Source organism: Methylobacterium endophyticum, from assembly GCF_050591105.1.
Lineage (GTDB): Bacteria > Pseudomonadota > Alphaproteobacteria > Rhizobiales > Beijerinckiaceae > Methylobacterium.
The window spans coordinates 1-111,780 of the sequence record NZ_JBNHES010000006.1; the positions used below are offsets into that span (position 1 = coordinate 1).

Sequence of the window (111,780 nt, forward strand, 5' to 3'; positions counted from 1 at the left end):
TGCCGGTGGTCTACCGCATCAACATGCGCGACCCCAACAGCCTGTTCCTCACCCAGGCCTTCCGCATGAGGAACCGCGACCTCGTCTACGTCTCCAACGCGCCCTTCACCGAAGTGCAGAAGGTGTTGTCGGTGTTCTCGACGGCGGTCAGCCCCGTCGCCTCGGCGGCTTCGATCTACGCATACGCGCGCTGAGCCCGCGCACGGCTTCCGCCGCGGGATGCCTTGCCATTCTCGCCGGCTGCCGTCTTTTTGTCGCGACTCGGTGGCAGCGGAGCGGACCGGGGCCGTTCCGGCCGACCGGGCGTGCGCGCATGCGTTGCCGGAGGGGTCGTCCGGCGACGGCGACGCGGAGAAGGGGGCCGATGACCAGACGATCCTTGCCAGCCCTCGGCGCGATCCTCTGCGTCCTCGCATGCGCCCCGGCCCGCGCCGATGTCGTCGTGGGGGTCGCGGTGCCGCGCTCGGGCGCCTACGTCGCCGTTGGTGAGCAGGTGCTGCGCGGGGTCGAGGCGGCCGCGCGCGACGCCAACGCCAAGGGCGGCCTCGACGGCGAGGCGGTGGTGCTCGACGTCCAGGACGACGCCTGCGATTCCAACAAGGCCACGGCGGTGGCCAACCACTTCGTGCAGGCGAACGTGAGGCTGGTGGTCGGGCATGTCTGCTCGAACGCCTCGCTCGCGGCCTCCGAGGTCTACGCCGCCAACGGCACGCTGATGATCACGGCGGCCTCCGTGGCCGCCAAGCTCACCGATCGCGGCCTGCCGACGATCTTCCGGGTCTGCGGGCGCGACGACGACCAGGCGCGGCTCTCCGCGACGGTGCTCGCCGAGCGCTTCCGCGACCGCAAGATCGCCCTGATCCAGGACCTGACCCCGGCGGCGCGCACGCTCGCCGCCGCCACCAAGGACAACCTCAATCGCATCGGCATCAACGAAACGATGTCGGTGGCCTTCTCCCCGAGCGATGCCGACGACGCGGCGCTCGCCGACCGGCTCAAGGGCGCCGGCATCGAGGTGGTCTATTACGGGGGCGACGCCACGGAGATGGGCCGCCTCGTGCGGATCGCGTCCGAGCGGGGCTTCAAGCCGCAATGGTTCGGCACCTCGGCCATCGCGACCGAGGATTTCGGCAAGCTCGCCGGAGCGGCCAGCAACGGCACGCTGATGACCTTCTATCTCGACCCGAGCCGGCAGCCGGCGGGCGCCCAGGTGGTCAAGGCCTTCAAGGCGGAGGGCGTCGAGCCGACGGGATCGACGGTCTACGGCTACGCCGCGCTCCAGGCGCTGATCGCGGCGGCGGCCTTCGCCCACACCACCGACCCGCTGGCCATCGCCAGGACGCTGCATACGGAGCGCTTCGATCTCGTGCTCGGCTCGGTCGGCTTCGACCAGAAGGGCGACGTCACCGCGCAGGGCTACGTGCTCTATGTCTGGCGGGACGGCAAGTTCACGCCGGCCGGGAAATCCTGAGGCCCGCCGCCCCGCATTCGCGAAAAAACCTTGCCGAGGCCGGAGTCCGTCAGCCGCGCAGCGCCGCGTCGACCTCGGCGCCGCGTCCGAGCCCGCGCAGCAGCTCGGCGAGATGCGGGCGCACCCGGAGCTGGAGGGCGTGCAGCCGGCGCACCGCCTCGCTCAGCGAGCCTTCGCGCCCGAGCCGCTCGTCGGCGAACCCGATCATCCGCGCGTTCGGCCAGGCCGGCTCGCGCAAGGCGTGGAGGCGAGCGATCACCGCCTCGGCCGGGCTCTCCGGCTCCCCTTGCGCGAACAGGATCGCCAGCGCCGCCGTCGAGCGCGACAGCCCGTAATGGCAATGCACGAGGAGATGCCCGCAAGGCCCTTCCGCCGCGAGCGAATCCCCGAAGGCGAGGATCGCCTCGATATCGGCCGGCTCGGGTGGGACGAGCCCCTCGCCCGGCCCGAGGCAGTCGTGGAAGCGCAGCGTCCGGCGCCGATGCGCCCGCCATTCCGCGAAGGTCTCGGGCTCCGGCGTGCCGGGATCGAGCAGCGACAGCACATGGGTGACGCCGCCTCTCCCATGGCCGGCGAGTTCCTCGAGGCCGCAGACGGTGTGCAGGGTGAGCGCGTTCTGTTCCACGGACAGGCGCCTATCACGCCGGCCCTTGAGTTTCGAGCGTCACGCCCACGTGATAGGGGCTGCGCCCCGCCGCGCGGATCGGCGGACGGACGGAGACGGCATGGCATCCTTGAAGAGACGCGCCCTGCTCGCGGCCGGGTTGGGCGGCGCCGCAGCCGGTGCCGGGCTCGCCGCGCCCGCGATCGCGCAGGGCGCGCCGGAGCTGAAATGGCGGCTCGCCTGCTTCTATCCGCGCCAACTCGACATCCTGTTCGGCGCCTGCGAATCGCTGTCGCGGATCGTGGCGGAGGCGAGCGACGGCCGCTTCCAGCTCCAGCCGCTCGCGCCGGGCGAGCCGGTGCCGGCGGACGGCGTCCTCGACGCGGTCTCCGGCGGCACCGTCGAGATGGGCTACGCCCCGGCCTCGGTGGCGGCCGCCAGGGAGCCGACCTTCGCGCTCGCCACCGCCATCCCCTTCGGGCTCAACGCGCGCGGCCAGAACGCCTGGTGGCACCAGGGCGGCGCGGCCGACGTGTTCACCGAGGTCTTCGCCAAGCAGGGGCTGACGGCGCTTCCCTGCGGAAACACCGGCGCGCAGATGGGCGGCTGGTTCCGCAAGGAGATCAAGGCGGCGGCCGATCTCCAGGGTCTCAAGATGCGCATCGCCGGGCTCGGCGGGCAGGTGCTGTCGCGATTCGGCGTGGTGCCGCAGACGACCGCCGGCCCCGACCTCTACGCCGCCCTCGACACCAAGGCCATCGACGCGGCCGAGTGGATCGGCCCCTATGACGACGAGAAGCTCGGCCTCCAGAAGGTCGCGCCGATCTACCATTATCCCGGCTTCTGGGAGGGCGGCGCGATGCTGCATCTCTGGATCGGGGCCGATCGCTGGAAGGCGCTGCCGAAATCCTATCAGGCGATCCTGCGGGCCGCCGCCGCTCAGGCCGGCGCGGAGGTGCAGGCGAGATACGACGCGCGCAACCCGGCGGCGCTGCGCCGGCTCGTCGCCGGGGGCGCGCAGCTCCGGCCCTTCCCGCAGGAGGTGATGGAGACGGCGCTCAAGCACGCCAACGACGTCTACGCCAAGCTCGCGGAGAAGAACGCCGATTTCCGCCGCGCCTACGAGGCGATGAAGACCTTCCGGAACGAGGAGTACCTCTGGTTCCAGGTGGCGGAATACACCTATGACAACTTCATGATCCGGGCCCGCGCGCGGGGCTGACGGCCCCGGACCTGCGGCGGAGATAACCGCGCAAGAAAAAAGGCCACTCCCGAGGGAGCGGCCCGAAGTCTAGGGAGGAAACGCCCAAGAAGGGCAGCTCGAACGCGACGCCATCGCGCTCTTGCAATGCACAAAATGAACCTCCCGCGCCGGAATGCAAGGGCGTTGGGGCAGGAGGCCTGTCGTTTCGGGTGCGGTGCCGCACATGGCATCCGGTCTGTGTTCAAAATGCCGCATTCAGGTCGTGCCCGGATTTCGCCGGGGAGGCCGCAGTCGAGCGGCGGTAAACCGCTGCGCGGGCGAAGGTTTCGCGCCCCTCGAAGTCACGCGCGATCCGGCGAGATCTGGCGTGCCGGCACTGGGCCGGGGGCGGCGGATTTTCTCGGCCGCCCTAGCTTGCCGGGCAGGCTTCGGCGCGGACGAGGGGGCGGATGGCGATTCAGTCGGCGCGGATCGGGATCCTGAACGACGCGGAGCCGCGCCCGGACGGGCGCTACGTGCTCTACCTGATGCAGCAGGCCAACCGCGCCCGCTACAACCCGGCGCTGGAATACGCCGTCGAGGAGGCCAACCGGCTCGCCCTGCCCGTGGTCGCCTGCTTCGGCCTCCTCGACGGCGAGAGCGGCTTCCCGGAGGCCAACGCCCGCCACTACGCGTTCCTGCTCCAGGGGCTCGCGGACGCCGCCGCCGGACTGAAGCGGCGCGGCATCGGGTTCGTGATGCGCAAATGCTCGCCCGCCGAGATCGCCGTCGATCTCGGCGCGAAGGCCGCGCTCACGGTGCTCGACCGGGGCTATCTCGCCATCCAGAGGCGCTGGTACGCGGAGATCGAAAAGGGGATCGACGGGCGCGTCGTGCAGGTCGAGGGGGACGTGGTGGTCCCAGTCGAGACCGCATCGGGCAAGCACGAATACGCGGCGCGCACCCTGCGGCCGAAGCTGCACAGGCTGTGGGACGAGTATCTCGACCCGCTGCGCGAGCGAAAGGTCGCCCATCGCGCCGACGGCCTGAGGCTGAAGAGCGGGATCGACATCTCGGACCCGGCCGCCGTGCTGAAGGGCATGAGCCTCGACCGTTCCGTGGCCCCGGTGAAGCGCTTCACCGGCGGCGAGAGCGAGGCGCGGCGCCGGCTCAAGGCGTTCGTCGCGGGGGGCTACGCGGGCTACGGCGCCGGGCGCAACAAGCCCGAGGCGGCGGCCGCCTCCCATCTCAGCCCGTATCTGCATTTCGGGCAGATCTCGCCGGTGGAGATCGCGCTCGCCGTGCGCGCCACGAAGCGCGGGGATGCGCAGGACCGCGGCGCCTATCTGGAGGAGCTGATCGTCCGGCGCGAACTGGCGATGAACCACGTCTTCTATACGGAGCGCTACGATTCCTACGATCACGCGCTGCCCGAATGGGCCCGCAAGACCCTGGCCGAGCATGCCGGCGACGAGCGTCCGCACCGCTACACCGAGGCGCAGCTCGCCGAGGGCCGGACGCACGATCCCTACTGGAACGCTGCCCAGGCCGAGATGCGCGAGACCGGCTACATGCACAATCAACTGCGCATGTACTGGGGCAAGAAGATCCTCGAATGGTCGCCCTCCCCCGAGGCCGGCTTCGCGCGGACGCTCCGGCTCAACAACCGCTACTTCCTCGACGGGCGCGACCCGAACTCCTTCACCAACGTCGCCTGGGTCTACGGCCTGCACGACCGCCCCTGGGCCAGGCGCCCGGTCTTCGGGACGGTGCGCTACCAGAGCGGGAACTCGCTGCGGAAGTTCGACGCGGACGCCTATGTGAGGACCGTCGAGACGCTGTGCGCGGCCGAGCGCGGGGACGGCTGAGTCCGGTGCCGGGCGCATCGGAGGCATGAGCTTGGCGCCGAAGATGCATCGCCTCCGCCATGTGGCGGCAAGACGGTATGATGCTAGACGGTCCACCCCATGCGCGTGTCCGGATGACGGAGTTCAGGTGAGCGAGGTGGATCTGTGGGCCGAGCGGCGTCGCATCGCCGAGCAGGGGCGCGGCGAGCGCCCGTGGTCGCTCTGGGGGCCGTATCTCAGCGAGCGGCAATGGGGCACCGTGCGCGAGGACTACAGCCGCGACGGCAACGCCTGGCGCTCGCTCACCCATGACGAGGCGCGTTCGCGCGCCTATCGCTGGGGGGAGGACGGGCTCGCCGGGATCTGCGACATCCACGGGCTGATGTGCCTGTCGCTTGGCCTCTGGAACGGCAGAGACCGCATCCTCAAGGAGCGGCTGTTCGGCGTCACCAACGAGGAGGGCAACCACGGCGAGGACGTGAAGGAGATCTACCACTACCTCGACGCGGTCCCGAGCCACGCCTACCTGAAGTTCCTCTACCGCTATCCGCAAGCAGCCTTTCCCTACAACGATCTGCTGGACGAGAGCCGGCGGCGCGGCCGCCGCGAGCCCGAATACGAGATCGGCGAGACCGGCATCTTCGACGACGGCCGCTACTGGGACGTCACGGTCGAGTACGCCAAGCAGGATGTCGACGACATCCACGTGGTCGTCACGGCGGTGAACCGGGGCGACGCCCCGGCCGAGCTGCACCTGATCCCGCAGCTCTGGTTCCGCAACACCTGGGCCTGGAAGGAGGAGGACGGGCAGGCCAGGCCCTGGCTGGCGCGGCGCCCGGACGGCAGCATCGCCGCCCAGCATGCCCGGCTCGGTCCCTACCGGCTCTCGTGCAGCGGTGCGCCCGAGATCCTGTTCTGCGAGAACGAGACCAACCTGCGCCTGCATGGCGGCCGGCCGGACGCGCCCGGCCCGTTCAAGGACGGGCTGCACGCGGCCATCGTCGACGGCGACCGCTCGGCGGTCTCGGTGGAATCCGGCACCAAGGCCGGGCTGCACTACGCCTTCCGCCTCGGCCCCGGCGAGACCGCGACGGTCCGGCTGCGGCTCTGCGCGGGGATGGTCGCCTGCCCGGTCGATGCCGGTGGCAAGGTGACGGCCCGGCGCGTCGCGGAGGCGGACGCCTTCTACGACGCTCTCCAGGACGGCATCGAGGACGAGGACCGCCGCAACATCTTCCGGCAGGCCGCCGCCGGGCTGATCTGGACCAAGCAGCTCTACCGCTACGACGTGCGGCAGTGGCTGCGCGGAGACCCGACCCAGCCCGATCCGCCCCCGGAGCGCCGCTCCGCCCGCAACGCCACCTGGGGCCATTTCAACGGCTCCGACGTGCTCTCGATGCCGGACAAGTGGGAGTATCCCTGGTTCGCCGCCTGGGACCTCGCCTTCCACTGCCTGCCCCTGGCGCTGCTCGACCCGGACTTCGCCAAGAGCCAGCTCCTGCTGCTCACGCGCGAGTGGTACATGCACCCCAACGGCCAGCTCCCGGCCTACGAGTGGGAGTTCGGCGACACCAACCCGCCCGTCCACGCCTGGGCCACCTACCGGGTCTTCGAGATCGACCGCGACCGCCGGGGCGGGCGCGGCGACCTCGCCTTCCTCGAAGGCGTGTTCCACAAGCTGCTCATCAACTTCACCTGGTGGGTGAACCGAAAGGACGCCAACGGCCGCAACGTCTTCCAGGGCGGCTTCCTCGGGCTCGACAATGTCGGCGTGTTCGACCGTTCGCGCCCGCCGCCCGGCTTCGGCGTGGTCCACCAGGCGGACGGCACCGCCTGGATGGCGATGTACGCGCTCAACATGATGCGCATCGCCCTCGAGCTCGCGCGCCACAACGACGTCTACGAGAGCACGGCCTCCAAGTTCTTCGAGCATTTCCTCTACATCGCCGAGGCGATGACCGACATGGGCGGCGAGGGCTTCGGGCTCTGGGACGAGGACGACCAGTTCTACTACGACGAGGTCGACATGCCGGACGGGCGCATGATCCCGCTCCGGGTGCGCTCCATGGTCGGGCTGGTGCCGCTCTTCGCCGTCGAGGTGATCGACCCGGCCCTCCTCCAGCGCCTGCCGGACTTCGCCCGCCGGATGAACTGGGTGCTGGAGAACCGGCCCCATCTCGCCCGGCTCGTGTCGCGCTGGACGGAGGGCGGCGTCGGCGACCGCAAGCTGCTCTCGCTCCTGCGCGGCCACCGCATGAAGGCGCTCCTGCACCGCATGCTCGACGAGGCGGAGTTCCTCTCCGACTACGGGGTGCGCTCCCTGTCGCAGGCGCATCGGGAGCATCCCTACTCCCTGAACGAGCTCGGCGCCTCGTTCAGCGTGAACTACGACCCGGCGGATTCGACCTCGAACATGTTCGGCGGCAACTCCAACTGGCGCGGGCCGGTCTGGATGCCGATGAACTACCTCATCATCGAGGCGCTGCGGCGCTTCCACGCCTATTACGGCGACGATTTCCTCGTGGAGTACCCGACGCGGTCCGGCAGGCTCTTGTCGCTCAACGCCATCGCCGATGCGCTCGAGGACCGGCTGATCGCGCTGTTCACCAAGGACGCGCAAGGGCGCCGCCCCTTCCTCGGGCCGCAGCCGCAGGCGCCCTGCCCCGATGGCGGCCCCGATCCGCTGCTCTTCCACGAGTTCTTCGACGGCGATACCGGGCGCGGGCTCGGCGCCTCGCACCAGACCGGCTGGACGGCGCTGGTGCTGAACCTGCTCCACAACCAGGCCCGCCGCCCGGCCGCCGAGTCGGACCGTGCATCCTCGGACGGGATGTGGTTCAAGGCGGCAGGCCCCGCCCGAACGGAACCCCAGCCCATGGCGAATCCGCCCCTCGTCACCCCGGAATGGCTCCACGAGCGCCTCGACACCCCCGACCTCGTGGTGCTCGACGCGTCCTGGTATCTGCCCGCCGCCGGGCGCGATCCGGCGGCCGAATATGGCGCCGCGCATATCCCCGGCGCCGTGCGCTTCGACCTCGACGCCGTGAGCGACGAGACCTCGCCGCTGCCGCACATGATGCCGCGCCCGGAGGTGTTCGCCGCCCGCATGCGCGCCCTCGGGGTCGGCGACGGTGCCCGCATCGTCGTCTATGACGGCATGGGCCTGTTCTCCGCCCCCCGCGCGTGGTGGATGCTGCGCACCTTCGGCAAGCGCGAGGTCGCGGTGCTCGACGGCGGCCTGCCGGCCTGGATCGCGGCGGGCTTTCCCACCGAGGACGGCGAGCCCCATCCGCGCGAGCGGCGCCATTTCACCGCCCGCCTCGACAACGGCGCCGTGGCGGATGCCGGCGATATCGCCCGCGCGCTGGAGACCGGAAGCGCCCAGGTGGTCGACGCCCGCTCGGGCGCGCGCTTCCGCGGCGAGGAGGCCGAGCCCCGTCCGGGCGTCCGTCCCGGACACATGCCGGGCGCGCTGAACATGCACTACGCCGCGCTCCAGGAAGGCGGCCGCATGAAGGACCCGGAGGCGCTGAAGGCCGCCTTCGCCGAAAACGGCATCGACCCGGACCGGCCCATCGTCACCACCTGCGGCTCCGGCGTGACGGCGGCCATCGTCTCCCTGGCGCTGGAGAGCATGGGACGCCCGGCCCGCGCGCTCTACGACGGATCCTGGTCCGAATGGGGGGCCGATCAGGCCCGGCCCGTGGCCACCGGCACGGAATCCGGCGGCGGCTGAGGCCGGTGGCGCCTTGCGGGGCGCCCTCGGCCGGTCCACTGAGGCGATCATGAGCACGCCCCCCGACCGCCCCGGCAAGCCCGGCCGCCGCCCGCCCTTCGGCCGTCCGGGCCAGGGGGGCGGGAAAGGCGCCGGGAAAGGGTTCGGCCGGGGCCCCCAGGCGGGCCGCGAGCGCCGCGACGGCTCGCCCTCGGGGCCGCTCGGCGGGCCTGACGATCCGGTGGTGCTCTACGGCTGGCACCCGGTGTTCCAGGCGCTCTCCAACGGCACGCGCAAGCTCCACCGGCTGCTCGCCACCGAGAACGCGCTCGCGCGCCTCACCGAGGAACTCGGCACGCTGCCCATCGACGCGGAGCTGGTGAAGCCCTTCGCCATCAACGCGCTGGTCGGCGCAGACGCCGTCCACCAGGGTCTCTATCTGGAAGCCGATCCGCTGCCGGCACCGGCCCTCGACGAGATGCCGGAGGACGCGCTCCTCGTCGCCCTCGACCAGATCACCGATCCGCACAATGTCGGCGCCATCGTGCGCACGGCCGCCGCCTTCGGCGTCGCCGGCATCATCACCACGGCGCGCCATTCGCCGAGCGCCACCGGCGTGCTGGCGAAATCCGCCTCGGGCGGCCTGGAGCACGTACCGCTGGTGGTGGTGCGCAACCTCGCCGAGGCCCTGATCGAGCTCGGCGAGCGCGGCTTCACCCGCGTCGGACTTGATTCGGAGGCCGATGTCTCCCTCGATGCGTACACGCCGAAGCTGCCGACGGTCCTCGTGCTCGGCGCCGAGGGCAAGGGCCTGCGCCAGCGCACCCGCGAATGCTGCGACGTGATCGCCCGCATCCCCTTCACCGGCACGATCCGCAGCCTCAACGTCTCCAACGCCGCCGCGATCGCGCTCTATGCGCTGAGCCCGCGCGAGAGGGCCTGAGCGCTCTCAGCGCCAGAACGGCGTGGCGTCCACGAGCGCGTCGTAGGCGTCCGCCGCCGCCTCGATCAATGCGTCGGCGCCGGCCTCGTTGTCGGCCGCCGTCAGGCCCGCCGCGAACAGCGCCGCGCCCGGAGCGCCCTCGCCCTCGCCCTCCGCCAGCCCGCCGAGCACGTCATGCGCCGTGGCGAGGTCGTTCAGCGCGCCGAGATGGTCCTGAAGATCGGAGAGTGCGGCGGCGAAGGCCTTGTGGCGCTTGCGCGCCGCCTTCTCCGGGAACAGCGAGACGAAGAAATCGGCGCCGTAGCGCAGCTTCTTGGCGGCGATCCGCACCCGGTGGCGGGCCTCCGGGTCGAGCTTGGCGAGGTCCTTGCCGCGCTTCTTCACGCGCTTGCGGAACCGGTCGAGGGTGTCGGCGGCGAAGGCGCGGGCGCTGCCGTCGCGCTCCGGCGGGCCGCCCGGCGCCAGCCACGGCCCGGTCTCGACCCAGGCGAGGAGATCGAGGATGCGGCGCGCCCAGTCCGGCGAATCGAGGATCGCGACCACCTCCGCATGGGCCGCGTCGCGCTCGGCCGCGATGCGCGCGGACAGCTCGGGAAGGCCGGGCTCCTCCGGGCGCCGCGCGATCTCCGCCGGCAGCGTCGTCTCCAGGAAGACGTCGAGGTTGCGCGCCCGTCCGAACGGCTCGGTGACCTGCTTGATCGCGTCCGCCCGCGCCCGCGCCTCCGGGTCCGCCGCCAGGATCGGGGCGAACAGGCTGAAGGCCGAGCGCAGGCGGCGCAGCGCCACGCGGATCTGATGGAGCGCCTCGGGGTCGCGCGCGGCCAGGAAGACCGCCTCGTTCAGCCGCAGGTGGCGCAGGCAGGACAGCGCGACCGCGCGGAAGGCGTCCGCCGCGCTCGCGTCCTCCGGCAGGCTCAGGGGGACGGCCTTGCTCGGGCCGCCGCGGCCGTCGAGGAGGCGGTAGCCGCGCTCGCTCTTGCTGAGCGCGCCGAGCCTGAGCGGCACGGTTTCCGACAGGGCCCGCGCCAGGGCGAAGAGGTCGGCGGGGTCGCCGGAGACCAGTTCCAGCTCCAGCTCGCAGAGCACCGCGTCGCCCGCCTCCGTCTCGACGCGGCCCTCGTCGAGGGTCGCGGCGATGGCCGAGCGGCCCTGCTTCACCGGACGATGGATCCGCGACACCGCCGTGCGGAAGACGGCCCGCAATTCGCCATGCCGCGCCTCGTCGAGGAGCGCCCGCACGGGCGTGTCCGCGAAGGCCGCCGGATCGGGCGCCTCGCCCGCGACGTCGCTCTCCCATTCCGGGCGGTCGAACAGGCCGGCCGCGCCCTCCCCGGCCTTGACGGTCTGGATGAACCGCTTGCCGTCCCGGCGCACGCGCAGGGTCAGCCCGGCCCGGCGCAGGTCGCGGTCCGCCGTGTCGAAATAGGTCGAGACCAGGGTCTTGGTGCCCGCGCCCTTGCGCCGCTTGAGCAGCGGGTGCCCGGCGAGCGTCGGGAGATCGAGGGGCCGGCATTCGAGCTTCAGCTCGACCTCGCGCCCGGCGCCCGGTTCCGTGGTGTGCGCGGGCGTCTCTGCGAGGGGGGATGTCACTCTGTCCAGACCTTGCTCGTTCGGGCGCGGGGATGCGGGGCGATTCGCCGCGTGGAGAATCGTCAGCCCTTGCGTCCTCCCCGTGACGGCGGACCGCAAGCGCCTGTGCCCGGCCCGCCACGCCGGGGCGTCTTCGGCGAGATGGCTCCCGCAGGGACGGACTCAAGGCCCCGTATCCGCTAAAAACCGGCCCCGGCGGCCGGAATCGTGCTTCGGCAAAAGTGTATTTTGTGTTACGAAGTTTTGCCGCATTCGATCGCTAGGGCGAGCGGGATCTTCCGGAACGGCTGATAGCACTGTTATCGACGACAGACACGAAGCCCCGCGCATCATGATCTCCCCCTCGCATCTCCTCGGTTCCTTCCGCGTGAAGTCCCTGCGCGGGCTCGCGCGCGGCGCGCTGGTCGCGGCGACGCTGCTCGCCCTGCCGACGGCGGTGCTGGCCTATGCGGACCTGCTGCCCGATTCGTTCGACCTCAGCGCGCTCGGCCTCGGCACCCCCACGGCGGACCTGCCCCATGTCGCCCGGCAGATCGCGGCCGGCGAGCCCCTGCGCATCGTGGCCTTCGGCTCCTCCTCCACCGAGGGCATCGGCGCCAGCTCGCCCGCCGCCGCCTATCCGGCCCGCCTCGAGGTGGCGCTGAAGGGCGCCCTGCCGCATCTCGCCGGCGGCGTGACGGTGCTCAACCGCGGCATCGGCGGCGAGCACACCGACGACATGCTGCTCCGTCTCGACCGCGACGTGCTCCAGGCCAAGCCGCAGCTCGTGATCTGGCAGACGGGCAGCAACGACGCGCTGCGCGGCGTCACCCTGGAGCATTTCCGCGAGGCAACCATCGCCACCGTCCGGCAGATGCAGGACGCCGAGATCGACGTGGTTCTGATGGAGCCGCAATGGTGCCCCAAGTTCGACGCCACCCCCGGCGCCTACCGCTTCCGCGACGCCGTGCGCGAGATCGGCGATGAGCTCGGCGTGCCGGTCATCCGTCGCTCGGAGCTGATGCGCGACTGGGTCGCCAACGCGAAGCTGACCAAGAAGCAGCTCTTCGCGGCCGACGGGCTGCACATGGCCGATGGCGGCTATGCCCTGCTCGCCCGCGCGGCCGCCGACGAGATCCTGCGCGACGCGGGCTCCCTGAAGCTCGCCGAGGCCCAGGCCACCGCAATCGACTGATACCGCGAAGCGGCGGTTCCGGCCCGGAACCTGCCTGATGGACGGCGGACGCTCTCGCGTCCATGCTGTACCCCTCAGGCCGGACCGGACGAGAACCGCATGAGATACCTGCGCTGGCTGGCGCTGCTGCCCTTCCTCGGCATGCTGGTGGGGCCGTTCTTCCTCAATCGCGTCACGCCCTTCGTCCTCGGGCTGCCGCTGCTGATGGCGTGGCTGGTGTTCTGCGTCATCGGCACCTCGGCCGTGATGGGCATCATCTATCTCGCCGATCCCGCCAACCGCGCCGGCGGCGAGGGACGATGAGCGTCGCCCTCCTCATCATCGCGCTCGCCTTCGTCGGAGCGCTGGCGCTGGGCATCCGCGCCCGGTCCGGCCGGGAGATGAGCCTGGAGCAGTGGACCGTGGGCGGGCGCGGCTTCGGCACGCTGCTCGTCTTCCTGCTGATGGCGGGCGAGATCTACACCACCTTCGCCTTCCTCGGCGGCTCGGGGCTCGCCTACGGCAAGGGGGGGCCGTCCTACTACATCCTCTGCTATCTGGCGCTGATCTACGTCACCTCCTACTGGCTGCTGCCGCCGATCTGGACCTACGCCAAGGCCCGCAACCTCTTCTCGCAGCCCGATTTCTTCGCGGCGAAATACGAGAGCCGGGCGCTCGGGATGCTGGTGGCGGCGGTGGGGCTGGTGGCGCTGGTCCCCTACATGGTGCTCCAGCTCAAGGGGCTCGGCATCATCGTCTCGACCGCCTCCTACGGCGCGGTCTCCTCCACCGCTGCGATCTGGATCGGGGCCGCCGGCGTCACCGTCTACGTGGTGGTCTCCGGCGTGCGCGGCTCCGCCTGGACCGCCGCGATCAAGGACCTGCTGATCCTGTTCGTGGTGGTCTTCCTCGGCCTCTACCTGCCGTATCACTACTATGGCGGCTACGCGGAGATGTTCCGGGCCATCGAGGCGGCCAAGCCCGGCTTCCTGGCCCTGCCCGAGCGCGGGCAGAGCCCCGTCTGGTTCGCCTCGACCACCCTGCTGACGGCGCTCGGCGGCTACGCCTGGCCCCATGTCTTCGCCTCGCTCTACACCGCGAGCGACCCGCGCACCTTCCGGCGCAACGCCGTGATCCTGCCGCTCTACCAGCTGATCCTGATGTTCGTGCTGCTCTGCGGTTTCGCGGCGGTGCTCCAGGTGCCGGGCCTCAAGGGCGCCGAGGCGGACCTCTCGCTGTTCAAGCTGGCTCTCCAGACCTTCCCGCCGTGGTTCGTCGGGATCATCGGGGCGACGGGCGTGCTCACCGCCCTGGTGCCGGGCTCGATGATCCTGATGTCGGGGGCGACACTGTTCGCCAACAACCTCTACCGGCCCCTGAACCCCGCCGCGACGGACGTCTCCACGGCGCGTCTCGCCAAGCGGTCGGTGCCGGTGCTGGCGCTCGTCTGCGTCGGCTTCGCGCTGCACGGGGGCGACACCATCGTGCAGCTCCTGCTGATGGGATACAACTTCGTCACCCAGCTCTTCCCGGCCATGGTGGCGAGCCTGCTGGCCCGCAACCCGCTGACCGCCCGCGGCGCCTTCGCGGGCATCGCGGCCGGCGTCGGCGCGGTGGCCGTGACGGTGGCCGGCGGCTTCACCGTCGCCGGGTTGTTTCCGTTCCTGCCTGCGCCCCTTCAGGACGTGAATGTCGGCTTCCTGGCGCTGGGGCTGAACGTCCTCGTCGCCCTGGCGGTCAGCCGCCTCCCGGCGGGCGTCCCCGATGGGCGGACCCTGTCGTCGCGCGGTGGCTGAGGGCGCGATACGGGACGATGCCCGCTCGACAACTCGGGGCGGCCGGTGCAATTTCCCGAGCCGACCGCTCCGGCGGCGCAACCTCAGGGAGAGATCGGCCGATGCCGCCCGAGATGCGGGAATCGCGTGCGTCGCTGATTCTTCTCGCTTTGGTTGTGATGGCGGTGCTCGTCTTCGGTGCCGTGACCCTGATTTCGCAAATGGGATGATATTTCGCATGCGGCATGCATGATAATGCCGCAGGGAGTTTCTTTCAGGTTGACCCCTTGCGCGATAATATTAGATATTGCGAATCAGGCATAACGCGCTCTCCGGTCGAGCTTCACCAATGTATGTTTCTGGCCTCGATCGCCTGAGAGACCCTCCCGAAGATCTCCGTGCGAACCTCTCAGCATCCGGCGTCGTGGGAACTTGGTTCTGGTCGGCGTCTACGGGGCGGTTTACCCTCGACGAGGGAGCGGCGGAGGTCCTCGCCGGAGACGGGGCGCTCGCCGGGCTGACGCTCACGCCGGAGGCTGCGCGCGCGCGGGTGATCCCGACCGACCGGATCCGCCACGCCCGCCGCTTCGGCCTGATCACCCGGCTCGGGGGGCCGTTCGGAGCCGAGTACCGCACGGTCTCGGCGACCGGGGAGAGCCGCTCCATCGTCGAACGCGGCCGGGTTTTCCAGGACGACCGGCGCAAGCCCACCCACGGGATGGGCATCGTCATCGACACGACGGAGCCCGCGCTTCACGAGGCGGCCCTCGCCCAAGCGGTCCTGGCCCAGGCGCCCGTCGTCTCGCGCGAGGACGCCCTCGATCAGGCGGTGTCCTCCGCCATGTCCTGCCGCCAGGCCATCGACCGGGTCGCGAACTCGGAGCTGCGCCTGCTCGTCGACATGCTGCTGCTGCGGCTCGGCCAGGAGGTCGCCAGGCACACCTGAAGAAAATACACCCGCGCCGGGGCGGTCACTGCACCAGCACGGCCTGGTCGCAGCGCGTGCCGTCGACGGCGACATCCGCGTTGCCGAGGCGGATGCCGAGGGTCCGCAGCGTCGCGTCGAGCACCGAATCGATCAGCGGCGCCGCCGCCCCGAGGGTCGCCGACAGGGCGGGCTGGAGCAGCGGCGAGATCCCGAGCCCGTTGATGTCGAGGGTCATGCCGTCGAGGAGGCTTCGGGTCAGGGAGCCGGTCAGGCCGGTGGCCGAAACGCTGCGGACCGTGTGCCGGGTGATGTCGTCGTCCGAGAAGGTGAGCGTCCGGGCATAGGAGCCGCCGATGCTCGCCCGCGCGCCCCCGTTCACGCTCAGCGGCGGCAGGAGCAGGGCCAGCAGGGGCGCGGGCCGGCTCAGGTCCGGCCCCGTGCCCGTCGCCGTGATCGCCGATTTCGCCACGTTGGCGATGGCGAGGCTCGCCACGCCGGTCTGGACGTCGATGGCCACCGAACGCTGGCTCGGGCTCGACCACGGGCATGTCACCGAGCGCAGGGTGGCCTGGGCCGAGGCCGCCTCCACGTAGACGGGGAGCGAGAGGGTGCCGAGGCCGAGGGGCGCGTTCAGCGTGGTCTCGATCAGGAGCCGCGTCTGGGCGGTGCGCACCGTCGCGTTGCTTCCGCCGGGCTGGACCCAGCCGGAATCCTGCCGCCGCTCGCCGATGGCCAGGGTGAGCTGCGTCCGCAGCAGGCCGGGGACGGAGGCGCCGAGATCCACCGAGACCTGCCGCGCGCCGTTCGCCACGGAGGCCGTCGCCGAGACGAGATCCATCAGGCCGAGCATGGGGCCGGCGGTGCCGCGCGACGGGGCCAGGGCGCCCGAATCGCCGAGATCGGCGATGTTGGCGACCCGCACCAGGGGCGTCGTGCCCGGCAGGGCGCCGATCATCGCGCCGAGTGCGGCGCTGGCGCCCGGCTGTCCCTGCACGGCCACCCGCAGGGCGGTCAGGATCTGCCCGACATTGGCATTGGCCGCGACCACCTCCGAATAGCTCGCCGCCTGGAGGCCGATGCCCGTCGAGAGCGCATCGAGGAAGCGGAAGGCGTCCACCCGTGCCGACAGCAATGCCGAATAGTCCATGGCCGAGAGGGTGAGCCGGGTGCCGAGCATCGCCCCGAGGACGGCGTTGGCGATGCCCCCGTCGAGGCTCGCGAGCCCGGAGCCCACCGAGAACGAGGCGAACTGCGCCTGCGCCGCCACCCCCGAGGCGCGGATGCCGACTTCCGCCGGCAGGCCGAGCACGCGGGCGAAATGCGGTCTGGCCGTGGTCGCCAGCACGATGCGCACGGCGTTCGCCGGCGTCCCGCCGGGCTGGAAGCGGTTGGCGAGGCTCGCGCCGGTATCGGCGGCGTAGCGGCCCGGCACGATGCCGATGGTGGCCGATCCGAAGCCGTTGTCGGCGAGCGAGCGCCGGGCGAGGGCGTCGGCGCCGGCGGGATTGGCGGCGGCCACCATGGCGGCGATGTCGACGGCGGCCTGGGCCCGGCGCGAGGTCTGGAACAGCAGGCCGAGATCGATGCCGAGGGCGGCGGCGCCCATCAGCCCGGTGGCGCCCACCGCGAAGAGGACCGTCACGGACCCGCGCCGATCCCCCGGGCCCAGGCGCGGAAGGCGGAACGGCCCTGCTCCGGGCCGGCGGCCCGTCACAGCCCGCCCTTTCGCACGCTGACGGTGCTGCGCATCGCCTGGGACGGCAGCGGGACCAGCTTGGCGAGCGTTCCGATCCCGAGGGCCGACGCGTCGTAGCTGAGGGTGACGGTGTAGAGGGTCGGATCGCCCGCGTCGGGGCCGACCTGCACGTCGATGCTGCCCGGTCGGAAGAAGGAGCCCGAGGCGAGGCTGTTGGCCACGCGCTGCTGGGCGAGGCTCGCCCGTTCGGCATCGGTGACGCCGGCGACGGAGGCGCGCGCCGCCTCCCCCGCGAGCTGGCGCAGGGTGTTGGCGGCGCCGAGGAAGATGCCGAAGGCGAGGATGCCCGCGAGCAGGACCAGCAGCACCGGCGTCACCAGCGCGAACTCCACCGCCGAGCTGCCGCGCAGGCAGGCGCGGAAACCGTCTTGCGCTCCGAGGCGCATCCTGCGTCGCATCATCGCCGGCCTCCGGATAGGGTTGCATAAATTGCTTTACACAACCCAAGGTGGAGGCGCGGCGTTAACGGACGGTTTCCGGCGTGCCGGTCTCCGCGTGGTCAGGCCACGCTCGCCAGGCCGAGCATGGCGCGGGCCTCCGCCGGGCTCGCGGGGCGGCGGCCGTGGCGGGCGGCGGCCTCCACCGCGAGGCCGACGAGTTCCGCGTTGCTCGCGGCGAGCCTGTCCTTCGACACGCGGACATTGTCCTCGAGCCCGGTGCGCACGGCATCCGCGCCGCGGGCGAGCGCCCAGTCCATGACCCGCGCCTGCTCGCGGCCGATGCCGGCGGCGGTCCAGGTCGCCTCGGGCAGGACGAGGCGCAGCTCGGCGAGGAGCGTGTCGAGCAGGCGCTCGACGGCCGGCATGGCGTTCTTCACGCCCATCACGAACTGGACGTGAGGGCGCGGGCCGATCAGCCCGGCCTCCTTCAGGCGCAGGGCGCCGTGCAGGTGCGAGAGGTCGAAGATCTCGATCTCGGGCCGCACCCCGTGCTCGCGCATCAGGCCCGCGAGCTCGTCGACCAGGGAGGCCGGGTTCTCGTAGACGATCGTCGGGAAGTTCACCGAGCCGGTGGAGAGGGAGGCCATGTCCGGCCGGTGGCGCAGGGGCAGCCCGCGCGCCGACGGATCGCGCCCGCGCCCGCCGGTGGAGAACTGCACCACCATGCCGGGGCAGTGCCTGCGCAGGCCCTCCTGGACGGCGGCGAAGCGGTCCGGGTCCGAGGACGGGCTCTCGTCGTCGTTGCGGACATGGATATGGGCGAGGCTGGCGCCGGCCTCGAAGGCTTGCTGCGTGGACTCGATCTGCTCGGCCACCGTGATCGGGACGGCGGGGTTGTCTCTCTTGCGCGGCACCGAGCCGGTGATGGCGACGGCGACGACGACGGGTTTCCTGTCCATGGCGTTCCTATCCCCGCGGATCGGCCGTGCGTCCGCTCTTGGGGCCACCTTACGCCGCCTGCCCGCTTCCAGGCATCTCGCCGCGACGGGCTGGAGCGGCGCGGTTCAAGATTCGTTAATCGAAGCCAATGATTGTGTTTTTGCGCGTTATGCAACCGAGGATTGTTTTTCTCTAGGCTGCCGAGCGCGATGCCGCCACCCGGAAGGGCTCGCCACCATGATTGCGACCGGCCTCAGCATCCTGATCGTCACCGACAACGCGGGCGACGATGTCGGCACCTGCCTGTCCCTCGTCACCGAGAGCCGGATCGGACGCGGCTGCGAGGTGATCGTGATCGACAACGCCTCGATCGACGGCACGCCGGAGCTGATCGCCGCGCGCTTCCCCGAGGTTCGGCTCATCGTACAGAGCGAGAACCACGGCGTTTCCGGTGCCCATGCCATCGGCTTTGCCGCCTCGCGCGGCGCCTACCTGCTGCTTCTGAGCCCCGACGTCCTGCTCACCGATCCCGACGCGGTGGCGGCCATGGCCGCCCGGCTCGACGCGCATCCCGACCTCGGCGCCATCGGTGCGCGGCCGGCTCCTTCGGACGACAGCCATCAGGCCGGCGATGCGGGCGGGTGGCGCGGCGTCTGCGTGGTGATGCGCCGGGAGGCGGTCTTCGCCATCGGCGGCCTCGACGGCGAGGGCATCGGTTGGCGCGGGCGCCTGGAGGATGCCGGCTGGCGGGTCGGCGATCTGCCGGACATCGCCGCGAGGTGTCTCCGGAGCGGATCGGCCGGAAACGGCGATCAGAGCGTCTTCTCCACGAGCCCCTCGATCCATTCGGGCTGGGTCTCGCCGACCGAGCGGCCGACCTCCTTGTCGCCCTTGTAGGCGATGAGCGTGCTCTGCGAGCGCGCGTCGAAGCGCTTGAGCACGTCCTTGCGGCTGTCGAAATCGATGTCGAGGATCACGAGCTCCTTGAAGCGCGGATCGGCGGCGAGCTTCTCCAGGATCGGCTTCTGCGCCTTGCAGATCGGGCACCAGGGCGCGCTGACCTTGACGAGGATCGGCTTGCCCGCCGCCTGCGCCGCCGCGAAGGCGGCGTCGCTGTAGGGGGCGGTCTCCCCGGCCAGGGCGGGGACGGCGGCGTGGAGGGCGGTCGCCGCCCCGAGGAGGATCAGGAGACGGCGGTTCATGGCGGCGCTTCCTCGCTCCGGTCCCGCGCGCGGCGTCGGCGGACCGGTCGCGTGCGATATAGTGCGCGCCGGACCTTCCGTCCGCCGGCCGCCGCCGCCTTTCGGGCGGATCCGGCAAACGATCCCGTGAGGTCCCGGCTCAGCCCCGGCGCCGGGACGAGCCGCGCAGCACCGCGCGCCCGCTGAGCACCACCTTGCGCACCGGCTGGTCTGGTTCCTTCAGCCGGTCGAAGAGCAGCCGCATCGCCTGCGCGCCGATCTCGGCCACCGGCTGCTCGATCACCGTGAGCCCCGGCTCCACCAGCTCGGTCCAGGGCTCGTTGTCGAAGCCGGCGAGCGCCAGGCTCCCCGGAACCGAGAGCCCCAGGGCGCGCGCCGCCCGCAGCGCGCCCATCAGGATCAGGCCGTTGGAGAGCACCAGCGCCTCCGGCGCCTCGGGCGAGGCGAGCCAGACCCGCGCCTCGGCCTCCGCGGCGGCCGCGTTCGGGGGGACGGTGCGGGCGGCGGCGGCCAGTCCGTGGCGGGCCATCGCCGCCGCGTAGCCCGACAGCCGCTCCCGCGCCGTGGAACTCGTGGAGCCGAACAGGCCGCCGATGCGGCGGAATCCCTCCGCGACGAGATGGTCGACCAGCGCCGCGCCGGCCGCCTCGTTGTCGAGCACGACGCTGTCATGGCCGCCGGGCGGCCCGGCGCGGTCGATGAAAACCACCGGGAAGGGGAGCGCCTCCGTGGCGAGCATCTCCGCCGTCGCGCGCGTCGGCGCGAAGATCACGCCGGTGACGCGCTCCTCCTCCATCAGGCGCAGGTACATCGCCTCGCGGTCCGGGTCCTCGTCGGTGTTGCACAGGATCACCCGCATGCCCGCCGCGTAGGCGGCGTCCTCCACCGCGCGGCTCACGGCGGTGAAGAAGGGGTTGCGGATATCGGCGACGACGAGGCCGACGGTCTGGGTCTCCTGCGAGCGCAGGCGCCGGGCCGAGAGGTTCGGGCGGTAGCCCGTGGCGCGCACCGCCGCCTCCACCTGGGCTCGCAGCGCCTCGCTCACCGGGCCCCGCCCGAGGGCCCGCGAGACCGTCGCGGTGGAGACCCCCGCCGCGCGGGCGACGTCGCGGATGCCGACGCTCATCGCCGCCCCGCGAGTCGGCTCCGGGGTTCCGCGCGGGCTTCCGCAGGCCATCTCGGGGGAAACGTTTTCAGCATCATGCCCCGGTTCTGCCAGCTTCCCCCCGGAGCGGCAAGACGCTGTCCTGCACAATATCGCCGGTTGCCGTTGACATCGGAACTGAAAACGTTTTCAGTCGGCTCAAGCCAAATGGCGCACCATCGATACCGGGAGGAGCACGCCATGCTCGCACGGACACCCTCGCACAGGCCGCGCCTGCTCATCCGCACCGGGGCGAACCCGTCCGGCAAGGAGGCGGCGATCCGCGAGGCGGCGCAGCTCCTCGTGGCGGCGGGCTGCATCGACCCCGCCTATCTCGACAGCATGCTGAGACGCGAGGAGGTGGCCAACACCTTCCTCGGGCATGGGGTCGTCATCCCGCACGGCATGGTCGACGACCGCCACATGGTGCGCGAGAGCGGTCTCGCCGTGCTCCAGATCCCCGAGGGCATCCTCTGGCACGACGGGCAGGTCGCCCATCTGGTGGTGGCCATCGCCGCCCAGTCCGACACTCACATCACGGTGCTGCGCCGCCTCACCCGCCTGATCCAGGACGAGGCGCGGCTCGATCTCCTGCGCCGCACGCAGGACGCCGACGACATCGCCGCCGCGCTTGAGGAGGACGCCGCGCGGCCCGGCGCCTCCGGCCCGGCGACGGACCTGCGCCAGCGCTTCGACTGGACGGTGGACTATCCCACCGGCCTGCATGCCCGGCCCGCCGCGCGCTGGGTCGAGGTCGCCCGCGAGTGCCAGGCCCGCATCCAGGTCCGCGCCGGGGCGCAGGTGGCGGATGCGCGCAACCTCATCTCCCTGCTGCAACTGGGCCTGCGCTGCGGGGACGAGGTGACGATCTCGGCCGAGGGCGACGACGAGGCCGGGGCGCTCGCCCGCATCTGCGCCTGCGTCACCGGGCTCAGCGCCGGGGAGAAGGCGGCGGCCCAGCGCTCGGCGGAGGCCGCCGCGCGGGCGGCCGAGGCGGCGTCCGGTCCGGTGGCCGGCTGGAACCCCGCCGACAAGCCCCGCACGGTCGCCGCCATCGGCGCCAGCCCCGGCATCGCCATCGGCCCGATCCATGTGCTCGCCAGCGCCGAGATCGCGGTGCCGGACGAGCCGGAGCCGCTGACCAGCGCCGGGGACCGCCTGCACGCGGCGCTCGCCGCCACCGGAGACCAGCTCAAGGCGCTCGCCGACGACACCGAGCGGCGCCTCGGCAAGGGCGACGCCGGCATCTTCCGGGCGCAAGGGGAGCTGATCGCCGACACCGACCTCATCACGCTCGCCTGCCAGCTCATGGTCGAGGGCCACGGCGTCGCCTTCGCCTGGAACGCCGCCGTCGAGCGCCTGGCCGGCCAGCTCTCGGCGCTCGGCAACCCGGTGCTCGCCGGCCGCGCGGCGGACCTGCGCGACGTCGGCCGCCGGGTGCTCGCCCAGATCGACCCCTCGCTCAAGAGCGGCCACGACCTGCCGGACGTGCCCTGCATCCTGATCGCGTCCGACCTCGCCCCCTCCGATACCGCCGGGCTCGACCCGTCCCGCGTGATCGGGCTCGCCACGGCCCAGGGCGGCCCGAGCTCGCACACGGCGATCCTGGCGCGCACGCTGGGCATCCCGGCAATCGTCGCAGGCGGGGCCGGGCTGATGGCGCTCGGCAACCACACCACGGCGGTCCTCGACGGCGGCACCGGCCGCCTCTATCTCGACCCGAGCGAGGCGGACCTCGCCTCGGCCTCCGCCTGGCGCGACGCGCAGCGTGCCAGGGCCGAGGAGGAGGCCCGCGAGCGGGCCCTGCCCGCCCGCACCACGGACGGCCATGCGGTCGCCATCGGCGCCAACGTCAACAACCCCGAGCAGGTGCCCTTCGCCCTCGACCAGGGCGCGGAGGGCGTCGGCCTGATGCGCACCGAGTTCCTGTTCCTGGAGCGCGGCGACACGCCCTCCGAGGACGACCAGTACGCGACCTATTCCGCCATGCTGAGCGCGCTCGGCGGGCGCCCGCTCATCGTGCGCACCCTCGACATCGGCGGCGACAAGCAGGTGGCGCACCTGCGCCTGCCGCATGAGGAGAACCCCTTCCTCGGGGTGCGCGGCGCCCGCCTGCTGCTGCGCCGGCCCGACCTGATGGAGCCGCAGCTGCGCGCCCTCTACCGCGCCGCGAAGGACCATGTCCCGGCCGGTGCGCCCACGGGCAAGGACGCGCCGCTCTCGATCATGATGCCGATGATCACATCGGTGCCGGAGGTGCTGCGGCTGCGCGAGGTCTGCGAGCGCATCCGCGCCGAGATCGGCGCTCCGCCGGTGCCGCTCGGGATCATGATCGAGGTGCCCGCCGCCGCCATCCAGGCGGACGCGCTCGCCCGGCATTGCGACTTCTTCTCCATCGGCACCAACGACCTCACCCAGTACGCGCTCGCCATCGACCGCCAGAACACCGAGCTGGCGCCGGAGGCCGACAGCCTGCACCCGGCGGTGCTGCGTCTCATCCGCATGACCTGCGAGGGCGCGGCGCGGCACGGCCGCTTCGTGGGCGTCTGCGGCGGCATCGCCGGGGAGCCCTTCGGCGCGGGGCTCCTCGCTGGGCTCGGGGTGCACGAGCTCTCCATGACCCCGCGCGACCTGCCGGCGGTGAAGGCGCGCCTGCGCGCGGCGAGCCTCGCGGAGCTTCGGGCGCTGGCCGAGCGGGCCTGCGAGCAGGAGGACGCCGCCGGCGTCCGGGCGCTGGACGGAGCCGCGTCGTGAGGCCCGTCGTCACCCTCACCCTGAACCCGGCCATCGACGAGACCGTCACCCTCGACGCGCTGCGTCCCGGCGAAGTCCATCGGGCGAGCGCGGTGCGGGTCGATGCCGGCGGCAAGGGCGTCAACGTCGCCTGCTGCCTCGCCGATTGGGGCTTGCCCGTCGCCGCCACGGGCGTGCTCGGCCAGGACAACGCCGCCCCCTTCAACGAGCTGCTCGCGGCCAAGGGCATCGACGACCGCTTCGTCTGGATTCCGGGGGAGACCCGCACCAACCTCAAGCTCCTCGACGCCGGCACCGGCGCCACCACCGACATCAACCTGCCGGGGCTCGCCGTGAGCGCGGGCCACCTCGCCACGGTGCGGGCGGTGCTGCGCGAACTGGTCGAGGCCGGCGGCCTCGCGGTGCTGGCGGGCAGCCTCCCCGCCGGCCTGCCGGTGGATCTCTACGCCGCGCTGTCGCGCGAGCTGAAGGCGCGCGGCGCCCGCGTGGTGCTCGACGCGTCCGGCAAGGCGCTTGCCGCGGCGCTCGCCGCCGAGCCCGACGCCCTGCCCTACGCGATCAAGCCGAACCGGCACGAGCTGGAGGAATGGGCCGGCCGGCCGCTCCCCGACATCGCCTCCGTCGCCGGGGCGGCGACGGCCCTGCGCGAGCGGGGCATCCCCCTCGTCGTCGTTTCGCTCGGGCCGGAGGGGGCGCTGTTCGTGTGGGAGGGCGGCGTGCTGCATGCCCGCGCCCCGGCGATCCGGGTGGCGAGCACGGTCGGCGCCGGCGACGCGCTGGTGGCGGGGCTCGTCGCCGGCCTCCATGCCGGGCTCGACATGGCGGGCACCGCCCGGCTGGCGCTGGCCTTCGCCGCCGGAAAGCTCGCCCGGCCCGGCGCCAACCTGCCCGGACGCAGCCTCGTCGAGGGCATCGCCGAGACGATCCGCGTCGACGGGATCGGGATCTGAGGGGCGCCCGGCGCCTCCGCGACGGACAACCAGAACAACACCGGGAGGATCATCATGGCACGGCTCTTGGCGGTGGTGGGCGGAGCGGAACTCCCCACCCATGCCGTTCTCGCCCTCGAGGCGCTGCGCAAGGCCGCCGGCCGGCGCAACCAGCCCCTCGCGCTGGAACTGCGCGGGCGCGGCGGCGCCTTGTCGGACTCCGCGATCCGGGAGGCGCAGGCCGTGCTGCTGGTGGGCTCGGGCGATCTCGGCGAGAGCCGGTTCGAGGGCCTGCGCCGCGCCCGCGTCGCCGTCGAGGACGTGCTCGCAGACGTGAACGCGGTTTTCGACCGGCTGCTCGCCGGCGGCGAGGAGGCCGCCCCCGCGACGTCCTCTACCAAAAGAATCGTGGCGGTGACGTCCTGCCCGACGGGCATCGCCCACACCTTCATGGCGGCGGAGGGGATCGCCGCCGCCGCGGAGGCGCTGGGCCATCACGTCCGCATCGAGACGCAAGGCTCGGTGGGCGCGCGCGACGCGCTGACGCCCGAGGAGATCGCCCAGGCCGACGTGGTGCTGATCGCGGCCGATACCGGCGTGGACCGCGCCCGCTTCGCCGGAAAGCGCGTGCATGCCGCGAGCACCAAGGCCGCCATCCGCGACGGCAAGGGCCTGATCGCCACGGCGCTCGCCGAGGCGCGGGTGCAGGACGCGGCCAAGGCCGAGGATGCGGCGCGTCCGGCGGCGGCCGAGAAGAAGCCCGGCGCCTACAAGCACCTGATGACCGGCGTCTCCTTCATGCTGCCCTTCGTGGTGGCGGGCGGCCTGCTCATCGCGCTCGCCTTCGCCATCGGCGGCATCGACGCCATGGCGCCGGGCCATGCCGGGACGCTCGGCTACGCGCTCGGCGAGATCGGCGCCAAGGGCGCCTTCGCGCTGATCGTGCCGGCGCTGGCCGGCTACATCGCCTATTCCGTCGCCGACCGGCCGGGCATCGCGCCGGGCATGATCGGCGGGATGCTCGCGGCCAATCTCCAGGCGGGCTTCCTCGGCGGCATCGCTGCTGGCTTCATCGCCGGCTACAGCACGCGCTTCCTCAACCGGCACATCCGCCTGCACAAGAACCTGGAGGGCCTCAAGCCGGTCCTGATCCTGCCGCTGCTGGCGACGCTCGTCACCGGCCTCCTCATGGTCTACGTGGTCGGCGTGCCGGTGGCCGCGATCCTCGCTGGCCTGACCGGCTGGCTCAAGGGCATGCAGGGCACCAGCGCCGTCCTGCTCGGGCTGATCCTCGGCGGCATGATGGCCGTCGACATGGGCGGGCCGATCAACAAGGCGGCCTACGCCTCCTCCGCCGCGCTGATCGCGTCGGGCGTCACCGGGCCGATGGCGGCGGCGATGATCGGCGGCATGACGCCGCCCCTCGGCATCGCGCTGGCCACCCGCCTCTTCCCCGGCCGCTTCTCCAAGCCCGAGCGCGAGGCCGGCGGCGCGGCCGCCGTGCTCGGCGCGGCCTTCATCACCGAGGGCGCGATCCCCTTCGCCGCCGCCGACCCCCTGCGGGTGATCCCTGCCATGGTGGCGGGCTCGGGGCTCGCCGGCGCCATCGCGCTCGGGCTCGGCGTCGAGCTGAAGGTGCCCCATGGCGGGCTGTTCGTGCTGCCGATCCCGAACGCCGTCACCAACGTGACAGGCGCCCTGATCGCGATCGTCGCCGGCACGCTCGTCACCGGGCTGCTGGTCGGCCTCCTGAAGAAGCGGGTCGCCTGAGGCGGCCCTCCACCATCAACCCGGCGCCAGACCGGGCCCATCGCGAGACGACAACGGGGGACGACATGCGGGACTATCGGATCATCCTGGCCGCCCTGGCCTTCGGAACGGCGGCCTTCGACGGGGCGGCCCTGGCGCAGGGCGCGCCGCCGGACCTCGGCACCGGCATCGCCGTGCCGGCGACAGTGGCCCGGCCCGGTACCCGCGCGCGCCGCCCGGCGACGGCCCCCGGCCAGGGCTTCTCCGGCGCCGACAGCGCGGCCGAGGCCGCCGACACGCTGGGCCAGACGGCGACCCCGCCGACCATCGCGCCCGGCGTTTTCGACCTCGGCAACGGCCTCTCGATGCTGATGAACTACACCGGCCAAGCCGCCGCGAACCCCGTGGGCGGCATCCGCCAGGGCTCGGAATATGCCGGCCAGCTCTTCTTCGGCATCGACGGCGACCTCGACCGGATCGCCGGGATCGCGGGCGGCTCCTTCCATGTCGCGGTGACGAACCGGCACGGGCGCAGCCTCTCGAACGACCTCATCGGCAACAACACCTCGGTGCAGGAGATCTTCGGCGGCGGCCAGACCACGCGGCTGACGCTGATGACCTACCAGCAGAAGCTCTTCGACAACCGGCTCGACATCGAGGTCGGGCGGATGGTGGCGAACATCGCCTTCCTCAACTCGCCGATCTACTGCAACTTCCAGACGAACTCCGCCTGCGGCAACCCGACCTTCGTGTTCAAGACCTCGAACTTCACCTTCTGGCCGGTGGCGAGCTGGGGCGGCCACGCCAAGGCGTGGCTCACCGACAAGGTGTTCTTCCATGTCGGCGCCTACGAGGTGAACCCGCTCCACCAGCAGCCCGGCGACAACGGGCTCGACTTCTCGACGAAGGGCGCGACCGGCGCCATCGTGCCGTTCGAGCTCGGCTACTCCACCACCTTCGCCAACGATCCCCTGCCGCGCAACTACGGCATCGGCGGCTGGTACGACGCCTCGGACTATGCCGACCCGGTGCGCGACATCACCGGCCAGCGCGCGGTGCTGACCGGACTGACCCCGGCCACGCGCTTCGGGCGCTCGGGCGTCTATGCCCGCTTCGACCAGATGGTCTGGCGCCCCGATCCGACCGCGCCGCAGGGCCTGACCCTGTTCGGCGTCGCCATGGCCGGCACCTCGGGGCGGCTGACGGAGGACTACTTCCTCGAGATCGGCGCGCTCCAGACCGGCACCTTCGCCGGGCGGCCCTTCGACACCGTGGGCTTCGTCATCAACACCCAGAAGTTCAGCCCGCTGGCGCTCGGCAACATCACGGCCGCGCAGGCGAGCCTCGGCATCCTCCGGTCGATCCCGAGCCAGCAGGTGATGATGGAGCTGAACTACGGCATCCAGCTCTCCCCCGCGATCCGGGTGACGCCGAACCTGCAATACATCGTCAACCCGGACCAGACCCGCTTCCCCTACCGGACCCGGAACATCCCCGACGCCTTCGTGGTCGGCGCCAAGCTCTCGGTCGACCTGTTCACCCTGGCCGGCCTCGCATCGGGGCCCGGCAGCAAGTAGAGCGCGGAAGACGGTGGACAAACGCCGGCCGCGGGCCGGTCCGTAGTCTTCTGCGGGGCGCCGGCCTCAATCTTGCGCCGGGGCGATGCTAGACGAAAGCAGCATCGCCCCGGATCCGATCGTGACACAGCGCGCCGCAGGATTGGTTATCGCCTTCGTCCCGGCCGCCCCGGATCGGGACGGCCGCGCATGAGCGGGACGCCACCCTTCGTCAGCGTGGTGGTGCCGACCCACAGGCGCCGCGAGATGCTGCTGCGCCTGGTCGCGTCCCTGCGCGCGCAGGACTATCCGGCGGACCGCTACGAGATCCTCGTCGTCCACAACGCGCCCGACGACGGCACCGCCGCCGCAATGACGGGGCTGGTGGCGGAAGGCGGGTTGCCCGCACTGGCTTACCATCCAAAAAACTTCTCCTCGCCGACGCCCTCACGCCAGTTCGGCGCGGGCATCGCGCGGGGCGATGTCGTCGCCTTCATCGACGACGACTGCGAGGCGTCGCCCGGCTGGATCGCGGCCGGCGTCGCGGCGATGGCGGAGGGCGTCGGCGTCGTGCAGGGGCGGACCCTGCCGCGCTCCGACCAGCCGCGCCGCTTCCTCGAGAAGACCGTCTGCGTGACCGGGCCGACGCCCTATTTCGAGACCTGCAACATCTTCTACCGGCGCGACGCCTTCGCCGGGGTCGGCGGATTCTCCGATGCGTTCATGGAGCGCTTCTGGGGCGAGGACACCGATCTCGGCTGGAAGGTGACGGGGGCCGGCTGGGGCCGCGCCTTCGCCCCGGAGGCGCTGGTGCGCCACGAGGTCTTCCGCCAGAGCTTCCTGGCCTGGCACAAGGAGGCGCTGAACCTGCGGGTCTGGCCGCTCCTCGTGAAGATGCGCCCGGAGATCAGGCGCGAGCTCTACGGCCGCTATTTCGTCAGCCGGCAGTCGGCCGCCTTCGCGCTCGGCGTCGCCGGGCTCGCCGGCGGGGCGCTGGTCCACCCGGTGCTGCTGGCGGCGATGCTGCCCTATCCGGTGGTGCGCGTGGTCGAGACCGGGCGCTACCGCAACCCGGCGGCCATCGCGGCGCGGGTGCTGCTCGGCCTGCCCAGGGCGGCGCTGATCTTCGGGGCGCTCGCCTACGGCTCCGTGATCCACCGTCGCCTGGTGCTGTAGGCGAGATGCGCGTCCTCCTCGCCCATGAGCGCTACCTGCCGGATTCCGGCGGGGGCGGCGAGACCCTGGTGCACCGCCGGGCGCTGCATCTGCGCGCGCGCGGCATCGACGCGCGGGTGCTCTGCGCCGGCGATCCCGTTCTCGCCGAGCACGAGGGCGTGCCGACCCGGCGCCTCGCCCGGCGCCGCCACGCCCTGCCCCTGGCGCTGCCGGCCTTCGTGGCGGAGGCGCGGCGGGCCGATCTCGTCCACGCCTTCAGCTATCACGCCATGCTGCCGGCCTTCCTCGCCGCGCGGCTGACCGGACGGCCGCTGGTGCTGGAGCACATGGCCCTGTTCGGCCCGGCCTGGAGCGTGATGCGCCCGGCCCGGACGGCTTACGCCTATCGCGCCTTCGAGACGGTGCTGACGGGCCTGCCGGCGGACGGAAAGGTCTTCCTCAGCGACGCCTCCCTGGCGCTGGCCGGAGCGCGTCTCGGCCCGCGCACGATCCTGGCGCCGCCCGGCGTCGATGCCGCCTTCTTCGAGCCGGTCGCGGCCGGCGGGAAGGAGGACCTCGTGCTCTTCGCCGGCAAGTTCGAGGCCCGCAAGGGCATCGGCGAGCTCGTCGCGGTGGCCCGCGCCTGCCCGGACATCCGCTTCGCCGCCATCGGCTGGGGCACCGATGTCGAGGCTTTCCGGGCGGCGGCGCCCGAGAACCTCGCCATCCACGAGAGCCGGGGCGACCTCTACCGGACGATGCTCGGCCGGGCGCGGATCTTCTTTTTCCCCTCCTTCGCCGAGACCTTCGGCATCGTCGTGGCCGAGGCGATGGCGCGGGCCTGCGCCGTGGTGGGCACCACCGGACAGGGGGCGGAGGGCGCGCGCGTCGAGGCCGGCGACGTGCCGGGCATGGTCGCCGCCATCCGCCGCCTGTGGGAGGACCGCGACGCCTGCCTGTCGCTCGGCGCGAGGAACCGCGAGCTCGCCCGCCGCTACGACTGGGAGGCGAGCGGGGACGCCGTGCTCGGCCTCTACCGCACGCTGCTGCCCGGCGTGCCCGAGCTGGCGGAGGCGGTGTCGTGAAGGTCGCGGTCTACTACCCCTGGGTCTATCTGCGCAGCGGCATCGAGCGCTCCATCATCGAGCTGAAGCGCCGCTCGCGCCACGAGATCGCGATCTACACCAACCATTACGATCCCGAGGGCACCTTCCCGGACCTGAAGGAGATGGCCGTCACCGAGCTGTCGCGCGTCTCGGTGGAGCGCAGCTACGCGGCGGTGGGCCAGGCGGCCCTCTCCATCGCGCGCACCAAGATCCCCGACGGGCACGACGTGCTGCTCGTCTGCTGCGACGGGCTCGGACCGCTGCTGACCTTCCGCAACCGATCGATCCCGGCGGTCAATCTCTGCTTCACGCCGCTGCGCGCGGCCTACGACGACGCCTATCGTGAGCGCCTGCTCGCCCGCGACGGCGCCTCCCGGCGCCCCGCCAAGATCGCGGCGGAGGCCGCGTTCCGGGCGCTCGACCGGCTGGCCTGGCGCAACTTCGCGAGCGTCATCTCCATCGCCGACACGGTGACGCGGCGCATCACCGAGAACCGGCTCTATCCGGCAAGCGGCATCACGGTGGCCTATCCGGGGATCGAGCCGCTCGCCGCCCTGCCCGAGGCCGAGCCGGAGCCGATGTTCCTGATCCCCGGCCGGATCATGTGGACCAAGAACATCGAGCTCGCCATCGAGGGCTTCCGCCGCTTCCACGACGCGGCGCCCCCGGAGCTGAAGCGCTTCCGGCTGCACGTCGCCGGCATGGTCGACGCCAAGAGCCGGCCGTATTTCGCCAAGCTCCAGGCCCTGGCCGAGGGCTGCCCGGCGATCGCCTTCGAGACCTCCGTCTCGGACGCGCGCATGCAGGCCCTCTACGCCTCCGCCTGGGCGGTGCTGGCGCCGGCCTTCAACGAGGATTTCGGGCTCACCCCCCTCGAGGCGATGGCGCAGGCGCGCCCGGTGTTGGCGAGCGATCGCGGGGGCTTTCGCGAGACCGTCCTCGACGGTCTCACCGGATTGCTGGTCGAGCCGGAGCCGGCGGCCTTCGCCGAGGGGCTGCGGAAGCTCGCCGACAATCCTGAGCTGACCCGCCGTCTGGGGCGAGCGGGCCCCGCACGCGCTGCGGAGTTCACATGGGCGCGATTCGTCGACACAATCGACGTTTCGCTCGACGCCGTCAGGCAGGACGTCAGGCAAGGGTCCCGGTGATGCGTATCCTCCTCGCGGTGCTGGCCGCTCTGGCCTTCGCTCCGCCGGCCTCGGCCGATCCCTTCCGGCTCGGCCCGGACGACCGGGTGGACGTGCGCGTCTTCGGCCGCCCGGACCTGTCGCAGAGCCTCAAGGTCGACGGCGACGGCAACCTGCGCCTGCCGCTCATCGGCGGCGTGCCGGCGGCCGGCGCCACCATCGACGAGGTCGAGGCGCGTCTCGCCGTCGCCTGCCGCGACATCGCCGGCATCCTGGGGCCGCGCGTCACCGTCACCGTGCTGGAGACCGGCCCGATCTTCGTCGGCGGCGCCGTGCAGAGCCCCGGCCGCTACCCCTGGGCCAGCGATCTCACCCCCGCCAAGGCCTATGCGCTCGCCGGGGGCGCGCCGCGCCTCCTCGAGAACGGCGGCCCGCTGCTCGCCTTCGAATCCTACCGCGCCGTCGAGCAGGAGGAGCAGATCAACACCCGCCTCGCCGCCGCCGTGCTGCGCCGCGCGCGGCTCGCGGCGGAGGCCGTCTCGGCGGCGAGCTTCGAGCCGCCGAGGACCTGGGCCGAGGGGCTCACAACGGCGCAGGCCGACGAGCTGCTCTCGCGCGAGCGCCACCTCTTCGCCAAGCGGCGGGAGGCGCTGGCCGGCGAGACCAACAACCTCAAGCGCCAGTCGCAGATCCTGGTGGAGCAGGAGGCCGCCTACAAGGCGAGCCTCGGGAAGAAGGCCCAGCAGAAGGTGCTCTTGCAACAGGAACTCGCCGCCATGGACGGCGAGGCCACCACCGCCCGGCTGGTGCCGGTGACGCGGCTGCTCTCCCTCAAGCGCTCGATCATCGAGGTCGAGAACGACCAGCGCGACATCGAGCGGCGCATCACCGAGACCAAGCTCCAGAGCACCATCACCGAGCAGACCACCGCCAACCTCCTGAACGCGCGGGTCATCGAGGCGTCCGCGCAGCTCGCCGAGGTGGAGCGCGAGCTCGTCGGCCTGCGCGACAGCCTGGAGCCGACCCGGCGGCGCGCCGATGTCGGCCGCCTCGTCATCGGCAGCGGCCGCGCCGCCGGGCGGGGGGAGCGCGACGGGCGGCCCCAGGAGCCGACCTTCTCGATCCGCCGCGAGGTCGACGGCCGCACCGAGGTGATCGCGGCGGGCCCCGACACGAGGCTGCTGCCGCGCGACCTCGTGCAGGTGACGCCGCCGCCCTCCCCCCGCGGCGGCGGCGCCGATGCCGACCGGACCTCCGAGCGGGGCCCGGCGCCGGGCGCGCTCGCCGGGGAGGTGCCGCCGAAACCCGCCGTCGCGAGAGAGCTTCCCCCGAAGGAAACGCCCGCCAAGGACGCCGCCGCGACGGGGGCGATCCCCTCCCCGCTGGCATCGGGCTCGCCGATCCGCCGCTGACCCTCGATCGGCATGAGCGGCGCTGGCCCGGTCCTCGCGACGGGCCGGCCGAGGCATCACGGGCACAGCGGATACCGGCGTGGACATGAGACGGCAGGACGGAGCGGACCGGGCCAAGGCGCCCCGGCGGCGCGTGCGCCCGGCGCTGGCGCGGCTGCGCGGCGCCTCCGTCGACGCCTTCGCGCTGTGGCGGCGGCGCTTGCTGTTCCTGGCCGGCGGCGTCTGCGTCGGCCTCGCGGCGGTGCTGATGGCCAAGCTCGCCGATGCCGCGCAGGACGGGTTCCGCCGGATGCTCGGCCTGTCGCCGTTGCTCGTCCTTGTGCTCGCCCCGGCCGGATTCGCGCTCTGCGCGCATCTCGCGCGCACCGTCTTCCCGAACGCGCAAGGCTCCGGCATCCCGCAGGTGATCGCCGCCCGCCACACCCGCGATGCCGGCCTGCGGCACGCCCTCGTCTCGCTGAAGGTCGCCGGCGGCAAGATCGCGGTGATGACCCTGGGCCTCCTCTGCGGCGGCTCCATCGGGCGCGAGGGGCCGACCGTGCAGGTCGGTGCCGCGATCATGGCGGCGGTCGGGAGGCTGACCCCCGAGCGCCTGCCCGGCCTGATGCTGGCCGGCGGGGCGGCGGGGGTCGCCGCCGCCTTCAACACGCCGCTCGCCGGCATCGTCTTCGGCATCGAGGAGCTCGGCCGCGCCTATGAGAGCCGCTCCTCGGGACTCGTGATCGCGGCCATCGTCGCCGCCGGCCTGACCTCGCTGCTGCTCATCGGCAACTACACCTATTTCGGCAGCACCCAGGCGGTGCTTCCGCCCGGCAGGGCCTGGATCGCGGTGCCCGCGATCGGGCTCGCCGGCGGCCTCTGCGGCGGCCTGTTCAGCCGCATCGTGATCCTGTTCGCGCGCGGCGTTCCCGGCCGGGCGGGGGCGCTGATCGCGCGCCGCCCCGTCGCCTTCGCGGCGCTGTGCGGGCTCGGGGTGGCGCTGTGCGGGCTCGCCTCGGGCGGCACGGTCTACGGCACCGGCTACGAGGAGGCCCGCGCCATCCTCCACGGCGACGCGCCGGCCGCCCTCGACTTCGCGCCGCTGAAGTTCCTGGCGACGGTACTGTCCTCGATCAGCGGCATTCCCGGCGGGTTGTTCGCGCCCTCGCTGGCGGTGGGGGCCGGGCTCGGCGCCGGGCTGCACGGGCTGTTCGCCGACGTTCCCGTGGGGGCGCTGGTGCTGATCGGCATGGTCTCCTACCTCACCGGCGTGCTCCAGGCGCCGATCACCTCCTTCGTGATCGTCACCGAGATGACGCAGGACCATGCGCTGGTGATCCCGCTTATGGTCGCCGCGCTGGCGGCCGACGCGGCCTCCAAGCTCGTCTGCCGGGGCGGGCTCTACCACGCGCTTGCCGAGATCATCCTCGCCAGATCCGATGTCGCCAAATCCGACCCATCCGCGCCGGACCCCGCGCGGAGCGCGTGATCGGGCTGGAACGGTTGAGCTTGGCGGCAGTTATCGCACCGTTCGACTGCCGGAGTTTCGTTGCATGACCCTTCTGAAATGGGCCCTCATCTGCTTCGTCGTCTCGCTGATCGCGGGCGGCCTCGGTTTCACCGGCATCGCCTCGGGGGCGGGCTCCCTGGCCCGCATCCTGTTCGGCCTGTTCCTCATCGTCGCGATCGTGATCGTGGTGATCGCCTTGGCCATCGGGCAGGCGGTCTTCTGAGGCGGCCGTGAGCGCTCCGGTCTCGCCGATGGCGGGAAAGACCTGTCTCGTCACCGGTGCCACCAACGGCATCGGCTATGAGACGGCGCTGGGCCTCGCGCGGGCCGGCGCCCGCGTGGGCCTGGTGGGGCGCGACGGCGGACGCGCCGAGCGCGCGGCGTCCGATATCCGCGCGTCGGTGCCGGGGGCGGTCACCGACGTGTTCGTCGCCGATCTCTCGTCGCAATCCGAGATCCGCCGTCTCGCGGCCGAGGTCCGAAAAACCTATCCGCGCCTCGACGTGGTGGTGAACAATGCCGGCGCCATCTTCGACCGCCGCGAGGAGACCGTGGACGGGATCGAGCGCACCTGGGCCCTCGACCATCTCGGCTACGTGCTGCTGAGCCTGGAACTGCTCGATCTCCTGAAGGCGAGCGCGCCTTCGCGCATCGTCAACGTCTCCTCGGCCGCGCACGCGCGCGAGACCGTAGACTTCGACGATCTGGAAGGCCGGAAAAAGTTCAGCGCGATCAAGGCCTACAGCCAGGCGAAGCTGGGCAACGTGCTGTTCACCAAGGCGCTGGCGCGGCGGCTCGAGGGCACGGGCGTCACCGTCAACGCCCTGCATCCCGGCGTCATCAACACGGGATTCGCGAAGAACACGGGCGGCCTGCTCGGCTTCGCCTGGGGGCTGCTGCGGCCCTTCCTCAAGGCGCCGTCCCAAGGGGCCGCGACCTCGCTGTTCCTGGCCACCTCGCCGACCGTCGAGGGCGTCAGCGGGCGCTATTTCTCGCGCAGCGCCGAGCTGCCCTCCTCCGAGGTCAGCCGGGACGAGGGCGTGCAGGAGCGCGTCTGGGAGATCAGCCTCAGGCAGGTCGGGCGTCCGTCCGCGTCCCTCTGATCCGCTCCGACCACGCGCATCGCCTCTCCTCGCTTGCGGGGAGAGGGCCGCGACGACCTCGTCGTCGGCGCGGCAAGGCGGCAGCCGAGGGTGAGGGGGCGGTTCCGGCAGAGGCTCCTCCGGCTATACCCCCTCACCGCCGCTTCGGCTTCGCCTGCGCTTCCCGCATGCACGACGAAGTGCATGCGGGCCTCTCCCCGCCAAAGCGGGGAGAGGGACACGCGCACCGGCGAACCGCTCGAACGACGGCCGTATCAGGCTCCGGCAGGCGCCGGCGCCAGCGCGCCCGAAATCGCCTTGGCGATCAGCGCCCGCGTCTCCTCCACCCCGTAGAGGGCCACGAAAGAGCCGAAGCGGGGCCCGCGCGCCTCGCCGAACAGCACGTTGTAGAGGCTGGTGAACCACGCCTGCGACACGCCGGGCCGCCCGTCCGGGCTCTTCGCCTTGCCCGACGTATCGGGAAAATGGCGCCGCCCGACCTCGTAGACGATCGCTTGGAGCGCATCCGGATCGGTGGAGCCCTGGTGCCCGTCGAGGGTCGCGAAAAGGTCCTCGAGGGCGGCGCGCTCCTCGGGGGTCGGCGCGCGGTAGGTCTTCGCCGGGCGCACGAAGTCCCGGTAATAGGCGAGCGCGTGGCCGACGAGCCGGTCGAGGCCCGGATGCGTCTGCGGCCCGACATCCGGGGCATAGCGCCGGATGAAGCCCCAGAGCACGCCGGGCTCCTCGGCGTTCGCCACCGTCACGAGGTTCAGGAGCATCGCGAAGGTGAGCGTCGTGCCCTTGGTGTCGGCCGTCCCGCCGATGGTCTCCGGCGCGGGCGGCTCGCCGGCATGGAGATGCCAGACCGGGTTGCCGAGGCGCAGCTTCGCCTCCTGCCCCGGATAGCGGTCGAGGAAGCCGATATACTCGTCGACATGGCGCGGGATCACGTCGAAGAACAGGCGCTTGGCCTCGCGGGGCTTGTTGTACATGAACAGCGCCAGGGAATCCGGCGTGCCGTAGGTCAGCCACTCGTCGATGGTCAGGCCGTTGCCCTTCGACTTCGAGATCTTCTGGCCCTTCTCGTCGAGGAAGAGCTCGTAGTTGAAGCCCTCCGGCGGCTCGGCCCCGAGCGCGCGGCAGATCTGGCCGGAGAGCTTCACGGAATCGATCAGGTCCTTGCCGGCCATCTCGTAATCGACCCCGAGCGCCAGCCAGCGCATGGCCCAATCGGGCTTCCATTGCAGCTTGGCATGGCCGCCTGTGACGGGAGTCTCGTAGCCCTCCCCCGTCTTCGGGTCGCGCCACAGAATCGTGCCGGACTCCGGCCGCACCTCGTCGATGGGCACCTGCATCACCTCCCCCGTGACGGGATGCAGCGGCAGGAAGGGCGAGTAGCTCGCCGAGCGCTCGGCGCGCAGGGAAGGCAGCATGATCGCCATCACCGCCTCGTAGCGGTCGAGCACGGTCAGCAGGGCCTTGTCGAACACGCCAGAACGATAGCATTCGGTCGCCGAGCGGAACTCGTATTCGAAGCCGAAGGCGTCGAGGAAGCGGCGCAGCTCCGCGTTGTTGTGGTGGCCGAAGCTCTCATGCGTGCCGAAGGGGTCGGGCACCTTCGTCAGCGGCAGGTTGAGGGCCTTCTGAAGAAGCTCCTGGTTCGGCACGTTGGTCGGCACCTTGCGCAGGCCGTCCATGTCGTCCGAGAAGGCGATCAGGCGGGTCGGCACCGTGTCCTTCGTCAGAACCCGGAAGGCGTGGCGCACCATGGAGGTGCGCGCCACCTCGCCGAAGGTGCCGATATGCGGCAGGCCGGAGGGGCCGTAGCCGGTCTCGAACAGCACTTCCGCTTTGGGGTTGCGCCCGATCCGCTGGACGAGCTTGCGCGCCTCCTCGAAGGGCCAGGCCGCGGCCGTGGCGGCGGCCTCCAGGATGTCGGGGTCGAGGGTCAGCGGGGCGGTCATGGTCGGGAACGGTCTGCGATAAGGGGCCGGCGCGGGCGCGCGGGGCAAGCCGCCTACCTACGGAGCGCTTACCGCAGGGTCAACGCGGCCGATCGCCGGCCCCGCGCGGCGCCTGGGCGCCGGACGCAGGGTTTCGCCAATATCGCGCGCGGTGAATATTGATATGGCGCGAGCGAATTCATGACTCGTATTTATCCGTGAGTGCGGTAGATTGATTTTTCTTCGTTGGAAGGATTCGCCATGCGCACGGCAATGGTTCTCGTGATCCTGACGGTGGGATCCCTCATGGGGTCCGAAGCTTCGGCGGCCTGTGCGGCCTTCGTCTGCAAGCATCCGGTCTGCCGGTATCGGGTCGACTCCTCGGCCGGTCCGCGCGTGGTGAACCTCGCCGGAGGCGAGCGGCGCATACTGAGCGGGCTCGCGGGGGACGCCGCCTATTGCGATTGGGCCGGAGGCTGCGTGACGCCGATGCGGCCGGTGCGCAGCCTCGGCCCCTGCTGACCCCGCCTCAGAACGGCCCCACGGGAAAGAAGCGTAGATAGAGTTCGGCGTATTTGCCGTCGTCCCAGACCCGCTGGAGCGCGTCGTCGAGGGCTCGCGAGAGCGCGGCGTCGTCCTGGCGGGTGACGAAGCCGACGCCTTCGCCGAAATAGCGGTTCTCCAGATAGTCTCCGCCGCTGAAGGCGCAGCATCCGGCCGAGTCCGCGCCCCCGAGCCAGAGGGCAAGGTTGACGCCGTCCGCGAACACGTAGTCGGCCTCGCCCCGCCGCAGGGCGGTCTCCGCGCCGGCGAGATCGGCGAATTCGTGCGGCACCGCCTTGGGGAAGAACGCCCTGAGATAGGCCGCGTGGGCGCTCCCGGCGACGACCGCCACGCTCTTGCCCGCGAGCGCCTCGGCGGAGGGGGGGGGCAGGTCGCGGTCCGCGCGTCCGGCGAAGCGCGCCGGCCAGCGGAAATAGGGCCGTGTCGCCAGGAACTTCGCCCGCAGGCCCGGCGTCAGCGGGATCGCGGCGGCCACCACGTCGCCCTGGCGCTCACCGAGCGCGTCGAGCAGGGTGTCGAAGCGGCGGGCCTGGACGGTGCAGGTGATCGAGAGCCGCTCGCAGACCGCCCGCGCCAACTCCACCGCGAAGCCGGTCGGGTTGCCGTCCGGCCCGGCGAAGTGCAGCGGCGGGAATTCGTCGTCGGTGAGGAACCGGACCGCGCGGCTCGATTGGGGCGCCTCCAAGCGCTCGCCCCGGCTGCGCGGGTTCCACAGGTTCGGGATGGTCACGCCGCTGGATTGGGCGCAACTCCGTTGCGGGAAGGACGCAGCCGCCGCGAATACGATCATCGCCCCGCCGATGGCTGCGGATCGCCGACGGGACAAGATTGACGATCCGTTAACGCGCATGGTCGGCTGACGGTCGCGGGAGAGGGGCTGGCTCACCGTCTCCGATTAGCATGTCCGGCCGCCGACGGGAGCCGGTCCCGTGTCGTTTCTCCGCTCGCGCCTCGCCTGGACCGATGCGGTCGCGCTGCCGCCGGAGATCGCCTTCCTGCTGGCCGAGGGCGTCCCGCCGGCCCTTCTGGCGCGGGCCGCGACACTGGCCCGCGACGCCGGAACCGATGCCGCCACCGCCCTCCTCCGCGCCGGCCTGATGGACGAGGACGCCTATTACCGGGCCCTGGCGCGCCGGCTCGGCGTGCCCTTCCTCGACGGTGCCATCGCCCTCGGCCCCGGCATCGCCTTCCCCGAGACGCCGCTCGCCGGGCTCGCCCCGCTGGCGCCCGGCGGTCCGGCGCCGCGCGTGATGGCGCCCGAGGGCCGCGACGTCGCCGAGCTGCTGAGCCTGCGCCTGCCGCGAAGCTGGCGGCCGGCGCTCACCACGCCCCGCCGCCTGCGCGAGGCGGTGTTCGCGGCGATTCCGCAAGCCGTCGCCGCCCACGCCTCGGACGATCTCGAGATCCGCCGGCCGGACTGGGCCTTCCGGCCGGGGCCCGGCGCGATCCATGTCGGGCTGGCGGTGCTTCTCGTGCTCGCGGCCGGCTGCGCCGCGACCCTGCTGCCGGCGGCGCTCGCCGTCCTCCTCGCCGTGGCGGTGCAGAGCGCCTTCCTCGTCATGGCGGTGTTCCGCATCGGGGCGCTGTTCGTGGCGGCGCCGGTCGAGAGCGCCGAGGAGCATCCGCCGCTGCCGGACCGGGAGCTGCCCGTCTACACCGTGCTCGTGGCGCTCCACCGGGAGGCGGAGGTGGTGCCGCGCCTCGTCAGGGCCCTGGCGGCGCTCGATTATCCGGTCGCGAAGCTCGACATCAAGTTCGTCATCGAGGCCGACGATTCGGAGACGGCCGCCGCCCTCGCCCGCGTGCCGCTGCCGGCCCGGTTCGAGGTCGTGGTGGCGCCGCCGGGCCTGCCGCGCACCAAGCCGAGGGCGCTCAACGTGGCGCTGCCGCTGGCGCGCGGGTCCTGCCTCGTCGTCTACGACGCGGAGGACGTGCCCGATCCCGGCCAGTTGCGGCGCGCCGCCGGGATCTTCTCGCGCGCTCCCGCGACGACGGCCTGCCTCCAGGGGCGCCTCGTCATCGACAACGCGAGCGATTCCTGGCTGACGCGCTGCTTCGTCCTCGAATACGCGGCGCTGTTCGACGTGCTCGGCCCGGCGCTCGCGCATTGGCATCTGCCCACGCCGCTCGGCGGCACCTCGACGCATTTCCGCACGCAGGTGCTCCGGCAGATGTGCGGCTGGGATGCGCACAACGTCACCGAGGACGCCGATCTCGGCATGAGGCTGGCGCTCGCTGGCTACGATGTCGGCGACCTGCCGAGCGCCACCATCGAGGAGGCGCCGGCCCGGTTGGGGCCCTGGCTGCGCCAGCGCACCCGCTGGATGAAGGGCTTCGTGCAGACGAGCCTCACCCATGGCCGCCGCCCCTTGCGCACCCTGCGCGCCCTGGGGCCGCTCGATGCGCTCTGCGCGCTCGCCATGCTCCCCGGAACCGTGATCTCGGCGCTGGTCTATCCGCTGTTCACGCTTCTCGCCGTCCGCGACTTCCTATGGCGCGAGATCCCGGCCGGGCCGGCCTTCTGGCCGAACCTGCCGGTGGCGCTCTCGCTGACGCTGTTCGGGATCGGCTTCCTGGCGATGCTGGCGCCCGCCGCCCTCGGCTGCTTCCGCCGAGACTGGCGCGACCTCATCTGGATCGTGCCGACGCTGCCGGCCTATTTCCTGCTCGTCAGCCTCGCGGCCTGGCTCGGGGTGATCGAGCTCGTCACCGCGCCGACCCGCTGGAACAAGACCCAGCACGGGCTGGCGCGCAGCTCCCGCAGCGGCGCGCTCAAGCCGGGGCCGGCGGTCAGAGCCGTTTCGCCAGCTCCGCCGCGCTGGTCTCGGCCGGCCGGCTGAGATCGAGCGCGCCGAGGAAGCGGTTGTTGCGGTCCATGACGTAGACCAGCGCGGTGTGCTCCATGGTGTAGTCGCCCTTGTCGCCGGGCGTCTCGACCTTGCGCGCATAGGCCCGGTAGGCCCTCGTCGCGGCCACCACCTGGGCCGGCGTGCCGGTGAGGCCGGTGATGCGCGGATCGAAGCTCGACAGGTAGGTCTTGAGCGATTCCGGCGTGTCGCGCTCCGGGTCGACGGTGATGAAGGCCGCGCGCATGTCCTTGCCCTTCGGCCCGAGCGCGGCGAGCACGTCCGAGATCTGCTGGAGCGTCGTCGGGCAGATGTCGGGGCAGTGGGTGAATCCGAAGAAGACGAGATGCGTGGCGCCGGCGAAGTCGCGCTCGGTGACGGGCCTGCCGTCCTGGTCCACCAGCGAGAACGGGCCGCCGACGGTCGAGATCGGCGTCTTCTCCGGGGCCAGCGTCAGGATGGCGGCCCCCGTCACCCCGACGAGGCCGAGCGCGAAGGCGCCGAGCGGGATCAGCAGGCGTCGGGTACGGTCGGACAGGGCCATGGCGGGCTCGGGGCTCGGACGGCCGGGCCTGCCCGCTCATGTGGCGGGCCGCCGGCTCGCGGCTGGGGAACCATAGCCGGGCGAGCGAGGCAAGCCGGCATCGCGTCGCCCCCTCTCCGGCACCGGCGCTCCCCTCACCCGACCCGCTTCGCGGGCCACCCTCTCCCGCAGGGGGGAGAGGGGCGTCGGGCGCATCGGCTGAAAATAGTGTCAGACCGCGAGGGCCGCCTCCGAGACCGGCGTTTCCGCCGCCGCGACGCCGAGCGCCAGCGCCTCGCCGACCATCAGGATCGCCGGCCCCTGCCCGCCCGAGGCGTCGACACGCTCGGCGAGATCGGCGGCGGTGCCGCGCAGGACCGTCTGGTTCGGCCGGGTCGCGTTGAAGACGACGAGCGCCGGGGTCGTCGGGGCCAGCCCCTCGGCGACCGCCCGGTCCAGCAGGCCCCGCAGGGTCTTCTTCGGCATGTAGACGACGGTGGTGACGCTGCCGTCGGCGAGCGCGCCCCAGTTGAGATCGTCGGGCAGCGCGCCGCGCCGGTCGTGGCCGGTGACGTATTGCAGGCGCCGCGCCGCGTCGCGATGGGTCAGCGAGACGCCGATGGAGGCGGCCGCCCCCTGAGCGGCGGTGACGCCGGGCACCACGCGCACGGGCACGCCCGCCAGCCGGCAGGCCTCGATCTCCTCGCCAGCCCGGCCGAAGACGAGCGGATCGCCGGATTTCAGCCGCACCACCTGCTTGCCGGACTTGGCGAGCTGCACCATCAGCGCGTTGATGTCGTCCTGCCGGCAGGAGGGGCCGTAGCCGCTCTTGCCGACCAGCATGGTGCGGGCCTCGCGGCGGGCATAGTCGAGGATCTCGGGGGCGACGAGGTCGTCGTAGAGAATGACGTCGGCGTTGCGGAGCGCCCGCAGCGCCTTCAGCGTCAACAGCTCCACGTCGCCGGGCCCGGCCCCGACCAGGGTGACGGCGCCGCCCTTCGGGGCGGCTTCCGTCTCGGCCATCAGCTCGGCGAAGTCGGTCTCGGTGGGGGCGCGGTCGGGTTCGGCGAAGGCGCGGTCGGTCAGCCGCTCCCAGAAGCCGCGCCGCTCGGCAAACCCGTGGAGGCGCGCCGTGACGGTCTCGCGCCAGTCGCGCGCGGCGCCGACCCAGGCCTTGAACCCCTGCGGCAGCATCGCCTCGATGCGCGCCCGCACCGTCTGCCCGAAGACCGGCGCGGCCCCCTCCGTCGAGATGCCGACGACGAGGGGCGAGCGGTTGACGATGGCCCCGAACTTCACGTCGCAGAGATGCGGCCGGTCGACGGCGTTGACGATGACGCCCCTCGCCCGCGCGGCCGCGACGAAGGCGACGCAGTCGTCCTCGTCCTCCATGGCGCCGATGGCGAAGGCGGCCCCGTCGAGATCGGTCGCCGTCCAGGCCCGCTCGTGCAGCACCGCCTGCCCGGCCACGGTGGCCCCCGGCACGGCGCGCAGCTCCTCGCCCGCCTCGGCGGCGTAGACGTCCACATGGGCGCCGGCGGCCGCGAGCAGCTTCACCTTCCAGGGCGCGCCGGCATTGTTGCCGGCCAAAACGACCCGCTTGCCCTTGAGATCGAGGAAGACGGGCAGGACGGCGAGCGGCTCCAGGCCGTGGCCTCGGGTCTCGCGGGGTTGGCGGGGGAGATTCATGAGCGTCGGCTTCGTCACGCGACCATAGCCTTCCAGAGTGGGCCTATGCTGCGCTGCGTGCAAGCGCTTCCGGCAGCAGCTTGCGGATCTCGGGTACGCAGGAGCCGCAATTCGTGCCCGCCTTGCAGGCCGCGCCCACCGCCTCGACGGTGTCCGCCCCCGCCTCGATCACGCCGGTGATGACGTCGAGCCCGACGCCGTGGCAGGCGCAGATGGTGGGGCCCGCGGCGGCCGTGGCGGCGCGGCCCGAGAGCAGCGCCCGGCGGACCGTGGCGTCCGGCTCGGTCTCGGCGAAGAGCGCCTTGGCCGCCTCCCAGTCGGGCCTCGCCTCGGCCGGCGCGAAGGCGAGGCAGGCGACGAGCCGGCCCTCGTCATAGACGGCGCAGCGGTAGCGGCCGCGCGCATGGTCGGCGTATTCGGCGAGCTCCAGGCCCTGGAACAGGCCGCGCATCAGCAGCGCCGCCTCGCGCGAGCCGTCGTTGGTGGCGAATTGCAGGGCCGAGCCCCCGGTGACGGCAGCGCGCGCCCACCACCAGCCCTCCGGCGGCGTGCGGGCATCGCGGCTCAGCAGGTATCCCCGCGCGCGGAAGGCCAGGGGCTCCACTGAGGCCGGGGTCGCCTTGAGTTCCGGCTGGCCGGAGACGGGATCGGGCACGCCGCGCACCACGGCGCCGACGCGCGCCCGCGATGCTGTGGCGTCGCTCCAGTGCATGGGCATGAACAGGCTGCCCGGCCGGATCGCCTGCGTGACGATCACCTCGAGATCGGCGCTGCCATGCACGGAGGAGACGCGGGCGATGCCGCCGTCGACGAGCCCGCGCGCCGCCGCGTCGTCGGGGTGGATTTCGAGGAAAGGCACCGAGCGGTGGGCCGAGAGCCGCTGGCTGCGCCCGGTCCGGGTCATAGTGTGCCAGTGGTCGCGCACGCGGCCGGTGTTGAGCACGAAGGGGCGCTCCTCCGTGACGCTCTCCGCGAGCGCCGGGGCCTGCACCGCCACGAAGCGGGCGCGCTGGTCGAAGGTGTAGAAGCGGCCGTCCGCGAAGAACCGCGCCCGGCCCTTTCCGGCCGACACCGCGCGCTTCGGCAACGGCCACTGCACCGGCGCGGCGGTGTCGTAGGCGGCCTCGGCGATGTCGCCCAGCGCCCCGATGTCGAAGTCGCGGGTGCCGTTGTTCTCGAAGGCCGAGAGCGCCGCGTGCTCGCGGAAGATCGCCGCCGCCGAGAGGTAGCCGAAGGCCTTGCCGTGCCCGAGCCGGCGGGCGACGTCGCAGACGATGGCCCAGTCCGGCCGGGCCTCGCCGGGGGCTTTCAGGAAGGAGCGCTGGCGCGAGATGCGCCGCTCGGAATTCGTGACGGTGCCGTTCTTCTCGCCCCAGGCCAGCGCCGGCAGCAGCACCGTGGTCTTGCCCAGGCCCTTCACGGTGTCGGAATCCGCCACCACCTCGGAGACCACGTAGAGGTCGAGCTTGGCCAGCGCCTCGCGGATCATGTCGGCGCGGGGCATGGAGACGAGGGGGTTGGTGCCCATCACCCAGAGCGCCTTGATCTTGCCCTTGGCGATGGCGTCGAACATGGCGACCGCCTTCAGCCCCTCCCCTGTGACGATGTTGGGCGCGCTCCAGAAGCGGCGCACCCGGTCGACCTCCTCGGGCGCGAAATGCATGTGGGCGGCGAGCATGTTGGCGAGCCCGCCGACCTCGCGCCCGCCCATGGCGTTGGGCTGGCCGGTGAGCGAGAACGGCCCGGCGCCGGGCTGCCCGATCCGCCCCGTGAGCAGGTGGCAGTTGATGATGGCGTTGCCCTTGTCGGTGCCCTGGGCCGACTGGTTCGCCCCCTGCGAGAAGGCGGTGACGACGCGCTTCGTCTTCGCGAACAGCTCGAAGAATCGCGCCACCTCCGCCTCCGGCAGGCCCGTGGCGGCGGCGGTGGCGGCGATGCTTGGGGCGATGGCGCGGGCGCGCTCCAGGGCGGCGTCGAGGCCGGCGGTGTGCTCGTCCACGAAGGCGCGGTCGGCCGCTCCGGTATCGGCGAGGTGGACGAGCAGGCCCGAGAACAGCGCGCTGTCGCTGCCCGGCGCCAGTGGCAGGAACAGGTCCGATTCCTCGCCCGTCTGGGTGAAGCGCGGATCCACCGTGACGATCTTGGTGCCGCGCCGCGCCCGCGCCTCGGCCATGCGGCGGAACAGGACCGGGTGGCACCAGGAGGCGTTGGAGCCGACGAGCACGATGAGGTCGGCCTCGTCGAGATCCTCGTAGCAGCCCGGCACGGTGTCCGAGCCGAAGGCGCGCCGATGCGCGGCCACCGCGCTCGACATGCAGAGCCGCGAGTTGGTGTCGACATGCGGCGTGCCGATGAAGCCCTTCGCGAGCTTGTTGGCGACGTAGTAGTCCTCCGTCAGCAACTGGCCCGAGAGGTAGAACGCGATCGCTCCCGGCCCGTGGCGCTCGGCGGTGCGGCGCAGGCCCCCGGCGACCGCGCCGAGCGCCGCCTCCCAGGAGACGCGTGCCCCGTCCTTCACCGGATGGAGCAGGCGGTCGTCGAGATTCACGGTCTCGCCGAGCGCCGAGCCCTTGGAGCAGAGCTTGCCGAGATTGGCCGGATGCTCGGTGTCGCCGGCGATCCCCACGCCGCCCTTGCCGTCGGGGGTCGCCAGCACGCCGCAGCCCACGCCGCAATAGGGGCAGGTGGTGCGCACCACGGAGCCGGTTTCCGGAGCGGACACGGTCATGGCGGGGTCCTTGGCGGATGTCTCGTGGTGTCGGGCAGCAAGACTCGGGCCGGTATGCGCATCGTCCCTCCCCCGCAAAGGGGGGAGGGACGATGACGTCAGTACACGTCGGCCTGGTAGCGGCCGGCCTTCTTGAGGGCGGCGAGATAGGCCACCGCCTCCTCGGCGCTCTTGCCGCCGTGCTCCGCCGCCACGTCGATGATGGCGCGCTCAACGTCCTTGGCCATGCGCTTGGCATCGCCGCAGACGTAGAAATGGGCACCGCCTTCGAGCCACTTCCACAGGTCGGCGCCGTTCTCGCGCATGCGGTCCTGGACGTAGGTCTTCTCCGCCCCGTCCCGCGACCAGGCGAGCGAGAGGCGCGACAGCACCTTGTCGTCGCGCAGCTTCTCCAGCTCGTCCTTGTAGAAGAAGTCCGACGCCTGCCGCTGGTGGCCGTAGAAGAGCCAGTTGCGGCCCGGCGCTTGGGTGGCGGCGCGCTCGCGCAAAAAGGCGCGGAACGGCGCGATGCCGGTGCCCGGCCCGCACATGATGACGTCCTTCGAGAGGTCGTGCGGCAGGGCGAAGCCGTGCGCCTTCTGGAGATAGACCTTGACGGTGGTCTTCTCCGGCAGGCGCTCGCCGAGATGGGTCGAGGCGACGCCGAGGCGCAGGCGCGAGCGGTGGTTGTAGCGCACCGCGTCGACGGTGAGCGAAACCCGGCCCGGATCGGCCTTGGGCGAGGACGAGATCGAGTAGAGCCGGGGCTGCAACTCGTCGAGGGCCTCGAGGAAGACCTCGGCGTCGGGCCGGGCGCCGGGGAACTTGTGGAGCGCGCCGAGCACGTCGAGATAGGCGGCGTCGCCGTCCGGGTCCTCGCCGGCCGAGAGCGCCTGCGCCTTCTTCCTCGCCTCCCCCGAGGTGAGCAGCGAGAGGAGCTGGTAGAGCCCGTCCGGCGCGGCGCCGAGCGCGTAGTCCTTGAGCAGGGCGTCGCGCAGGGTCCGGCCGCCGATCATGCGCTCGGGCCGCGCGCCGAGCTCGGCGATCACGGCGTCGGCCAGCGCCGGGGCGTTGGCGGGAAACAGCCCGAGGCTATCGCCGACCACGTACTCCACCGGCGTTCCGGTGAGGTCGATCTCGATATGCCAGGTCTCCTTCTCGCCCCCCGGCGCGTTGAGGCGCGTGCGGGACAGGAAGGTCGCCTCCACCGGGTTCTCGCGGCAGAAGCCGAGGGGGCCGAGCGCGGCCTCCTTCTTGGGCGCGTCGCCCGTGTTGGCCTTCGCCGGGGCGGAGCCGCCGGCGGCGCCGAACTCCTCCTCCAGCTTCTTGAGCATGCGCATGGTGTCCTTGCCGCCGGGCTGGCAGAGGTTCAGGCGCTCCTCGCTCTTGAGGAAGATGGCGTTGGCATAGTCGGCGCAGTTGTAGCCGCACTGGCCGCAATCCTGCTGGGCCATGGCGGCCATCAGCTTCTGCGCCTCGGGCCTCTCCTTCGCCATCTCCATGCGGTCGGCGATGGGGAGGGCCGGATCGTGCCAGGGCGCGTCGTCGTTGTCCGCGAGTTTTTTGGCGCCGCCGGGGGACTCGCCGGGCGCGAGCGCGGTGGCGCCCTCGACGGCGGGGCCGAGCAGCGCGGCGAAATAGCCGGAGAGCCAGGAGCGCTGGTCGGCCGAGAACGGGGCGGTCTCGGGGATCAGGACGAGGGGGGGGCTGACGTGCTCGCTCATGCGGCTGCCTTCAGGACGGGCTGATCTTCTGCGAGGTCGCGCAGGGCCTCCGGGCCGGTGCGCAGGGTGAAGGCCTGGAAGCTCTCCTCCGGGCCGTTCCGCTTGGACAGGTAGGAACGGAGAAGCGCCTCGACGCGGCCGGGGCAATCCTCGGCCTTGACCGCCTTCCAGATCTCGGTGCCGATCTTCGCGTCCTGCGCGAAGCCGCCGCCGACCACGATGTCGTAGCCCTCGACGGTGTCGCCCTCCTCCGAGACGACGACCTTGGCGCCGATGAGCCCGATATCGCCGATATAGTGTTGGGCGCAGGAATGGTGGCAGCCGGTGAGGTGCAGGTTCACCGGCACGTCGAGCTCCTTCACCGTCGCCTCGATGTAGTCGGCGATGATCAGCGCGTGGCCCTTGGTGTCGGAGGCTGCGAACTTGCAGCCGCGGTTGCCCGTGCAGGCCACGAGCCCGGCGCGGATGCTCGACGCCTTCGTCGTGAGCCCCAGCGCGGCGACGCGGGCCTCGACTTCGGCCACCTTCGCGTCGGGAACGCCCGAAAACAGAAAGTTCTGCCAGACGGTCATGCGGATCTGGCCGTCGCCGCACTCCTTGGCGATGTCGGCGAGCGCGCGCATCTGGTCGGTGGTCATCTTGCCCACCGGCAGGATCACGCCGATCCAGTTGAGCCCTTCCTGAACCTGCTTGTGGACGCCGACATGGGCGAAGCGGGCGGTCTCGGCGCGGGGCGCGACATGGGCCGGGTCGACGCGCTCGAGCTTGCGTCCGAGCTTCTCCTCGACGGCGGCGAGGTACTTGTCGAAGCCCCAGGCGTCGAGGACGTATTTCATCCGCGCCTTGTTGCGGTTGGTGCGGTCGCCATGCTCGATGAAGACGCGCAGGATCGCGTCGGCGACCGCGTTGCACTCCTCGGGCTTGAGCACCACGCCGGTGTCGCGGGCGAGATCCCTGTGGCCGGAGATACCGCCGAGCACGAGGCGCATCCAGACGCCCGGCGCGACGGCGGCGCCGTCGAGCACCGTCACCGCCTGGAAGCCGATGTCGTTGGTCTCCTCCAGCACCGGGATGATGCCGCCGCCGTCGAAGGCGACGTTGAACTTGCGCGGCAGCCCGTAGAGCGAGCGGTCGTTCATGATCCAGCTGTTCCACGACTTCGCGAGCGGGCGCGTGTCGAGGAGCTCCTGCGCATCGATGCCGGCGACCGGCGAGCCGGTGACGTTGCGGATGTTGTCCGCCCCCGAGCCGCGCGCCGAGAGGCCGAGGTCGATCAGCCCGTCGAGGAGCGGCTGGCCGTGCTCGGGGGTGATGTCGCGGATCTGGAGATTGGCGCGGGTGGTGACGTGACTGTAGCCGCCGCCATGGGCGTCGGCGAGGTCGGCGATGCCGGAGAACTGCCAGTGGTGCAGGATGCCGTTGGGAATGCGCAGGCGGCACATGAAGGTGTTGCTGGCCGGCGAGAGCCAGAACAGCCCGTGGTAGCGCCAGCGGAAATTGTCCTCGGGCTTGGGCGCCTTGCCGGCGGCGGCCTCGGCGATCAGCCGGTTGTGCCCCTCGAACGGGTTTTCCGCGCGCTTCCACTTCTCCTGGTCGCAGAGCTTGCCGCCGGCCTTGACGGTGCGGTCCTGCGCCTTGATGTGGATCGCGTCCGGTCCGGTCGGCTCGGCCGGAGGGGCGCCCGCCCCCTGCCCGAGGGCGAGGCCCCCGGTGAGGCGGGCGGCGGCGATGCCCGAGGCGAAGCCCTCGAGGTAGCGCTTCTGCTCGGCGTTGAAGTCTTCTGACATGACGCGCCTCTTCACGCTGCGAGGGTGTGGGGGGCTTTCGGCGCTTGCGCCGGGCGCCCGAACATCAGGTCGTCGCGCATCTCGCCCACCGGCTCGCCAGAGCGGATCAGCGCCTTGCACGCGGCCTGCTCGGCGATGTCGCCGACGAAGACCGCTCCGATCAGCCGGCCGTCCTCGATCAGGAGCTTGCGGTAGAGCCCGGCGCCGGTATCGCTCAGCACGACGGCCTCGGCGGTCTCCGGGGTGTCCACGATCCCCGCCGAGAACACCGGCAGGCCGGAGACCTTGAGGCTGGTGGAGAGCGCGGTGCCGGGATAGGCGGCGTCCTTGCCGGCGAGGGTCCTGGCCAGCACGTCGGCCTGCTCGTAGGCCGGCTCGACGAGGCCGTAGACTAGGCCGCGATGCTCGGCGCATTCGCCGAGCGCGAAGATGCGCGGATCGGAGGTGGCCATGCGGTCGTCGACCTTGATGCCACGCCCGATCTCGAGCCCAGCCCCCTGTGCCAGCGCGACGGAGGGGCGCACGCCCACCGACAGCACCACGAGATCGGCCGGCAGCACCGTGCCGTCGGAGAGGATCAGGCGCTCGACCTTGCCCTCGCCCTCGATGCGGGCGGTATCGGCCTTGAGCAGCACCTTGACGCCGCGCGCCTCCATGGCCCTGCGCACCAGCGCCGCCGCCGGATGGTCGAGCTGGCGCTCCATCAGGCGGTCCATGACGTGGAGCAGGGTGGTGTCGACGCCGAGCCGGGCGAGGCCGACCGCCGCCTCCAGCCCGAGAAGGCCGCCGCCGATGACGATGGCTTTCGCGTGCTCCACCGCCGCCTCGCGGATGGCGGCGACGTCGGCGAAATCGCGGAAGGTGACGACGCCGGGCAGCTCCATGCCGGGCTTCGGCAGCCGGATCGGCACCGAGCCCACGGCGAGCACCAGCTTGTCGAAGGGCAGCACATGGGTCTCGCCGACCACGGCCAGCCCGTTCTCGCGGTCGATCGCCGTGACGGGGGCGCCGGTGATGAGGCGGATGCCGTGGCTCTCGTACCAGTCGAGCCCGCGAAAGCCGCAGGCCGCCTCGTCGACCTCGCCGCCGAGCAGCGAGGAGAGCAGGACGCGGTTATAGGCGGCCACGGGCTCCGCCCCGACGACGACCACGTCGTATCGGCCGGGGACGTCCTCGGTCAGGCGCTCCAGGAAGCGCAGCGAGGCCATGCCGTTGCCGACGACCACGAGGCGCTCGCGCGCCCCGGATTGTCCGGTGCCTTTGCCGGTGCCTGTGGATGCCATCGCAGCCGCGTCTCGTCCTCGGTCGAAATCTCTGGCGGCGGGCCGCCCGCGAAAAAGCCGCTGCCGGGGCGCCCGCGCCGAGTGCTCCACTCCGCGAGGCGACCGGATCAGCGGCCTCGCTGACGGTGCTGCCCGTCGCCATTGACGGACGGAAGAGAGGTAAGCAGGAGCCGTGCCAGCCTGCGGCGGGTATCGCCCTGCGGTCTGCGGCTGTCTCCGGTGCGGGCCGTCCGGCATCCGCTCGCCGGCGGGCGCTGCCTAACGATCGGGCGGTTGGATGCTAAATCGGCAGTCTTGCCGGATGTCCTGCATCCCGGATTCGGCAGGTCCACGCCGAAACGCGGCTATTGCGGCAGAGATTATTCATACCCTCGGTATAGGGCAGGAGGAGTCCGCGCCTTCGCGGGGGGGTTGTAGGGAGTCTCTGACAATGCGTGCTCTCACGCAGCGGTTTCTGAAAGACAGGTCCGGCGCCACGGCGATCGAATACGGAATGATCGCGGCCCTCATCGCGGTGGTGGTCATCGCGGCGATCAAGGGCATCGGCACCAAGCTGAACTCGAAGTTCACCGCGATCTCCGGGAACCTGAACTGAGGTTCCGCTACGGGCGGTGAAAGGCCAGTGCCTGGCGGACCGTCACACCGCCAGGGCGAGGATGACGGCCATGCCGAGCGTCGGTGCCGCGCCGAAGGCCAGGACCCAGGGCCAGAGGCGCGACCGGGCCGGATGCCGGTTGTCGTTCGCGGCGCGCGGAGGCGCGGCCCGCAGCCTCACGTAGCGCGACACGATCACCCGGTCCCGCTGCGGGCGGGGGAGCGACGAGCTGATCGAGCTGCGGCATCCGGGCATGGCGGCTGGACAACGGCCGAGCGCGGGGGCCGTTCCGCGTCTTCGGAGCGATCTTTCCGTGCCGCCCGTCAGGGCACGATCCCGGCACTCTCGAAGAGCGAGGGGCGGTAGACGGCCTCGGCCTCGGCGCGCAGGTCGCGGCCGGGGGGAAGCTGCTCCGCCGCCTCCATCTCGCCGAGGAGCCGGCGGACATGGGCGAGGTCCGGCGCCTGGGCGGCCGCGTCGAAGCGCAGGTAGTCCGGCGCCGTCCGCCGGCGTCCGGCGCCGTCGAGGACGAGGTCGCCGTCGAGGCAGCGGGCGACGAGGCCCGCATCCGTCCCGAGATAGCTCCGGCGGGCGAGGCGGTGCGACAGCTCCGTGCGGTTCTCGGGATCGGCGCACCAGAGACCGGCCCGGCCGACCGCCCGCACCAGCGCGAGCCGCGCCTCGCCCAGGCGCTCGGGCACCGCCAGCACCTTCTCCGGGCAGTCCGGCGCGATCTCGCAGCCGAGGGCCGCGATCCGGCCGATGCCGTCGGCCGCCGCCACGCTGTTCCAGGGCGCCCCCGCGCAGAACCCGTCGACGATGCCGCGCGAGAGGGCCTCGACGCTGTATTGCGGCGGCATCGCCACCAGCCGCACGGCGGACAGCGCGATGCCGCCACGCGCGCCGAACAGACGGAGCTGGTAGGTGTGGCAGGAGAACGGGTGCACCGTGCCCAGGGTGAGCGGGCGCCCGGCCGCGCGGCGCTCCCCGGCGATCCGCCCGAAGGCGCGCGCCACCGCGTCGAGATCCTCCGCCTCCTCCTCGCCGAGCGCCATGGCCTCCCACAGCGCGGTGGAGAGGGTGACGGCGTTGCCGTTGAGGCTGAGCGAGAGCGGCACGGTGATGTCCGAGGGCGGACCGCTCAGGCCGAGCGCGCTCGCCAGGGCGAGGGGGGCGAGCATGTGGGCGGCGTCGAGATAGCCGAGCGCCAGCCGGTCGCGCAGGGTCGCCCAGGAAGGCTCGGCGGAGAGCTCCAGCTCCAGCCCCTCCGCGCGGGCGAAGCCCATCTCGGCGGCGGCGATCAGGGGCGCGGCGTCGCAGAGCGGGACGTAGCCGAGATGCAGTCTCATGACGCGGCCCTCATCCGAGCAGGTCCGCGGTGGTGACGATGGCCCGCGCGATGTCGGCGATCTTGCGCTTCTCGTTCATCGCCTTGCGGCGCATCTGCTTGTAGGCCTCGTCCTCCGAGAGCCCCTTCATGCTCATGAGGATGCCCTTGGCGCGCTCGATGAGCTTGCGGTCGGCGAGCTCGCCCCGCGCCTCGCTGAGCTCGCGCTGGAGCCGGGAGAAGGCGTTGAAGCGCAGGATCGCGATGTCGAGGATCGGCTTGATCCGCTCCTGGCGCAGGCCGTCCACCACATAGGCCGAGATGCCGGCGTCGACCGCCGCCTGCATCATCGCCGCGTCGGAGCGGTCGACGAACATGGCCACCGGCCGCTCGGTCTGGCGGGTCAGGCTCGACATCTGCTCGAGGATGTCGCGGCTCGGGCTCTCCAGATGGATCACCACCACGTCGGGCTTCAGCGCCTCGACCCGCTCCATCAGGTCGGCGGTGTCGGGGATCACCACGACGCGGCCGACGCCGGCGGCGCGCAGGCCCTCCTCCAGGATCGCGGCGCGGGCCCGGCTCGGATCGATCACGGCGACGGTGAGGCTTGTCTCTGTCATGGGCCCCGGCGTTGGGCGGCCTTCCGGTGGTCCGGCCGCGGCGGGCGTCATCGCGCGGCGGGGGCGGTACAGGCAAGGGGCATGCCCGGCCTCGCGCGACAATGTTACGAAGCGGAGAGCAAACGGCCCCGCTTCCGCCGCAAACCGGCGGGCATTCTGCGGCCGCATCGTGATGGGAGGCCCTGGGTAAGCCGGATGAGACTGCGAGACCCGCTTTCATCGCCGCTGACGGACGGGCCGGCCTCGGGCCGCCCGCACGGGATGCACCTCCCCTTCCTGCCCACCATCGCGACGGCGGTGATCGTCGCCGCCGCCTCCCTCCTCTGCCGGGAGACCGTCACGACGGCGCCGGTGCCGGCCGAGACGGCGCAGATCCTGATCGCGCCGACGAGCTTTGCGGACGGACGCGTGGTGGCGGAGGCCGCCGGGACGCGGCCCACCGCCGCCCTCGCCTTCGCGCAGCTCCATCCCCTCACCTTCGAGGCTGCCGAGCCGAGAATGGCGGCCCGGCCCGGCGCGCGCTTCGCGGTGCTGCCGCCGCGCCGCCCCTGCCCCGGCCCGCGCTGCGGCGAGGCGATCCCGCGCCGCGCCAACCCCTTCGCCGCCGCGCATCCGGCGGATCCGGAGCGCGTCGAGACCGCCCCGGTGGAGGTCGGCGAGGCGGACGAGCCCTTCTTTCCCCGGCTTGCCCTCCCCTTCGCTCCCGTGGCGCGGGCGGTCGGCGAGGCGACCGGGATGATGGGCCGCCGCGCCGCCGCCCTCGGCGCCTCGGCCATGCTGCTCGCCGACCGGCTGCGCTGAAGGCCGCAGGCGCCGGACCGCCCTGGACCGGCGCCGCCGGTCGCCTAACTCCCCGCTCGCGGCGAAGCCTGCCGCGCGGGAATCGGGACGGCGCTCGGATCATGGCGGGACTGATCGAGGACTACGCCCTCGTCGGCGACGGGCGCACCGCCGCCCTGATCGGCCGCGACGGCAGCGTCGACTGGCTGTGCTGGCCGCGCTTCGACGCCGCCGCCTGCTTCGCCGCCCTGCTCGGCACCGAGGAGCACGGCTACTGGCGCATCGCCCCCGCCTCCGCGCGGGTGGAGAGCAGCCGGCGCTACCGTGACGACACCCTCATCCTGGAGACGCGCCACCGGACCCGCGAGGGCGAGGTGCTGGTGATCGACTACATGCCCGCCGACGACGGGTCGCATCTGGTGCGCATCGTCGAGGGGGTGGAGGGGCGCGTGGCCATGCGCATGGACCTGTGCATGCGCTTCGACTACGGCTCGGCCGTCCCCTGGGTGTCGCGCAACGAGCTCGGGGACCTGCGCGCCATCTCCGGTCCGCACAAGCTGGTGCTGCGCACCAAGGCCCAGATCGAGGGGGCCGGACGGACCACGGTGTCGGACTTCACCGTCCATGCCGGCGAGTCGGTCGCCTTCACGCTCAGCTACGGCGCCTCCCACGAGGAGGATCCGCCGCCGATCGAGCCGCGCAAGGTGCTCGCCGCCACCGACCGGTTCTGGCGCGACTGGTCCGCGATCTGCGCCGGCGGAACGCCCTGGGACGCGGCGCTGCGGCGCTCGCTCCTGACCCTGAAGGCGCTGATCTACCGCCCCACCGGCGGCATCGTCGCGGCGCCGACGACCTCCCTGCCCGAGCAGCTCGGCGGTGTGCGCAACTGGGACTACCGATTCTGCTGGCTGCGCGATTCGGCTTTCACGCTCTTCGCGCTGATGGATGCCGGCTATCTCGACGAGGCACGGGCCTGGCGCGACTGGCTGCAACGGGCGGTGGCCGGCAGCCCGGAGCAGGCGCGCATCCTCTACGGCATCGCCGGGGAGCGCCTGCTGCCCGAGATCGAGCTTGCCTGGCTCCCCGGCTACGAGGATTCGGCCCCTGTCCGGGTCGGCAACGCGGCCTCCGAGCAGTTCCAGCTCGACGTCTACGGCGAATTGTTCGACGTGCTCTACCAGGCGCGCCGGCGCGGCATGGGCACCGACCGGGACGGCCAGAATGTCGGCCTCGCCCTGATGACCCATCTCGAGACGGTCTGGAGCGAGCCCGACGAGGGCATCTGGGAGGTGCGCGGCGGCCGCCGGCACTTCACCCATTCGAAGGTCATGGCCTGGGTCGCCTTCGACCGCGCCATCCGCTCCCGCGAGGAGAGTCCCGATCCCTCGCGCGACGTGCCCCTGGAGCGCTGGCGCGAGATCCGCGCGCGGATCCACGCGGAGGTCTGCGAGAAGGGATTCGACAGGGATCTGAACAGCTTCGTGCAGTCCTACGGATCGACGGCCCTCGACGCGAGCCTGCTCCTGATCGCGCATGTGGGCTTCCTGCCCCAGGACGATCCGCGCGTGGTCGGCACCGTCGAGGCCATCGGGAAGCGGCTGATGCGCGACGGATTCGTGCTGCGCTACGACACCGAGGGGCAGACCACGGACGGGCTTCCCGCCGGCGAGGGCGCCTTCCTGCCATGCAGCTTCTGGTATGCCGACAACCTCATCGGACTCGGGCGCTGCGACGAAGCGCGCGCTCTGATCGAGCGCCTGATCGGGGTCTGCAACGATGTCGGGCTGGTTGCGGAGGAGTACGATCCCGCTAAAAGGCGCCTCGTCGGGAACTTCCCCCAGGCCTTCAGCCACGTCGCCCTCATCAACACCGTCCTCAACTTCGGCCGGGCCGGCGGGCCCGCGCGGGAGCGCGGCGCGGGAGAGGGCGGCGGTTCGGGCACGACGCCGACGCTGCCGACGGCCGCCGAGGCGCCGGCCCTGATCTGACGCGCGGACCGGCGCGTCGCCAAGCACGAGAGAGTCGTCATGAGCGGAGCAGAGACCAAGGCGAAGGCGGGGCTGAGCGACGCCGACAAGCTCGCCATCGATACGTTGCGCACGCTCGCCATCGACGCGGTGCAGAAGGCGAATTCCGGCCATGCCGGCGCGCCGATGGCGCTGGCGCCCGTGGCCTATACTCTGTGGAACCGCTACCTGCGCTACGATCCGGCCAACCCCCACTGGCCGAACCGCGACCGCTTCGTGCTCTCCGCCGGCCACGCCTCGATGCTGCTCTACGGCCTCCTGCACCTCGCGGGCGTCGCCGAGAAGGACGGCGGCAACGCGCCGGCCGTCTCGCTGGAGGACATCAAGCAGTTCCGGCAGCTCGACAGCCGCACGCCGGGGCACCCCGAAAGCCACATGACCACCGGCGTCGAGACCACCACCGGCCCCCTCGGCCAGGGTGTGGCCAACTCCGTCGGCATGGCGATGGGCGGCCGCTTCCTCGGCGAGCACCTGAACAAGCCCGAGCTGCCGCTGTTCGACTTCAACGTCTACGCGATCTGCTCGGACGGCGACCTGATGGAGGGCGTCGCCTCGGAGGCCGCCTCGCTCGCCGGCCATCTGCGCCTGTCGAACCTGTGCTGGATCTACGACAACAACACCATCACCATCGAGGGCCATACCGAACTCGCCTTCGGAGAGGAGGTCGCCGCGCGCTTCCTGGCCTATGGCTGGCAGGTGCTGCGGGTGGCCGACGCCAACGACGTCCACGCGATCTCGGCGGCGCTGGAGACCTTCCTCCAGTCGAGCGACCGGCCGACGCTGGTCATCGTCAACTCGATCATCGGCTTCGGCGCGCCGACCAAGCAGAACACCTCCAAGGCCCATTCGGACGCCCTCGGCCCCGACGAGGTCAAGGGCGCCAAGCGCGCCTATGGCTGGCCCGAGGACGCGCAGTTCCTGGTGCCGGACTCGGTGCCCGGCACCTTCCGCGACGGCATCGGCAAGCGTGGCGCGGAGCTTTTCGCGCAGTGGCAGGGCTTCCTCGCGGAGGCCAAGGCCGGCGATCCCGAGCATGCCGAGGACATCGCCGCCTTCCTCGAAGGCCGCCTGCCCGCCGGCTGGGACAAGGACATCCCGGTCTTCCCCGCCGACGCCAAGGGGCTCGCCACGCGCGAATCCTCCGGCAAGGTGCTCAACGCCGTCGCGCCGCACGTCCCCTTCCTGCTCGGCGGCTCGGCCGATCTGGCGCCGTCGAACAAGACCAAGCTCGAATTCGAGGGCGCCGGCGCCCTGGGCCCGTTCGAGCCGGGCGGCCGCAACATCCATTTCGGCGTGCGCGAGCATGCCATGGGCTCGATCGTGAACGGCCTCGGCCTCGTGGGCCTGCGGGCCTACGGCGCGACCTTCCTGGTCTTCGCCGACTACATGCGCCCGCCGATCCGCCTCGCCGCGCTGATGGAGCTGCCGGTCTTCCACGTCTTCACGCACGACTCGATCGGCGTGGGCGAGGACGGCCCCACCCACCAGCCGGTGGAGCAGCTGCTCTCGCTGCGCTGCATCCCCGGACTGGTGACGCTGCGCCCGGCCGACGCCAACGAGGTGGCGGAAGCCTACAGGGTGATCTTCTCGCTGACGAACCAGCCGGCGGTGCTCGCGCTCTCGCGCCAGCCCCTGCCGACCCTCGACCGCGCCAAGTACGCTCCGGCCTCCGGCACCGCCAAGGGCGCCTATGTGCTCGCCGATTGCGAGGGCACGCCGGAGGTGATCCTCATCGGCTCGGGCAGCGAGGTGCCGCTCTGCGTCGGCGCCTACGAGGCGCTGAAGGCGGAAGGCAGGCGCGCCCGCGTCGTCTCGATGCCTTCCTGGGACCTGTTCGAGCGCCAGGATGCGGCCTATCGCGAGAGCGTCCTGCCGAAGGCGGTGCTGTCGCGGGTCGCCGTCGAGCAGGGCTCCACCATCGGCTGGGACCGCTACGCCGGCAGCGAGGGCGCGGTCATCGGCATGCACACCTTCGGCGCCTCGGCCCCGATCAAGGACCTCCAGACCAAGTTCGGCTTCACGCCGGAGAAGGTGCTCCAGGCCGCCCGCGACCAGATCGCCAGGCACGGGGGCTGAGACGGGCATGGCGGCCCGCGAAAATCGCGCGGCCGCCATGCGCGTTGCCCATGGGAGGAGCGCGGGCGGCTCCTAGATGAGTGGCGGACTACGACGGCGCCGCCAGGGCGTGCGCCGGCACAAAGGCTCGGGGATCGATCGGCATGAACGCGCTCAAGGCCCTCCACGACGAGCAGGATCAGGCGGTCTGGCTCGACTTCGTCGCGCGCGGCTTCATCGAGAAGGGCGAGCTGAAGACGCTCGTCGAGAGGGACGGCCTGCGCGGCGTCACCTCCAACCCCGCCATCTTCGAGAAGGCCATCGGCGCCTCCGACGAGTATGACGGCGCGCTCGCCAAGGCCCTCAAGGAGGGCGGCGACGCCCGCGTCATCGATCTCTATGAGGGGCTCGCCGTCGAGGACATCCGCCACGCGGCGGACGTGCTGCGCCCGGTCTACGAGGCGAGCGACGGCGCCGACGGCTATGTGAGCCTCGAGGTCTCGCCCTATCTGGCCCTCGACACGCAAGCGACCCTCGACGAGGCGCGCCGGCTGCACAAATGGGTCGCGCGCGACAACCTGATGGTCAAGGTGCCGGCGACCCCCGAGGGCATCCCGGCGATCCGCCAGCTCACGGCGGAGGGCCTGTCCATCAACGTCACGCTGCTCTTCTCGCAGGACACCTACGAGGAGGTCGCCCGCGCCTTCGTCGCCGGGCTCGAGGAGCGCGCCCGCAACGGCGGTGACGTCTCGCGCATCGCGAGCGTGGCGAGCTTCTTCATCAGCCGCATCGATAGCCTCGTGGACAAGCTGATCGACGAGAAGGCCGCCTCCGGCGGCGACAGGGACGGCCTGGAGCCCCTCAAGGGCAAGGTCGCCATCGCCAACGCGAAGCTCGCCTATCAGCGCTACAAGCGCATCTTATCGGAGCCCGCCTGGCAGGCACTCGCCGCCAAGGGCGCCAAGGCGCAGCGCCTGCTCTGGGCCTCCACGGGCACCAAGAACAAGGCCTATCCCGACACGCTCTACGTGGCCGAGCTGATCGGCCCCAACACCGTCAACACCATGCCGCCGGCCACCATGGACGCCTTCCGCGACCACGGCGAGGTCCGCGCCACCATCGAGGCGGACCTGCCCGCCGCCGAAGCGGTGATGGAAAACCTCAAGGCCGCCGGCATCGAGATCGACGCGGTCGCCAAGCAACTCGTCGACGAGGGCGTGCAGCTCTTCGTGGACGCGCAGGACAAGCTGCTCGGCGCAGTGGCGGGGAAGCGCATCGCCATGCTCGGACCCAAGCTCGATCCGCAGACGATCGCGGTGGGCGAGGCGCTCAAGCCCGAGCTGGAGAAGGCCGTCGAGTCCTGGCGGGCCTCCGGCGCCATCCGCCGGCTCTGGGCGCACGACCCGAGCGTCTGGTCGAACGCCGACGAGGCCAAGTGGCTCGGCTGGCTGCGCATCGTCGAGGACGAACTCGGGAAGGTGGCCGAGTACGATGCCTTCGCGGCGGATGTGAAGGCTGCGGGCTTCACCGATGCCGTGGTGCTCGGCATGGGCGGCTCGAGCCTCGGACCGGAGGTGCTGGCCGAGACCTACGGCCACCGCGACGGCTTCCCTAAGCTGCGCATCCTCGATTCCACCTCCCCCGACGAGGTGCGCGCCGTCGAGGCGGCGGTGAACCTGAAGACGACGCTCTTCATCGTGGCGAGCAAGTCCGGCTCGACGCTGGAGCCCAACGTCTTCCGCGACTACTTCCTCGGCCGGATGAAGGAGGTGGTCGGCGCCGATGCCGGCCGGCACTTCGTCGCCGTCACGGATCCGGGCTCGGCCATGGAGAAGGCCGCCAAGGACGACGGATTCAGAAAGATCTTCTACGGCGTGCCGCAGATCGGCGGGCGCTACTCCGTGCTCTCGGCCTTCGGGCTGGTGCCGGCGGCGGCCATCGGCATCGAGGTCGGGGAGTTCCTCGACATCGCGCGCATCATGGTGCGCTCCTGCGGCCCCGCCGTGCCGCCCGCGCAGAATCCCGGCGTTCAGCTCGGCGCGGCGCTTGGCGTCGCGGCGCTGAAGGCCGGGCGCGACAAGGTCACGATCGTCTGCTCGCCGGCCATCGGCACCTTCGGCACCTGGGCCGAGCAGCTCATCGCGGAATCGACGGGCAAGCAGGGCAAGGGCCTGATCCCCATCGAGGGCGAGCCCGTGGGCGTTCCGGCGGTCTACGGCCGCGACCGCGTCTTCGTGTATCTGCGCGTCGACGGCTTCGCCGACGCCCAGCAGGACGAGGCCGTGCGCAGCCTGGAGCGGGAGGGGCACCCGGTGGTGCGCATCGGCCTCGACAAGGTCGAGCAGCTGCCCCAGGAGTTCTTCCGCTTCGAGATGGCCACCGCCGTGGCCGGGGCGCTCCTCGGGATCAACCCGTTCGACCAGCCCGACGTCGAGGCGAGCAAGATCGAGACGAAGAAGCTCTTCGACGCGGCCGAGGCGAGCGGCGCCCTGCCCTCCGAGACGCCGATCTTCGAGGACGACGCCATCGCCCTCTACGCCGACCCGAGGAACGCCGAGGCGCTGCCCCAGGCCGCCGAGGGGCTCGACGCGGCGCTCAAGGCCCATCTCGCCCGCGTGAAGGACGGCGACTACGCCGCGCTCCTCGCCTATGTGCCGCGCAACGAGGCCCATCACGGTATCCTCCAGGCGGCGCGGCTCGCCTTCCGCGATGCCCGCAAGGTGGCGACCTGCCTCGAGTTCGGGCCGCGCTTCCTCCACTCGACGGGCCAGGCCTACAAGGGCGGCCCCGACACCGGGGTCTTCCTCCAGATCACGGCGGACGCCTCGGCCGACCTGCCCATCCCCGGACGCAAGCTCGGATTCTCCACCGTGGTGGCGGCCCAGGCGCGGGGCGATTTCGCGGTGCTGGCCGAGCGCGGGCGCCGGGCGCTGCGGGTCCATATCAAGGGCGGAGACGTGGCCGCCGGCCTGAAGCGCATCGCGGCGGCCGTCACGGCGGCGGCCTGACCCCATTCCTGTTCCCCAGAGGGCGGCGCGAACGGAGACGACGATGCAGCTCGGGATGATCGGCCTCGGACGGATGGGCGGCAACATCGTCCGCCGCCTCCTGCGGAACGGCCACACGGCGGTGGTGTTCGACCAGAACCCGGAGGCCGTCGCGGCGCTGGCGGCGGAGGGCGCGGTGGGAGCGTCGAGCCTCGAGGAGCTCGTCGCCAAGCTCGACGCGCCGCGTGCCGCCTGGGTGATGCTCCCGGCCGGCGAGATCACCGAGACGACCGTCGAGGCCCTCGCCGGCCTGATGAGCGCCGACGACATCGTCATCGACGGTGGCAATTCCTTCTACAAGGACGACATCCGGCGGGCGGCGACCCTGCGGGAGAAGGGCCTGCACTATGTCGATGTCGGCACCTCCGGCGGCGTCTGGGGCCTGGAGCGCGGCTATTGCATGATGGTCGGCGGCGACACCCCGGCGATCGAGCGCATCGACCCGATCCTGGCGAGCCTCGCGCCGGGCCTCGGCTCCGTGCCGCGCACCCCCGGCCGCGAGGGCCGCGACCCGCGCGCCGAGCAGGGCTACATCCACGCGGGCCCGAGCGGGGCCGGCCACTTCGTCAAGATGGTCCATAACGGCATCGAGTACGGCCTGATGCAGGCCTATGCCGAGGGCTTCGACATCCTCAAGCACGCCAACGCGCCGGAGCTGCCGGAGGGCCAGCGCTTCGATCTCAACATCGGCGACATCGCCGAGGTCTGGCGGCGGGGCAGCGTGGTCTCGTCCTGGCTCCTCGACCTGACCGCCCAGGCGCTCGCCGGGAACGAGCAGCTCGACGGCTTCTCCGGCTTCGTCGCCGATTCCGGCGAGGGGCGCTGGACGCTGAACGCGGCCATCGAGGAATCCGTGCCGGCCAACGTGCTCTCGGCGGCGCTCTACGCGCGCTTCCGCTCGCGCGAGCATGCGAGCTTCTCCGACAAGCTCCTCTCCGCCATGCGAAAAGGTTTTGGCGGCCACCAGGAGCCCAAGTAGCTTTTTGGACTGGGGCGAGTGCGGTCGGACCCTGACGGAGTGACGGCGTGAGCATTTCCCTGCCCGCGAAGGCCGAGGTCTTTTCGGATTCCGCCGGTGTCGCGCGCGCGGCGGCCGAGGCTCTCGTCGCGGTCTGCGCGCAGGCGAAGGGCGAGCGCATCACGGTCGCGCTCTCCGGCGGATCGACGCCGAAGCTGCTCTACGCGCTGCTCGCCGGCCCCGAATTCGTCACCCGCCTGCCCTGGCCGCGCATCCACTGGTTCTTCGGCGACGACCGGGTGGTGGCCTGGGACGATCCCGCCAGCAACGTGCGCATGGCGGCCGAGGCTTTCGGCCCCGACGCGCCGATCCCGCCCGAGAACCTCCACCGCATCGATCCGGCCGGCGGGGCCGAGGCGGCGGCGGCGGCCTATGCGCGGACCCTGGCGGCGGCCTCCGGGGCCGAGCGGCCCGATCCCGCCGCGCCGTTCTTCGATCTCGTGCTGCTCGGGCTCGGCGAGGACGGGCACACCGCCTCGCTGTTTCCGGGCACGGCGGCGCTTACCGTCCGCGACGCCTGGACCGCCGCCGTCCCGGTCCCCGGCATGGCGCCGCGCGTGCCGCGCGTGACCCTCACCTTCCCGGCGCTCGCCGCCTCGCGCCTCGTGCTGTTCCTCGTCACGGGGGCGGGCAAGCAGGATCCGCTGCGCCGGCTCGCCGCCGGGGAGGACCTGCCGTCGCGCCATGTCACGAGCGCCGGGGAGGTCCGCTGGTTCCTCGACGCCGCTGCCGCCGGGCGGTGAGCGAAGCGTCGCGGGTCTCGTCTTCGGCAATAGGTGCCGACATCCCGATTTCCGCCGTAAAAGGCGGTGCTTCTTCGGATGTCGCGACGCGGATCCCGTCCCACAGCATGATCATCGAAGCAGATGCCCCCGAGGGCGCCGATCTTCCGGCCCCGCGCGGCCGGTTCCTCGTCGGTCCCCGCTTCGCGCCGGGGCCGCTGCGGACCGTCCGGCGCGTGGGGCCTTCGGGCGCGGCCAAGGGCGCGGTGGTCGGCGGGCTCGTCGGTCTCGCCGTCCTGGCGGCGTTGAGCCTGCCCTTGGTGCTGGCGCTGGTGGGCCCCGGAGCCGCACAGCGCCAGGCGGAGGCTCCGCGCCCGATGCCCGCACGCGGCACCGCGATCCCGGCCCGGCCCTCGGCTCCGCTTGCCGCGCAAGGCGCGCCGGCCGAGCCCGCGCCGATCCAGGCGGCCTACGAGCCGCCGCCCGTGCCGGCCGCCGCTCCGGCGCAGGCCCGCACGCGCTCGGCGCTCAGCATCGACAGCCTGCCGACCCTGACGCAGGACGCCTCCGAGATCGATCTCGATCCCGTCGCGGCCGATGCCTCTCCCGTGCCGCGCCAGCCGCAAAGGGTCGCCGCGCAGCGCCGGACCGCCCAGCCCAAGCCCGCGCAGCCCTGAGAGCCCGCGCAGCCGTGAGTTCGGCGCGCGGCGTCAGTCGTCGCGAAAGTGCTTCGACAGCTTGAGTCCCTGCGCCTGATAGTTCGAGCCGGCGCCGGCTCCGTAGAGGGTCGCCGGGATGCCGGCCATCCGCTCGTAGACGAGGCGGCCGACGATCTGGCCGTCCTCCAGCAGGAAGGGCACGTCGCGCGAGCGCACCTCCAGCACCGCCCTCGCCCCCGTCCCCCCGGCGGCGGCGGCGCCGAAGCCCGGATCGAAGAAGCCGGCGTAATGGACGCGGAACTCGCCCACCAGCGGATCGAAGGGCACCATCTCGGCGGCGTGGTCGGGGGGCACCTGCACCGCCTCCTTCGACGCGAGGATGTAGAACTGGCCGGGATCGAGGATCAGCGTCCCCGATCCATCGGCCGCCAGCGGCTCCCAGAAATCGGCGGTGCGGTGGCGGCCCGGCGCGTCCACGTCGACGAGGCCGGTATGGCGCTTGGCCCGGTAGCCGATCAGCCCGTCGAAGCCGGCGAGGTCCACCGAGACGGAGATGCCGCCCAGGAACGAGGGCGCGGCCGCGCTCACCAGCGGCGTGCGGGCGTGGAGGGCGGCGAGCTCGGCATCGGTCAGCCGCACCTCGCCCCGGCGGAAGCGCATCTGCGAGAGCCGCGAGCCGGTCCGCACCAGCACCGGGAAGGTGCGCGGGGAGATCTCGGCATAGAGCGGCCCGTGATAGCCGGCGCCCGCCTGATCGAAGGCTTCCGCCTTGTCGGCGATGACGCGGGTGAACACGTCGATGCGCCCGGTCGAGCTTTTCGGGTTGGCGCTGCCGGAGAGGTCGGCCGGGAGCGCCAGCGCCTCCTGTAGCTCGGCGATGTAGACGCAGCCCGTCTCCAGCACGGCGCCCGGCGTCAGGTCGATCTCGTGCAGCGCGTAGCGGGAGGCGCAGTCCATCACGCTGCGGCCCGCCCCCGGCAGGAAGCTGGTGCGCACCCGCCACGCCCGTCTGCCGAGGCGCAGGTCGAGGCTCGCGGGCTGGATCTGGTCCGGGGCGTAGGGGCTCGCCGGGCGGATGGCGCCGTCGCGGGTGAGGTCGGCGATGGTCTCGGCCGGCAGGATGCCGTCGCCGGTCCGGGTCAGGTCGGCGGGGGTCATGTCACTCCGTTTCCCGCGTCGCCGCGACGAGGGTGCGCGCCAGGGCGAGGCGGGCCAGCGCGCCGATGGTCAGGAGGCCGGCGCCGAAGCTCGCGAGCGTCGCGAAGGCGCGCGGGAAGGCGACGAGCGCCGCCGCCAGGAGGCCGAGCCCGAGCGTCCCCCCGAGAGGCAGCGCCAGCGAGGGCAGCGCCGGGAAGCGGGCCGCGATGCCGGTCCGGCGTCCGGCCCACGCGAGGGCCCGCCGGCCGCCGGCGTCGAGGATCAGCGCCCCGACGAGGGCCGCCGCCGCGAGCCCGTTCGCGGCCGGCGCCCGCCAGGCGAACACGGCGGCGACGGTCGCGACCCCGAGGCAGGCCGCGACCTGCCCGGAACGGGCGAGCGGCCCGCGAACGGACGAGAGACCGCGCCAGGGCGCCCTGATCGGCGCGACCCCGCGCCCTGCTCCGCCCGCCATGCCGCCCAAGCGCCCTCCCCCGTGCCGCCGCCCTCTCGCGACGTACTCAGCCGCAATTGACGATGATGGGTCCGCCACGTACCACGAGCCCACGCCATCCGCGATTGCGTCGCGAGCGTCAAGAACGCCGAAACCGGCGACAGGGAAGGCACACCGGGACGATGTACAAGGCCGAGACGCGTGGAATCAGCGTGACGGTGAATCCCCGGTTCGTCGAGGAGGAATCCTCCCCCGGCGACAGCCGCTACTTCTTTGCCTACACGGTCGAGATCGTGAACAACGGCATCGAGCAGGTGCAGCTCCGCTCGCGCCACTGGCGCATCATCGACGGGCACGGCTCCCTTCAGGAGGTGCGCGGCGCCGGGGTGGTCGGCAAGCAGCCGGTGCTCGAGCCCGGCGAGTCGTTCAGCTACACCAGCGGCTGCCCGCTCACCACGCCGGACGGGCTGATGGCCGGCTCCTACACCATCACCACGGTGGCCGGCGAAAGCTTCGAGGCGGAGATCCCGGCCTTCTCGCTCGATTCGCCCCACGTCCGCCGCAGCCTGCACTGAACCGCGCGGCGGCGGGGTCGCCCCCGCCCGGTCTTCCGCCTACATGAGAGCCCCGAGGCGGGTTTCGCGGGGAGAGTGACGAGATGCCGGCAGACGGGGAGCGCCTCGGCGCGCTCGACATCCTGGAGCGGCTGGTCTCCTTCGACACCGAGAGTTCGCGCTCGAACGTCGCGCTGATCGATTGGGTCTGCGCCTATCTCGACGGCTGGGGCGTGCCCTATGCGCGGGTGCCCAACGCGGCCGGCGACAAGCAGGCGGTGTTCGCCACCATCGGACCGATGGTCGACGGCGGCGTCGTGCTCTCGGGCCATACCGACGTGGTGCCCGTGACCGGCCAGAGCTGGACCACGGACCCTTTCAAGTTGAGGATCGCGGACGGACGCGCCTACGGGCGGGGCGCCGTCGACATGAAGGGCTTCGACGCGCTCTGCCTCGCGCTCGTCCCGACCGCCCTGCAAGCCGACCTGACGCGGCCGATCCACATCCTGCTCTCCTACGACGAGGAGACCACCTGCCTCGGCGTCGCCGACACCATCGCCCGCTTCGGAGCGGACCTGCCGCGCCCCGGCGCCGTCATCGTCGGCGAGCCGACCGATCTCGAGGTCGCCGACGCGCATAAGAGCGTCGTCACCTATCTCACCACCGTGCACGGGCACGAGGCGCATTCGGCCAAGCCCATGCTCGGCGCCAACGCGGTGATGGCGGCGGCGGACCTCGTGAGCGAGCTGAACCGCATCGCCGACATGATGATCGCGCGCGGCGACCCGTCCGGCCGCTTCGATCCGCCCAACACCACCGTGCATGTCGGCACGATCGACGGCGGCACGGCGCGCAACATCCTGCCCAAGCTCTGCGCCTTCCACTGGGAGTTTCGCGGCCTGCCGGGGCTCGACCTCGCCGAGATTCCGGCGCTCTTCGCCGAGAAGGCCGAGGCGGTGGCGCGCGAGCGGCTCAACCGCTACGGCCCCTACGGACGCATCGAGACGATCGAGGAGGTCGCTGTGCCGGGGCTGGCGCCGGAGCCGGGCTCCGAGGCGGAGCGCCTCGCGCTGCGGGCGACTGGGCGCAACCGGACGATCTCCGTGCCCTACGGGACGGAGGCCGGCCGCTTCCAGGCGGCGGGCATCTCTACCGTCGTCTGCGGGCCGGGCTCCATCGACCAGGCGCACCAGCCGGACGAATACATCACCCTCGATGCCCTGGAGCGCGGCGGCGCCTTCCTCCGGCAGGTGCTCGCGGAGTGCACGCGATGAGCGGTCCCGGCGGCGGTCCCGTCAAGCTGCGTCCCCTGGAGCGCGAGGACCTGCTCTTCGTGCACCAGCTCAACAACAACGACAGCATCATGCGCTACTGGTTCGAGGAGGCCTACGAGTCCTTCGCCGAGCTGGCGCAGCTCTACGAGCGCAACATCCACAACCAGACCGAGCGGCGCTTCATCATCGCCACCAGCGCCAACGAGCCGGCCGGCATGGTGGAGCTCGTCGAGATCAACCATCTGCACCGGCGCTGCGAGTTCCAGATCGCGATCCACCCGGCCTTCCAGGGCCGAGGCTACGCCTGGCAGGCGACGCGGGTGGCCATGGACTACGCCTTCAGCGTGCTCAACATCCACAAGCTCTACCTGCATGTCGACAAGGACAATTCCCGCGCGGTGAGCATCTACGAGCGCTGCGGCTTCCGGCCCGAGGGCGTTCTGCGGCACGAGTTCTTCGTCAACGGGCGCTATCGCGACGCCGTGCGCATGTGCCTGTTCCAGCCCGACTATCTCGCCGCGCGGGGCGGCGGCGACATCGCCGAGCCGGTGCTGAGGACCTGATCCCGTTTCGGCTGATCGAGCGAGTTCGCCTGGGGCGTCCCTCTCCCCGCGCGCGGGGAGAGGCCGGCCTGCACCTTGCCGTGCAGGCCGGGAGTGCAGGCGTAGCCGGAGCGAAGGTGAGGGGGCGGTGCCGTGAGAGGCTCATCCGCGACCGCCCCCTCACCTTCGGCTGCCGCCTCGCCGCGCCGACGACGCGGTCGTCGCGGCCCTCTCCCCGCGAGCGGGGAGAGGGGGCAAACCTCCGCTGCCGAACGGATTAGCCTGAAGCCGTATGGCACCGAGCACGAAAAAAGGGGCCGGCGGACCGGCCCCTGCCCTGACGGACTTGCGCGTCTCGTCCATCAGTTGCGGCCGCCGCCCTTGCCGGATTCCAGGCCGCCCTTCACGCCGCCACCGGCATTGCCGCCGCGATCGCTTACGGTGCGGCTGGTGGCGCCGGTATCGCCGCGATCGGACGCGTTGCGGATACCGCCGCCGGCCTTGTCGGCGCCGCCGTTCATGCGGCCCTTGTCCATGGCCTGGGCGCCCGCGCGACCGTTGCCCCTGTCCGTCCCAGACTTGTCCATGCCGGTCTTCATGGCGCCGTCGCGATGGGACTGGTCGCGCGCCTCGGACCGGAAACCGTGCTCGCCGGTACGGGTCGAGACGCTGGTCCGCGTCCGCTCGCTGGTGCCGACGGTGACGCTGCCGCCGCTGCGCTCCGTCACGGTCAGGCGGCGGTATTCGGGCGATCCGTAGACCACCCGGCGGCCGTGGATCACCACGTAGCGCGGGCTCTCGGTGGTGTCGCGCACGCTGACGAGGCGACGGTATTCCGGCGAGCCGTAGACGACGCGCTGGCCGCGAACGGTGACGTAGCGGGAGCCGCCGCGACGCTCGGTGACGACGAGGCGGCGATACTCGGGCGAACCGTAGACGACCCGGCGCCCGCCGATGAACACGAACCGGCCCTCGCGCCGGAAACCGCCGTCGACGCGGGTGGTGACGTCGGTGCGCTCCGTCCGGCGGCTCTCGCGGTGGTCGATCCGGGTGCCGCGATCGCCCCGCTCGCGCAGGGAGGCCGCGTCGCGGCGGTTCTCGCCACGGTCCGTGCGATCGCGGCCGGCCTTCATGCCCTCGCCGCTCCGCTCGGCGCCGCGCGCCGCCTGACCGCCGGTCTTCTCCGAGCCCCGGTCCATGCCCTTGTCGGCGCTCCTCTCGGCGCCCTTGGAGTCCATGCCCCTGGAGGCCGAGCCGCCTCTCGCGTCCATGCCGCCCTTCGTGCCCTCGCTCGACGACATCCCGGCCTTGGCGCCCCCTGCGGACCCCTTGTCCATGGCCATGCCCGTGGCGCCCTGGGCATAGACAGACGTGCTGACCAGCAGAGCGGCCAGCCCGAAAGTAAGCGTCTTCATGATGGGATCTCCGATTGTCCTTGCGACATCAATTGCCGCATCGAAACGCGGTCGATGTCGAAACGGTTTCAATCGAAGATCGTCGGATCGCTGCAATCATTATTGGTGCGATGCCGAAATGGTCGAGCTTGGACTGGGCGGATACTGGCCCGGCGGGTCGTCCGGGTCAGGCGCCCTCGCCCTCGGCTTCCGCCGGGTCGACCTCGTAGCGGCGCGAGCAGAACTCGCAGGTGATGGCGATGCGCCCGCCGTCGCCGACCATGTCGCGGCGCTCCTGCGCGGAGAACGAGCGGACCATGCCGACCACCCGCTCGCGCGAGCAGCGGCATTCCTCGTGCACGGCCTGCGCCTCGAACACGCGCACGCCGCGCTCGTGGAAGAGCCGGTAGAGCAGCCGCTCGCTCGACACGTCCGGGTCGACGAGCTCGTGGTCCTCCACGGTGCCGACCAGCGCCCGCGCCTCGACCCAGGCGTCGTCCTCCGACAGCTCGTGCGGGCCGGTGCCTTCCGGCGCGTCGCCCGGCGGCAGGTCGGCGAGCCGCGCGCGGTCCTCGGACTGGGGCAGGAACTGCACCAGCAGCCCTCCGGCCCGCCAGCGCGTGGCGCCGTCCTCGAACTGCTCCGCCACCGCGAGGCGGACCTGCGTCGGGATCTGCTCGGACTGGCGGAAATACTGATGCGCCGCCTCCTCCAGGCTCTGCCCGTCGAGCACGACGACGCCCTGGTAGCGGCTCGCCGCCGATCCCTGGTCGATGGTCATGGCGAGATGGCCCTCGCCGACGAGATCGGCGGTGCGCAGCGGTCCTGACCCGAGCGCGGCGACGGCCTCCGCGTCGAAGCGGGCGGTGGCGCGCACCCGGTCGGGCGCCTCGAAATCGACCACCAGCATCGAGACCGGGCCGTCGCTCTTGGTCTGGAGCTGGAAGCGGCCCTCGAACTTCAGCGACGAGCCGAGCAGCACGGTGAGCGCCGCCGCCTCGCCGAGCAGCCGCGCCACCGCATCCGGGTAGCCGTGCCGGCGCAGGATGGTATCGACGGACGGCCCGAGCCGCACCGCGCGACCGCGCACGTCGAGCCCCTCGACGGCGAAGGGCAGCACGGCGTCGTCGCCGCTGAGATGGCCGTTGCCGAGAGGGCTTTGGGCGGAGATGGGGTCGTGTCCGGCGGTCATCGCGTCCTTCGCATCCTGATCGTGCCGGAGGGGACTGCGAATGCGGGTGCCGCCGGTATCGGCGGGGAGACGACGCTCCGCGGTCCCCGGACCGCGCGAGGCGGCCGGCATGAGGGGTTGGAGGGCTGTGGGAGCGGGCGCGCCGAGGCGTCCGCTTCGCCTATATGGGGCTGCCCGCTCCCGCCTCCAAGGACGCTCAGGCCCCGAGGCACCAGGCCAGGATGCCCTTCTGCGCGTGCAGCCGGTTCTCGGCCTCGTCGAAGACCACCGATTGCGGGCCGTCGATGACCTCGGCCGTGACCTCCTCGCCCCGGTGGGCCGGCAGGCAGTGCAGGAACACCGCGTCCTTGGCGGCGGCGCCCATCAGCTTGGCGTCGACCTGATAGGGGCCGAGCAGGTTGTGGCGGTGCTGGTCGTCGTCGTCGCCCATGGAGACCCAGCAGTCGGTGACGACGGCGTCCGCTCCCGCCGCGGCCTCGAAGGGGTCGGTGGTGAGGTTGAGGCGCGCGCCCTCGGCCTTGGCCCAGGCGATCACGTCCGCCCCGAGGGACAGTTCGGGCGGGGCCGCCACGTTGAGGGTGAAGTCGAGCCGGGCGGCGGCGTGCACCCAGGAGACGAGCACGTTGTTGGCGTCTCCCGACCACGCCACCGTGCGCCCGCCGATCGGCCCGCGATGCTCCTCGAAGGTCATCACGTCGGCCATGATCTGGCAGGGATGCGAGACCTTGGTGAGCGCGTTGATGACCGGCACCTCGGCATGCGCGGCGAGCTCGGCGACCATGTCGTGGTCGAGGGTGCGGATCATGATCGCGTCGACGAAGCGCGAGAGCACGCGGGCGGTGTCGGCGATGGTCTCGCCGCGCCCGAGCTGCATCTCCTTGCCGGTCAGCATCAGGGTCTCGCCGCCGAGCTCGCGCATGGCCACGTCGAAGGAGACGCGGGTGCGGGTGGAGGGCCGGTCGAACACCATCGCCAGGAACTTGCCGGCCAGCGGCTTCTCGGCCGCCGGCACGCCCTTGCGGCGGCGGCCCTTCATGGCCGCGCTCGAATCGAGGATCGCGCGCAGCTGCCCGCCCGAGAAGTCCGACAGGTCGAGGAAGTGGCGGGGCGGCGGGGCGGCGGCCCCGTTGGCGTGGGCCACGGAGGGGCTGGAAGGCATGGGAGTCGATTCTTGCTGTTGCGCGGCGCTCATTCGGCCGCTCCCCGGAGCGCGGGCTCCATCCGCGAGGCGGCGGCGTCCAGGCGCTCGACGGCGGCCGCCACGTCCCCGTCCGTCACGATCAGCGGCGGCAGCAGGCGCACGACGTTGTCGCCCGCCGGGATGACGAGAAGATGCTCGCCCCGCGCGGCGGCGGCGAACTCGGTGTTGGTGACGCCGAGCTTCAGGCCGAGCATCAGGCCCTCGCCGCGAATCTCCTGGACCACGTTCGGATGGCGGTCGCGCAGGGCGGCGAGCTTCTGCTTCAGGAGCAGGCCGACGCGGGCGACATGGTCGAGGAAGCCCGGCGCCAGCACCACGTCGAGCACGGCGTTGCCCACCGCCATGGCCAGCGGATTGCCGCCGAAGGTGGTGCCGTGCGTGCCCGCCGTCATGCCGCGCGCGGCCTCGGCCGTGGCGAGGCAGACGCCGAGGGGGAAGCCGCCGCCGATGCCCTTGGCCGCGCTCATGATGTCCGGCGCGATGCCCGACCACTCATGCGCGAACAGCTTGCCCGTGCGCCCGACGCCGGTCTGCACCTCGTCCATGATGAGCAGCAGGCCGCGTTCGTCGCAGAGCGCGCGAAGCCGCCGCAGGTGCTCGTGCGGAATCACCCGCACACCGCCCTCGCCCTGGATCGGCTCGATCATCAGCGCGGCGGTCTCCGGCCCGATGGCCGCCTCGAGCGCCTCGAAATCGCCCGTCGGCACCTGGTCGAACCCGTCGACCTTGGGGCCGAATCCGTCGATGTATTTCTGCTGGCCGCCGGCCGCGATGGTGGCGAGCGTGCGCCCGTGGAAGGCGCCCTCGAAGGTGACGACGCGGAATCGCTCCGGGTTGCCGCCGGCCGCGTGGTACTTGCGCGCCATCTTGATGGCGGCCTCGTTCGCCTCCGCGCCGGAATTGGCGAAGAAGGCCACGTCCGCGAAGGTGGCGTCCACGAGCCGCCGGCCGAGCCGCTCGCCCTCGGGGATCTCGAACAGGTTCGAGGTGTGCCAGAGCTTGCCCGCCTGCTCGGTGAGCGCGGCGACGAGATGGGGATGGGCGTGGCCGAGCGCGTTCACGGCGATGCCGGCGCCGAAATCGAGATAGCGCTCGCCCTCGCGCGACACGAGCCATGCGCCTTCGCCGCGCTCGAAGGCGAGCGGCGCGCGGGCGTAGGTCGGCAGAAGCGCGGATGTCACGGGACGCATCTCCGTCTCGGCGGACCTTTGCGGGTCCGCTCCAAATGAAAGTGCCGCCTCGGTCAGGGGCGGCACGCGCGCGATTACTAGAGAAGTGCCCGGTCCTGTCAATGTTTTCGCGGGTCCGGGAGGCCGCCGCGGGGCTTGCGTTCCGCTTGCGCGGACCCCGCCGGCCGTGCTCAGACCCGGCGCGGGCGGGGCCGCCGGTCCCCCGAGGGAGACGAAGCGATGAGCACGGTCAAGGAGCGTCTGGAGCGGCTCGGGATCACCCTGCCGAAGGCGGCGGCGCCGGTGGCGAACTACGTCCCCTTCGTGCGCATGGGCAATCTCGTGGTGATCTCCGGCCAGATCTGCCTCGGCCCGGACGGCAAGATCGCCGACGCGCACAAGGGCAAGCTCGGCGCCGAGGTCTCGGCCGAGGACGGAATCGCGGCGGCCCGGCTCTGCGCGCTCAACGTGCTCGCGCAGGTGCGGGCGGCGGTGGGCGACCTCGACCACGGCGTCGTCCAGTGCGTGCGGCTCGGGGGCTTCATCAACGCGGTGCCGAGCTATGCGGGTCTCGCGGGAATCATGAACGGCGCCTCCGACCTGATGGTCGAGATCCTGGGCGATCGCGGCCGCCATGCCCGCTCCACCGTCGGCGTCGCCGAACTGCCCCTCGACGCCGCCGTCGAGGTCGAGGCGATGTTCGAGGTCGCCTGAGCATGGCCGACGCCCCCGGCTGGCTGGTCGCGCGCCCGATCGCCCATCGCGGCCTGCACGAGCGCGCCGCCGGGCGGCCGGAGAACACGCTGGCCGCCGCGCTGGCTGCGGTGGAGGCCGGCTACGCCATCGAATGCGACGTCCAGATCAGCGCCGACGGCGAGGCCATGGTCTTCCACGACGAGCATCTCGGCCGGCTGACGGGCCTCGACGCGGAGACCGGCGCGCGCCGGGCCGCCGAGCTGGAGGCGCTACCGGTCCTGGGCACGGGCGAGACGATCCCGAGCCTGCCGCGCCTCCTCTCCGCCATCGCGGGCCGCGTGCCGCTCGTGATCGAGATCAAGTCGCTGTATTCGGGCGATCTCGCGCTCACCCGGCGGGTGGTGGAGCTGGCCGCCGCCTATGACGGGCCGGTGGCGCTGAAATCCTTCGATCCCGGCATCGTCGCCGCCCTCGCGGAGCTGGCGCCGGGCGTCCCGCGCGGCATCGTCGCCGAGACGACGCAGGACGATCCCGCCTATGCCCTGCTGCCGGAGGCGCTGCGGCGCTCGCTCGCCAACCTCCTGCATCTGGAGGACAGCCGGCCGGACTTCCTCTCCTGGCGGGTCGGCGATATCCCCTGCGCGGCGACGCATCTCTGCCGCCTGCTCGCCCGCATGCCGGTGATGACCTGGACGGTGCGCACCCCCGAGCAGGTCCGCCACGCCGCGACTCACGCGGACCAGATGGTGTTCGAGGGCTTCCGGCCCTGAGCGGGCGCGCCCGTCCATATTTCGGTCGGGTTCGGCGGGCATGGCGGCGGGATCGAAACTGGCGGGTCGAGGCATGACGGCGAGCACCCAGGTCCCGATGGTCCGCACGCGGGCCGCCGCGGCCGAGACCTACCTGCGCGTCCTGCACGCGCTGATGCTGCGCGACATGCGCACCCGCTTCGGCGGATCGCATATCGGCTACGCCGTGGTGGTTTTCTGGCCGGTGGTGCACACCACCCTGCTGGTGGTGATCTTCGTCGTGCGCAAGATGCCGCCGCCCGTCGGCGACAGCGCCGTGCTGTTCGTCGCTAGCGGCGCGGTGCCCTTCCTGATGTTCCAGTACATCTCACGCGAGGTGATGAAGGCCCTCGTGATGAACAAGCCGCTGACCTACTATCCGCAGGTCAAGCTTGTCGACGTGGTCTTCGCCCGTATCCTGGTGGAGATCGTCACCGGCTTCTTGGGACTGATGATCGTCTTCGCGGCGCTGGCGTTGCTGCATGTGAACCCGGTGCCCGCCAACCCGACCCTCGCGATGGTCGGATACCTCGCGGCGATCGTCCTCGGCATCGGCATGGGCACGATCAACGTCGCGATCGTCTCGTTCTTCCCCGGATGGCTGATGGGCTACACGCTGATTACGATGCTGATGTACATGGCCAGCGGGGTGTTCTTCCTGCCGAATTTTCTGCCGGATCAGTATTACGAAATCATGCGATGGAGCCCTGCCGTGCAGATCATCGAATGCGTTCGATCCGGTTACTATCCCGAACTCGATGTGCACATCGATTACGTGTATTGCTACATGTGGGGGCTCTCCTGCCTCGCCATCGGTCTCGGCTTGGAGAGGGCCGTCATCCGCAAGCAGAATTGACCTGCGACGGCGCGGACACCGGGGGACCGATCGCCCGCCTGGCGTCCGCGGCTAGATTGGTCCCATGCAACCAACCGGCATGGCGGCCGAGGCCGCGAGCATCCTGCGCGTCCGGGCGCTGCGCGGCCTGAGCGAGATCGGGGCGGCGGCCTGGGACGCCTGCGCCACCTCCGCCGAGACGCTGAGCGGCGGTGACGAGACCTGCAACCCGTTCGTCTCGCACGCCTTCCTCTCGGCCCTCGAGGAATCCGGCTGCGTCGCGCGCAGGACCGGCTGGCTGCCGCTGCATGTGGTGGTCGAGCGCGGCGATACCCTGATCGGCGCGGCGCCCTGCTACCTGAAATCCCACAGCCAGGGCGAGTACGTCTTCGACCACGGCTGGGCCGACGCCCTGGAGCGGGCCGGCGGCAGCTACTATCCGAAGCTCCAGGTCAGCGTGCCCTTCACCCCCGTGACCGGGCCGCGCTTCCTGATCGCGCCGGGGGAGGACCCGGAGGCGGCGGTCTCCGCCATCGTCGCGGGGCTGCGCGCCGTGCGCAAGGAGACCGAGGCGTCCTCGATCCACGTCACCTTCATGCGCGAGCGCGAATGGACGCAGGCCGGGGCGCTCGGCTTCCTCCAGCGCACCGACCAGCAGTTCCACTGGGAGAACGAAGGCTATGCCGGCTTCGAGGATTTCCTCGCGGCCCTCGCCTCGCGCAAGCGCAAGGTCATCCGCCGCGAGCGCCGCGACGCGCTCTCCGACGGCATCACCATCGAGCGCTTGACCGGCTCCGACCTTCGGGAGGAGCACTGGGACGCGTTCCATGCCTTCTACGTCGATACCGGCGCGCGCAAATGGGGCAGCCCCTACCTCAACCGGCGATTCTTCTCGCTCATCGCCGAGCGCATGGCCGATCGCATCCTGCTGGTGATGGCCAGGCGCGACGGGCGCTACATCGCCGGGGCGATCAACTTCATCGGCGACGTGGCCCTCTACGGGCGCAACTGGGGCTGCATCGAGGACCACCCCTTCCTGCATTTCGAGGTCTGCTACTATCAGGCCATCGACTTCGCCATCGCGCGCGGCCTGAAGCGGGTGGAGGCGGGTGCGCAGGGCGAGCACAAGCTGGCGCGCGGCTACCGGCCGGTGCTGATGCATTCCGCCCACGACATCGCCGAGCCGGCTTTCCGCCGGGCCGTGGCGGACTACCTCCGGCGGGAGCGTGCCCATGTGGACGCCGCCGTCGACGCGCTCGACACGCTGACGCCGTTCCGGCGCGGCGGCGGCGGGCCCGAATCTTCGGAGAGCTGAGCGATGAGCCCCATCGACCGCATCAAGGGCTTCGCCCCGGAATTGGTGGCGCTGCGCCACGACATCCACGCCCATCCCGAGATCGGCTTCGAGGAGACGCGGACCTCCGGCATCGTCGCCGGGCTGCTCGAGGGTTTCGGCATCGCAGTGCACCGGGGCCTCGGCGGCACCGGGGTGGTGGGCGTGCTGGAGGGCCGCTCCGACAAGGGGCGCCGCATCGGCCTGCGGGCGGAGCTCGACGCGCTGCCCATCGAGGAGGCGACGGGCCTTCCCTACCGCTCGACGGTGCCCGGCAAGATGCACGCCTGCGGGCATGACGGGCACACCACCATGCTGGTGGGCGCCGCGCGCTACCTCGCCGAGACCCGCAATTTCGACGGCACCGCGATCTTCGTGTTCCAGCCGGCGGAAGAGGGCCTGGGCGGCGCCCGTGCCATGATCGCGGACGGCTTGTTCCAAAAATTTCCCTGCGACGAGATCTACGGGCTGCACAACGCCCCGAACGGGCCGCATGGCCAATTGAAGCTGCGCCCCGGCCCGATGATGGCGGCGGCCGACTTTTTCGACATCCGTATCGTCGGGCGCGGCGCGCACGGGGCCGAGCCGCAGCGGGGCATCGACCCCATCGTGATCGCCACCGGGCTGGTGCAGGCGATGCAGTCCATCGTCTCGCGCAACGCCGACCCGCTGAAATCCGCTGTGGTCTCGGTGACGCAGATCCATTCCGGCGCGGCCTACAACGTGATTCCCGAGGAGGCCCGCCTCGCCGGCACCGTGCGGACCTTCGACGCCGCCCTGCGCAAGCTGGTCTCGCAGCGCATCCGCGAGCTGGCGGCCGGGTTCGCCGCCGCCTACGGCACCGAGATCGAGGTCGAGATCCGCGACGTCTTCTCCGTGCTGGAGAACGCCTCCGCGCAGGCGGCGGCCGCCGCCGAGATCGCCACCGAGCTGTTCGGGCCCCAGAACGTCGACGCCGATTGTGTTCCGCGCATGGGCAGCGAGGATTTCGCCGACATGATCATGGCCGTGCCCGGCTGCTACGCTTGGCTCGGCGCGACGCCGGGACCGGGGCTTCACAACGCGAAGTTCGATTTCGACGACAGCCTGATCCCGCTGGGCTCGGCCTATCTCGCCCGGCTGGTGGAGCGCCGCACGGCGGCCTGAGCCGCCGCCCTGTGGGCCGGGGCGATTTTCCGCGCGAAATCGGCGGCGCCTTCGGCCATGCTGCGGGCATGACGACGCTGTACGACTTCACCCCCGACGCCGCCGACGGGACGCCCCATCCCTTGTCGCGCTATCGCGGCAAGGTCGTGCTCGTCGTCAACACCGCCTCGAAATGCGGCTTCACCCCGCAATACGAGGGGCTGGAGGCGCTCTGGCGCAGGCACCGCGAGGCGGGGCTCGTGGTGCTCGGCTTCCCCTGCAACCAGTTCGGCGCGCAGGAGCCGGGGGATGCCGCCGAGATCGCGCGCTTCTGCTCGCTGACCTACGATGTGAGCTTCCCGGTGCTCGCCAAGATCGACGTGAACGGACCCGGCGCCGATCCGCTCTACGTGCATCTCAAGGCCGAGAAGCCGGGCTTCCTCGGCACCGAGGGCATCAAGTGGAACTTCACCAAGTTCCTGGTGGGCCGGGACGGCCGCGCGATCGGCCGCTACGCGCCCAAGGCCAAGCCCGAATCGCTGGAGGGTGACATCCTGGCCGCCCTCGCCGTGCGGGACGGGGTGAACGGCGAGGGAATCTGAAGGCCCTTACACGCTTGCCGCGAAGGCCGGCCCCGCCGTCCGCGTGCCGGGCTTCATCGCCTCCGCCTCGATGAAGACCTGCTTCACGTCGGAGACCTTCCGCTTCAGCGTCGCGTCGAGGCGCGCCACCACCGCCTCGACCTCTCCGGCGCTGAGATCGTCCGAAAAGTCGAGGCTCAGGTTCACCAGCACGTCCGAGGGGCCGAGATGCTGGGTCAGCACCTCGTTGACATGGATCACCCCCGGCTCCGCCCGCACGATCTCGCGGATGGCGGTGACCACCTCCGGATCGGCCGCCTCGCCGATGAGCAGCCCGTGGGTCTCGACCATCAGGAACAGCGCCATCCCGACGAGCACGAGCCCGATGCCGATGGAGGCCCAGCCGTCGAGCGCCGGCCTATGCAGGACCTCGGCGAGGATCACGCCGGCGAGCGCGATGACGAGGCCGATCAGCGCGGCGGCGTCCTCGGCCAGCACCGTGAACAGCGCCGGATCCTTGCTGCGGCGGATGGCGGTGAGCGGCGGCCGCTCGCCCTTCTCGGCCCAGAACGAGCGCAGCGCCACGAGGAACGAATAGCCCTCGGCGAGGATCGCGAAGCCGAGGATGGCGACGTTCGTCCAGAAGCCGGAGATCGGCCTGCCGAAGACCACGGCGTCCTGCACCGGCTCCGGGTGGCCGATCTTCTCGACACCCTCGTAGATGGCGAAGATACCGCCGCCGAGGAAGATCATCAGCGCCACGATGAAGGCGTAGAAATACACCTCGCGGCCGTAGCCGAAGGGGTGGCGCGCATCCGCCGGCTTCGTCGCCCGCCGCATCCCGAAGAGCAGCAGGATCTGGTTGGCGGTGTCCACCAGCGAATGCACGCCCTCCGCCAGCATCGCCGTGCTGCCGGTGAGCGCCGCGCCGACGAACTTCGCCGCCGCGATGGCGAGGTTGGCGCCTGCCGCGGTGTAGATCGCGCCCGTGCTCGCGTGGCCCCCGCCGCCTTCAGCCATGTCCGTGTCGTCCTCTCGCATTGCGGTCGGCAACGTGCGTCAAGCGCGGCGGTTCGAGGCGTGGACGCGGGGCCGGTGCCGTTGCATCGTGCCGCCCGCGCGAACAGCCCGCCGGAGCCGCCATGACGACGCCCCCCGCCTACGATCCTTCCAACGTCTTCGCCAAGATCCTGCGCGGCGAAATCCCGGCCCAAAAGGTCTACGAGGACGCGCATACCCTGGCCTTCATGGACGTGATGCCGCAAGCCGAGGGCCACACGCTGGTGATCCCCAAGGCCCCGGCGCGCGGGCTGCTCGACGCCGATCCCGCCTCGCTCGCGGCGGTCATGGCGACGGTGCAGAAGGTGGCGGCGGCGGTGCGGACGGCCTTCGCGGCGGACGGGCTGAGCGTGTTCCAGTACAACGAGCCGGCCGGCGGCCAGACGGTGTTCCACCTGCATGTCCACATCGTGCCGCGCCGCGAGGGCGTGCCGCTGCGCCGCCACGAGGGCGGCATGGCCGATCCGGCGGTGCTGGCGGACCATGCCGCGCGCATCCGCGCGGCCCTGACGGCATGAGCGAGGGCGCGATCGCGATCTATGTCGATGCCGACGCCTGCCCGGTGAAGGACGAGGTCTACCGCGTCGCCGCCCGCTACGGGCTGCATGTCTACGTGGTGGCCAACAGCTTCATGACCCTGCCGCGCGAGCCCTGGATCGAGCGGGTGATCGTGAGCGACGGGTTCGACGCGGCCGACGACTGGATCGCCGAGCGGGCGGCGCCCGGCGCCATCGTCGTCACCGCCGACGTGCCGCTGGCGAGCCGCTGCGTGAAGGCGGGCGCGTCCGTGCTGGCGCCGAACGGCAAGGCGTTCACCGTTTCCTCGGTCGGCATGGCGCTCGCGACCCGCAACCTGATGCAGGATCTGCGCGAGGCCGGCGCCGTCACCGGCGGTCCGCGGCCGTTCTCGGCGAAGGACCGCTCCGCCTTCCTCGGCGCCCTCGACAGGGCCGTGGTGCGGGCGCGGCGCGAGGCCGGGCGTCCGGCTTGATCCCGACCTAGGGCCGCTTGTTCGTGTCGATCCGCATGATGAGCACGCCCTGCGGCTCCGCTCTCTTCGTCGATATCGTCGGGGGCAAATCGCAGGGGCCGTTGTCCCACAGGTCTCTGGCGATGCGCGTCCGAACGGCCAACTCGATCAGGGAGCGCGCCTCGGGATTGGGCGGCACCCGCCCGTCACGGACGAGGGTGTCGATCACCTCCCCGAGGATCCGGGCGGAATCCTCGAAGCTGACGCTCTGCCAATCGCCGATCTTGCAATGATGCTGCACGAACAGCCAATCATGCACGATATAGGCGGGCCCGTATCCCCAGGGCGAGAAGCCGCGCACGCCCCACAGCATCGGCGGGATCGATCCGCCATCGGTATAGATCGTTTGCGGAACGATCTTCTTGCCGTCCGTGCCGACGAATGTCAGCGGATCGGAAGCGAAGGGGATGTAGAGAAAATAATTTTCCTTCAGCCACCTGACATCGGTCTGGCCCGTCAGCGTGCCTCCGGGGCCCGGCGTTATGGGGAGCGTCGCGCAGCTCCCCAACGCGAGGGCGCAAAATACGGAGGCGAGGGGCGCGATGCGCATCGTTCTGAGCCAAGTCTTCGAGGCGGCGCCCGAAGTCTAGGAGCAATCGCGAAGAGGAACAATATCGCCGAAAACGATTGCTCGCCGACGACCGATGCGGCTGTCCTGCCTTATCCCGCTTCCACGGAAACGGGCGGTCAGGCGGCGGTGGCGCCCGGCGCGGCCATGCTCGCGAGCAGGCGGCGCAGCGCCGCGTTCTCGGCCTCCAGCTCGCCGATCCGGCGCAAGAGCACGCCCGTGGAGGCATCGGTCTCGCCCGTGTCGCCGGCGGCGGGCGAGCCGGGAGCGGTCCTGGCCTGCTCCTCGGCGAAGGTCACGCCGACGCCGTCCTCGCGCCGCCAGGCCAGCTTGCAGCGATAAGTGCGGTCCTTCTGCGCGATGTAGAGGTCGAAGACCTCCGGCAGGATCGTGGTCTCGCTGAGCGAGACCCGCGCGCCGGTGGCCGACATGTCGCGCACCAGGCAGTCCATGCTCGACGCGCCGTTGTTGAAGACGATGCGCCCCTTGAGGAAGACGCGCTGGCGGGTCTCGATGCGATACTCTGCTGACATGGCCTGCCTTGCCTCCTGTCCGAGACAGGCCGCGACCCTGGCATGGGGCTCTTAAGAAACCTTCGCCGCGACCTCCGACAGGCGGGGATACGTCCGCTCCCGGACGCGAACGGCTTCTTCTCGTCGGCAGACGCCAGGATCGGGCGCGATCCGCGTCGCCGTGCGATTTGTTCCCGACATCAAGTTCTGTCGTGGTCTATATCAGATCTATGCCGACACGGAGGGCGTGTCGGAAGCATCAATACAGATCATGGAGAAATCCAGTGTCCGTCATCGCCATTGAATCCGAAATCGAGAACGATGTGAACGCCTATGCCGTGACGCGGACCCAGGATCGGCCGGCCGAGACGGACGAGCTGAGCACGAGCGATCTCGACGACGTCGACGGCGGCCTCATGCCGCTCGTGCTGTTCGGCTACGGCTATCTTCTGGGGCGCGGCATTCGGTCCGTCGTTCGTAACGGATTCTAGGGGCCGTCGTCTCAGAGGAATCGCCGGTCGACGGTCTGGAAGAGATAGAAGCCGTTGAAGCGCACGGCGGTGTCGGCGGCGCGTCCGTCGAAATCGAGCGGGACGGCGCTGTCCGCGTCCAGGCGGCCGCCGAAGCTCCAGCGGCCGCCGCCGACGAAACCCGGCACGGCGGCGCTTTCCGGCACCGCGCAGCACAGGCCCTCGACGTCCTTGAGGCGGAAGAGGTTGTAGCGTCTCATCCGTCGATCTCCGCGTTTCGGATCGCCCCCCGCTCGGCTCGCTGACGCATCGCCCGGCACGGCTCGTCTCCGCGTGACGGCGCCCCCGCGAACGGCCGCGCCTGGAGACCGTGCCTAGCGGCCCAATCGGTCCGGTTTATGTCGATCCGGTTTCGGGCACGTTGCGGGCGAGCTCGTCGAGCCAGAGCCGCGCGCTGCCGTCGGAGGGCGCCCGCCAGTCCCCGCGCGGCGAGAGCGAGCCGCCGGCCGAGACCTTCGGGCCGTTGGGCAGGGCCGAGCGCTTGAACTGGCTGAAGCCGAAGAAGCGCGCCAGGAAGACCCCGAGCCAGCGCCGGATGACGGGCAGGTCGTAGGTGACGCGCTCGGAGTCCGGAAAGTCCGGCGGCCAGGCCCCGCGGGTGGCGTCACCCCAGGCATGCAGTGCCAGGAACGCGATCTTCGAGGGCGGGAAGCCGTGGCGCAGGGTATAGAAGAGCGTGAAGTCCTGGAGCGCGTAGGGGCCGATCACCTCTTGCGTGCTCTGCGGCGTCTCGCCCTCCCCCACGGGCACCAGCTCCGGCGAGATCTCCGTGCCGAGGACGGCGCGAAGCGTCCGGTTCTCGTCCTCTCCGAACTGGCCCGAGGCGATCACCCAGCGGATCAGGTGCTGGATCAGGGTCTTGGGCACGCCGGCATTGACGCCGTAATGGCTCATCTGGTCGCCGACGCCGTAGGTGCACCAGCCGAGCGCCAGCTCCGACAGATCGCCCGTGCCGATGACGATGGCGCCGTTCTGGTTTGCGAGACGGAACAGGTAGTCGGTGCGCAGGCCCGCCTGCACGTTCTCGAAGGCGACGTCGTAGACGGGTTCGCCCCGTCCGAACGGGTGGCCCATGTCCGCGAGCATCTGCCGCGCCGCCGGGCGGATGTCGATCTCGCCGGCGGTGGTGCCGAGCGCCGCCATCAGGGCATGCGCGTTGGCCTTGGTGCCCGCCGAGGTGGCGAAGCCCGGAAGCGTATAGGCCAGGATGCCGGACCTCGGCAGCCCGAGCCGGTCCATGGCCTTGGCGACGACGATCAGCGCATGCGTCGAATCGAGCCCGCCCGAGATGCCGATCACGACCTTCTTCGTGCCGGTGGCCTGGAGCCGCTGCGCCAGCCCGGAGACCTGGATGCTGTAGGCCTCGTAGCAGTCCTGCGCGAGGCGGGCGGGATCGGCCGGCACGAAGGGGAAGCGCTCGACACGCCGCATCAGGCCGAGATCGCCCGAGGGCGGACCAAGCCGCACCGGCACGCGGCGATAGGCGAGCGCCAGGGTCCTGGCGTTGTCGTCGAAGCTGCCGGCCTGGAGCCGCTCCTGCCGGATCAGGTCGAGATCGATATCGGCGAAGGTCGTCACGGGCCCGGCGGCGAAGCGCTCGCCCTCGGAGAGCCGCACGCCGTTCTCGTCGATGCTGGTCTGCCCGTCCCAGGAGAGGTCGGTGGTGGATTCGCCTAAGCCCGCCGCCGCGTAGACATAGGCGCATGCCCCCCGCATCGAGGCCGAGCGCGAGAGCAGGGCGCGCGAGTCCGCCCGTCCCACGGTGATCGGGCTGCCCGAGAGGTTGGCGAGCACGCTCGCGCCCGCGAGCGCCGCGCGCAGGCCGGGCGATTCCGGCACCCAGAGATCCTCGCAGATCTCGATTCCCAAGGTGAACCCGTCGAGATCGGCGGCCTCGATCAGGATGTCGGTGCCGAAGGGCGCCTCCTGTCCCGCCACCGTGACGGTTTCGCCCGTCACCCCGGCGCCGGAGGCGAAGTGGCGCTTCTCGTAGAACTCGCGGTAGTTCGGCAGGTAGCTCTTCGGCACCACGCCGAGCAGGCGCCCGCCCTGGATCGCCAGCGCGCAGTTGTAGAGCCGGGCCCGCCAGCGCAGGGGCGCTCCCACCACGAGGATCGGCCGCAACTCCGCCGAGGCCGCGATCAGCGCGCCGGCCGCCTCCTCCACGGCGCGGTGGAGCGTCTCCTGGAGCAGCAGGTCCTCGATGGCGTAGCCGGAGAGGCCGAGCTCGGGGAAGACCGCCAGCACGGCGCCCTTCGCATGGCACTCCCGCGCCGCCGCGAGGATGGCGTCCGCGTTGCGCGCGGGGTCCGCCGGATGGCTGCGCACCGTGCAGGCGGCGACGCGCGCGAAGCCGTGCCGGTAGAGCGAGCCGAAATCGGTGGGGGACGAGGACGCCAAGGCTTGAGCCCGTTGGGGACGGAAGGCGTGACCCTAGCGCGGCGGGCCTCCTCCGTCCAAGGGCGCGGCCTGCGCGGGAGGGTTGCCGGAGAGTCGCGCCGGAGGGGGCCGGGCAAGCGTCTGTTAACGACGTGAGTCCTAACTGGACGCGGCCGCTCCCGAGGGGCGGCTTCCTGTTTCGCGTATCCCTTCAGAGATCTCATGCGCTCATCGGGACGGCCCCCCTATTCCCTCCGCGACCCCTCCCGGCCGAGCCGCGGCGGCGACCGATCCGGCCTGTCGATCGGGGCGCTGGCGAACCGGCTGATGTCGCTGCGCGCCAGCCTGACGCGCCGGCTCGCCGGCCTGCCGCAGCGGCCGGGCTACGCCGTCTCCGGCACGCGCCCGGCGGCGAGTTGGATGACGAGCCCGCAGGCCATGCTCGGCCGCGAGCGAGAGTTCTGGCAGGACGAGGCCCAGCGGGGCGAGACCGGCGCGGCGCCCGACGGTTGGGTCCGCGAGCAGGCCTGGCCCGAGGAGGTGTTCGACGACCGCGCCAGCCTCGACATGCTCGTCCCGGCGACGATGCCGGAAAGCCGCATCGACGCCTCCGCCTCGGGACCCGGCGTCCTCGTGCGCTCGCCGCGCCGGCCCGCCTCGATCTCGCCGGAGCGGCCCGAGCGTCTGCCCCCGGCCTATGCGCCGCAGGCGTCGATGACCAATCCGGCGGTGCGCTACACGCGCACCCCCGACACGGTGCTGCGCGAGCGCCGCCTCCAGGCCCGCGAGGCGGAGCAGGCCGAGCGGCTGCGCATGGAGGCGGCGGCGCTGGCCGCCGCGCAGGCCGAGGAGGCCGAGCTCGCCGCGCGGGAGACGGAGCAGGCCGCCGCCACCGAAACGGCGCTCCTGGCGGAGCGGGAGGCGCTCGCCGCCGCCGCCGCCGCTCTCACCGCGACCCCCGCCCTGCCGCTCTGGCGCCAGCCCTTCGTGGCGCCCCCCGGCGTGCGCTTCTTCCGCACCCCCGACCGCCGCGCCCCCGCGCCGCGCGCCCTCCCCGAGCCGTCCCGGCCGGAGCCGCAGGTGCGCGACTGGAACGACCTCTGCGACTGGTCGGCGACGCGCCCCTGGTTCGAGGGCGAGGACTGGTCGTCCGTGGAGGCCTGGGCCGCGATCCAGGGCGTCTCCGAGCCGGGGCCGGTCGCCCCCGCCGATCCCGCCGTCCAGCCGACGCCGGAGCCGGCCGTCACGCGCATGGCCGTGCCGGTGGCGCGCCGCCCCGACCCCGCGCGCGGCGAGGACGGCTTCGTCTCGGTGCCCCTCGACATCTCGCATCTGCGCTCGCTGCCGCCGGCCCCGGCCTATGCCCTGGACAGGCTGGTGAGCTTCGAGCGCACCCCCCGGCCGGCGGATGCGCAGGACAACGCGGCGCGCCCGGTGCTCGCCCTGGTGCCCCTCGCCGCCGCGCCGCCGCAGCCCGAACCCGAACCCGAGCCCGAGCCGGCGCCCCCCGCCCCGCAGCCGGTCCTGCCGGCGATGGCCGCCCGCGCCGCGATCCGCGCTGCGGCCCCCGTGCAGCCCGCTGCGCCTTCCGCGCCCGCGACTGCCGCCTTGCCCATGTCCGCGGTGCCCATGTCCGCGGTCCCCATGCCCTTGCCGTCGCCCTTGCCGGCGCGCCCGGTTCTGCTGCGCACGAAAGCCACCGCCCCGGCGGCGCCTGAGGTCCCCGAGGCGCCCGCTCCGGTCGCCCCCGTGGCGATGGCCGCTCCCGTCGAGGAGCCGGCCCCCGCCCGCGAGGAAAGCCCCCTCCCCGCTCCGGCCTTCGTGCCGCAGGTGGTGGCGCCGCGCCCGCAACTGATCTCGGCCGGCCGCCATATCGGCGTCGCCTCCGTCGAGAACGCCGATTACGAGCATCCCGAGCTCGACCTCCTGGCGCTGCCGCCGGTGAAGGAGGACGCCGAAGTCGATGCCGACGTGCTCGAGCAGAACGCGCTCAACCTCCAGCAGACGGTGCAGGATTTCGGCGTGAAGGGCGACATCCTCGCGGTGCGCCCCGGCCCGGTGGTGACGCTCTACGAATTGGAGCCCGCGCCCGGCACCAAGTCGAGCCGCGTCATCGCGCTCGCCGACGACATCGCCCGCTCCATGTCCGCGGTCTCCGCCCGCGTCGCCGTGGTGCCCGGCCGCAACGTCATCGGCATCGAATTGCCGAACGACACCCGCGAGACCGTGTATCTGCGCGAGCTCCTCGCCTCGGCCGACTTCTTCGCCAGCAAGCACAAGCTCGCCCTGTGCCTCGGCAAGAACATCGGCGGCGAACCGATCATCGCGGACCTCGCCCGGATGCCGCATCTGCTCGTTGCCGGCACCACCGGCTCGGGCAAGTCGGTGGCCATCAACACCATGATCCTGAGCTTGCTCTACCGGCTCAAGCCGGAGGAGTGCCGCCTCATCATGGTCGATCCCAAGATGCTGGAGCTGTCGATCTACGACGGCATCCCGCACCTGCTCTCCCCCGTCGTCACCGATCCCAAGAAGGCGGTCATCGCCCTCAAATGGGCCGTGCGCGAGATGGAGGAGCGCTACAAGAAGATGTCGAAGCTCGGTGTGCGGAACATCGACGGCTTCAACGCCCGGCTCGCCGAGGCGCGGGCGCGCGGCGAGGTCCTGACCCGCACCGTCCAGACCGGCTTCGACCGGACCACCGGCGAGGCGGTCTACGAGAACGAGGAGATGGACCTCAACCCGCTGCCCTACATCGTCATCGTGGTCGACGAGATGGCCGACCTGATGATGGTGGCTGGCAAGGACATCGAGGGCGCGATCCAGCGCCTCGCCCAGATGGCGCGCGCGGCCGGCATCCACCTGATCATGGCGACGCAGCGTCCGAGCGTGGACGTCATCACCGGCACGATCAAGGCGAACTTCCCGACCCGGATCAGCTTCCAGGTGACGTCGAAGATCGACAGCCGCACGATCCTCGGCGAGATGGGCGCCGAGCAGCTCCTCGGCCAGGGCGACATGCTGTTCATGGCGGGCGGCGGGCGCACGACGCGCGTGCACGGGCCGTTCTGCTCGGACTCGGAGGTCGAGAGCGTGGTGGCGCATCTCAAGCGCCAGGGCCGCCCCGCCTATCTCGACGCCGTCACAGAGGATGACGGCGCCGAGGCCGAGAAGCCCGCAAAGGGCGCCAAGGCCGAAGCGCAGCAGGACGAGGGCGACGAGCCGGCGGACGTGGCGGTGTTCGATGCCGGCAGCTTCGGGCTCGCCGGCGGCGAAGGCGGCGATCTCTACGAGCAGGCGGTGCAGGTGGTGCTGCGCGACAAGAAGGCGTCGACGAGCTACATCCAGCGCCGGCTCCAGATCGGCTACAACCGCGCCGCCTCCATCATGGAGCGCATGGAGATCGAGGGCATCGTCGGGCAGGCGAACCACGCCGGCAAGCGCGAGATCCTGGTCGACGGCGTCTCCCACGTCCCGAGCTACGACGACTGATCCGTCGTCCATGCTCTCAGCGCCGGACCCTCGCGGCCCGGCGTCGCAACTTCGCCATAGGGGGACGCTCTAAGCGGCGTCCGTCTGTCTCCCAAGGATGATGCCCCTGATGATCGGCCGCCGCACCCGAGCCGTCGCCGGCACGCTCCTCGCCGCTTCCCTGTGCGCGAGCGCGGCGCCCGCGCAGGCGCAGCTCTCCTCCTTCATCGACAATTTCCTTGGCCGCAAGGAAGAGCCCGCCCCGGAGCCGGCTCCCGAGCCGGCCGCTCCCGCCCCCGCCGCCCCGCAGAAGAAGGCCGCGGCCAAGCCTGCCGCCAAGGACACGGCCAAGGACACGCTCAAGGACGCGAAGGCCGCCACCGGCGAGAAGACGGGCAGCATCAAGCCCGGCGCCAAGGGGCAGGCCCGCGCGGCCCCGGCCGGCGAGGCCAGGGTCGCGGCAGTGGGAACGCCCCCGGCCGGCGCGGCGATCTCGGCCGAGCCGCCGGACGCGGCCAGCGTGCTCGCCCAGGCCAACGCCTATTTCAACGGCATGACCACGCTCACCGGCAACTTCCTACAGATCGGCGCGGACGGGCGGCGCATCGGCGGCAAGCTGACGCTGGCCAAGCCCGGCCGGCTCCGCTTCGACTACGACGACCCCTCCCCGCTCCAGGTGGTCGCCGACGGCACCTCGGTCGCCGTGCGCGACCGCAGGCTCGCCACGCAGGACCTGTACTTCATCGCGCAGACGCCCCTGAAATTCCTGTTGCGCGAGAAGATCGACCTCGCCCGCGACCTCGACGTCACCGACGTCTCGAACGATCCGGGCGGCGTGCGCATCTCGCTGGAGGACCGCTCGACGCTGGGCGGCACCTCGAAGATCCAGCTCTTCTTCGACGCCGACCTGAAGGTGCTGAGCCAGTGGAGGATCACCGATCCGCAGGGCTACCAGACCACCGTGCAGCTCTCGAACCTGCAAAAGGGCAAGTCGGTGGACGGCATGCAGTTCGTCATCAACTACGGACGGCCGGAGGACAAGGCGCTCCAGGAGCAGATGCAGAAGGCGCAGCGGTAAGAATCGTGCGTCTCACCGTCACCACCTGGAACATCAACTCGGTGCGACTGCGCATCGAGAGCGTGCTGCGATTCCTGCGTGAGGCGCAGCCGGACGTGCTCTGCCTTCAGGAGACGAAATGCCCCGACGACGCCTTCCCGCTGAAGGCGCTCAAGGGCTCGGGCTACGAGCACGTCGTCTTCGCCGGGCAGAAGGGCTATAACGGCGTCGCGATCCTCTCGCGCTTTCCCCTCCACACCCGCGACGTGTTCGGCTTCTGCGACAAGCCCGACGCGCGCCACATCTCGGCGGTGCTCGGCCCCGAGGCGGGACACGCGGCGGGAATCGTGCTGCACGACTTCTACGTGCCAGCCGGCGGCGACATCCCCGACCCGGCGCTGAACCCGAAATTCGCGCACAAGCTCGCCTTCCTCGACGACCTGCGCGCCTGGGGCGGCAGGCGGGTCTCTGGCCCCGCCATCCTCGTCGGCGATCTCAACGTGGCGCCGCTGGAGCACGACGTCTGGTCGCACAAGCAGCTCTTGGACGTGGTGAGCCACACCCCCGTCGAGACCGAGCGGCTGGAGACCCTGCGGACTGAGGCCGGCTGGATCGACACGGCCCGGCTCCTCACGCCGGAGCCGGAAAAGATCTATACGTGGTGGAGCTACCGCGCCGCCGACTGGTCGGCGACGAACAAGGGCCGCCGGCTCGACCACGCCTGGGTCTCGCCGGACCTTGCCGGCACGGTGCGCAAGGTCGAGGTCGCCCGCCACGCGCGCGGCTGGGACAAGCCCTCCGACCATGCTCCCGTCACGCTGACCCTGGAACTCTGACGCGAGGGAACGGCGGACGCGCGGGACACATTCTCCCCGTGACAGGCGGGCGCCCGGCCCGCCGGAGACGGGGCCCCTCCATGCGCAAGATCCTGATCGCTCTCATCCTTCCGAAGGTCATTTCGTATCTGCGGCGCCGCTATGGCGGCGGCCGGCCCTCGCCGCGGCGCTGATCCGCTCGGGCGGTCCGGCGCCCGTAGCCGAGATAGACCGCGCCGCCGAGCGCGAGCCAGACCGCGAGGCGGAGCCAGGAATCGCCGGGCAGCCCCGCCATCAGCGCGAGGCAGCTCGCGATGCCGAGGGCCGCCACCAGCGGCGCCCCCCTCACCCGGAACGGGCGCGGCCGCTCCGGCTCGCGCCGACGCAGCACGAGCACCGAGGCGCAGACCACGATGAAGGCCAGCAGCGTGCCGATGCTGACGAGCTCGCCGAGCACGTCGATGGGCACCAGCCCCGCCACCAGCGCCGTGAGCAGGCCGATGGCGGCCTGGCTCGCGGCGGGCGCCCTGGTCGCCGGATCGACGCGCGCGAAGAGGGGCGGCAGCAGGCGGTCGCGGGCCATGGCGTAGAAGATGCGGCCCTGCCCGTAGAGGGCGGTCAGCGCCGAGGTGGTCAGCCCGAGGATCGCCCCGAGCTTGATGACGATGGCGAAGGCGCCGAGCCCGATGGAATCGATCGCCCTGGCGATGGGGTCGGCCACGTCGAGGGCGGCATAGGGCACGAGCCCGGTGAGCACGGCGGCCACCGCCACGTAGAGCACCGTGCTGACGGCGAGCGAGCCGAGCAGCCCGACCGGCGCGTCGACCTGCGGGTTTCGCGTCTCGGCCGCCGCCGTCGAGACGGTCTCGAAGCCGATGAAGGCGAAGAACACCACGCCCGCGCCGCGCAGGACGCCGCTCCAGCCGAATTCCCCGAAGGTGCCGGTGTTGGCCGGCACCAGCGGCGACCACAGCGCCGGCTTCAGATGCGCCGCGCCGACCCCGATGAAGGCGAGGACGATCGCGACCTTCAGCGCCACCATCGCCGTGTTCACGGAGGCCGCCTCCCGCGCCTCGCGGGTCAGGAGGAGGGTCAGCGCCAGCACGATGCCGGCGGCGGGCAGGTTCACGAGACCGCCCGAGCCGGGGGCCGCCGAGAGCGCCGCCGGCAGGCGCAGGCCGAGATCGGCGAGCAGGCTCTGCGCGTAGCCCGACCAGCCCACCGCGACGGTGGCCGCCGCGAGGGCGAATTCGAGCACGAGGTCCCAGCCGATCAGGAAGCCGAAGGCCCGCCCGAAGGTGGCGGTGGCGTAGGAATAGGTGCTGCCGGCGGCGGGCATCGTCGCGGCGAGCTCGGCGTAGCACAGCCCGACGAAGGCGCAGGCGAGCCCGCCGAGCAGGAAGGACAGCACGATCCCCGGCCCCGCATAATGCGCCGCCGCCGTGCCCGTGAGCACGAAGATCCCCGCCCCGATGGTCGCCCCCACGCCGATGCAGACGAGGCTGAAGGCGGTGAGCGAGCGGGCGAGCGCCGGTTCTGTCGATGCGGGGATGGGTACTGTGTCTGGCATGGGGCTCCCGGATGGCGTCGCCGCCCGGCGGCAAGCTTTGCGCCTGACGGGTGAGGCCGTCGATGGCCCTTTCGCAGAAGCACTGGCCGCAGGAGCACTGGCGCCGTCCCCCGTTTCGTGTATGGTCCGCGCCGCTTCGACCCGTGAGAACGGGGCCGGGGCACAAGCCGCTTGTGGACATGACCGTGCTGGACGACATCCCGGCACCGGCCGCCCGCAAGTCTCGCGCGGCGCTCCCTCGGGAGGCCGCCTGATCCGAAAACCCCGATTCCGAAAGGGACTGCGATGTCGATCACGGCAGAGCGCAAGACCGCGCTCATCAAGGAATACGCCAAGGGCGCCAAGGACACCGGCTCGCCGGAGGTCCAGGTGGCGATCCTCACCGAGCGGATCACCAACCTCACCGGCCACTTCAAGACCCACGGCAAGGACAACCACTCCCGCCGCGGCCTCCTCAAGCTGGTCTCGCAGCGCCGCTCGCTGCTCGACTACGTGAAGGGCAAGGACGAGGCACGCTACCGCTCGCTGATCGAGCGCCTCGGCATCCGCCGCTAAGGCTCACGCTCTCACGCCGATCCGGGCCCGCGCCCGGATCGGCGTTTCGATGACGGGCATCCGGAAGGGTTCGGCTGCCCGAGACGACCGGGGCGACTTCGAGGCGCGCCGCCAGGGCAGGATCGTCGGAGACTGGAAAGCCGCCAGTCTCTCGCCGTCTTGCCGCTGGTGCCGCCGGGTCCGCCCCGCCGCATGAAGGCAAGGACAAGAGAATGTTCGACGTTCAACGCGAAGAGCTGATGTGGGGCGACCGCCGCCTCGTGCTCGAGACCGGCAAGGTCGCCCGCCAGGCCGACGGCGCCGTGCTCGCCACCTACGGCGAGACCACCGTGCTCGCCACCGTCGTCTCGGGCAAGGAGCCCAAGGCCGGCATCGACTTCCTGCCGCTCACCGTGAACTATCAGGAGCGCGCCTACGCCGCCGGCCGCATCCCCGGCGGCTACTTCAAGCGCGAGGGCCGTCCCTCGGAGAAGGAGACGCTGGTCTCCCGCCTCATCGACCGTCCGATCCGTCCGCTCTTCGTCGATGGCTGGCGCAACGACACCCAGGTCGTCGTGACCGTGCTCACCCACGACCTCGAGAACGACCCGGACGTGGTCGCCATGGTCGCGGCCTCGGCCGCGCTGACGCTCTCGGGCGTGCCCTTCATGGGCCCCATCGGCGCGGCCCGCGTCGGCTATGTCGGCGGCGGCTACAAGCTCAACCCGCTGGTGACGGAGCTCGAGGAATCCTCCCTCGACCTCGTGGTCGCCGGCACCACCGACGCCGTGCTGATGGTCGAGTCCGAGGCCAAGGAGCTCTCGGAAGACATCATGCTCGGCGCCGTGATGTTCGGCCACAAGCATTTCCAGCCGGTGATCGAGGCCATCGTGCGCCTCGCCGAGAAGGCCGCCAAGGAGCCGCGCGACTTCACGGCCCCGGAGAACGCCGACGTGGAGAAGGCCGTCCTCGACGTCTGCGAGGCGGAACTCCGCGACGCCTACAAGAAGACCGTCAAGCAGGAGCGCTACGCCGCCGTCGACGCCGTGAAGGCGAAGGTGGTCGCGGCGCTGTGCCCGGCCGAGGGCGAGCAGAAGTTCAGCCCTGAGAAGGTCAAGGCCGCCTTCAAGGAGGCCCAGTCGAAGGTGGTCCGCTGGAACATCCTCGACACGGGTTCGCGCATCGACGGCCGCGACGTGAAGACGGTCCGCCCCATCGTCTCCGAGGTCGGCGTTCTGCCGCGCGCCCACGGCTCGGCGGTGTTCACCCGCGGCGAGACGCAGGCCCTCGTGGTCGCCACCCTCGGCACCGGCGAGGACGAGCAGTTCATCGACGCGCTGGAGGGCACCTACAAGGAGAGCTTCCTCCTGCACTACAACTTCCCGCCCTATTCGGTGGGTGAGACCGGCCGCATGGGTTCCCCCGGCCGCCGCGAGATCGGCCACGGCAAGCTCGCCTGGCGCGCGATCCACCCGGTGCTGCCGCCGGCCCACGAGTTCCCGTACACGATCCGCGTCGTGTCCGAGATCACCGAGTCGAACGGCTCCTCCTCGATGGCCTCCGTCTGCGGCGGCTCGCTGTCGCTGATGGATGCCGGCGTGCCCCTGCGCCGTCCGGTGGCCGGCATCGCCATGGGCCTCATCCTCGAGGGTGAGCGCTTCGCGGTGCTCTCCGACATCCTCGGCGACGAGGACCATCTCGGCGACATGGACTTCAAGGTGGCCGGCACGGACGAGGGCGTCACCTCGCTCCAGATGGACATCAAGATCGCCGGCATCACCGAGGAGATCATGAAGATCGCCCTCGCCCAGGCGAAGGACGGGCGCGCCCATATCCTCGGCGAGATGGCGAAGGCGCTGACCGGCGCGCGGCCCGAGCTCGGCGAGTACGCGCCGCGCATCGAGACCATGCAGATCCCCACTGACAAGATCCGTGAAGTGATCGGCACCGGCGGCAAGGTGATCCGCGAGATCGTCGAGAAGACCGGCGCCAAGATCAACATCGACGACTCGGGCACCGTGAAGATCGCCTCCGCCGACGGCAAGGCGATCAAGGCGGCCTATAACTGGATCCGCTCCATCGTCGCCGAGGCCGAGCCCGGCATGATCTACGACGGCACCGTCGTGAAGTGCATGGAGTTCGGCGCCTTCGTGAACTTCTTCGGCGCCAAGGACGGCCTGGTCCACATCTCGGAGCTCGCCGCCCAGCGGGTCGCCAAGGTGACGGACGTCGTCTCCGAGGGCCAGAAGGTGAAGGTCAAGTTCCTCGGCCAGGACGACCGCGGCAAGATCCGCCTCTCCATGAAGGTCGTCGACCAGGAGACCGGCGAGGATCTCACCGAGAAGCTCAAGGCCGAGCGCGCCGAACGCGGCGAGCCCGAGCGCGAGGAGCGCGGCGACCGGGGCGATCGCGGTGATCGCGGTCCCCGCCGCGAGCGTGGTCCCCGCCGCGAGGCGGGCGAGTGATCGCGGCCCTCACGGCCTGAACGTCCCTCAGAACGCGGTCCCGAAAGGGGCCGCGTTTTTCGTTTGCCCGGTGGCGCCGGACATGTTCATGCTACGTTCCGGTGGGAGATTCGGGCCGACATCGTCCGGTCACGCGGGCGGGGCCAGATCGCGCCCTCGCAGATTCCGCGTCCAGGGAGGAAGCGCATGTCCGACGAACTCGTCTTCTACACGCATCCGATGTCGCGCGGCCGCATCGCCCGCTGGATGCTGGAGGAGGTCGGGCGGCCCTACCGCACCGAGGTGCTCGACTACGCCACCACCATGAAGGCGCCGGAGTATCTGGCCGTCAACCCGATGGGGAAGGTGCCCGCGATCCGCCACGGCGAGACCGTGGTGACGGAATGCGCCGCCATCTGCGCCTATCTCGCCGACGCCTTTCCTGAAGCCGGGCTGGCGCCGCCTTCCGGCAGCCGCGAGCGCGGGCCCTATTACCGCTGGCTGTTCTACGGGGCCGGCCCGGTGGAGGCGGCGGTCGGCAACAAGGCGCTCGGCGTCGTGGTGCCGCCCGAGCGCAAGGGCATGGTCGGCTATGGCAGCCTCGAGGAGGTGATGGACACCCTGGAGAAGGCCGTCTCGACGGAGGGCTATCTCGCCGGCGACCGTTTCAGCGCCGCCGATCTCTATATCGGCGCCCATCTCGGCTGGGGCATGGCCTTCGGCATCCTCGAGAAGCGCCCCGCCTTCGAGGCTTACGTCGCGCGCCTGAGCGGCCGCCCTGCGGCGGTCCGCGCCCGCGCCATCGACGACGCCCTGGTCGCCGATCACCCGCCGCGCGCGGCCGGGTGACGGGCCGGACTCCCGGCGGAACGGGTAGGCCCCGTCCGCGTTCGCCGTCCGAGACCCATGATTGTGGAGACGCGACACCGATGGCGAACGGCATGGTCGAGGACATCTTTTCCGGCGAGCCTAATCTCAGCACGACCGAGCGGGCGGTCTCCGTGGCGCTGGGGCTCGGGATCGCGGCGGCCGCGGCGCAGCCCCGGCCGAACCGCTGGCTCAGCCTCGCCGCCCTCGTGATCGGCGTGGGGCTGGCCGTGCGCGGCGCCACCGGCCATTGCGCCCTGAAGGCTGTGGCCGACGCGGCTTCCGGCCCGCGCGACGACGCGTATTGAGGACGCCGCGCCCGACGGCGAAGACAACGAGAAAGGGGCGCCGTGAGGCGCCCCTTTTCCGAATCCGCCGGGACGGATGCTCAGAGCGTCGTGCTGCGGCGCCCGGCGACGAAGCCGTAGATCGCCAGCACCACGATGGCGCCGACGACGGCGCCGATCAGGCCCGCGCCCTGGTTCGGCCCGTACCAGCCCAGCGCCTGTCCGAGGAAGGTCGCCACGAAGGCGCCGACGATGCCGAGGATCGTCGTCATGATGAAGCCCGAGGGCTCGTTGTCCCCCGGCATGATGAACTTCGCGATCACGCCGGCGATGAAGCCGATGATGATGGTCCAGATGATACCCATGACTCGAGTCCTCGAAGGTCGACGGTGCGGGAGGTCGACGGTGCGCCGGCCGACAATGGCCTAGCAACGCCCGAGAGATGGTGCAGGTTGCCGCACCTGCGAGGGGGGCGATGCGATTTTCCCGCGCTCGCCGTGTCGGGGATGGGCCGGCGGGCGCCGCGCCCCCTTTACGCGGGCCGGGACGGGACGGCACAAGGCGGCCATCGCGGATGGAAAAAGGGGCGTGTCGATGACGATCAAGCGGTTCGAGGCGGGGGCGCGGATGAGCCAGGCGGTGAGCCATGGCGGCCTCGTCTTTCTCGCGGGGCAGGTGGCGTCCGACACGGTGGCGACCGGCGTGACCGCGCAGACCCAGGCCGTGCTCGGCCAGATCGACCGCCTGCTCGCGGAGGCCGGCAGCCACAAGAGCCGCATCCTCTCGGCCACCATCTACCTCGCCGACATGGCGACCTTCCCCGAGATGAACGCCGCCTGGGACGCCTGGGTCGACAAGGCCGAGCCGCCGGCCCGCGCCACGGTGGAGGCGAAGCTCGCCGGGCCCGAGTATCTGGTGGAGATCGTCGTCGTCGCGGCGCAGGCCGCCTGATGGGACCCGCGCTCGCGCTTCTCGTCGCCCTCGTCGCGGCACTCGCCGGCCCGGCGCGGGCCGAGGCGCCCGAGCGCGTGGTCAATGTCTACAACTGGTCGGACTATATCGACCCCAAGGTGCTGGAAGCCTTCACCAAGGAGACCGGCATCAAGGTCGTCTACGACACCTACGACAACAACGAGATCCTGGAGACGAAGCTGCTCGCCGGCCGCTCCGGCTACGACGTGGTGGTGCCCTCCGGGCCCTTCCTGCAACGGCTCATCAAGGCCGGCGCCTTCCTGCCCCTGGACAAGGCCCGCCTGAAGAACCTCGGCAATGTCTGGCCCGAGATCGCAGCGCGGCTGGCCGTCTACGATCCGGGCAACCTCTACGCCGTCGACTACATGTGGGGCACCACCGGCATCGGGCTGAATCTCGGCGCCGTCCGCGAGCGCCTCGGCCCGAACCAGCCGCTGAATACCTGGAGCCTCGTCCTCAATCCGGCGAACGCGGGCAAGCTCAAGGATTGCGGGATCATGATGCTCGACAGTCCCGAGGACCTGATCCCGAGCATGCTGCCGTCCTTCGGGCTGAAATCCGATACCCGGCGCTGGGACGACATCACCCAGGTCACGGACGCGCTCTTCAGGCTGCGCGGCAACGTGCGGAAGTTCCACTCCTCGGAATACATCCAGGCGCTCGCCAACGGCGATATCTGCGTGGCGGTGGGCTATTCCGGCGACGTGCTCCAGGCGCGCAAGCGCGCCGAGGAGGCCAAGAACGGCATCGAGATCGCCTACCTGATCCCCCGCGAGGGCACGCTGATGTGGTTCGATTCCTTCGCGATCCCGAAGGATGCCGCCCACTCGGCGGAGGCCCTGACCTTCATCGACTACATGTTGAGGCCGGAGGTCGCCGCCGCCAACACCAACTTCGTCTCCTATGCCAGCGGCAACCTGCCGGCGAGGAAGCTGGTGAAGCCGGAGATCCTCTCCAATCCCGGCATCTACCCGGACGAGGCGACCATGGCGCGGCTGTCCACCAACACCGCCTGGGACGACAAGACCCAGCGCTTCGTCACGAGGCTGTGGACGCGGGTGCGCACGGGCCGCTGAACCGCGACGACGAGCCGTCGCGGCGAGGCATGAAAAAGGGGCCGCGCGGAACGCGGCCCCCTGCTCTTCACGTCGGAAGAAATCAGTCCTTGAGGTCGGCGGGCACCTTGCCGCCGTTCTCCTCGAGCTTCTTGATCACCTGCTTGTGCAGCCAGATGTTCATGCTCGCCGAGTCGTTCTTGTCGCCGGTGTAGTGCAGCTCGTCGGCGAGCTCCTGGCGGGCATGCAGGCTCGAATCGAGGTTCAGGAGCTTCATCAGGTCGACGATCGAGGTCCGCCAGTTCAGCGACTGCGGGTTCTTGGAGGCCATGTCGTTGAGCACGGCCTCGACATCGACCGGCTCGCCGGTCGCGGGGGCGGCACCGGCGGCCGCGGTGTCGGTGGAGGGGCTGCTCGCTCCGCCGTCGGAAGAAGCCGGCGCGGCCTCCGCGCTACCGCCTCCGAAGGGATGGAGGATCTTGCTGACGATGCTGCCGAGTAGGCTCATGGCGTGTCTTCCTCTGGTCGTCGTGCGGTACAGCCTGGTAACCGCGACCCATAACGTAAGCGTGACCGTCGCGGTTCCGCTCTCCTCAATGCCACAGTTGGAGCGAGGCGCCGAGTAGGCCGAGCCCCAGAATGAGACAGATCCCGCTGCCTACCTCCAGCAGGGGCGCCCGCGACCGGTGCCGCAGGGAGGCCGCCGCCAGGGCGATGCCGGCAAGGAGGAGCAAGGCGCTGGTCGCGACGATCAAGGCCGGTTGTCGTCCCGCTCGGAAATGGCCGCGCAGAAGCGCCGCTCGGACAATCCTGCCGCTGTTCGGTATGAGCGGGCGGTTATCATCCCCGGCGCGATCGGTCGACTTGAATTCAGATCCTTCCGCGGCCGATCACGGCTGCGTGACTGGAAAAGCCGACAGTCGTCGGACGATGAAAGGGGTATTCCCGCCTCGCCGGGCCCGGCGGCGGCGGGCTATCCTATTTCACGGGCCGACAAGGGAGTTTGCGGATTTTGCCGCCTGTGGCATGGGATCGGCCGGTTTCTCCGATCCCGGACATGCGATGCGCCCGCTCACCCCCGTCTTCCGGACGTTCCTGTCGGCCGCCGCCGGCCTCGTGCTGGCGGGCGCCGCCTCGCTGCTCGCCGGCGGCGCCTCGGCCGAGGGCGTGCCCGTGCGCATCGGCGTGATCCCGGTGATCGGCGCCGCTCCGGTCTTCGTGGCCAACGGCGAGGGCTGGCTCAAGGAGGCGGGGCTGGAGCCGAAGTTCACGACCTTCGAATCCGGCCCGAACATGATCCAGGCGCTGGCGTCGGGCACCATCGACGTCTACGTCGCCGGCATCGCACCGCTCGCCGTCGCGCGCACCAAGAACATCGACGTGCGCGTGGTCGCCGCCACCGCCGTGGAGGAGATGGTCTTCGTCGCCGGCCCGAAGCTCGCCCCCTATTTCGCGGACGGCGCCAGCAAGGCCGACGCCTTCAAGGCGTTCCACGCCAAGGAGGGCCGTGCCGCCCGGCTCGCTACCCAGCCGCCGGGCTCGGTGCCGAACACCACGCTCCAGCACTGGCTCTGGCAGGTGGCCAAGACCACCAAGGCGGATGCCGAGATCGTCGCCATGGGCATCGACGCGACGCAGCAGGCGCTGCTCGCCGGCGCCGTCGACGGCGCCTCGATCCGCGAGCCGGCGCTGACCATCGTCCAGGCCCGCAACCCGGCGATCAAGCTGATCGCCACGGGGGGCGAGATGTTCCCCGACCAGCCAGGCACGGTGGTGGGCGTGTTCGGCGCCTTCGCCGACAAGAACCCGGCCGCCGTCGAGGGGCTGGTGAAGGCGGTCGTGAAGGCCGTCGACCTGCTCAAGATGGATCCGGCCAGGGCCGCGCCCCCCGTCGAGGCGGCCCTCGGCAAGGGCATCACCGACGTCGCCACCATCCAGAAGGCGCTGTCCTCGCCGGCGGCGAAGTTCACGGCCGACCCGCGCGTCATCGTCGAGGCCACCAAGAAGATGCAGGCCTATCAGGTGACGATCGGGACGCTCGACCGCGACATCCCCGTCGACGGCCTGTTCGTGCCGAGCTTCTACGAGAAGGCCGCCGGCAAGTAGGCCCGGCGCGCCGCCCCCTCCGATGACCCTCTTCCGTTCGACGCTGCTCGCCGCGCTCGGCCTTGCCGCCTTCCTGCTCGTCTGGGAGGCGATGCCGCGCCTCGGCCTCGTCAACCCGGCCTTCCTGCCGCCGCCGAGCACGATTCCCGCCGCCTTCCTGCGCGAGGTCTCGCTGGGCATCTGGCCGGAGGCGGTGCTGTCGAGCCTCAGCCACTACGTCGTGGGGCTCGTCGCGGGGGCCGGGGCCGGCATCGGGATGGGCCTCCTCAGCGGCATGTTCCGGCCCTTCGAGGCGGCGACCGCCTGGGTCGTGCGGCTACTGCGGCCGATCCCCGGCCTCGCCTGGGTGCCCTTCGCGATCATCTGGTTCGGGGTGCAGCCCTCGGCCGCCGTGTTCATCATCGCGGTGGGCGTGTTCTGGATCGTGTTCTTCGCCACCCAGGGCGCGGTGCGCGGGGTCGACCGCGACCTGATCGAGGTCGCGCAGGCCTTCGGCTTCCGCTCGGCCTGGTCCCGGCTGACGAAGATCCTGCTTCCGGCGGCGACGCCCGGCATTCTCGTCGGCCTGCGCACGGCGCTCGGGCAGGCCTGGATGGCGGTGGTGGCCGCCGAGATCTTCGGCGTGCCGGGGGTGGGCCAGCGGATGATGCAGGCCTCGAGCCTGCTCTCCACCGACATCGTGGTGGTCTACATGCTGACCATGGCCGCGCTCTACGGCCTGTTCGATTCCGCCTTCGTCGCCCTTCAGGGCTGGCTTCTCCGGTGGCGGGCGTGAGACCATGAGCGACGACGCCATCATCGACATCCGGTCCTTGAGCCTCGCCTACGAGCGCGGGGGCCAGCGCAACGTCATCCTCTCGAATCTCGACCTGTCGGTGGCGCGGGGCGAGTTCCTCGTCATCGTCGGCGAGTCCGGCGTCGGCAAGTCGACCCTGCTGAGGGTGCTGATCGGGCTGGCCCGGCCGAGCTCCGGCAAGGTGCGGCTCGCCACGCGGCCGGGCTGCCGCACGCCGATGGCGCTGGTCTTCCAGGATTCGCGGCTGCTGCCCTGGCGCAAGGTCGTCGACAACGTCGCCTTCGGGCTCGAGGGCTCCGGCCTGTCGCGGGCCGAGCGCCGGGCCAGGGCGGAGGAGATGCTCGCCCTCGTCGGTCTCGCCGGCCTCGGGAGCCGCTGGCCGCACCAGCTCTCCGGGGGGCAGCGCCAGCGCGTGTCGCTCGCCCGCGCGCTCGCCGTCGAGCCCGACGTGCTGCTCATGGACGAGCCGTTCTCGGCGCTGGACAGCTTCACCCGCGAGGGGCTTCAGGACGAGTTGCAGCGCGTCCAGGCCAAGACCGGCAAGACGGTGATCTTCGTCACCCACGACATCGACGAGGCGGTGACGCTGGCCGATCGCGTGGTGGTGCTGGCGGGCAGCCCCGGCAGGGTCGCCGCCGACATCCGCATCGACGTGGCCCGCCCCCGGCAGCGCCGCGACGCGGCCCTGTCGGAGGCGGCGGCTCACCTGCGCTCGGAGCTGTCGCGGCGTTCGGCCGAGCTCTGAGCGGCGGGGGTGGCCAGGAACTCGGCGAGATAGCCCTTCCAGAGATTGGCGAAGCGCAGCGACTGGTGCCCGTGCGTCTCGGGCGAGACCGGCACCAGCACGAAGCGGCCGTTCTTCACCTTCGCCATGGCGTCGTTCATCACGTCGAGCTGGGGCGGGTTCAGCTCGTCGTCGGCGAAGTTCACCGCAAGCACCGGCGCCTCGATCTTATCCAGGTCGGGAGAGGGATCGTAGTCGTAGGACGAGTCGAACCAGTACAGCCAGTCGTTGGCGTCGGCCTTGTCGAAGCCCGCGATCAGCCTGTCGTAGAGCGCATTCGCACCCGCATGGGTCGGGGCGTCCTTCTGGAGGCCGAGCACGCTCTCGGTCATGATGGTGAAGATCGGCAGGATGCGGCGGAAGCGCGTCGGCGGCTGCGTGTACTCGCCGCCCTTCCAGTCGGGATCGCTGCGGATGCCCTCGATCAGCAGGCGCCGCCAGAGGGCGTTGCGCCCGCTCACCGGGATCGGCTGGCTCGCCACCGCCATGACGAGGTCCATGGCCTGCGGGTAGCGCTCCCCCCACATCCAGGCCTGCATGCCGCCCATGGAGGTGCCGAGCACCAGCCTCAGCCGCTTGATTCCGAGAGAATCCACCACCGCCTTCTGGCCGGCGACCACGTCGGAATAGCCGTAGCGTGGGAATCTCGCCTTCAGGCCGTCCGAGGGCTTGGTCGAGCCGCCGCGCCCGAGCCCGTCGGGGAGGATCACGAAATACCGTTTCGCGTCGAGGGGCGCGCCCTCCGCGAACAGCTCGGGGCCGAGGGTCGGCAGCAGGAACGCTTTGCCGGTGCCGGTGGTGCCGTGCAGCGCCAGCACGGCGTTGTCGATCTCGCCGGCCGCGTTCCGGCGCGGCGTGCCGAGGGTGGTGTAGTGCAGCCGCACCTCCGGCAGGCTCTCTCCGCTGGTGAAGCGGAACTCCTTCACCACCACGTCGCCCTCGCGCTGCTCGGGATAGGTGGCGGCCGGCGCCGCAAGGGAACTCGCGATCATCGAGACCGCTGCCAGCGCCCCCCAGGCCGCATGCGAAAACCTCATTCCGTCGCCTCCTGCTTCCATCCGAGCGACCGTTCCACCGCCCGGCCCCAGGCCGAGTAGAGAACCTTTCGGCGGGCGTCGTCCATGCGCGGATGCCAGCGCCGGTCGACCCCGGCCTGGGCCTTGAGCTCGTCGAGGCCGGACCAGAACCCGACGCCGAGCCCGGCGGCATAGGCCGCGCCGAGGGCCGTGGTCTCGGAGACCTTGGGGCGCAGCACCGGCCGGTCGAGGATGTCGGCCTGGAACTGCATGAGCAGGTCGTTGACCACCATGCCGCCATCGCAGCGCAGCGCCTCGACGGCGGTGCCGGAATCGGTCTCCATGGCCTCCAGCACCTCGCGGGTCTGGTAGGCGGTGGCCTCCAGCGCCGCGCGGGCGATGTGGCCCTTGTTGGCGAAGCGCGTCAGCCCGGCGACGATCCCGCGCGCGTCCGGCCGCCAATGCGGGGCGTAGAGCCCGGAGAAGGCCGGCACGATGTAGACGTCGCCGTTGTCCTCGACGCTGCGGGCGAGCGGCTCGATCTCGTCGCTTCGCCGGATCAGGCCGAGATTGTCGCGCAGCCACTGCACCAGGGCCCCCGCGATCGCGATGGAGCCTTCGAGCGCATAGACCGGCTTCCCGCCGCCAAGCCGGTAGCCCACCGTCGTCACCAGGCCATGGGTCGAGCGAACCGGGCGCGTGCCGGTGTTCATCAGCGCGAAGCAGCCGGTGCCGTAGGTGTTCTTGGCGTCCCCTTCCGCAAAGCAGGTCTGCCCGAACAGCGCCGCCTGCTGGTCGCCGAGGATGCCGGCGATGGGCACGCCCGCGAACGGGGCGCGGGTCTCGCCGAAGACCTCGCTCGACGAGCGGATCTCAGGCAGGACCCGTCGCGGGATGCGGAAGGCGGCGAGCATGCCGTCGTCCCAGTCCAGGGTGTCGAGCGACATGAGCTGCGTGCGGCTGGCATTGGTCGCGTCGGTGACGTGCAGCCCGCCCTCGGCGCCCCCGGTGAGGTTCCAGACCAGCCAGGTGTCGATGGTGCCGAACAGGACCTCGCCGGTCTCGGCCCGCGCGCGGGCGCCGGGAACGTGGTCGAGGAGCCAGGCGAGCTTGAGCCCGGAAAAGTAGCTCGCCAGCGGCAGGCCGGTGACGGCGCGGAAGCGGTCGATGCCGCCCTCCCTCGCCAGCGCCGCCACGGCGGCATCGACCCGCGTATCCTGCCAGACGAGCGCGTTGTGCAGCGGCTCGCCCGTGCGCGCGTCCCAGATCAGCGTGGTCTCGCGCTGGTTGGTGATGCCGATGGCGGCGAGGTCGGCGGGCTCCAGCCGGGCCGCGCCGAGCGCCTCGCCCATGACGGTGCGGGTGTTGCGCCAGATCTCGGACGCGTCGTGCTCGACGAAGCCGGGGCGGGGGAAGATCTGCTCGTGCTCGCGTTGCGCGCAGGCGACGATCCGCCCCTGCCGGTCGAAGACGATGAAGCGGGTGCTGGTGGTCCCCTGGTCGATCGCCCCGACATGCGAGGCGCCGCGCGCGCCGGCCGCCATGATCGCGCCTCCCGGATCTCCGCCCTCCGATCGCTGCCGTGGGCGGTTGGCGACAGGGGTATACCCGCCGGCGCCGTTTCCAAAGCGCCGCTCAGCCGGCGGCGGCGGACTCCGCCCGCGCGGCGCCGCTCCGCGCGAGATGGTCCGCCACCCGTTCCTCAGTTCCGGCAGGCACATGCAGGCCGAGCTTCGAGCGGCGCCAGAGGATGTCCTCGGCGGTGCGCGCCCATTCGTTGGCCGCGAGGTAGTCGACCTCCGCCGCCGAGAGCCCCCCGCCGAGATCCTCGCCGAGCTCCGACAGGCTCCGCGCGTCCCCCAGGACGCGCGCGGCGCGGGTGCCGTAGGCGCGGGCGAGCCGGAGCGCGGTCGCCTCGGGCAGGAAGGGGAACCGCGCCGCGAAGGTCTTCAGGAACGCGGGGAAATCCGCGCCTTCCATGTCGCCGCCGGGCAGCGGGGCGCTCCCCGTCCAGGCCGGCCCCGCTGCCGGGAGACGGTCCTTCAGCTTGTCGAGCACATGCTCGGCGAGCCGCCGGTAGGTGGTGAGCTTGCCGCCGAAGACGGAAAGCGCCGGGGCGGCGCCGTCGGGCGCGTCGATGTCGAGCACGTAGTCGCGTGTCACGGCGGAGGCATCGGCGGCCGCGTCGTCGTAGAGCGGCCTCAGGCCCGCATAGCTCCAGACCACGTCCTGCGGCCCGATCCGCCGCCGGAAGGCGCGGTTGACGCAGGTGACGAGGTAGCGCGTCTCGGCCTCCGAGATCGCCACCGGGCCCGGCGCGCCCTCATGCGCCACGTCGGTGGTGCCGATGAGGGTGAAGTCCCCCTCGTAGGGGATCGCGAACACGATCCGCCTGTCCGGCTGCTGGAAGATATAGGCGTGGCTCCCCTCGTAGAGCCGCCGGGTGACGATGTGGCTGCCCTTCACCAGCCGCACCGCCGCGCGGCTGCCGAGCCCCAGCGCTCCCGACAGCACCGCGCTGACCCAGGGGCCGGCGGCGTTGACGACGATTCTTGCGCGCGCCTCCCGCGTCTCCCCGGTCTGCGTGTCCGAGAGCGTCGCCCGCCAAACGCCGTCCTCCCGCCGGGCCGCGACGAGGCGGGTCCGGGTGCGGATGTCGGCGCCGCGCTCGCGGGCATCGAGGGCGTTCAGCACGACGAGGCGGCTGTCCTCCACCCAGCAGTCGGAATAGGCGAAGCCCTCGCTCAGGCGCTCCTGGAGCGGCGCGCCGAGCTCCGTGCCGGCCAAGCGCAGGCCCTGGGAGCCCGGCAGGCTGCGCAGCGCCGAGAGATGATCGTAGAGAAACAGCCCGAGCCGCAGCATCCAGGCCGGGCGCAGGCCCACGTCCTTCGGCAGCACGAAGCGCAGCGGCCGGACGATATGGGGCGCGATGGCGAGCAGCCGCTCGCGCTCGGCCAGGGCCTCGCGCACCAGGCGGAATTCGTAGTTCTCGAGATAGCGCAGGCCGCCGTGGATCAGCTTGGTCGAGGCCGAGGAGGTGGCCGAGGCCAGATCCCCCTGCTCGCAGAGCAGCACCGACAGCCCGCGCCCGGCCGCGTCGCGCGCGATCCCGGTGCCGTTGATGCCGCCGCCGATGACGAGGAGATCGTGGACGCCGGGTCGCGCGCTCATGGGCTCACACCACCCCGCCGAGGCGCAGGGCGAGCCAGAGTATCACGCCCGCGCCGAGGATGCGGCGCCAGGGATTGACGCCGCGCAGCACCTCGTCGGCCGCCCAGGCGGCGAGATAGACGGAGGCGAGACCGCGCAGCGCCCTCCCAGCCAGGCTGCCGCCGTCGACCAGCAGTCCGGCGGCCGTGGCTCCGAGAAAGAGCCACAGCAGCGCGTTCGGCCGCTGCCCGATGGTGATCGCCCCGGTCTGCCGGTCGCGAAACAGCCAATCGAAGGCGCGTCCGAGCCGGGCCTCAGGCGCCATCCGCCTTCCGGATCGGCTCGCAGATCTTGGGGCTGACCTTGTCGAGATGGACGCAGGCGTTGTCGCGATACCAGACCCGAAGCTCGGGCTGGTTCGGGGCGACGTACACGCCCACGAGCAGGAAGGCGGCCGCCAGGACCACGACGAGGGCGAGAAGGTTGCGCATTCGGATCTCCGTTGTGGCCCGCTGTCTAGCCGACCTCGGGTGAACGGCGCCAGACGGCCGGGGGATCCGTGGGGCCGCATACGAGAGCGCCAGGGCCGGGCGGGCGCTTGCGGGAGAGCGGCGCCGCGGATCGGTCTTGCGACGCGCGGCAAGGTGACAGTGAATAAAAAGTTAATGCATTGCCGATGGGAACAGAATTCGTAACGGAAAATTAAGATTAATGATCGCTTCCGCAGGTTGAACCTTAATCGATCGTGAAATTCATGCTGCGCGGAACGTTAAGGCGGGTTAAGGTTTGTTCATCCCCGGAGCGGATGACTGGGCCCGGTTTCAAGGTGGAGACGTTCGTGAGCGAGACCCTCGACGACCTCAAGTTCATCATGACGCTGGGCTTCATCGTGTTCCTCGGCAGCGGCTTGCAGGCGATCCTGCCCTGAGCCCCCGCCGGCGGGATCCTGTCCAGCCTCAGCGGACGAGGGAGCCGCGCAACGGTGCCGCGAAGGCGCGGCGCAAGGCGAGGACCGCCTCCGAGGCGGCACCGGTCGAGGACGAGGCAACACCGCCGCTCGCGTCGGGCACCGGAGGACGGGCGCGGACCGTGGGCGGCACCGGAAGCGCGGCGCTCTGCCCCGAGGACAGGAAGCGCTTCAATTCGGCGGCCTTGGCCCGCCGCTCGAAACGGATCAGGCCCACGCCGAGGGTGAGGGTCAGGAGCCCGGCGGCTTCGAGGACGATCGCGAGAACATAGCCCGGCGCCATGCCTGCCCACCCGGTTGCGTGACGGACGGGGCCTTGCCGCCCGGCGTGCCCGGCACGCCGTCTTCGATGTGGGCCGGTATGGTTAGCGATCGGTTAAGGCGGACCCGCTCAGTTCACGCCGAGCACGAGGAAGCTCGCCGGATTCGCTGTCCGGCCGCCCGTGGTCATCCGGGTCGGCACCGCGACGGTCCGCTGCCCCTCCCCGGCCGCGCGCGCCAGGGAGACCGTGTCCCGCCCGGAGCCGCCCATGCACCCCCCGAGGGTCAGCGCGACGAGGGCGCAGGCACACCATGCGGCCAGGGACAGGCTGGATCGGGACATGCGGGGCCTCTCCGTGCCATCCATCGCCGAGGCGGAGCCGGGACGCGCATCGGTTTGCGCGCGTGGCGCGGACCGAAGCACGTTCCCTCAAGGCTGAAGGGATAGGGTTAACCGTCCGTTGCCGCCAGGGGCGTCACCGCGCGGCCCCTTTCCCCGTGTCCTCCTGCGGCAAGAGCGCAACGGCTCGGCGTCTCACTCCGGCCAGCCCAGGGCGATCGACGACAGGAACGGCTTCACGGCCCTGACGGCCGGATCGGACGAGCTGAGCTCCTTGTCCCCCGAGACCTTGTCCAGCACCTTCTCCTTCGCCTTCGGGTCGGGGTTGAAGCGCGCGGAGAACCCGCAGCCGCCGGCCATGTGGTCGAGCTTGCCGCCCTTCCAGCCCATGCCGTAGCCGCCGTAGTCCCAGCCGAACCCGTTGAGCTGGAACGGCTTCTCGTTCGCTTCCTCGACCTCGTCGAGGCCGGCCTTCAGCCCGAGCGTCGGGCGGGCCTTTCCGGGCGTGCGCACCAGCCACTCGGACTTGCCGCGAATCGTGATCTCGGAGAGGCCGCGCATCTTGGCCGGGTCCGCCCAGGAGATCTCGAGGCGCCGGGCGGGATCCTTCGGATAGACGATGGTGCCGGGCAGGGTCTCCCCCTCGGCGCCGTCGAGCTTGCCGCGCACGACGTTCTCCCGGCCGAAGCGCTTCACCAGCGCCGCCTCGTCCGTCTTCTTCGAGAACTCGGAGCAATCGAGCGTCGGCCGCTCCGGCGGAGCCGTCTGGGCGGCGGCCGCGCTCGCGAACAGCGAGACGGCGGCAAGCATGACAGGCTTCATGTCCAGGGCCCCTTGTGCGCCGACCGGATCGCTCCGCCGCGCCCTCCGACGCCACGGGCGCGCGCGCTCCTTCTCACGCGCCGACGCTCCGCCTTCAACCCGGTCGCGACGGTCTTCTTCGGGAGGGCTCTTGTTCCGCCCGCGCCGCCTGGAAACGGGCGCGTTCGCTCAGTCTCCGGGCGTCCAAGCGATATTCGGGCGCTGCGCCAGCATGCGATCGAGATAGTCGGCCACCGCCTGCGGGCCGCTGGAATGCATCATCGCCACCGGATGCGCGAGATAGGCGCGCGCGAGGTCGAGCGGGATCCGGCCGGACTGGAGCGCCTGAAGCACCTCGTCGATGAAGGCGTCGTTGGCCTCGTTGAAATCGTTCGACAGCTTCTTGCGGTCGTTGAGCGCCTTGAAGGGCATGCCCTGCTCCCTGTGGGTCATGGATGGCGAGGCTGCGGGTACGGCGTCGCTCACGGACGGACATGCTCCGCCCGCGCGTGGTTCCGCGACCTGACAGAAACTAAAAAGGCCGCCCGCAGGCAGCCTCCAAGTCGTTCGGGTTATTAGGAAAACTGGAGCGGGCGAAGGGATTCGAACCCTCGACCCCAACCTTGGCAAGGTTGTGCTCTACCCCTGAGCTACACCCGCTCACAGCGGTTCCGGCGAGAAGCATGTGCGCCTCGCGGCCCCGAACGGCGCTCTCTAAACACCATTCCGCCGGGGGGTGCAAGCGCGAATCCGCATCTCCTTCCGCGCAATCGGCGCCGGCTCACCAGTTCGCGGCCGGCGGCAGACCCTCGCGGATCTCTTTCAGGCGCAGACGCGTGGCCGCCGTGGTGCCCTCCGGCAGGGCGTCGAGGGGGTGGAAGCCGCAGGCGGCGATCTCGCGGTCGGGGGTCTTCTCGCCGCGCACGGAAAAGACGGGCGCGACGTAGAGCGCCACATGGTCGCGGCCGGCCCCCGCACCGTTCCGGTAGAACCCGTGCAGGCGCAGCGGCACGGCCGGATCGACCACGATCTCGGCCTCCTCCCGGAACTCGCGCAGCATCGCCTCGGGGGCGGTCTCTCCGGGCTCGATGCCGCCGCCGGGCAGATGCCAGCCGCCGACATAGGTGTGGCGCACGAGACACACCCTGCCCTCCCCGTCGATGGCGGCGCCGCGCACGCCGAGCGTCATGCCGCGGGTGGCGAGCGCGCCGAGATGGAAGAGCCGCCTGAGCAGCGGATGGTCGAGCAGCATCCGCTCAGGCCACGGCGAGCGCGATCTCGCCCAGTCCTTCCACCGCCGCGACCATGGTCTCGCCGCGCTTCACCGGCCCGACCCCGGAGGGGGTGCCGGTGAAGATGAGGTCCCCCGGCTGCAACTCGAAATAGCCCGACAGGAAGGAGACCTGCTCGGCCACCGACCAGATCATCTCCGAGAGATCGCCGCGCTGCCGCACCGTGCCGTCGACGGAGAGCGTGATGGCGCCCCGCGCCGGATGCCCGCTCTCCGACACGCGATGCAGCGGTCCCACGGGGGCGGAAGCGTCGGCGGCCTTGCCGAGATCCCAGGGCCGCGACAGGCGCTTGGCCTCGTCCTGAAGGTCGCGGCGGGTCATGTCGAGGCCGATGGCGTAGCCGTAGACATGGCCGAGCGCCTCCGCGACGGGGATGTCGCTGCCGCCCGTGCCGAGGGCCGCCACCAGCTCGACCTCGAAATGGTAGTTCTCCGTGCGCGGCGGATAGGGATGCGGGGTGGGCTCGGGACCGGCGACGATCTGGAGCGCGTCCGCCGGCTTCATGAAGAAGAACGGCGGCTCGCGGTCCGGGTCGGCGCCCATCTCGCGGGCATGGGCGGCGTAGTTGCGCCCCACGCAATAGACCCGCCGCACCGGGAACAGGTCCGAGGAGCCGAGGACGGGGAGCGCGATGCGCGGCGGGTTGGGGATCACGGAGAGCATGGTTTCCCTCGTTGGCGCAGGTGTCGGCATCCTGCAAAGGTGTCGGCATCCTGCAAAACGGCGGCCGTGCTGCTATCTAGGGCGCTTTCCGGCGGCGCGGAATCGGCTTTCCCGCCGGGGACCTCCGCCCCTCCCCGATCGCGGCCCCGCATGACCGAACCGCCTTCCGCCCTCGACGCGATCCTGCCGGCGCTGTGCGAGCGGCTGGGGCCGGGCAACGTCCTGACGGCGGCCGACGATCTGGAGCCCTTCCTGGTGGAGGCGCGCGGACTCTACCGGGGCCGCGCCGGCGCCGTGCTGCGTCCGGCGGACACGGCGGAGGTCGCCTTCGCGGTGAAGACCTGCGCCGGGGCCGGCGTGCCGGTGGTGGCGCAGGGGGGCAATACCGGGCTCGTCGGCGGCGGCGTGCCCTTCGGCGGCGTCGTGCTGTCCCTCGCCCGGCTGACGCGGGTGCGCGGGCTCGATCCCGTCGGCGCGACGATCACGGTGGAGGCCGGCGCCGTCCTCGCCGACGTGCAGGCGGCGGCGGAGGCCGCCGGGCTGCTGTTTCCGCTCTCGCTCGCGGCGGAGGGCTCCTGCCGGATCGGCGGCAACCTCGCCACCAACGCGGGCGGCACCAATGTGCTCGCCTACGGCAACGCGCGCGACCTCGTGCTCGGGCTCGAGGTAGTGCTCGCCGACGGCCGGGTCTGGAACGGACTGAAGGGCTTGCGCAAGAACAACGCCGGATACGACCTCAAGCAGCTCTTCGTCGGCTCGGAGGGCACGCTCGGCATCGTCACCGCCGCGGTGCTGAAGCTGTTTCCGAAGCCGCTCGCGCGGGCGGTGGGCTTTTGCGGGCTGCCCTCCCCGCGCGAGGCGCTGGCGCTGTTCGAGGCGTTGCGCGCGCGGGCCGGGGCCGGGCTCACCGCCTTCGAGGTGCTGCCGCGATTCGGCCTGGAGCTCGTCCTGCGCCACATCGACGGGGCGGTGCGGCCCCTCGCGGGCTCCCACCACACCTATGCGCTGGTCGAGTTCTCGACCTCGCGGCCCGGCGCCGATCCGGGCGCCGAGCTGGAGGAGGCGCTGGCCGACGCCCTCTCCGGCGGCCTCGTGGAGGATGCCACCATCGGCGCGAGCGAGGGGCGCAACGCCGCCCTCTGGAAGCTGCGCGAGACCCTGCCCGAGGCGCAGAGCCGCGAGGGCGGCTCGATCAAGCACGACGTGTCGGTGCCGCTCTCGCGCCTGCCGGATTTCCTGGAGCAGGCGACGGCGGCCTGCGAGGCGGCGATGCCGGGCCTGCGCGTCTGCGCCTTCGGCCATTTCGGCGACGGCAACATCCACTTCAACCTCAGCCAGCCGGAGGGCGCCGACAAGGCCGCGTTCCTCGCCGAGTGGGAGCGCTTCAACCGCATCGTGCACGACATCGTGGCCGGCATGGACGGCTCCATCGCCGCCGAGCACGGGGTCGGCCTCATCAAGCGCGACGAGCTCGCGCATTACGCCGATCCGGTCGCCCTCGACCTGATGCGGCGCGTGAAGGCCGCCCTCGACCCGAACGACATCCTCAACCCCGGCAAGGTCGTCGCGCTCTCCGCCGACCCGCCCCGCGCCCTGCCGTGAAGAGGGGTGTGGCTACGCACCGAGCCGGCTATCGCGGGTATTGTGCGATGCACATACCTGGGTCAGGATGCCTCTCGCGGCGCGCCATAAATCGGGTCGATTCCGCATTCATGATGCGCTCAGATCGGGGGCGTTAGCGGAACGTTAACGGCCCCAGCCGAATTCTGTGAGGGACTGCCGCGCTGCGTTGCAGCGCGCTTCGAGAGGAGACGAGGCATGCCGACGTCACAGGCGCGCGTTCCCACCGCGGAAGCGAGCCGCTACCTCCAGCAGCTCTGCCGCCACTGGAGCCACAAGTTCCCGGTGGAAAGCACCCCCGAGCACGGGCGCGTGCCCTTCGGCGAGGACCGGATCTGCACCTTCGAGGCCGAGCCGGACGCCCTGCTGATGCGGATCGCGACCCCCGATCCGGCCGGGCTCACCCGGCTCGAGAACGTGGTCTCCGATCACCTGATGCGGTTCGCCTTCCGCGAGCGCCTCGGCGACATCACCTGGTCCCGCGCCGCTTGATTCGCTAGCGCTCGGACCGATCTTGGACCACAGGATCGGACACCGCGCGAGGGCGACGACATGACGACACAGGCGACTTCCGGGACGGCGCTTCCCTTCGCCGAGCGTCTCGACCGGCTGGCGGAGGTCGCGGTCCGGGTCGGGCTTAACCTGCGCGAGGGCCAGGAACTGGTCCTGACGGCGCCCCTCGACACGCTGCCGCTCGTGCGCGCCATCACGACCCAGGCCTACAAGGCCGGGGCGTCCCTCGTGACGACGATCCTCACCGACGACGCGGCGACGCTCGCCCGCTTCGCCCACGCGCCGGACTCAGCCTTCGACACCGCCGCCGGCTGGCTCTATGCCGGCATGGCGGACGCCTACCGGACCGGCGCGGCCCGGCTCGCCGTCAGCGGCGACGACCCCTCCCTCCTCGCCGGCCAGGATCCCGAGAAGGTCGCGCGCGCCAATCGCGCCCGTTCCACCGCCTACCGGCCGGCGCTGGAGCTCATCGCCAATTTCGCGACCAACTGGAGCATCGTCTCGGCCGCGACGCCGGCCTGGGCGCGCACGGTCTTCCCCGATCTGCCAGAGGAGCAGGCGGTGGCGCGGCTGTGGGACGCGATCTTTTCCGCCTCCCGCGTCGATGGGCTCGATCCGCTGGCGGACTGGGCGGCGCATAACGCGCAGCTCCACGCCCGCATGGGCAAGCTCAACGCGCATCGCTTCGCCGCCCTGCGTTTCCAGGGACCGGGCACGGACCTGACGGTGGGCCTCGCCGACGATCACGAGTGGTGCGGCGGCGCCTCGACCTCGCGCAACGGCATCCTGTGCAACGCCAACATCCCCACCGAGGAGGTGTTCACCACGCCCCACCGCCTGCGGGTTGACGGCCATGTGACGAGCACCAAGCCGCTCTCCTACCAGGGCACCCTCATCGACGGCATCAGGGTGCGCTTCGAGGAGGGCCGCATCGTCGAGTCGCAGGCGCGCACCGGCGCCGACGTGCTGGCGAGGGTGCTCGACACCGACGAGGGCGCGCGCCGGCTCGGCGAGGTCGCCCTGGTGCCGGCGGGCTCGGCCATCTCGGCCTCGGGGCTGCTCTTCTACAACACGCTCTACGACGAGAACGCCGCGAGCCACATCGCGCTCGGCCAGGCCTACAGCAAGTGCTTCCGGGGCG

At 71.5% G+C, this 111,780-nt stretch carries 101 protein-coding genes, 1 tRNA gene and 2 pseudogenes (1 of these 104 only partly in view); 60 read left to right on the top strand and 44 right to left on the bottom strand.

Annotated elements, in window-relative coordinates:
- Together ACP56T_RS08580 and ACP56T_RS08585 are read left to right on the top strand one after the other, a co-directional pair.
- Positions 1–194, top strand: a pseudogene (locus ACP56T_RS08580) (polysaccharide biosynthesis/export family protein); the annotation flags it as partial.
- A gap of 170 nt (positions 195–364) precedes the next feature.
- The gene (locus ACP56T_RS08585; RefSeq protein WP_430911733.1) at positions 365–1,471 is read left to right on the top strand and encodes a branched-chain amino acid ABC transporter substrate-binding protein; all 1,107 of its coding nucleotides are present in this window, start codon (positions 365–367) and stop codon (positions 1,469–1,471) included.
- 49 nt (positions 1,472–1,520) lie between these two features.
- Here the strand turns inward: ACP56T_RS08585 and ACP56T_RS08590 are convergent, their stop codons facing one another.
- Positions 1,521–2,096 carry a tyrosine phosphatase family protein gene (locus tag ACP56T_RS08590; RefSeq protein WP_430911734.1) on the bottom strand — a complete coding sequence of 192 codons (576 nt, stop codon included), beginning with the start codon at positions 2,094–2,096 and terminating at the stop codon, positions 1,521–1,523.
- A 100-nt stretch (positions 2,097–2,196) separates the two neighbouring features.
- Here ACP56T_RS08590 and ACP56T_RS08595 point away from each other — a divergent pair, with 100 nt between their 5' ends.
- From ACP56T_RS08595 to rlmB, 5 genes and pseudogenes are all read left to right on the top strand, one after another.
- On the top strand, positions 2,197–3,297 hold the full coding sequence (locus ACP56T_RS08595) for a TRAP transporter substrate-binding protein (protein ID WP_430911735.1): 1,101 nt from the start codon (positions 2,197–2,199) through the stop codon (positions 3,295–3,297).
- 431 nt (positions 3,298–3,728) lie between these two features.
- On the top strand, positions 3,729–5,126 hold the full coding sequence (locus tag ACP56T_RS08600; protein WP_430911736.1) for a deoxyribodipyrimidine photo-lyase: 1,398 nt from the start codon (positions 3,729–3,731) through the stop codon (positions 5,124–5,126).
- 127 nt (positions 5,127–5,253) lie between these two features.
- Positions 5,254–7,902 (top strand): annotated as a pseudogene (locus ACP56T_RS08605) (MGH1-like glycoside hydrolase domain-containing protein); the annotation flags it as partial.
- Between the two features lie 78 nt (positions 7,903–7,980).
- Positions 7,981–8,841: a 3-mercaptopyruvate sulfurtransferase gene (gene sseA, locus ACP56T_RS08610; RefSeq protein ID WP_430911953.1), complete on the top strand. Its 861-nt coding sequence runs from the start codon at positions 7,981–7,983 to the stop codon at positions 8,839–8,841.
- A gap of 49 nt (positions 8,842–8,890) precedes the next feature.
- Positions 8,891–9,763 (top strand): 23S rRNA (guanosine(2251)-2'-O)-methyltransferase RlmB, encoded by an 873-nt coding sequence (gene rlmB, locus ACP56T_RS08615; protein WP_430911737.1) that lies wholly within the window; start codon positions 8,891–8,893, stop codon positions 9,761–9,763.
- Positions 9,764–9,769: 6 nt separating this feature from the next.
- Here the strand turns inward: rlmB and ACP56T_RS08620 are convergent, their stop codons facing one another.
- A complete protein-coding gene (locus ACP56T_RS08620) occupies positions 9,770–11,353 on the bottom strand; it encodes a CYTH and CHAD domain-containing protein (protein ID WP_430911738.1) in 1,584 nt (527 codons plus the stop codon).
- A gap of 331 nt (positions 11,354–11,684) precedes the next feature.
- On the opposite strand from ACP56T_RS08620, the gene ACP56T_RS08625 reads away from it, so the two are divergent.
- From ACP56T_RS08625 to ACP56T_RS08640, 4 genes are all read left to right on the top strand, one after another.
- Positions 11,685–12,527 carry an SGNH/GDSL hydrolase family protein gene (locus ACP56T_RS08625; protein ID WP_430911739.1) on the top strand — a complete coding sequence of 281 codons (843 nt, stop codon included), beginning with the start codon at positions 11,685–11,687 and terminating at the stop codon, positions 12,525–12,527.
- 99 nt (positions 12,528–12,626) lie between these two features.
- The gene (locus tag ACP56T_RS08630) at positions 12,627–12,830 is read left to right on the top strand and encodes a DUF3311 domain-containing protein (protein ID WP_430911740.1); all 204 of its coding nucleotides are present in this window, start codon (positions 12,627–12,629) and stop codon (positions 12,828–12,830) included.
- Positions 12,827–14,302: a sodium:solute symporter family protein gene (locus ACP56T_RS08635; RefSeq protein ID WP_430911741.1), complete on the top strand. Its 1,476-nt coding sequence runs from the start codon at positions 12,827–12,829 to the stop codon at positions 14,300–14,302. Before ACP56T_RS08630 ends, ACP56T_RS08635 begins: the two co-directional genes overlap by 4 nt.
- A 403-nt stretch (positions 14,303–14,705) precedes the next feature.
- Complete coding sequence (locus tag ACP56T_RS08640; RefSeq protein WP_430911742.1) at positions 14,706–15,227, top strand: PAS domain-containing protein; 522 nt, start codon at positions 14,706–14,708, stop codon at positions 15,225–15,227.
- A gap of 25 nt (positions 15,228–15,252) precedes the next feature.
- Here the strand turns inward: ACP56T_RS08640 and ACP56T_RS08645 are convergent, their stop codons facing one another.
- From ACP56T_RS08645 to ACP56T_RS08655, 3 genes are all read right to left on the bottom strand, one after another.
- Positions 15,253–16,851 carry a TadG family pilus assembly protein gene (locus ACP56T_RS08645; RefSeq protein ID WP_430911743.1) on the bottom strand — a complete coding sequence of 533 codons (1,599 nt, stop codon included), beginning with the start codon at positions 16,849–16,851 and terminating at the stop codon, positions 15,253–15,255.
- 68 nt (positions 16,852–16,919) lie between these two features.
- Positions 16,920–17,366, bottom strand: coding sequence for a TadE/TadG family type IV pilus assembly protein (locus ACP56T_RS08650; RefSeq protein WP_430911744.1), 447 nt, complete (start codon positions 17,364–17,366; stop codon positions 16,920–16,922).
- 98 nt (positions 17,367–17,464) lie between these two features.
- Positions 17,465–18,304, bottom strand: coding sequence for a 3-oxoadipate:acetyl-CoA acetyltransferase (locus ACP56T_RS08655; RefSeq protein WP_430911745.1), 840 nt, complete (start codon positions 18,302–18,304; stop codon positions 17,465–17,467).
- Positions 18,305–18,521: 217 nt separating this feature from the next.
- Between ACP56T_RS08655 and ACP56T_RS08660 the strand changes: the two genes are divergently transcribed.
- Entirely contained in the window at positions 18,522–19,181 is a 660-nt protein-coding gene (locus ACP56T_RS08660) for a glycosyltransferase (protein WP_430911746.1), read from the top strand.
- Here ACP56T_RS08660 and ACP56T_RS08665 read toward each other — a convergent pair.
- Together ACP56T_RS08665 and ACP56T_RS08670 are read right to left on the bottom strand one after the other, a co-directional pair.
- Positions 19,097–19,486, bottom strand: a complete 390-nt coding sequence (locus ACP56T_RS08665) for a thioredoxin family protein (protein ID WP_430911747.1) — start codon at positions 19,484–19,486, stop codon at positions 19,097–19,099. The two genes, ACP56T_RS08660 and ACP56T_RS08665, sit on opposite strands and share 85 nt — an antisense overlap.
- A gap of 139 nt (positions 19,487–19,625) precedes the next feature.
- A complete protein-coding gene (locus ACP56T_RS08670; protein WP_430911748.1) occupies positions 19,626–20,612 on the bottom strand; it encodes a LacI family DNA-binding transcriptional regulator in 987 nt (328 codons plus the stop codon).
- Positions 20,613–20,831: 219 nt separating this feature from the next.
- Here ACP56T_RS08670 and ptsP point away from each other — a divergent pair, with 219 nt between their 5' ends.
- The 11 genes from ptsP (at position 20,832) to ACP56T_RS08725 (ending at position 35,010) form a co-directional block, all read left to right on the top strand.
- Positions 20,832–23,384 carry a phosphoenolpyruvate--protein phosphotransferase gene (gene ptsP, locus ACP56T_RS08675; RefSeq protein WP_430911749.1) on the top strand — a complete coding sequence of 851 codons (2,553 nt, stop codon included), beginning with the start codon at positions 20,832–20,834 and terminating at the stop codon, positions 23,382–23,384.
- Positions 23,381–24,334 carry a 1-phosphofructokinase gene (pfkB, locus tag ACP56T_RS08680; protein WP_430911750.1) on the top strand — a complete coding sequence of 318 codons (954 nt, stop codon included), beginning with the start codon at positions 23,381–23,383 and terminating at the stop codon, positions 24,332–24,334. The genes ptsP and pfkB overlap by 4 nt, the downstream gene beginning before the upstream one ends.
- A gap of 54 nt (positions 24,335–24,388) precedes the next feature.
- Entirely contained in the window at positions 24,389–26,083 is a 1,695-nt protein-coding gene (locus ACP56T_RS08685; protein ID WP_430911751.1) for a fructose-specific PTS transporter subunit EIIC, read from the top strand.
- A 65-nt stretch (positions 26,084–26,148) separates the two neighbouring features.
- Positions 26,149–27,639, top strand: coding sequence for a carbohydrate porin (locus ACP56T_RS08690; protein ID WP_430911752.1), 1,491 nt, complete (start codon positions 26,149–26,151; stop codon positions 27,637–27,639).
- 189 nt (positions 27,640–27,828) lie between these two features.
- Positions 27,829–28,794 carry a glycosyltransferase family 2 protein gene (locus ACP56T_RS08695; protein WP_430911753.1) on the top strand — a complete coding sequence of 322 codons (966 nt, stop codon included), beginning with the start codon at positions 27,829–27,831 and terminating at the stop codon, positions 28,792–28,794.
- Between the two features lie 5 nt (positions 28,795–28,799).
- The gene (locus tag ACP56T_RS08700; protein WP_430911754.1) at positions 28,800–29,858 is read left to right on the top strand and encodes a glycosyltransferase family 4 protein; all 1,059 of its coding nucleotides are present in this window, start codon (positions 28,800–28,802) and stop codon (positions 29,856–29,858) included.
- A complete protein-coding gene (locus ACP56T_RS08705; RefSeq protein WP_430911755.1) occupies positions 29,855–31,027 on the top strand; it encodes a glycosyltransferase family 4 protein in 1,173 nt (390 codons plus the stop codon). The genes ACP56T_RS08700 and ACP56T_RS08705 overlap by 4 nt, the downstream gene beginning before the upstream one ends.
- On the top strand, positions 31,027–32,418 hold the full coding sequence (locus ACP56T_RS08710; protein WP_430911756.1) for a polysaccharide biosynthesis/export family protein: 1,392 nt from the start codon (positions 31,027–31,029) through the stop codon (positions 32,416–32,418). Before ACP56T_RS08705 ends, ACP56T_RS08710 begins: the two co-directional genes overlap by 1 nt.
- Positions 32,419–32,503: 85 nt before the next feature.
- The gene (locus ACP56T_RS08715) at positions 32,504–33,886 is read left to right on the top strand and encodes a chloride channel protein (RefSeq protein WP_430911757.1); all 1,383 of its coding nucleotides are present in this window, start codon (positions 32,504–32,506) and stop codon (positions 33,884–33,886) included.
- Between the two features lie 64 nt (positions 33,887–33,950).
- Positions 33,951–34,130, top strand: coding sequence for a DUF1328 domain-containing protein (locus ACP56T_RS08720; protein WP_430911758.1), 180 nt, complete (start codon positions 33,951–33,953; stop codon positions 34,128–34,130).
- Between the two features lie 28 nt (positions 34,131–34,158).
- A complete protein-coding gene (locus ACP56T_RS08725; RefSeq protein WP_430911954.1) occupies positions 34,159–35,010 on the top strand; it encodes an SDR family oxidoreductase in 852 nt (283 codons plus the stop codon).
- A 254-nt stretch (positions 35,011–35,264) separates the two neighbouring features.
- On the opposite strand, the gene ACP56T_RS08730 is transcribed toward ACP56T_RS08725, so the two are convergent.
- Complete coding sequence (locus ACP56T_RS08730; protein ID WP_430911759.1) at positions 35,265–36,953, bottom strand: lysine--tRNA ligase; 1,689 nt, start codon at positions 36,951–36,953, stop codon at positions 35,265–35,267.
- Between the two features lie 285 nt (positions 36,954–37,238).
- Here ACP56T_RS08730 and ACP56T_RS08735 point away from each other — a divergent pair, with 285 nt between their 5' ends.
- A complete protein-coding gene (locus ACP56T_RS08735) occupies positions 37,239–37,454 on the top strand; it encodes a hypothetical protein (RefSeq protein WP_430911760.1) in 216 nt (71 codons plus the stop codon).
- Positions 37,455–37,461: 7 nt separating this feature from the next.
- Here the strand turns inward: ACP56T_RS08735 and ACP56T_RS08740 are convergent, their stop codons facing one another.
- Positions 37,462–38,286: a transporter substrate-binding domain-containing protein gene (locus ACP56T_RS08740; protein ID WP_430911955.1), complete on the bottom strand. Its 825-nt coding sequence runs from the start codon at positions 38,284–38,286 to the stop codon at positions 37,462–37,464.
- A 139-nt stretch (positions 38,287–38,425) separates the two neighbouring features.
- Here ACP56T_RS08740 and ACP56T_RS08745 point away from each other — a divergent pair, with 139 nt between their 5' ends.
- Complete coding sequence (locus ACP56T_RS08745; protein WP_430911761.1) at positions 38,426–40,336, top strand: glycosyltransferase family 2 protein; 1,911 nt, start codon at positions 38,426–38,428, stop codon at positions 40,334–40,336.
- On the opposite strand, the gene ACP56T_RS08750 is transcribed toward ACP56T_RS08745, so the two are convergent.
- The 6 genes from ACP56T_RS08750 to ACP56T_RS08775 form a co-directional block, all read right to left on the bottom strand.
- Positions 40,287–40,886 carry an SCO family protein gene (locus ACP56T_RS08750; RefSeq protein WP_430911762.1) on the bottom strand — a complete coding sequence of 200 codons (600 nt, stop codon included), beginning with the start codon at positions 40,884–40,886 and terminating at the stop codon, positions 40,287–40,289. The two genes, ACP56T_RS08745 and ACP56T_RS08750, sit on opposite strands and share 50 nt — an antisense overlap.
- 210 nt (positions 40,887–41,096) lie before the next feature.
- Positions 41,097–42,554, bottom strand: a complete 1,458-nt coding sequence (cysG, locus tag ACP56T_RS08755) for a siroheme synthase CysG (protein WP_430911763.1) — start codon at positions 42,552–42,554, stop codon at positions 41,097–41,099.
- Between the two features lie 43 nt (positions 42,555–42,597).
- Complete coding sequence (locus tag ACP56T_RS08760; RefSeq protein ID WP_430911764.1) at positions 42,598–45,282, bottom strand: nitrate reductase; 2,685 nt, start codon at positions 45,280–45,282, stop codon at positions 42,598–42,600.
- 98 nt (positions 45,283–45,380) lie between these two features.
- Positions 45,381–46,985 (bottom strand): sulfite reductase subunit alpha, encoded by a 1,605-nt coding sequence (locus tag ACP56T_RS08765; protein ID WP_430911765.1) that lies wholly within the window; start codon positions 46,983–46,985, stop codon positions 45,381–45,383.
- Positions 46,982–48,772: a NirA family protein gene (locus tag ACP56T_RS08770; protein WP_430911766.1), complete on the bottom strand. Its 1,791-nt coding sequence runs from the start codon at positions 48,770–48,772 to the stop codon at positions 46,982–46,984. Before ACP56T_RS08770 ends, ACP56T_RS08765 begins: the two co-directional genes overlap by 4 nt.
- Positions 48,773–48,783: 11 nt before the next feature.
- Complete coding sequence (locus tag ACP56T_RS08775; protein WP_430911767.1) at positions 48,784–50,055, bottom strand: NAD(P)/FAD-dependent oxidoreductase; 1,272 nt, start codon at positions 50,053–50,055, stop codon at positions 48,784–48,786.
- A gap of 430 nt (positions 50,056–50,485) precedes the next feature.
- On the opposite strand from ACP56T_RS08775, the gene ACP56T_RS08780 reads away from it, so the two are divergent.
- Positions 50,486–50,650, top strand: a complete 165-nt coding sequence (locus tag ACP56T_RS08780; RefSeq protein ID WP_430911768.1) for a Flp family type IVb pilin — start codon at positions 50,486–50,488, stop codon at positions 50,648–50,650.
- 42 nt (positions 50,651–50,692) lie between these two features.
- Here the strand turns inward: ACP56T_RS08780 and ACP56T_RS08785 are convergent, their stop codons facing one another.
- From ACP56T_RS08785 to ACP56T_RS08795, 3 genes are all read right to left on the bottom strand, one after another.
- Positions 50,693–50,842: a hypothetical protein gene (locus ACP56T_RS08785; RefSeq protein WP_430911769.1), complete on the bottom strand. Its 150-nt coding sequence runs from the start codon at positions 50,840–50,842 to the stop codon at positions 50,693–50,695.
- Between the two features lie 131 nt (positions 50,843–50,973).
- On the bottom strand, positions 50,974–51,999 hold the full coding sequence (locus ACP56T_RS08790) for a CmpA/NrtA family ABC transporter substrate-binding protein (RefSeq protein ID WP_430911770.1): 1,026 nt from the start codon (positions 51,997–51,999) through the stop codon (positions 50,974–50,976).
- 10 nt (positions 52,000–52,009) lie between these two features.
- Positions 52,010–52,597 carry an ANTAR domain-containing response regulator gene (locus ACP56T_RS08795; RefSeq protein ID WP_430911771.1) on the bottom strand — a complete coding sequence of 196 codons (588 nt, stop codon included), beginning with the start codon at positions 52,595–52,597 and terminating at the stop codon, positions 52,010–52,012.
- Between the two features lie 195 nt (positions 52,598–52,792).
- Here ACP56T_RS08795 and ACP56T_RS08800 point away from each other — a divergent pair, with 195 nt between their 5' ends.
- The 7 genes from ACP56T_RS08800 to ACP56T_RS08830 all read left to right on the top strand — a co-directional run bounded on the left by ACP56T_RS08800 (position 52,793) and on the right by ACP56T_RS08830 (position 62,923).
- Entirely contained in the window at positions 52,793–53,398 is a 606-nt protein-coding gene (locus tag ACP56T_RS08800; RefSeq protein WP_430911772.1) for a hypothetical protein, read from the top strand.
- 101 nt (positions 53,399–53,499) lie between these two features.
- Positions 53,500–55,365 carry a glycoside hydrolase family 15 protein gene (locus tag ACP56T_RS08805; RefSeq protein WP_430911773.1) on the top strand — a complete coding sequence of 622 codons (1,866 nt, stop codon included), beginning with the start codon at positions 53,500–53,502 and terminating at the stop codon, positions 55,363–55,365.
- Between the two features lie 39 nt (positions 55,366–55,404).
- Positions 55,405–57,480 carry a transketolase gene (gene tkt, locus ACP56T_RS08810; RefSeq protein WP_430911774.1) on the top strand — a complete coding sequence of 692 codons (2,076 nt, stop codon included), beginning with the start codon at positions 55,405–55,407 and terminating at the stop codon, positions 57,478–57,480.
- Positions 57,481–57,623: 143 nt separating this feature from the next.
- A complete protein-coding gene (locus ACP56T_RS08815) occupies positions 57,624–60,467 on the top strand; it encodes a bifunctional transaldolase/phosoglucose isomerase (RefSeq protein WP_430911775.1) in 2,844 nt (947 codons plus the stop codon).
- Positions 60,468–60,510: 43 nt separating this feature from the next.
- Positions 60,511–61,485, top strand: coding sequence for a phosphogluconate dehydrogenase (NAD(+)-dependent, decarboxylating) (gnd, locus tag ACP56T_RS08820; RefSeq protein ID WP_430911776.1), 975 nt, complete (start codon positions 60,511–60,513; stop codon positions 61,483–61,485).
- A gap of 53 nt (positions 61,486–61,538) precedes the next feature.
- On the top strand, positions 61,539–62,267 hold the full coding sequence (pgl, locus tag ACP56T_RS08825; protein WP_430911956.1) for a 6-phosphogluconolactonase: 729 nt from the start codon (positions 61,539–61,541) through the stop codon (positions 62,265–62,267).
- A gap of 107 nt (positions 62,268–62,374) precedes the next feature.
- The gene (locus ACP56T_RS08830) at positions 62,375–62,923 is read left to right on the top strand and encodes a hypothetical protein (protein WP_430911777.1); all 549 of its coding nucleotides are present in this window, start codon (positions 62,375–62,377) and stop codon (positions 62,921–62,923) included.
- 33 nt (positions 62,924–62,956) lie between these two features.
- On the opposite strand, the gene ACP56T_RS08835 is transcribed toward ACP56T_RS08830, so the two are convergent.
- On the bottom strand, positions 62,957–64,063 hold the full coding sequence (locus ACP56T_RS08835) for a 2'-deoxycytidine 5'-triphosphate deaminase (protein WP_430911778.1): 1,107 nt from the start codon (positions 64,061–64,063) through the stop codon (positions 62,957–62,959).
- Position 64,064: 1 nt separating this feature from the next.
- Positions 64,065–64,517 (bottom strand): hypothetical protein, encoded by a 453-nt coding sequence (locus tag ACP56T_RS08840; RefSeq protein WP_430911779.1) that lies wholly within the window; start codon positions 64,515–64,517, stop codon positions 64,065–64,067.
- Between the two features lie 161 nt (positions 64,518–64,678).
- Between ACP56T_RS08840 and apaG the strand changes: the two genes are divergently transcribed.
- From apaG to speG, 3 genes are all read left to right on the top strand, one after another.
- Complete coding sequence (gene apaG, locus ACP56T_RS08845; protein WP_430911780.1) at positions 64,679–65,071, top strand: Co2+/Mg2+ efflux protein ApaG; 393 nt, start codon at positions 64,679–64,681, stop codon at positions 65,069–65,071.
- Positions 65,072–65,154: 83 nt separating this feature from the next.
- Positions 65,155–66,324 (top strand): acetylornithine deacetylase, encoded by a 1,170-nt coding sequence (gene argE, locus ACP56T_RS08850; RefSeq protein ID WP_430911781.1) that lies wholly within the window; start codon positions 65,155–65,157, stop codon positions 66,322–66,324.
- A complete protein-coding gene (gene speG, locus ACP56T_RS08855; protein WP_430911782.1) occupies positions 66,321–66,887 on the top strand; it encodes a spermidine N1-acetyltransferase in 567 nt (188 codons plus the stop codon). Before argE ends, speG begins: the two co-directional genes overlap by 4 nt.
- A 341-nt stretch (positions 66,888–67,228) precedes the next feature.
- Here the strand turns inward: speG and ACP56T_RS08860 are convergent, their stop codons facing one another.
- From ACP56T_RS08860 to ACP56T_RS08875, 4 genes are all read right to left on the bottom strand, one after another.
- Entirely contained in the window at positions 67,229–68,281 is a 1,053-nt protein-coding gene (locus ACP56T_RS08860; protein ID WP_430911783.1) for a hypothetical protein, read from the bottom strand.
- Between the two features lie 166 nt (positions 68,282–68,447).
- Positions 68,448–69,452 (bottom strand): Hsp33 family molecular chaperone, encoded by a 1,005-nt coding sequence (locus tag ACP56T_RS08865; protein WP_430911784.1) that lies wholly within the window; start codon positions 69,450–69,452, stop codon positions 68,448–68,450.
- 196 nt (positions 69,453–69,648) lie between these two features.
- Positions 69,649–70,611 carry an ornithine carbamoyltransferase gene (gene argF, locus ACP56T_RS08870; protein ID WP_430911785.1) on the bottom strand — a complete coding sequence of 321 codons (963 nt, stop codon included), beginning with the start codon at positions 70,609–70,611 and terminating at the stop codon, positions 69,649–69,651.
- A gap of 29 nt (positions 70,612–70,640) precedes the next feature.
- Entirely contained in the window at positions 70,641–71,834 is a 1,194-nt protein-coding gene (locus tag ACP56T_RS08875; RefSeq protein ID WP_430911786.1) for an aspartate aminotransferase family protein, read from the bottom strand.
- A gap of 228 nt (positions 71,835–72,062) precedes the next feature.
- Between ACP56T_RS08875 and ACP56T_RS08880 the strand changes: the two genes are divergently transcribed.
- The 6 genes from ACP56T_RS08880 (at position 72,063) to ACP56T_RS08905 (ending at position 77,201) form a co-directional block, all read left to right on the top strand.
- Positions 72,063–72,536, top strand: coding sequence for a RidA family protein (locus ACP56T_RS08880; protein WP_430911787.1), 474 nt, complete (start codon positions 72,063–72,065; stop codon positions 72,534–72,536).
- A 2-nt stretch (positions 72,537–72,538) separates the two neighbouring features.
- Positions 72,539–73,288, top strand: a complete 750-nt coding sequence (locus ACP56T_RS08885) for a glycerophosphodiester phosphodiesterase family protein (RefSeq protein WP_430911788.1) — start codon at positions 72,539–72,541, stop codon at positions 73,286–73,288.
- A gap of 73 nt (positions 73,289–73,361) precedes the next feature.
- Complete coding sequence (locus tag ACP56T_RS08890; protein ID WP_430911789.1) at positions 73,362–74,162, top strand: ABC transporter permease; 801 nt, start codon at positions 73,362–73,364, stop codon at positions 74,160–74,162.
- Positions 74,163–74,226: 64 nt separating this feature from the next.
- Positions 74,227–75,456 (top strand): GNAT family N-acetyltransferase, encoded by a 1,230-nt coding sequence (locus ACP56T_RS08895; RefSeq protein ID WP_430911790.1) that lies wholly within the window; start codon positions 74,227–74,229, stop codon positions 75,454–75,456.
- A gap of 3 nt (positions 75,457–75,459) precedes the next feature.
- Complete coding sequence (locus ACP56T_RS08900) at positions 75,460–76,620, top strand: M20 aminoacylase family protein (RefSeq protein WP_430911791.1); 1,161 nt, start codon at positions 75,460–75,462, stop codon at positions 76,618–76,620.
- A 68-nt stretch (positions 76,621–76,688) separates the two neighbouring features.
- Positions 76,689–77,201, top strand: a complete 513-nt coding sequence (locus ACP56T_RS08905) for a glutathione peroxidase (protein ID WP_430911792.1) — start codon at positions 76,689–76,691, stop codon at positions 77,199–77,201.
- 6 nt (positions 77,202–77,207) lie between these two features.
- On the opposite strand, the gene ACP56T_RS08910 is transcribed toward ACP56T_RS08905, so the two are convergent.
- A complete protein-coding gene (locus tag ACP56T_RS08910) occupies positions 77,208–78,200 on the bottom strand; it encodes a cation diffusion facilitator family transporter (protein ID WP_430911793.1) in 993 nt (330 codons plus the stop codon).
- Between the two features lie 122 nt (positions 78,201–78,322).
- Between ACP56T_RS08910 and ACP56T_RS08915 the strand changes: the two genes are divergently transcribed.
- Both ACP56T_RS08915 and ACP56T_RS08920 read left to right on the top strand, forming a co-directional pair.
- On the top strand, positions 78,323–78,757 hold the full coding sequence (locus ACP56T_RS08915) for an HIT family protein (protein ID WP_430911794.1): 435 nt from the start codon (positions 78,323–78,325) through the stop codon (positions 78,755–78,757).
- Complete coding sequence (locus ACP56T_RS08920) at positions 78,754–79,230, top strand: YaiI/YqxD family protein (RefSeq protein WP_430911795.1); 477 nt, start codon at positions 78,754–78,756, stop codon at positions 79,228–79,230. Before ACP56T_RS08915 ends, ACP56T_RS08920 begins: the two co-directional genes overlap by 4 nt.
- Positions 79,231–79,237: 7 nt before the next feature.
- Here the strand turns inward: ACP56T_RS08920 and ACP56T_RS08925 are convergent, their stop codons facing one another.
- Positions 79,238–79,819: a DUF1353 domain-containing protein gene (locus tag ACP56T_RS08925; RefSeq protein WP_430911796.1), complete on the bottom strand. Its 582-nt coding sequence runs from the start codon at positions 79,817–79,819 to the stop codon at positions 79,238–79,240.
- A 137-nt stretch (positions 79,820–79,956) separates the two neighbouring features.
- Entirely contained in the window at positions 79,957–80,370 is a 414-nt protein-coding gene (locus ACP56T_RS08930) for a PilZ domain-containing protein (RefSeq protein ID WP_430911797.1), read from the bottom strand.
- A 263-nt stretch (positions 80,371–80,633) separates the two neighbouring features.
- On the opposite strand from ACP56T_RS08930, the gene ACP56T_RS08935 reads away from it, so the two are divergent.
- Positions 80,634–80,840: a hypothetical protein gene (locus ACP56T_RS08935; RefSeq protein ID WP_430911798.1), complete on the top strand. Its 207-nt coding sequence runs from the start codon at positions 80,634–80,636 to the stop codon at positions 80,838–80,840.
- Between the two features lie 11 nt (positions 80,841–80,851).
- On the opposite strand, the gene ACP56T_RS08940 is transcribed toward ACP56T_RS08935, so the two are convergent.
- Positions 80,852–81,079 carry a hypothetical protein gene (locus ACP56T_RS08940; protein ID WP_430911799.1) on the bottom strand — a complete coding sequence of 76 codons (228 nt, stop codon included), beginning with the start codon at positions 81,077–81,079 and terminating at the stop codon, positions 80,852–80,854.
- A gap of 136 nt (positions 81,080–81,215) precedes the next feature.
- Positions 81,216–83,279 carry an NAD(+) synthase gene (locus tag ACP56T_RS08945; RefSeq protein WP_430911800.1) on the bottom strand — a complete coding sequence of 688 codons (2,064 nt, stop codon included), beginning with the start codon at positions 83,277–83,279 and terminating at the stop codon, positions 81,216–81,218.
- 306 nt (positions 83,280–83,585) lie between these two features.
- Between ACP56T_RS08945 and ACP56T_RS08950 the strand changes: the two genes are divergently transcribed.
- From ACP56T_RS08950 to xth, 3 genes are all read left to right on the top strand, one after another.
- Positions 83,586–86,750, top strand: coding sequence for a DNA translocase FtsK (locus ACP56T_RS08950; protein WP_430911957.1), 3,165 nt, complete (start codon positions 83,586–83,588; stop codon positions 86,748–86,750).
- Between the two features lie 109 nt (positions 86,751–86,859).
- Positions 86,860–87,807: a LolA family protein gene (locus ACP56T_RS08955; RefSeq protein WP_430911801.1), complete on the top strand. Its 948-nt coding sequence runs from the start codon at positions 86,860–86,862 to the stop codon at positions 87,805–87,807.
- A gap of 5 nt (positions 87,808–87,812) precedes the next feature.
- Positions 87,813–88,622, top strand: coding sequence for an exodeoxyribonuclease III (xth, locus tag ACP56T_RS08960; RefSeq protein WP_430911802.1), 810 nt, complete (start codon positions 87,813–87,815; stop codon positions 88,620–88,622).
- Between the two features lie 139 nt (positions 88,623–88,761).
- On the opposite strand, the gene ACP56T_RS08965 is transcribed toward xth, so the two are convergent.
- Positions 88,762–90,171 (bottom strand): amino acid permease, encoded by a 1,410-nt coding sequence (locus ACP56T_RS08965; RefSeq protein ID WP_430911803.1) that lies wholly within the window; start codon positions 90,169–90,171, stop codon positions 88,762–88,764.
- A 285-nt stretch (positions 90,172–90,456) separates the two neighbouring features.
- On the opposite strand from ACP56T_RS08965, the gene rpsO reads away from it, so the two are divergent.
- The 4 genes from rpsO to ACP56T_RS08985 all read left to right on the top strand — a co-directional run bounded on the left by rpsO (position 90,457) and on the right by ACP56T_RS08985 (position 94,324).
- Positions 90,457–90,726, top strand: a complete 270-nt coding sequence (gene rpsO / locus ACP56T_RS08970; RefSeq protein WP_430911804.1) for a 30S ribosomal protein S15 — start codon at positions 90,457–90,459, stop codon at positions 90,724–90,726.
- Between the two features lie 212 nt (positions 90,727–90,938).
- Positions 90,939–93,170: a polyribonucleotide nucleotidyltransferase gene (pnp, locus tag ACP56T_RS08975; RefSeq protein ID WP_430911805.1), complete on the top strand. Its 2,232-nt coding sequence runs from the start codon at positions 90,939–90,941 to the stop codon at positions 93,168–93,170.
- A gap of 186 nt (positions 93,171–93,356) precedes the next feature.
- Entirely contained in the window at positions 93,357–93,998 is a 642-nt protein-coding gene (locus ACP56T_RS08980) for a glutathione S-transferase family protein (protein WP_430911806.1), read from the top strand.
- 80 nt (positions 93,999–94,078) lie between these two features.
- Positions 94,079–94,324 carry a YgaP-like transmembrane domain gene (locus ACP56T_RS08985; RefSeq protein ID WP_430911807.1) on the top strand — a complete coding sequence of 82 codons (246 nt, stop codon included), beginning with the start codon at positions 94,079–94,081 and terminating at the stop codon, positions 94,322–94,324.
- A gap of 80 nt (positions 94,325–94,404) precedes the next feature.
- On the opposite strand, the gene ACP56T_RS08990 is transcribed toward ACP56T_RS08985, so the two are convergent.
- On the bottom strand, positions 94,405–94,668 hold the full coding sequence (locus ACP56T_RS08990; protein ID WP_430911808.1) for a GlsB/YeaQ/YmgE family stress response membrane protein: 264 nt from the start codon (positions 94,666–94,668) through the stop codon (positions 94,405–94,407).
- A gap of 229 nt (positions 94,669–94,897) precedes the next feature.
- Between ACP56T_RS08990 and ACP56T_RS08995 the strand changes: the two genes are divergently transcribed.
- Positions 94,898–95,254: a RidA family protein gene (locus ACP56T_RS08995; RefSeq protein ID WP_430911958.1), complete on the top strand. Its 357-nt coding sequence runs from the start codon at positions 94,898–94,900 to the stop codon at positions 95,252–95,254.
- Positions 95,254–96,351, top strand: coding sequence for a polyamine ABC transporter substrate-binding protein (locus tag ACP56T_RS09000; protein WP_430911809.1), 1,098 nt, complete (start codon positions 95,254–95,256; stop codon positions 96,349–96,351). Before ACP56T_RS08995 ends, ACP56T_RS09000 begins: the two co-directional genes overlap by 1 nt.
- An 82-nt stretch (positions 96,352–96,433) precedes the next feature.
- Here ACP56T_RS09000 and ACP56T_RS09005 read toward each other — a convergent pair whose 3' ends face one another.
- The gene (locus ACP56T_RS09005; protein WP_430911810.1) at positions 96,434–96,838 is read right to left on the bottom strand and encodes a DUF3597 domain-containing protein; all 405 of its coding nucleotides are present in this window, start codon (positions 96,836–96,838) and stop codon (positions 96,434–96,436) included.
- A gap of 554 nt (positions 96,839–97,392) precedes the next feature.
- Here ACP56T_RS09005 and ACP56T_RS09010 point away from each other — a divergent pair.
- From ACP56T_RS09010 to ACP56T_RS09020, 3 genes are read left to right on the top strand one after another with little or no spacing between them, the layout of a single operon-like run.
- Positions 97,393–98,436 carry an ABC transporter substrate-binding protein gene (locus ACP56T_RS09010; RefSeq protein WP_430911811.1) on the top strand — a complete coding sequence of 348 codons (1,044 nt, stop codon included), beginning with the start codon at positions 97,393–97,395 and terminating at the stop codon, positions 98,434–98,436.
- 22 nt (positions 98,437–98,458) lie between these two features.
- Positions 98,459–99,211, top strand: a complete 753-nt coding sequence (locus ACP56T_RS09015) for an ABC transporter permease (RefSeq protein WP_430911812.1) — start codon at positions 98,459–98,461, stop codon at positions 99,209–99,211.
- Between the two features lie 4 nt (positions 99,212–99,215).
- Positions 99,216–99,977 (top strand): ABC transporter ATP-binding protein, encoded by a 762-nt coding sequence (locus ACP56T_RS09020; protein ID WP_430911813.1) that lies wholly within the window; start codon positions 99,216–99,218, stop codon positions 99,975–99,977.
- Here ACP56T_RS09020 and ACP56T_RS09025 read toward each other — a convergent pair.
- The 12 genes from ACP56T_RS09025 to ACP56T_RS09080 form a co-directional block, all read right to left on the bottom strand.
- The gene (locus ACP56T_RS09025; protein WP_430911814.1) at positions 99,935–101,053 is read right to left on the bottom strand and encodes an alpha/beta fold hydrolase; all 1,119 of its coding nucleotides are present in this window, start codon (positions 101,051–101,053) and stop codon (positions 99,935–99,937) included. The two genes, ACP56T_RS09020 and ACP56T_RS09025, sit on opposite strands and share 43 nt — an antisense overlap.
- The gene (gene glpK, locus ACP56T_RS09030; protein ID WP_430911815.1) at positions 101,050–102,576 is read right to left on the bottom strand and encodes a glycerol kinase GlpK; all 1,527 of its coding nucleotides are present in this window, start codon (positions 102,574–102,576) and stop codon (positions 101,050–101,052) included. Before glpK ends, ACP56T_RS09025 begins: the two co-directional genes overlap by 4 nt.
- A 91-nt stretch (positions 102,577–102,667) precedes the next feature.
- Positions 102,668–104,203, bottom strand: a complete 1,536-nt coding sequence (glpD, locus tag ACP56T_RS09035; RefSeq protein WP_430911816.1) for a glycerol-3-phosphate dehydrogenase — start codon at positions 104,201–104,203, stop codon at positions 102,668–102,670.
- Positions 104,204–104,207: 4 nt separating this feature from the next.
- The gene (locus ACP56T_RS09040) at positions 104,208–104,507 is read right to left on the bottom strand and encodes a hypothetical protein (RefSeq protein ID WP_430911817.1); all 300 of its coding nucleotides are present in this window, start codon (positions 104,505–104,507) and stop codon (positions 104,208–104,210) included.
- Positions 104,497–104,673, bottom strand: a complete 177-nt coding sequence (locus ACP56T_RS09045) for a hypothetical protein (RefSeq protein WP_430911818.1) — start codon at positions 104,671–104,673, stop codon at positions 104,497–104,499. Before ACP56T_RS09045 ends, ACP56T_RS09040 begins: the two co-directional genes overlap by 11 nt.
- Before the next feature lie 465 nt (positions 104,674–105,138).
- Positions 105,139–105,432: a hypothetical protein gene (locus ACP56T_RS09050; RefSeq protein WP_430911819.1), complete on the bottom strand. Its 294-nt coding sequence runs from the start codon at positions 105,430–105,432 to the stop codon at positions 105,139–105,141.
- Positions 105,433–105,540: 108 nt separating this feature from the next.
- Positions 105,541–105,753, bottom strand: coding sequence for a hypothetical protein (locus tag ACP56T_RS09055; protein ID WP_430911820.1), 213 nt, complete (start codon positions 105,751–105,753; stop codon positions 105,541–105,543).
- Between the two features lie 192 nt (positions 105,754–105,945).
- Positions 105,946–106,572 (bottom strand): hypothetical protein, encoded by a 627-nt coding sequence (locus ACP56T_RS09060; RefSeq protein WP_430911821.1) that lies wholly within the window; start codon positions 106,570–106,572, stop codon positions 105,946–105,948.
- Positions 106,573–106,740: 168 nt separating this feature from the next.
- The gene (locus ACP56T_RS09065) at positions 106,741–106,983 is read right to left on the bottom strand and encodes a hypothetical protein (RefSeq protein WP_430911959.1); all 243 of its coding nucleotides are present in this window, start codon (positions 106,981–106,983) and stop codon (positions 106,741–106,743) included.
- Between the two features lie 153 nt (positions 106,984–107,136).
- Positions 107,137–107,211: transfer RNA gene (locus tag ACP56T_RS09070), tRNA-Gly, on the bottom strand.
- Positions 107,212–107,332: 121 nt separating this feature from the next.
- Positions 107,333–107,803: an NUDIX domain-containing protein gene (locus tag ACP56T_RS09075; RefSeq protein ID WP_430911822.1), complete on the bottom strand. Its 471-nt coding sequence runs from the start codon at positions 107,801–107,803 to the stop codon at positions 107,333–107,335.
- A 4-nt stretch (positions 107,804–107,807) separates the two neighbouring features.
- Positions 107,808–108,506 (bottom strand): fumarylacetoacetate hydrolase family protein, encoded by a 699-nt coding sequence (locus ACP56T_RS09080; RefSeq protein ID WP_430911823.1) that lies wholly within the window; start codon positions 108,504–108,506, stop codon positions 107,808–107,810.
- A 150-nt stretch (positions 108,507–108,656) separates the two neighbouring features.
- On the opposite strand from ACP56T_RS09080, the gene ACP56T_RS09085 reads away from it, so the two are divergent.
- The 3 genes from ACP56T_RS09085 to ACP56T_RS09095 all read left to right on the top strand — a co-directional run.
- On the top strand, positions 108,657–110,108 hold the full coding sequence (locus ACP56T_RS09085; protein ID WP_430911824.1) for an FAD-binding oxidoreductase: 1,452 nt from the start codon (positions 108,657–108,659) through the stop codon (positions 110,106–110,108).
- A gap of 216 nt (positions 110,109–110,324) precedes the next feature.
- Positions 110,325–110,618, top strand: a complete 294-nt coding sequence (locus ACP56T_RS09090; protein ID WP_430911825.1) for a DUF2218 domain-containing protein — start codon at positions 110,325–110,327, stop codon at positions 110,616–110,618.
- A 60-nt stretch (positions 110,619–110,678) separates the two neighbouring features.
- On the top strand, positions 110,679–111,780 hold the 5' portion of the coding sequence (locus ACP56T_RS09095; RefSeq protein WP_430911826.1) for an aminopeptidase. Its footprint extends 158 nt past the window's final position; the window shows 1,102 of its 1,260 coding nt (coding positions 1–1,102); the start codon lies at positions 110,679–110,681; its stop codon lies beyond the right edge, outside the window.

Bases quoted from the DNA above. Each gene is read 5' to 3' on its own strand.
- ACP56T_RS08585 (WP_430911733.1), top strand. From the start codon at position 365: ATGACCAGACGATCCTTGCCAGCCCTCGGCGCGATCCTCTGCGTCCTC.
- ACP56T_RS08595 (WP_430911735.1), top strand. From the start codon at position 2,197: ATGGCATCCTTGAAGAGACGCGCCCTGCTCGCGGCCGGGTTGGGCGGC.
- ACP56T_RS08600 (WP_430911736.1), top strand. From the start codon at position 3,729: ATGGCGATTCAGTCGGCGCGGATCGGGATCCTGAACGACGCGGAGCCG.
- sseA (WP_430911953.1), top strand. From the start codon at position 7,981: ATGGCGAATCCGCCCCTCGTCACCCCGGAATGGCTCCACGAGCGCCTC.
- rlmB (WP_430911737.1), top strand. From the start codon at position 8,891: ATGAGCACGCCCCCCGACCGCCCCGGCAAGCCCGGCCGCCGCCCGCCC.
- ACP56T_RS08625 (WP_430911739.1), top strand. From the start codon at position 11,685: ATGATCTCCCCCTCGCATCTCCTCGGTTCCTTCCGCGTGAAGTCCCTG.
- ACP56T_RS08630 (WP_430911740.1), top strand. From the start codon at position 12,627: ATGAGATACCTGCGCTGGCTGGCGCTGCTGCCCTTCCTCGGCATGCTG.
- ACP56T_RS08635 (WP_430911741.1), top strand. From the start codon at position 12,827: ATGAGCGTCGCCCTCCTCATCATCGCGCTCGCCTTCGTCGGAGCGCTG.
- ACP56T_RS08650 (WP_430911744.1), bottom strand. From the start codon at position 17,366: ATGATGCGACGCAGGATGCGCCTCGGAGCGCAAGACGGTTTCCGCGCC.
- ACP56T_RS08655 (WP_430911745.1), bottom strand. From the start codon at position 18,304: ATGGACAGGAAACCCGTCGTCGTCGCCGTCGCCATCACCGGCTCGGTG.
- ACP56T_RS08660 (WP_430911746.1), top strand. From the start codon at position 18,522: ATGATTGCGACCGGCCTCAGCATCCTGATCGTCACCGACAACGCGGGC.
- ACP56T_RS08665 (WP_430911747.1), bottom strand. From the start codon at position 19,486: ATGAACCGCCGTCTCCTGATCCTCCTCGGGGCGGCGACCGCCCTCCAC.
- ACP56T_RS08670 (WP_430911748.1), bottom strand. From the start codon at position 20,612: ATGAGCGTCGGCATCCGCGACGTCGCCCGCGCGGCGGGGGTCTCCACC.
- ptsP (WP_430911749.1), top strand. From the start codon at position 20,832: ATGCTCGCACGGACACCCTCGCACAGGCCGCGCCTGCTCATCCGCACC.
- ACP56T_RS08685 (WP_430911751.1), top strand. From the start codon at position 24,389: ATGGCACGGCTCTTGGCGGTGGTGGGCGGAGCGGAACTCCCCACCCAT.
- ACP56T_RS08690 (WP_430911752.1), top strand. From the start codon at position 26,149: ATGCGGGACTATCGGATCATCCTGGCCGCCCTGGCCTTCGGAACGGCG.
- ACP56T_RS08695 (WP_430911753.1), top strand. From the start codon at position 27,829: ATGAGCGGGACGCCACCCTTCGTCAGCGTGGTGGTGCCGACCCACAGG.
- ACP56T_RS08700 (WP_430911754.1), top strand. From the start codon at position 28,800: ATGCGCGTCCTCCTCGCCCATGAGCGCTACCTGCCGGATTCCGGCGGG.
- ACP56T_RS08710 (WP_430911756.1), top strand. From the start codon at position 31,027: ATGCGTATCCTCCTCGCGGTGCTGGCCGCTCTGGCCTTCGCTCCGCCG.
- ACP56T_RS08715 (WP_430911757.1), top strand. From the start codon at position 32,504: ATGAGACGGCAGGACGGAGCGGACCGGGCCAAGGCGCCCCGGCGGCGC.
- ACP56T_RS08720 (WP_430911758.1), top strand. From the start codon at position 33,951: ATGACCCTTCTGAAATGGGCCCTCATCTGCTTCGTCGTCTCGCTGATC.
- ACP56T_RS08725 (WP_430911954.1), top strand. From the start codon at position 34,159: ATGGCGGGAAAGACCTGTCTCGTCACCGGTGCCACCAACGGCATCGGC.
- ACP56T_RS08730 (WP_430911759.1), bottom strand. From the start codon at position 36,953: ATGACCGCCCCGCTGACCCTCGACCCCGACATCCTGGAGGCCGCCGCC.
- ACP56T_RS08735 (WP_430911760.1), top strand. From the start codon at position 37,239: ATGGGGTCCGAAGCTTCGGCGGCCTGTGCGGCCTTCGTCTGCAAGCAT.
- ACP56T_RS08740 (WP_430911955.1), bottom strand. From the start codon at position 38,286: ATGATCGTATTCGCGGCGGCTGCGTCCTTCCCGCAACGGAGTTGCGCC.
- ACP56T_RS08750 (WP_430911762.1), bottom strand. From the start codon at position 40,886: ATGGCCCTGTCCGACCGTACCCGACGCCTGCTGATCCCGCTCGGCGCC.
- cysG (WP_430911763.1), bottom strand. From the start codon at position 42,554: ATGAATCTCCCCCGCCAACCCCGCGAGACCCGAGGCCACGGCCTGGAG.
- ACP56T_RS08760 (WP_430911764.1), bottom strand. From the start codon at position 45,282: ATGACCGTGTCCGCTCCGGAAACCGGCTCCGTGGTGCGCACCACCTGC.
- ACP56T_RS08765 (WP_430911765.1), bottom strand. From the start codon at position 46,985: ATGAGCGAGCACGTCAGCCCCCCCCTCGTCCTGATCCCCGAGACCGCC.
- ACP56T_RS08770 (WP_430911766.1), bottom strand. From the start codon at position 48,772: ATGTCAGAAGACTTCAACGCCGAGCAGAAGCGCTACCTCGAGGGCTTC.
- ACP56T_RS08775 (WP_430911767.1), bottom strand. From the start codon at position 50,055: ATGGCATCCACAGGCACCGGCAAAGGCACCGGACAATCCGGGGCGCGC.
- ACP56T_RS08780 (WP_430911768.1), top strand. From the start codon at position 50,486: ATGCGTGCTCTCACGCAGCGGTTTCTGAAAGACAGGTCCGGCGCCACG.
- ACP56T_RS08790 (WP_430911770.1), bottom strand. From the start codon at position 51,999: ATGAGACTGCATCTCGGCTACGTCCCGCTCTGCGACGCCGCGCCCCTG.
- ACP56T_RS08795 (WP_430911771.1), bottom strand. From the start codon at position 52,597: ATGACAGAGACAAGCCTCACCGTCGCCGTGATCGATCCGAGCCGGGCC.
- ACP56T_RS08800 (WP_430911772.1), top strand. From the start codon at position 52,793: ATGAGACTGCGAGACCCGCTTTCATCGCCGCTGACGGACGGGCCGGCC.
- ACP56T_RS08805 (WP_430911773.1), top strand. From the start codon at position 53,500: ATGGCGGGACTGATCGAGGACTACGCCCTCGTCGGCGACGGGCGCACC.
- tkt (WP_430911774.1), top strand. From the start codon at position 55,405: ATGAGCGGAGCAGAGACCAAGGCGAAGGCGGGGCTGAGCGACGCCGAC.
- ACP56T_RS08815 (WP_430911775.1), top strand. From the start codon at position 57,624: ATGAACGCGCTCAAGGCCCTCCACGACGAGCAGGATCAGGCGGTCTGG.
- gnd (WP_430911776.1), top strand. From the start codon at position 60,511: ATGCAGCTCGGGATGATCGGCCTCGGACGGATGGGCGGCAACATCGTC.
- ACP56T_RS08830 (WP_430911777.1), top strand. From the start codon at position 62,375: ATGATCATCGAAGCAGATGCCCCCGAGGGCGCCGATCTTCCGGCCCCG.
- ACP56T_RS08835 (WP_430911778.1), bottom strand. From the start codon at position 64,063: ATGACCCCCGCCGACCTGACCCGGACCGGCGACGGCATCCTGCCGGCC.
- ACP56T_RS08840 (WP_430911779.1), bottom strand. From the start codon at position 64,517: ATGGCGGGCGGAGCAGGGCGCGGGGTCGCGCCGATCAGGGCGCCCTGG.
- apaG (WP_430911780.1), top strand. From the start codon at position 64,679: ATGTACAAGGCCGAGACGCGTGGAATCAGCGTGACGGTGAATCCCCGG.
- argE (WP_430911781.1), top strand. From the start codon at position 65,155: ATGCCGGCAGACGGGGAGCGCCTCGGCGCGCTCGACATCCTGGAGCGG.
- speG (WP_430911782.1), top strand. From the start codon at position 66,321: ATGAGCGGTCCCGGCGGCGGTCCCGTCAAGCTGCGTCCCCTGGAGCGC.
- ACP56T_RS08860 (WP_430911783.1), bottom strand. From the start codon at position 68,281: ATGAAGACGCTTACTTTCGGGCTGGCCGCTCTGCTGGTCAGCACGTCT.
- ACP56T_RS08865 (WP_430911784.1), bottom strand. From the start codon at position 69,452: ATGACCGCCGGACACGACCCCATCTCCGCCCAAAGCCCTCTCGGCAAC.
- argF (WP_430911785.1), bottom strand. From the start codon at position 70,611: ATGCCTTCCAGCCCCTCCGTGGCCCACGCCAACGGGGCCGCCGCCCCG.
- ACP56T_RS08880 (WP_430911787.1), top strand. From the start codon at position 72,063: ATGAGCACGGTCAAGGAGCGTCTGGAGCGGCTCGGGATCACCCTGCCG.
- ACP56T_RS08885 (WP_430911788.1), top strand. From the start codon at position 72,539: ATGGCCGACGCCCCCGGCTGGCTGGTCGCGCGCCCGATCGCCCATCGC.
- ACP56T_RS08890 (WP_430911789.1), top strand. From the start codon at position 73,362: ATGACGGCGAGCACCCAGGTCCCGATGGTCCGCACGCGGGCCGCCGCG.
- ACP56T_RS08895 (WP_430911790.1), top strand. From the start codon at position 74,227: ATGCAACCAACCGGCATGGCGGCCGAGGCCGCGAGCATCCTGCGCGTC.
- ACP56T_RS08900 (WP_430911791.1), top strand. From the start codon at position 75,460: ATGAGCCCCATCGACCGCATCAAGGGCTTCGCCCCGGAATTGGTGGCG.
- ACP56T_RS08905 (WP_430911792.1), top strand. From the start codon at position 76,689: ATGACGACGCTGTACGACTTCACCCCCGACGCCGCCGACGGGACGCCC.
- ACP56T_RS08910 (WP_430911793.1), bottom strand. From the start codon at position 78,200: ATGGCTGAAGGCGGCGGGGGCCACGCGAGCACGGGCGCGATCTACACC.
- ACP56T_RS08915 (WP_430911794.1), top strand. From the start codon at position 78,323: ATGACGACGCCCCCCGCCTACGATCCTTCCAACGTCTTCGCCAAGATC.
- ACP56T_RS08920 (WP_430911795.1), top strand. From the start codon at position 78,754: ATGAGCGAGGGCGCGATCGCGATCTATGTCGATGCCGACGCCTGCCCG.
- ACP56T_RS08925 (WP_430911796.1), bottom strand. From the start codon at position 79,819: ATGCGCATCGCGCCCCTCGCCTCCGTATTTTGCGCCCTCGCGTTGGGG.
- ACP56T_RS08930 (WP_430911797.1), bottom strand. From the start codon at position 80,370: ATGTCAGCAGAGTATCGCATCGAGACCCGCCAGCGCGTCTTCCTCAAG.
- ACP56T_RS08940 (WP_430911799.1), bottom strand. From the start codon at position 81,079: ATGAGACGCTACAACCTCTTCCGCCTCAAGGACGTCGAGGGCCTGTGC.
- ACP56T_RS08950 (WP_430911957.1), top strand. From the start codon at position 83,586: ATGTCGCTGCGCGCCAGCCTGACGCGCCGGCTCGCCGGCCTGCCGCAG.
- ACP56T_RS08955 (WP_430911801.1), top strand. From the start codon at position 86,860: ATGATCGGCCGCCGCACCCGAGCCGTCGCCGGCACGCTCCTCGCCGCT.
- ACP56T_RS08965 (WP_430911803.1), bottom strand. From the start codon at position 90,171: ATGCCAGACACAGTACCCATCCCCGCATCGACAGAACCGGCGCTCGCC.
- rpsO (WP_430911804.1), top strand. From the start codon at position 90,457: ATGTCGATCACGGCAGAGCGCAAGACCGCGCTCATCAAGGAATACGCC.
- pnp (WP_430911805.1), top strand. From the start codon at position 90,939: ATGTTCGACGTTCAACGCGAAGAGCTGATGTGGGGCGACCGCCGCCTC.
- ACP56T_RS08980 (WP_430911806.1), top strand. From the start codon at position 93,357: ATGTCCGACGAACTCGTCTTCTACACGCATCCGATGTCGCGCGGCCGC.
- ACP56T_RS08985 (WP_430911807.1), top strand. From the start codon at position 94,079: ATGGCGAACGGCATGGTCGAGGACATCTTTTCCGGCGAGCCTAATCTC.
- ACP56T_RS08990 (WP_430911808.1), bottom strand. From the start codon at position 94,668: ATGGGTATCATCTGGACCATCATCATCGGCTTCATCGCCGGCGTGATC.
- ACP56T_RS08995 (WP_430911958.1), top strand. From the start codon at position 94,898: ATGACGATCAAGCGGTTCGAGGCGGGGGCGCGGATGAGCCAGGCGGTG.
- ACP56T_RS09000 (WP_430911809.1), top strand. From the start codon at position 95,254: ATGGGACCCGCGCTCGCGCTTCTCGTCGCCCTCGTCGCGGCACTCGCC.
- ACP56T_RS09005 (WP_430911810.1), bottom strand. From the start codon at position 96,838: ATGAGCCTACTCGGCAGCATCGTCAGCAAGATCCTCCATCCCTTCGGA.
- ACP56T_RS09010 (WP_430911811.1), top strand. From the start codon at position 97,393: ATGCGCCCGCTCACCCCCGTCTTCCGGACGTTCCTGTCGGCCGCCGCC.
- ACP56T_RS09015 (WP_430911812.1), top strand. From the start codon at position 98,459: ATGACCCTCTTCCGTTCGACGCTGCTCGCCGCGCTCGGCCTTGCCGCC.
- ACP56T_RS09020 (WP_430911813.1), top strand. From the start codon at position 99,216: ATGAGCGACGACGCCATCATCGACATCCGGTCCTTGAGCCTCGCCTAC.
- ACP56T_RS09025 (WP_430911814.1), bottom strand. From the start codon at position 101,053: ATGAGGTTTTCGCATGCGGCCTGGGGGGCGCTGGCAGCGGTCTCGATG.
- glpK (WP_430911815.1), bottom strand. From the start codon at position 102,576: ATGGCGGCCGGCGCGCGCGGCGCCTCGCATGTCGGGGCGATCGACCAG.
- glpD (WP_430911816.1), bottom strand. From the start codon at position 104,203: ATGAGCGCGCGACCCGGCGTCCACGATCTCCTCGTCATCGGCGGCGGC.
- ACP56T_RS09040 (WP_430911817.1), bottom strand. From the start codon at position 104,507: ATGGCGCCTGAGGCCCGGCTCGGACGCGCCTTCGATTGGCTGTTTCGC.
- ACP56T_RS09045 (WP_430911818.1), bottom strand. From the start codon at position 104,673: ATGCGCAACCTTCTCGCCCTCGTCGTGGTCCTGGCGGCCGCCTTCCTG.
- ACP56T_RS09050 (WP_430911819.1), bottom strand. From the start codon at position 105,432: ATGGCGCCGGGCTATGTTCTCGCGATCGTCCTCGAAGCCGCCGGGCTC.
- ACP56T_RS09055 (WP_430911820.1), bottom strand. From the start codon at position 105,753: ATGTCCCGATCCAGCCTGTCCCTGGCCGCATGGTGTGCCTGCGCCCTC.
- ACP56T_RS09060 (WP_430911821.1), bottom strand. From the start codon at position 106,572: ATGAAGCCTGTCATGCTTGCCGCCGTCTCGCTGTTCGCGAGCGCGGCC.
- ACP56T_RS09065 (WP_430911959.1), bottom strand. From the start codon at position 106,983: ATGCCCTTCAAGGCGCTCAACGACCGCAAGAAGCTGTCGAACGATTTC.
- ACP56T_RS09075 (WP_430911822.1), bottom strand. From the start codon at position 107,803: ATGCTGCTCGACCATCCGCTGCTCAGGCGGCTCTTCCATCTCGGCGCG.
- ACP56T_RS09080 (WP_430911823.1), bottom strand. From the start codon at position 108,506: ATGCTCTCCGTGATCCCCAACCCGCCGCGCATCGCGCTCCCCGTCCTC.
- ACP56T_RS09085 (WP_430911824.1), top strand. From the start codon at position 108,657: ATGACCGAACCGCCTTCCGCCCTCGACGCGATCCTGCCGGCGCTGTGC.
- ACP56T_RS09090 (WP_430911825.1), top strand. From the start codon at position 110,325: ATGCCGACGTCACAGGCGCGCGTTCCCACCGCGGAAGCGAGCCGCTAC.